Origin of the sequence: Parahoeflea halophila (assembly GCF_900220985.1) — a bacterium.
Taxonomy (GTDB): Bacteria; Pseudomonadota; Alphaproteobacteria; order Rhizobiales; family Rhizobiaceae; genus Hoeflea; species Hoeflea halophila.
Genome location: NZ_OCPC01000003.1, coordinates 1 through 114,095 on the forward strand (window position 1 = coordinate 1; position 114,095 = coordinate 114,095).

Sequence of the window (114,095 nt, forward strand, 5' to 3'; positions counted from 1 at the left end):
GAACAGCATCGCGTTTGAAATCGTCACTGAATTTGGCTGTGCTCATGATGGCCTCCTTGCCTCAAATTTAGGGAAGAAGGCGTCTACAAATCTAGTGGCTATTCAACAGGAGCGTAGGCCGGAGAATCGGACCTATCACGTGACGCGCTGATTGACTGGAAACTGGTTCGAGAAAACCGTTCAACAAACAGACTCCCAGGATCGCGTGTTCCGCTGCGGACTCACATGCGGACCAAGGAGCGCGCCAGGTGGCCATTCTTCCAACACCGGGCGCGTCGGCCGCGGCCTACGCTCAAGGGCGTTTTCGTGCCGGTTGTTGCCTCCTCTTCGGTTATCGACTGCCTGTTGGCTCGGTATCCGCGACACCCGCCAGGCCACAATAACCGGCTTTTCAGCCACAAACCGTCCCGATGCGACAAACCTGACCCAAGCCAAATTGCAAACAGCCGCTGGATCGATCACAACAGGACCGTACTTGCTCATGGCCGTTGACCATCGTGCAAGAGAGCTCAACGCACGGGACATCACACCCGGCAACAACAACAGCTCAATCCTGTGATCGAAGAAGGGCCTGGACCATGAGACTCAATCCGCTGAGGATTTTTCTCGCGATCGTTGACACCGGCAGTCAGCACGCCGCATCACGCGCACTTGGGCTTACCCAGCCAGCAGTTACCAAGGCCCTGCAAAGACTGGAGGCGGAACTGGATGTCCGCCTGTTCGACCGTTCCGTACATGGGGCGGTTCTCACGGAATACGGGCAGGTGCTGCTTGCCCATGCACGGCTCATCGATTCGGAGCTCAAGACGTCCATCGAAGCGCTCAACCAGATCAAGGGGGCGCGGAAGGGTTCGATCTCGGTGGCGCTGTCGCACCTGCCCGGCACCTTGCTCCTGCCGGTGGTTCTGGGCAATTTTCGCAGGAAATGGCCCGATATCAGCTTGCGCATCGCGGCCAGCGCCTATCCGTTCCTGCTGCCGCAGGTCCGAGAGGGTTCGCTGGACTTTGCCATCGCACCTGCTCCCGACTCCGACTGGCCTGAGGATCTGGTGCGCGAACCCCTGATGGCAACGACCCTGTCTCCTGTGGTGAGACGCGGCCACTCACGGGCGTCAGCAGCAAGCCTGAGAGATCTTGCAGGTGCCGAATGGGTGCTCCCGACCCAGGAGAGCGCCACGGCGCAGGCGCTCTATGCGGCGGCAAAGCAGCTCGACATGCCGCGCCCCCACTGCCAACTGACCTGTGAAACCTTCACCGCAATGATCATGACCGTGGCTTCGAGCGATCTGATCGGTCTCATCCCCAGCGAGATGGTCGACAGCATTGCAACGCTCGCAGGTGTCGTCGAGGTGCCGATCGAAGACCGGCTGGAGAGCGGCGAACTTTGCCTGATCCGCAGGCGATCGAGCGTATTCACGCCAGCGGCCGCGGCACTTGCAGCCAATTTCGCCTCGGCGGCGCGCAACCTGTCGGGCGCCAACCAGCGTCGAAACAATAACGAAAAGTTATCAAGATGATTATTCCTCGTCTTTCTCCGCGCCGATAACCCCGTATCGTTCCGGTGTGTAAGCCGGCCTGTCGGCATCGAAACAGTTTCCAACAAGGACACGGTCTGTCGCGAGAGGTGATCCTGAGGAGACTGGACGCAGGCCGGATGATTTAGAACTTGCAATTTATCGGCCCGTCGCGATTCAGACGCTACACCGAGACAACGGCCAGCGGCGCAAACGCGGCCAAACCAGAATGGGGAACTTTGATGAAAACTCTAATTCGATCGATCCTGCTTGCCAGCAGCGTTGTTGCGGCAACTGCGATGCCGGCGCTCTCCCAGGAGATTAAGGTGGGGCTGTCCCTGCCCCAGAATGCAACCGGCTTTGATTTCGTCAACGGCATGTACGAAACCTTCAAGTCGGAAGTCGAAGCCAATTCCGACATGACGGTCGACCTTGTCTATGCCGGTGCGCTGGGCGCACCGAACGAGCGTTTGAACCAGATGCGCCGCGGGGTCATCCAGATGAGCGACGCGGCAGACGGCAATTATGCGACGATCCACCGTGATATCCAGATCCTCAACATGCCCTATCTGTTTCCCACCGAGCAAACCGCCTGGGCCGTGTTTGACGGCCCCTTCGGACAGGCGCTGGCGGAAGATGTGCGAGAAAAGACCGGCATCCGCGTTCTCGGCTGGTGGGAATCGGGCGGTTTCAAGCATTTCAGCGCCAACAAGGCCATCGGAACCCCCGGCGACATGGCTGGCCTCAAGATGCGTGTGCTCGGCCCGCTGGCGACGATACCGGTCGAAGCCCTCGGTGCATCGGCAGCTCCGATCGCCTTCGGCGAACTCTACACCTCGCTCAAGACCGGTGTCGTCGACGGACAGGACAACTCGGTTTCGGTTTTCAACCTGGTCAAGCTCCATGAGGTGCAGTCCAATCTCACCCTGACCGGCCACACCTATGCTTTCGGCCCGCTTGGCATCAATGACCGCTTCTTTGGAGGCCTCGACGAGGCCAAGCAAAAGGTGATCATGGACGCGGCAGACAAGGCGATTGCCTTCAACCGTGCCAAATCGCGGGAAATGGAAGCAGGCGCCATTGAACTCGCCAAGCAGAACGGCGTCACCATCACCGAACTTGACGGTGACGCCAAGGCGGCCTTCCGCGATATCATGCAGCCGGCGGCCATCGGTTGGCTGAAGGACAATGTCGACACGCCTTCGCTTATCGATGAGGCGATTGCCGCGGCCAAGGCGGCGGAATAAGCCAATGAACTCGATGGCGCGCATCATCATCGACCTTGTCGACAAGGGTTTGCGCGCCATCGCGGCGTTGTGCCTGGTCATCCTGACCGTGCTCGTCGTCTTCCAGGTCATCAGCCGTTACGGCTGGGGCAGCGTGCCGCTCATGACCGAGGAAACAGCGCGCTACGCGATGATCTGGATGGCCTTGCTGGCCGCCGCCGTAGGGGTGCGCGATGCCGCCCATATCCGGATCGATTTCGTCCCCACCCTGCTGGAAGCGGTAGCGCCCAAGGCGCGGCGGATCCTGGAGGTGCTGCTCGATGTCATATCGCTCACGGTTTTCCTGACACTGATCTGGTTTGGCGTTGACACCATGATGTTTGCCGCCGGCCAGACCAGCGATGGAATGCAGATCCCGCTTTCCTATCCCTACAGTATTTTGCCGATCTCGTTCTTCTTTGCATCGGTGTTCGCGCTTCTGCGGATTGTCGCCGGGGACGTCCGCCCGTGACACTTTCCCTCTCCATACTGCTGATCAGCTTCATGGGCCTGATCCTGGCCGGTCTTCCGATCGCATGGGCGATGATGGCGTCTGTTCTGATCTGGATCGGAGTGACCGGAAACTGGTATTTCCTGCCGATCGCTTCCGAGCGGGTCTACCAGGGCATGGACAGTTTCGTTCTGATGGCGGTGCCGCTGTTTATCCTCGCAGGCGAGATGGTGAACGCGGGGAAAATCACCGACCGGCTGGTCAACTTCGCCAACGCCATCTTCGGCTGGATGCGGGGCGGTCTGGCCCAGGTGAATGTCGGCGCATCGATCCTGTTTTCCGGCATAACCGGTGTAGCGCTGGGCGACATTGCCTCGCTGGGACGTGTCTTCATCCCGGCGATGATCCGTCAGGGTTACACGCCGGCCTATGCCGCAGCGGTCACCGCCTCCTCTTCAATCATCGGTCCCATGGTCCCGCCCTCGCTGATCGCCGTGATCTACGGCTCCATGGCGGATGTCTCGATCGGCGCGCTGATGGCGGCAACGCTGATCCCGGGACTGCTGATCGGGGTTATCCAGATGGGGCTGATCGCGGTGCAGGCGCGATACTACAATTTCCCGCGCGTCGAGATGGACCGCTCACCACGGGCCATCGGCGTGGCTACCGGTCATGCTCTGGTTCCGCTGATGATCCCGGTGATTATTCTCACAGGCATGCTCGGCGGCATCATGACCCCGACGGAGGCCGGCGGCGTCGCCGCAGCCTACGCGCTTGTCATTTCCATCGTTCTTTACCGTTCGATCCGCCTGTCGGCACTGGCCGATGTGTTCAGCCGCTCGGCATTGTTCTCCGGCCAGTTGCTGATCATCGTCGGCTGTGGCGCAGCCTTTTCCTGGGCCATGGGAATGGAGAACGTACCGCAACTGGTTGGCGCCACGGTCGAGAGCTGGGGCCTGGGTTATCTGGGCACGATGCTGGTTTTCAACCTGATCCTGCTGGTGCTCGGTATGGTCATCGACCCCACCACTGTCATTATCCTGTTCGGCCCCCTGCTCTCCCTGGCGGCCACCCGCGCTGGAATTGATCCTTTGCATTTCGGCACTGTTGCCATCCTCAACCTGAATGTCGGGCTTCTGACACCGCCGCTTGGGGTTTGTCTCTTCGCAGCGGAAAAGATCGCCGGCTGCGGGCTTTGGCCCTTGCTTCGTTCCACAGCGCCGTTCCTGCTCGTGACATTGTGCATGCTGGTGGTGGTGGCAGCGTTCCCCGAAATCAGCCTCTGGCTTCCAGGCATCCTTGGTTTTTAAACATCTATGAGGCAGTTCAAACGACCATGACCTACAAGACACAAGACGGTTCGGGCTACTTTCTCTACCATTCGATCGGCATGTATCCGGACAAGGAAGCCGAGATGGAAGCCGCATTTTCCCAGTTCTCCCGGAGCTGGAGCAGAATGGATGACCATCAGTGGATGCGGGCGCTTGCCGCGCGGCAGGAATTTCTCGAACTGTGGAGCAACCTGATAGGAGCCCCGAAGGGCACACTGACTTCGGCGGAGAACGTGACCACCGCGCTTTACAGCTTGATCGGGGCGTTGCCGGAACACCATCTCAAGGACCGGACGTTGCTGGTTGCGGGCGATTGCTTTCCAAGCCTGCACTTCCTGCTGTCGGGGCTGGCAAAGCGTTTCGGTTTCGAGCTCAGAACCGTGCCGCTGCGGCCTGACGAAAGCTGGGTGCGCGACGAAGACATCATCTGGGCCTGGGACGAAAGCGTCGGACTTGCGTTGCTGACATTCGTCACCTCCACCGCCTCACATCGCTGCGACCTCGAGACCCTCGTCGCCCATGGACGCAGGATGGGCAGCCTTGTCGGCGTCGACATTACCCAGGGCGTCGGGATCATTCCGTTTCGCGTGGATGAGCCGCATGTGGATTTCACACTGTCAACCAGCCTCAAATGGCTGTGCGGGACACCCGGCGCCGGGATTATCCACGTGGCAGAGCCGCTGCTTTCCACCTGCGAGCCCGAATTGCGCGGCTGGTTCAGCCAGGACAACATCTTTTCATGGGATCTCGACGCGTTTGCCTATGCCGGCGATGCGCGCCGTTTTGATCACGGAACGCCTTCGGTGCTGGCATGTGCCGGTTCCGTTCCGGCGCTTCAATGGCATGCTCGGCAGAACCAGGCTGCGCTGCTTGCCCATAACCGCAGCCTTGGACAGGCCATCATCGATGCAGCGCCTTCGCTGGGCATGGAACTCATAAGCTCTCGAGACGCGGACCGAAGGGGCGGCAGCATCATGCTCAGACTGCCGGAAGGAGCTGATCCCGCCGTGTCGGTCAATGAGTTGCGTGACCAGGGTATCTATACCGATTGTCGAGGCCGGATCATGCGGCTTTCGCCGGGTGCGGTCACGACCGCAGAAGGTCTCGACCGGCTGTTTGCCGGGCTAAGGGGAGTTGCAAAGGCTGCATGATCAATCCGTCTTCAAACTACGCCCACAGCGTGACCGGCCTGTTCGACGTGCCGGCCGAAGCCGCGTTCAGCTTCATGGCCGATCCGGTCGCTCTCGGACAATGGTCGCTTGGTTGCATGAACACCCAGCCGGTAAACCAGACCGGAATTCACAGCGGTCATTCGCTGTTTGACGGTGCCCAAGGTTTCTTTGAAATCGACACGGATTCCAACCGCCTGATCGTCGATTATCGCCTGGGGTCGCTGGAACACATGGTCCCCAGGGTGTCGGCAAGGGTGGTCCCCGCCGAGATCTGCGGTTTGGGCCAGCAACAGTGCTACGTCACCCTGACAGCCTGGCGTTCAAGTGACATGGATGATACCCGGTGGCATCGCCTGTGTGCGGCCCATGAGGCGGAAATCTACCTTATCAAATCACAGTGCGAAGCGACATATTCCAAGGTTTGATCGGACCAGAATCCGGCCTTGCGAGCAACCGGACGAGAGAAAGCTTCACCTCCCTCTCCTCCCTCGGCCCGATCCCCTGAAACAGGTTCAGCCAAGCGCTGCGATCACCTCGTCAGTTTTCGTCACAAGCGACACATTCTGCAGCGCATAATTGATCGAGGCGTTGTGCCAGTCGGCGTTCATGGTCGAGCAGCCATCCTCGGGGATGATCATCACATAGCCCTTGTCCGCACCGGTTCGCGCCGTGTGCTCGATCGACATGTTTGTCCATGCACCCGTCTCGATAATCATGTCCCGCCCCTCGGCCTTGAGGACGGTCTCTAGGGTGGAGCCTTCCCATGCCGACATGCGCATCTTCTCGACCACGAAATCGCCGTCCTCGGGGACGAGCCCATCGACAGGCGATCCGCCCCAGGTGCCGCGGACCAGGGCCGCATTGTCGATCACGCCTTCAAACAGCGGGGCGTTGAGCGTCAGCCCCCTGGCTCCGGGCGGGACGAGGAAATGGACATGAATTACCGGTACCCCGAGCGCACGGCACCGGTCGGCCAGGCGCGCGATATTGGCGATGGCATTCTGGTCGCGGCAGTGCTGAGGTGATCCGGATTCGGCGAAGGCGCCCCCCTCCATTACCACGTCGTTCTGCATGTCCTGGATAATCAGCGCGCAGCGCCGGGCGTCAAGCCGGAGCGGCTCGTCGGCGCCTGAAGATTGTGCAACCGATGCTTCCGCGCGCGAAGCGCTCCCGCCTGCCCTTGCGCGCATGAAAGGCTCATTGCGCGGTCCCACCTTGACGTCGACAGCATAGAGCGAGGTCGAGGCGCAGACATAGAGCGTGCGCCAGTCCGGGCCGCCCCAGTGGAAATTGGCAGGAAGCTCGGGAATCGAAACCTTGCCGATCAGCTTGCCGGACGGATTATAGACCCAAAGGCCACCGGGGGCCGTACACCAGACATTGCCCTCTGCATCACATTTCATGCCGTCGGGCACGCCGGCCAACAGGCTGTCGCGGATTCCGGACGCGAATACCCGTCCGTTCTTGAGCTTGCCGTCAGCTTGAACGTCGAACACCCGGATATTGGCCTGCTCGGTGTCGTTGATGTAGAGCAGGCTCTCATCAGGAGAAAAGCAAAGCCCGTTTGGCATGGTGAACATGTAGCGTTCGACAACCAGCTGCGGTTCCGCCCCCGGCTTGTGGCCCGGCGCCAGGCGGAAAACACCCTGCCAGCCCAGCTCGCGCGGCCGCTCGACGCCGAAACCCGGCATGCGGCCATACCAGGGATCGGTAAACCAGATCGATCCGTCGGACTTGACGCAGATGTCGTTGGGCGAGTTGAGTTCACGCCCCTCGAAATGACTTGCCATCACCTCGCGCCGGCCATCAGGTCGAAAACGGGCAACGGAGGATGTGGAATGCTCGCAGACCAGCAGGTTGAGGTCTGAATCATATGTCATGCCGTTGCCCATGTTGGAGGGACGCATCCACTCCCGCACGCCGCTCTTGTCGAAGCGGCGACGCACATCGCCCGGCATGTCCGAAAACAACAGATACTGCTCGACCGGATGCCAGATCGGGCCTTCGGTGAATGTGAAGCCGCTGCCCGGCTGGCGCACCGGCGCATGCTCGTCGATCAAGCGCCGGAAGTCGGGATCCAATGCCTGGTGAGCCATTGCAACCTCCCGTTATGCTGCGAACCAGTTCCGCTTCGGCACCGACTGGCTGGCCGGCCCGGGCACCTGCATGTCCAGCCGGCCGACGACCTGCCCGTGTTCGACCATTGCCGGTTTGTCGTGGACCGGCAGCAGGAATTTCGCCCCGGAATACATGAGCTTGCGAATGGCACCCTTCTCGCCGCGCTTGGATCCGCCATGGTTGCCGGTCACCTGATACTCCTCGGGACCGAATGTGCGGACGGGGTCGATCACCTGATCGTTGAAATCGTAAATGACATCGCCGCAGATCGTGGCGCGGCCCTCGGCGGTGTCGACATGGACATTCATTGAGCCCTCGGTATGCGCGCCGGCAGCTTCGAGGAAAACGCCCGGGATCAGCTCCACCGCGCCCGAGATCTCAAGATCCTCAAGCCGCAGCGCACCTGGATGATGCAGCCGTTCGACCAGATGGATGATGTCGGGCTTGGGGTATTGCGGATGCATCAGGCCCGAGACCGAATATTCGAGTTCCCGGCGGTTGATCACCACCGTGGTGTTCATCGAGAAATGATCGTCCTTGCCGGCATGATCGATGTGAAGATGGGTGTGCAGCACGTAGCGGACATCGCCCGGCTTGACGCCGTGGTTCGCCAGCTGCCGCTCGATCATGTTCTCGTGGAACTGCAGCCCGCGCATGCCCAGCGTTTCCATGATCGCGTTGTCACGGTAACCGGTGTCGACAACGATCGGATATTGCCCGCCGAGGATGAGGAAGCCGTAGACCGGCACTCTTCTGACCCGGCCGCAATCGCGTCCGAGCACGAGAAAGCTCGATTCAAGCTCGATATCACCGTAATCCAGCACCTTGATTTCCAAAGCCATTCGCGTTTCCTCCCGTTCAGACCTTGTAGACCCGGCAGGCAGTGCCGGAAAAAATCTCTTGTTTTTGTGCGTCGCTCGGCGTCGCCGCTGCCGCCTGATGTGCCGCGAGCAGATCGGCGTAGCCGGTCCAGAGCTTTTCGATCGGGAAATTGGATCCCCATAGGCAGCGCTCGGCGCCGAAAATCGCAACGGCCTGCTCGACCAGCCAGGCGATATGTGCCGTGTCATTGCGGTGAATGAAGGTGCCGAAGCCCGAGAGCTTGCAGACCACATTGGGTTGCCCGGCGAGCGCCTCGAGATTGGCCCGCCACGTCTCCCGTCCCGTCTCCTCAAGGTCTTCCAGCATCCCGGCATGCTGGAGAACGAAAGTGACATCAGGGCAGCTGCGGGCCAACTCACAGGCACCCGGCATCTGACCGGAGAAGACCTGCAGATCGAAGCTCCATTCATGCTCGGCTAGGCGAGCGACATTGCGCTGAACCACAGGGCTGCGGCACAGGTCCGGATCCGCGGCGAACCGGTAGAGCGGGTTTTTATGCCAATGAAACTGCTGACGGATACCGCGCATCAGTGGATGGCGAGCCAGGCGCTCAAGCGCCGGACGCACGTCGTCGGCAGTCATGTCGGCATAACCGACGACCCCATGCGGCCAACCGGTCTCGGCAGCCACCTTCTCCAGCCAGGCGACCTCATCCTCCGCCTTTTCGGGCGGCCAGTTGGCCTGCACATAGACAGCCTTCTCGACACCGGTGCCGGAGACATCCTGAAGATATTCGGACATCGAATAATCGCGACGTATCGGTTCATAGGGTCCGAAGATCCGCGGCTGCATCGGCCCGGACAACCATGGCAGATCCGACTGGCGCCAGACGTGAAAATGAGAATCGACCACCTTCATGCGCGCGCCCCCTTTGAAAACGCGAGAATCTCGCGGGCCAGCGAGCCGGGGCTGGAGCCGTCGCCCAGCCGGTCAAGCATGGGGAGGATCGCGCGCATGGCCCCGGTTTCGGGCCGGTAGGCCGGATCGGCGGCGAGCGGGGACAACCAGAGCACCGACCAGGCGAGCCCGTCGAGCGTGTGTATGGCCGAGGTCAAGGCCTCGGGTCCGCCGCGCTCCAGCCCGTCGGAAATGACGATCGCAAGCGCGCCGCGCGCAAATGAGGCGAAGCGCGGCACCGAAAGGAACACCGACAACGCCTCGCCAAGGCGGGTTCCGCCATCCCAGTCCGCCACAAGACCGGAGGCGAGTGTCAATGCCTGCTCCCGGCTACGGTGTCTCAATGCGCGGGTGACGCGTGTAAGTCGGGTTCCCAGTGTAAAAATTTCCACCCGCTCGCCGGCCTGCATCAGCGCATGGCTGAGCCGGAGCGCACCATCGGTTCCCGCCTTCATGGAGCCCGAGACATCGACCAGAACCAGAATGCGCCGCTGCCGCAAGCGCCTGTGACGCTTCGGCAGTTGAATGATCTCGCCATCGCGCCTCAGCATCTCGCGAAAGGCGCGGCGCGGATCGGCTTGCCGGCCTTTTCCGGGCGCGGTCCGCCGCGATCGCCGCCGCGGCAATGCGCCCGGGGCCGCGCGGGTGAAGCCCCTGAGAACGACATCCTCATCCCCCGACGTCAGCAGCCTTGCAAACAGCCGCTCGGCCGCCGTTGCGTCCGCGCCCGACGGATCTTCTTCCGGTCCCTCGGGCATCAGGTCGAAATCGCCCGCGTCGAAAGCCTGCGGCAGATCCTCGGCTTCACCCATCGCGGGTGCTGCGATCGAGCGGCCAAGAAAAACCGCATCGAAAACCGCATCAAAGGTTCCGGTACGTTCGGGTCCAGGCCCGAAGGTTGCGTGAGCTGCCCGCCGGACGTCCCTTATCGACCGCGGGCCCAGCAGTCCGACGCCTGTCACGAAGGCCTGAGACTGTTCGGGGGCGGCGGGAATGCCTGCCTCGCGCAATGCGGCTGCAAACGCAAGAAACGGTTCGAGTGCCCGCGGCAGCGGCTGCCTGAGCGTTTGTCCGGTCACGCCACGGCCTCCTGCAACAGCGCGTCGAGCCGCGGGACCATGAATTCGAGATCGTCCTGATCCTTCAGCGCCACGCCGATGGCGCGGGCAAAGGCACGCGGCCACGGCGCACCTTGGGCGTTGAGCAATGTCGCGGCCTGGGCCCACTCGACCGTTTCGGCCACGCCGGGCGGTTTCGCAAGCGGTTCGGCCCGCAAGCCGCCAACGGCGGCCACCACCTTGCGGGCGGTGTCCTGTGCGACGGTCGAAGCCCGCATCATCACGATCTCGGCTTCGAGTTCGGGCGCCGGATAATCGATCCAGTGGTAGACACAGCGACGCCTGAGCGCCTCATGCAGTTCCCGCGTCCGGTTCGACGTCAGGACGACGACCGGCGGTTCGCCTGCGCGGATGGTGCCGCGCTCGGGAATGGAGACGGTGAAATCGGACAGAAACTCGAGCAGAAAGGCCTCGAACTCATGGTCGGCGCGGTCGATCTCGTCAATCAGCAACACCCGCTGGCGCGGTGCCTGCAGCGCCAGCAGGACGGGACGGGCGATCAGAAATTCATCTGCATAAAGATTGATGTGTTCGTCGCCGGCCTGGCGGATCGCAAGCATCTGTCGCGGGAAGTTCCACTCATACATCGCCGCCGCAGCATCGATGCCCTCGTAGCATTGCAGCCGCACCAGTTCCCGGCCTAGCACCGAGGCGATGGCCTTGGCGGCTTCGGTCTTGCCCACGCCCGGCGCACCTTCCAGAAGCAGGGGCTTGCCCAGTGCCAGGGCCAGATAGGCGGCGGTCGCCAGGCTTTCATCGGCAATGTACTGGGCGTCGCGCAAACCCTGAGCCAGGGGCCCCGGGCCATCAATGCCGAGAATGCTGGACCGCACCGCCATCAGAGCATCCGGCGCGGTTTGGCGCCGCCTTGTGCCCTGAGCCCGCGCAGCACCTTCTCCGGCGTCACGGGCAGATCGTCGATCCTCACGCCGATCGCGTCATATACCGCATTGACGACCGCCGGGAGCACCGGATTGGCGCACATCTCACCCGGTCCCTTGCCGCCATAGGGACCGTCGGGCGCGGGCCGTTCGAGAACCGAGATGTGGTGTGGCGCGAGATCGCCCGGACCCGGCATCAGGTAGGAATTGAAATCTTCCGGGCCATGCTCGCGCGACGGATAATAGGGCTCCGTCGTCTCCCAGATCGCGTGGCTCATGCCCATCCAGGCGCCACCGCGCAATTGCTGCTCGACGAGCTTGGGGTTAAGCGCGCGGCCGACCTCATAGGCCGACTGCATGTCGATGACGGCAACCTCGCCGGTCTCGTCGTCCACCTCGACATCGACCAGCATCGCCGCATGGGCGAAGCAGGAGACCGGCGTCATCTCGCCGGTATCGGGATCGACCTCGGAAAGCGGGATGAGAAAGATCCCGCGTCCCGCGATGGTCCGGCCTTGCTTGAACTGCGCGGCCTGTGCGGCGGCCATCGTGGTTATCGAGCGCGACGGCGCGCCCTTGACGTGGATGTTGCCCTTGCCGTCGGTGACAAGATCTGCTGCATCCACTTCCAGTTCCTCGGCAGCCGCCTCCAGCATCACCGAACGCGCCTCGTTGGATGCCTGGATCACGGCATTGCCCATGCGGTGCGTCCCGCGCGAGGCGAACGAACCCATATCGTGCGGACCGGTGTCGCTGTCGGCAGTGTCGACATAGACATCCTCCACCGGCACGCCCAGCGTTTCAGCCGCGATCTGGCGGGTAACCGATTTCATGCCCTGGCCAAGATCGATGGCCGAGAGCGCTACCGTGAACTTGCCATCGGGATTTGAATGAACCAGCGCCTGACTTGGATCGCCGCCGAGGTTCATGCCGATGGGATAGTTGATCGCCGCGAAACCGCGGCCGCGATGCGTCGCCATTATCGCCTCCTGAAGCCGGCCAGTGATGAAAACCGCATCGCTCCGCTGCGCGACGCCGCGGGCCTTGCCCCGGGTGGCTGCGGCGGAGGACCGCTCCGGGGCGGCGCTTGCTCCGGCGTTTTCGCAGACGGCGGAGGAGATGCCGGTTGCGGCGCTCTTGCAGGCTGCGGGTTTGGCGGCGCAGAAGCCGACACGGGAGATGTGCCGCCGCCCTTGCGGGCATAGGAGCCGGTGTCAAAACCCTCCACACGGCCGTTCTGGTCGGTCGCGGTGTAGTTCGGAATGCGCGCACGCTCGCCGCCACCGCCGGTCATCGATGTCGCCGCCTTCGCCTCTGCAGACAAGGTGACACCGGCTTTCTCCGCCACAACCTGGCAGCATTCCACCAGCGCGCAGTTCTTCGCCTCGCGCCGGTGCGCCTTCATGTCACCGTCACGGTAGCTGTTGAGTATGCGCAATTCGATGGGGTTGAGACCCACGGTTTCCGCCACCTTGTCCATATGGGTTTCGATGGCGAAATCGACGCCGGTGATGCCGAAGCCGCGCATCGCGGTGGCCGGTGTCCGGTTGGTGTAGACGCAATAGACGTCGGCATAGACGTTCGGGATGGTGTAGGGCCCGGGCAGATGGCCCACGCCCTTGATGATCGCGTAGGACGACAACCGGGTATAGGCGCCACTATCGAAATAGCCGATGAACTTGCGCGCGGTGATGCGGCCGTCGCGATTGACCGCGTCCTTGATGTACCAGCGCTCGGCCCCGCGGGGGGCGCCGACCTGCATCTCCTCTTCCCGGTCCCATGCGTATTTGACCGGCCTTCCGGTCAGCATGGCCCCGAGGATTGCCAGCGGCTCGTGGATCGAATCCACCTTGCCGCCAAAGCCGCCGCCAACGGTGCCGCCGACGAAATGCAGCTTCGAGGATGGCGTCTGCAGGACCTTGGCTGCGGTTCCCAGCGAGAAGAACAGCGCCTGTGTCGAGGTATAACAGACATAGCGGCCGTTCTGCTCCGGTGCGGCAATCGCCCCGCAGGTCTCGATCGGGGCCTGCTCGATGGGCGACATCTGATACCGCCCCTCGACAATGTGATCGGCCGAAGCGAAAGCGGCCTCGACATCTCCGAACCTGAGCTTCTGGTGGTCATATTTGCCGTGATAGACGAACTTGTTGTTGGGGTAGATGTCCAGCACCTTTGGCGCGCCGGGCTTGATCGCTTCCTCGACATCGAGCACATGCGGCAGGACTTCCCAGTCCACCCGCACAGCCTTGACCGCCGCCCGCGCCTGCGCCTCCGTCGCTGCGATGACGGCGGCCACCGGCTCGCCGCGATAGGCGACCTTCTTATCCGACAGGATCGGTTCATCGTCGATACCGAAATCAAGCAGGCTCAACAGTGTGTTGAGATTGGCGGGCACATCCTTTCCGGTGAGTACGCGGACCACGCCGGGCATCTTTTCAGCCTGCGAGGCATCAACCCGTCTGATGCGGGCATGATGATGCGGACTGCGCACGCAGCGCAGATGCAGAAGCCCGTCGAACTGGTGATCGTCGAAGAAGGGCGAGCGTCCGGTGACATGGCCCAGAATATCCTGACGCCGGGTCGGCTTGCCGATCTCGTTCAGGTCGTCGTCGCGCTCGTTTGCAAAAAACTCCTTGCGGAATTCGATCATGCCCTCACCCTCCCCTCGGCAACCGCAAGGATCGCCTGGATGATCGTCTCGTAGCCGGTACAGCGGCACAGGTTGCCGGAGATCGCCTCGATTACCTCTTCACGGCTGGGCCTTGGATTGCGGTCGAGAAGCGCCCGCGCGGAGACCAGCATGCCCGGCGTGCAGTACCCGCACTGGGCCGCGAAATTCTCCATGAACGCCACTTGCAAGGGATCGAGCGCCGGAGATGGAAGTCCGCTGGCGGTGCGGACTTCCTTGCCGTCGACAGCCTCGGCAAGCACCAGACAGGAAAGCTGGGTCTCGCCGTCGATCATTACCGTACACGCGCCGCAGGTGCCCTGCCCGCATCCGTATTTTGGCGACATGTCGCCGACGCCGCGCCTCAAGAACTCGAGCAGGTTCTGACCGTCTTCGGCGAAGGCGGCGCGGGCGTCGCCGTTGAGCGTGAAATTGACAGGTTTCTTCGCCATCACCCGCGCTCCATCTGTTCCAGCATGCGCCTGAGATGCACGCCTGCCACCTCGCGACGATACCAGTCGGTTGCAATCGCATCGGTCTCCGGGTTGAGCCCCTCGGCTGCCGCCGCCGCGGCCCGCCCCATCGTCTCTGCAGTGAGGGACTGGCCTTCCAGCGCCCGTTCCGCCGAAGTGCCGCGCTGAGGCCGCGGCCCCATTGCGCCCCAGGCCACCCGCGCGCCGCGAATGCGGCCACCCTCGCGGGGCAGCAGTGCCGATACGCTGAGCACGGAAACACCCTTGGGCTTGACCCTGCTCACCTTCAGAAACCCGAAGGTACCGGATCTCGGCCTTGCAAACTCGACCGCAGCCACCAGCCCCGGAGACCGCGTCCCATCCCGCAGAAGGTCGTCGACCGGCCGGGCACCGCCCTGCCCGGCCATGACGACGCGTGCGCCCAGTGCCAGCAGCGCAACAGCGAAATCGCCATAGGGATGGGGCGCGAAAAGATTGCCGCCCACGGTTCCCATGTTGCGCACCTGGGGTCCGCCCACAAGGCGCGCGACAGGGTGCAGGAAGGCCAGATCCCGATTGGCGAGAATATTCGCCATCGTGACCCCGGCCCCAAGCGTAACGGTTTCACCGCTGATCCGGATTTGTTTTAAAGACGGGTCCGTGGTCCGAACGAGACTGGCCGCCGCGGTGCCGGCATTGATATCGCGCATGATGATGGTGCCGCCCGCAAAAAAGGTCGCGCCTTGCGCCACGGCACTGGCAGCTTCCCCCATCGTTGCAACGGTTAGAACCGTGGAAGTCATCGGGCCTGTTCCTCCAAAAGCGCGCGAATGGCGTCAATTCCACCCTGATAGATGTTCTCACCCACCATCTGGGCCAGTTCGTCCTCCCTCCCGGGCGGCGTGTCAAAGCGCGACTCCCAGTGCCAGAAGGTGCGGTCACCGTCGGTCACGGGCGACAGCCTCACATGGGCAACGTAGTTGAGCAGCGGCACCGGCGTGTCGAGCAGGCAATAGGAAAACGCCATCTCGGCATCCGAGAAGGTCAGCAGCTTTTCACGAAGCTCGGAACCATCGACGAGATGAAAACGGCGAACACAGCCCACCCTGTCAGACGGGTAACCTCGCTCGATGGCGGACTCCGCGACCACCGGATGCCATTGGTCATGGCCATTGAAATCGCGCAGCACGTCCCATGCCGTTTCCACCGGCACGTCGAGAATTGTGCTTTTGACCACCCGGACCATCGTCTCAGCCCATCATCTGCCGCTTGAGCGCATCGAAACCGGCCTGGAACACATCTCCGCCAATCCCGGAGACGAGACCCTCGGCGTCATCGACCGAGCACTCGAATTCGGCCGACCACTCGGCAAAGGTCCGGTCTCCGTCCGTGACAGGGGTCAACCGCAAGGTCGCGACATAATCGGTCAGCGGCATCGGGCTTTCCAGGATTGAGTAGGTGCAGAACAGGTCGTAGTCCGACAGCCCCAGAAGCTTTTCCCGGATGCGGTCACCGTTCTGCAAATGGAAGTCGCGGACACAGCCGACACGATCGGAGGGTTCTCCGTTCTCGATCCTGCTGTCGCGGATGCGCGGGTGCCAGCGCGGAAGGCCGTTGAAATCCCTCACCCGTTCCCAGACCTTGGCGGCAGGCGCGTCGATCACCGAAGAAATGTATACCCGCGGCATCTACTTCTTCTCCTTTTCGCCGGCCTTGGCACCGCCGGGAGGCGCCTCATCGGCCTTGGCGCCGCCGGATTTCGCGGTAGTGCCTTTTTTCACCTCATTGGCGACGCGCTGCATGTCACTCGCCTCGCGGATCAGGCCACCCTGCTTGGACAGATTGGCGCCGTCGATGCCGATATCGTTGAGCAGGCTGTCGATAAGAGGTGCCTGAACCCGGTATCTCAGCGCCGAATTGATGACCTCGTCGGTGGGGCTGCCGCCGTCGCCCCGCCCCGCGCCACCGCCATGAATGCCGTCGAGTTGCATGATCCGGATGTCCTGGATCTTCTCGAGCGGCTTGACGCTGGCCGAGACGATGCCCTCGACATGCTCGAGCAGCTTGCGGCGGAACAGCGATGCCCGCGCCGGATCGGTGAGCACGTTCTCGGCCTCGTTGATGAGACGCTGTGCTTCCGCCTGCACGGCCAGCCGAACCCGTTCGCCCTCGGCGATTGCCTGGGCTTCCGCAGCAGCCTTTTCCGCCATTAGCACATCGATCGACTTGCGCCGGTTGGCAGCTTCGGTCTCGCGCACTGTCTTGACCTTTTCCTCGGCCTCGGCCGCCTGGGCCCTGGCGGCATCCGCCTTGGCGCGGGCTGCACTTTCCTCGAGGCTCTTCTGCGACAGCGCGATGGCCTTTTCGATCTGTACGGTTTCCACCTCACGCTCGCGCTCGACCTCCAGCCGGCGGCGCTCGGTCTCGTGGCTGATGCGGATCTCGTCGAGGCCGCGCTCGGATGCGATACGGGAGCGCTCGATATCCTCGCGGCTTTCGATCTCGGCTTCGCGCAGTGCCTGCACGCGGGCGATCTCGAGCTGCTCAATGGAGCGGCGACGCTCCAGCCGTGCTGCTTCCAGCGCCCTTTCGCGTTCCACTTCCGCTGCCTCGACTTCGCGCTTTGCAGCGATTTCCGAGCGTTGCACCGAGGCTTCTGCAGCCACGCGCTCGCTTCGGGTATCCGACAGAGCCACGATGCTCTTCTGCTCGGCTTCCTCGACGGAACGCTTCCGGTCGATCTCGCTGACTTCGCGTGTCTTCTGGCTGGCGATGCGTTCCTTTTCGAGCGTCAGCTCGGTTGCGACACGCTTCTTCTCGACCTTTTCACGCCGCGCGATGTCGGCCGCCTCGAGTTCTTCCTGCTTGGCAATCTCGCGGACCCTGACTTCCTGTTCCGCCGCGATCTTCTCGGCCTCGATGGCTTTTCTCTGCGCGATGCGGGCCTGCTCGACGGCCTCCTCGGCAGCAACCCGTGCCTCGTCGATGATCCGGTTGCGGGTGATTTCGCGGCTCTGGGTTTCCTCGTCGGCGGCAATGCGGGTGGCTGCGACCTGCTTCTCGCGGGAGATCCGGGCGGCATCGATGGCCTCTCCGGCTGCGATTTCCGCCGCGTCGACGGCCTGCTGGCGCGAGATCTCCAGTTCGCGGATCCGCTGATCCTCCGAGATCCTTGCCTCGTTGACTTCAGCAGTCTGCAGGATGCGGATGCGTTCGACGGTTTCGCGGGCGACGATCTCGGCTTCCTCGAGCCCCTGCTGACGCGCGATTTCACGGCGGCGGATGTCCTCCTCACCCTTGATCCGGGTCTGGGCGATGATCAGGTTCTGGGCCATCCGGGCGCGTTCGGTTTCCTCATGCGCCTTGATTTCCGCCTGCTCGATCGTGCGCTGCCGCTCGATTTCCAGCGCCTGGGTTTCCTTCTCCTTGGCGATCCTGGCTTCGGTCACCGCCCGTTCCTGGGCGATGCGCGCCTTCTCGGTGATTTCACGGGCGGTAATCTCGGCCTCGTCGAGCGCCTTCTGGCGTTCGATTTCGCGCGCACGGGTGTCCTGCTCGTTGGTGATGCGGGCTTCGGAAACCGCACGCTCCTGGCGGATCCGTGCGGTTTCGATGGCTTCGCGTGCGGCAATTTCCTCGGCCTCATCGGCCGACGTTCGTGCAATCTCGCGGGCGCGGATCTCGCGCTCGGACGAGATACGCGCTTCGGCAACCCTGCTTTCGTGGGTGATCCTCGCCTTTTCGACCATTTCGCGGGCGGTGATCTGCGCGGCTTCCGCCTCGGTTTCGCGCTCGGCACGTTCACGTGCCAGCAACGCGCGCTGCTGGGCGCGGCGGAACTCGACTTCACGTTCCTGGTCGAGCCGGGCCTCTTCGCTGGCCCGCTCGATTTCGAGCGCCTGTTTCTCCGCTTCCAGATTGCGGGTGCGGATCTGGATCATTGAGTCCTGCTCGATGTCGTTGCGCAGCTTGCGCCGTGCCTCGATATCCTTGATCAGATCGGTCAGACCTTCGGCATCGAAGCGGTTGGACGGATTGAAGTACTCGAGCGGCGTCTGATCGACATCGATGATGGCGACACTTTCCAGCTCGAGCCCGTTCTTGGTCAGGTCCTCCTGTGCGACTTCACGCAACCGCGCCACATAGGTCGAGCGGTTCTCGTGCATTTCGCCCATGGTCATTTCGGCGGCGATGGCGCGCATCGCGCTTTCGAACTTGCCCGACAGCAGACCGTGCAGATTGCCCGCCTCGAGCGTGCGCCGGCCCAGCGTCGAGGCCGCCATAGAGACCGACTCCCTGGAGGGATTGACGCGGACATAGAATTCCGCTTCGACATCCACCCGCATCCGGTCCTTGGTGATCAGCGCGGTCTCGTTCTTGCGGGCCACGGCAAGCGGCAGCGTGTTCATGTTGACCGGGGTGATCTCGTGGATGATCGGCCAGACGAAGGCACCACCGTCGATCACCACCTTTTCGCCGAGGAAACCGGTTCTGACGAAGGCGATTTCCTTGGTCGAGCGCCGGTAAAGCCACTGCATCACCCAGTAGATGACGGCAATCACAACCACCGCCAGGATTAGCCACAAGATCAGTTCTCCGATGATCTGTCCCGTCATCTCTTCCTCCCCCTGGCGCTATGCCAGTTACTTGCCTGCGATGAGCTTGAATGCGCGGGTCTGTTCGGTCAAAGCCACTTCGGTCGGCAACCGCTCCATCGAGGAGGCGCCGTAAAATCCGTGGCAGATCTCGGTGTTCTTCAAGACGTATTCGGCGTCCTCGGGCAAGGCGACCGGTCCGCCGTGCACCAGAATGATCGCATCCTTGTTCACCTTCAGCGCCGCTTCCGCCCAAGTATCGACAAGCGCGGGGCAATCAGCCAGCGTCAGCGCGGTCTCCGCTCCGATGGAACCGCCAGTGGTCAGGCCCAGATGGCAGACGATGATGTCGGCACCGGCTTTGGCCATGGCCTCGGCATCCTCGGCGCAGAAGACATAGGGCGTGGTCAGCATGTTCCGGGCCCGGGCCTTGGCGATCATGTCGACCTCCAGCCCGTAGGACATTCCGGTCTCTTCCAGATTGGCCCGGAAGGTGCCATCGATCAGGCCGACGGTCGGAAAGTTCTGCACGCCGGAAAAACCGACCCGCTTGAGGTCGTCGAGAAACACGTCCATCAGCCGGAACGGATCGGTGGCGCAGACCCCCGCCAGAACCGGTGTGTGCTTGATAACCGGCAACACTTCTGCGGCCATCTCGACGACGATCGCATTGGCGTCGCCATAGGGCATCAACCCGGCAAGGCTTCCGCGGCCGGCCATCCGGTAGCGGCCGGAATTGTAGATCACGATCAGATCGATGCCGCCGGCTTCCTCGCACTTCGCCGAAAGGCCTGTGCCCGCACCGCCACCCACGATTGGCTCGCCGGCTGCGATCATGCTGCGGAATTTCTCGAGAAGGGTCTCTCTGGCTATCATCTCCGGGCCTCTCTTTTGCGTACCGGCCTGCCGCCGCCATGCAGCGCTCGAAACGCGGCCACAACGGCTGCGGCAAACGCGGGGTCGTTGATGTGATGGGGCAGACGGATCAGTTGCCTGTTGGAAGTCTGCCGCACGGTGGATTGAAGCGCCTCGTAAACTGCCGCGCGCGCTTCCGGATCGTGGAAGGCCTGACCGGGTGCGTCGAGCGCCGAGACGCCGCCCTCGGGCAGGAAAAACCGCACCTGCCCTTCCATCTGGTTCAGCCGCTCGCCAATCCAGCGGCCCATTGCTGCGCACTCTTCGACTGTGGTGCGCATCAGGGTCACTTGCGGGTTGTGGACGTAGAAGGTGCGGTCCTTGTATTTCTCCGGAACCGTCTCGGGTGCTGCGAAATTGACCATGTCCAGCGCGCCGACCGAGCCGATAAAGGGGATACGCGTCCGGATGACCGCGCCGAAACGATCTTCGGTCGCGGGGAATACGCCGTCCATCATCAGGTCGCAGACTTCGGTCGTGGTGATGTCGATGACACCGGACGTCTTTCCGGACTCGACAAGCTTTTCCATCGAGCGCCCGCCGATCCCCGTCGCGTGGAAGACGAGGCAATCATGCGTGTCATCAAGCAGATCGACGATCTGGCGCACGCAGGGAGTGGTGACGCCAAACATGGTCAGTCCCACCGCAGGTTTGCCCTGCACAGCCTCTTTTGCACCACGCCGTGCCTTGACCATACCCGCCATCGCCTGGGCGGCGTTCGACAACACCTCCCGGGTGATGGTGTTAAGCCCCTGAACATCGGCCACCGAGTGCATCATCGTGATGTCCGAGGGGCCGACATATTTGCTGACCTCACCCGAAGCCACGGTGGAGACGATCAGTTTCGGCACACCGACCGGGAGCGTCCGCATCGCCGGGGCGACAATTGCGGTGCCGCCTGAACCGCCCGCCGATATGATGCCGCCAATCCCCTGCTGGCGGGCGATCCAGCGCTCGAATGCAAGCGTCATCCCGGCCACCGATTGACCACGGTCGCCAGTGAACACACCGGCCGAGCCGCGCGGATGGAACGCGGCGATCTGATTGGCCGGGATTTCCGCGCCCGAGTGCTCGCCGGATGTCGAAAGATCCACCATTCGTACCGGAAGTCCGGCCGCGCGGACCTGGTCGCGGATGAATCTCAACTCGTCGCCCTTGGTGTCGAGTGTTCCGGCGACCAGCACAACGCTGTCACCCGGACTTGCCAATTGACGAATTTCCGCCTGCTCCGCACTTGCGCGATTGGTCGGACCGGCGGTGATTACGCGCCCCGAGCGCTCAAGCTGGGCAACCGGCACCGGCTGCGACCAACGCGTCGGCGCCGTCGGGTTGGATTGATAGATCTTGACCGTGCCGGAAGTCCGCGCATCGGCCTTGGCGGCCTCTTCCTTGGACGTCCCCGCCGCAGCAATTGCGGGTTGGGCCGGCGTGTCGTCGTGGCTGTGACGGCCCACTCCGAGCAGGCGTTGCTGCAAATCACGGTCACCGGCAAGCTCTGCCGCCGGAGCGATCCGGTTGATCCGTCCGTTGACCATGATGGCCACATTGTCGGAAATGCCGCAGGCAACGCCGATGTTCTGCTCGATCACCAGCACTTCCATATCGCCTTCATCGGCCAGACGAAGCAGCATGTCTTCAACCTGGGCGACGATCACCGGGGCGAGGCCTTCGGTGGGTTCGTCCATCACCAGAAGCCGGGGATTGGACAGCAGCGCCCGCGAAATCGCCAGCATTTGCTGCTCGCCGCCGGAAAGCTGCCCGCCGCCATTGTTCTTCCGCTCGGCCAGGCGCGGGAACGTCGAATAGATGCGTTCGACAGTCCAGGCCCCGCTCTTGGTGGCAACCATCTTGAGATGTTCGTCGACCGACAGCGAGCGCCACAACCGGCGGCCCTGGGGCACGTATCCAATGCCAATTCGCGCAATCTCGGCCGGCGTCTTGCCGACCAGAGACTGACCCGAAAAATTGATCGTTCCGGAGGCAACCGGCACCATGCCCATGATCGCCTTGCAAAGCGTCGTCTTGCCCATGCCGTTGCGGCCGACCACCGACAGGACGCCGCCTTCGAGCTTCAGATCGCCCCCCTGCAGCGCGTGGGAGGCGCCATAGAAGACATTCAGATCCTTGATTTCCAGGGCGGGAACGCGGGAACGTTCAACCATGACCGTCTCCCAGATAGAGTTCCTGAACTTCCGGATCGTTCTCGATCTCCTCCGGCGTGCCTTCCTTGAAGATTTTGCCGTTGTGCATCATCGTCACGCTTTCGGCGACACGAAGTGCCACGTCCATGTCGTGCTCGATGATGATGAAGCCGATATGCGACGGAAGCCCGGTCAGGATCGAGATAAGTTCCGAGCGCTCGGTCGGTGAGAGACCTGCGGCTGGTTCGTCAAACAGGATGAAACGCGGTGCGCCGGCAAGGGCGAGCGCGATCTCGAGCTGCCGTTGCTGACCGTAGCTCAGTTCGGAGACCGGCGTATCGGTGGCAGCCGTCATGTTGACCGCCTCGATCAGTTCGGCGGTTCTGGTCAAGAGCGGATCGCCCTTTCTCGGTCTGATCAGGGAGAACCGGCCTCGCGAAACGCCACGGCAGGCGAGATAGACATTGTCGGTCACGGTCAGCCCGCCAAACAGGAGGCTGATCTGATAGGTCCTGCGCAATCCCCGGCGGATCCGCTCATAGGCCGGAAACGTGGTGACATCCTCGCCAAACAGCCGGATCGTGCCGGATGTCGGCAGGAAGTCACCCGTCACGCAGTTGAATAGAGTTGTCTTTCCTGCACCATTCGATCCCAGCACCGCCCGGCGTTCGCCCGGACGTACGGACAGGGTGATGTCCTCGATCGCGGCGAGTGCGCCGAACATCTTCGTCACGCCGCGCAGTTCCAGTGCGTTGCCGGAACTTACCGAACCCAGGCCCTCGGTGGCGTTGCGGGTCACGGTCAGCGTCATTTCACAGCCCCCGTCAACGGATCACGGTTGCGGGTCTTGCGGTTGCGCCAGCGCACCCAAAGGCCCAGGACGCCATCGGGTGAGAAGAACACGACAGCAAGAAAACCAAGACCTATCAACAGCTTGAAGCGCTCTCCCGACATTCCGAATCCGGTCAGGATGTCCGGAGAAAAGGTGCGCAGAACCGTATAGATGAGCGCGCCGATAAACGGTCCGATGGGGCGTCGCACCCCGCCGACAACGGCAATCACCAAAATGTCGATGACGGCCGGAATGCCCGCGGTGCCGGGGGAAATCTGCGCATTCTGCCAGACCAGCAGGATACCGCCGAAAGCCGCGATCACCGAGGCGAAGGTGTAGGCGGCGATGCGATGCGCAGTCACATTGAAACCCAGTGCCGCCATACGGCGCGGATTGTCGCGCACGCCCTGAAGCGCCAGCCCGAAAGGCGAGCGGGAGACATAGACCACCGCGAGATAGGACAGTGTCGCGCACCCGAGCGACAGGTAGTAGAACGGCACCGCCTGGCGCCAGTCGACGCCGAACAGTTGCGGCGGCACCACAAGGTTGAAGCCGGAATAGCCGTTGAAGATCCCGTAATTCTGACGCGTGAAGTAGAAGAAGGCCGAGGCGATCGCGAGCGTGATCATGATCGTGTAGATACCCTCGGTCCTTACCGCGAGCGCCCCGACGATGGTTCCGAATATGGCAGCAATGACCACCGCAACCGGGATGTAGAGCCACCACGGAAGCCCCATGCTGATCGACTCGACACCGGAGGTGCCGAAGATGGCGACCATGTAGCCCCCGAGTGCGGCAACCGACATCTGGATCAGGCTGACCATCCCGCCATAGCCGGCCAGGAACATCAGGCTGAGGGCGATCATGCCGAGCAGGAATGTCCAGCCGAAGACCTGAAACAGAATAAAGTCGTTGGCGATCGCGGGCATGATCAGCAGCAGCAAGGCAACCGCCCACCACTGGGGCGGGATCCGCTCGACCCACGGAACGTAATAGGGTGTTGAGCGTTCAACGAGCGCCATCATATCCCCTCATCGCACCGTTCCCAGAAGGCCCTGAGGCCGGAACGCCAGCACTGCCGCCATGATCAGAAAGGTGAAGACGACCGAATAGGTCGGCGCGTAGACCAGACCGATCTGCTCCGACAGCCCGATGACGGCCGCGCCAATGGCAGCTCCGGGAATCGAGCCCATGCCGCCGACGATAACCACCACGAGGCTGGCCAAAAGAAACCGCGTGTCCTCGCCCGGCGAAAGCGACTGAAACGTCCCGCCGACAATCCCGGCCATACCGGCCAACCCGGCTCCGAATGCGAAGACGGCGAGGAAGACGTATTGAATCCGAACACCGGACGCGGCAAGCATCTCGCGGTCGTCGACACCGGCACGGATCAGCATGCCGAGCCTGGACTTGTTCAGCACCAGCCACATCGCGAGCCCGATGACGATGGCAGCGACAAGGATGGCGATCCGGACCGCCGGATAACGCAGATAGACAGCCTCACCGTTTGATTTGATCGTGGAAATGATCGGAAGTTCAGCCGGACCACTCAGCCATTCCGGCGACAAGATCGTGTAGGACTGGCCACCCCATATCCACAGCATGATGTCCGCGATGACAACCGACAGGCCGATCGTCACCATCGTCTGCCGCAACTCCTCGCCTTCCATCCTGCGAAACACCTGGTTTTGCAGAACCAGACCGAGCCCGGCAACGAGAATGAAGACCACCGGAAAGGCCAGCAGCCAGGATCCGGTCGCGTCCGAGACTTCGTAGCCGATATATCCTCCAAGAAGATAAAGCGAGCCATGCGCCAGATTGACGTTTCGCATCAGGCCGAAAATCAGCGTGAAGCCGGACGCCACGAGGAAATACAGCGCGCCAAGCGTGATGCCGCCAAACACCGCATTGAGAAAGATCTTCTTGCGCCCGAGCGTATCGACGAGACCTTCGGGCCATGGCGCGAAAACCATCCACAGCACGATGGCCACCGCGACCGCGATGATCAACGACCAGATCGGTCTGCGTCTGTAGAAATTTCCCATCCCGTCAGCCTGTCCCATCAGCCTGTCAAAACGGCGCGTCCTCTACGAGCCGTAGACAAAACACTAGCCCGGCCCGGACCTTACCCTTATACCCGAGAGTCTTTTCGTTGGCCCCGGCGTCGGGAAAACCATTATTGCGGCAAGGAAACGTGGATGCTGCGACGATAGGCAGATGGTGGTACCACGCCGTTGGCGATGAAGAAGCGCGAGAAACTTGCCTGGCTTGAAAAGCCCAGATCGAAGCCGATGTCTGAGACCGCCTCCTGGCTCAGTGCCAGGCGGTCAATCGCGCGCTCCATCCTCAGTGCATTGAGGATGGATTGGGCGTAAGCCCGATCTGCTCGCGGAAAAGCTTGTAGAAATGCGGCCGCGACAGGCCGACCTCCCGTGCGACGGCATCAAGGGCGAGCGCTTCGCCGACCCGCTTTTGCAGGACGCGCAAGGCATTGCGGATCCTGTAGTCGCGCTTGACGAACATCGGTCCCGTGAAACTCTCGCCGCGGTGCGTCCATTGCCAGGACTGGTCGAAGGCCAGCTGGGTCAGCGAGCAGATGCGATCTTCGAGCAGTGGATCTTCCTTGTCCACATCCATCATCGACTGGGTGGTGCCGAGAACCAGGCGCGCCATCTGGTCGGTGACCTCTATACCGACACGGCCGAAACTCAGCGAGGCTGTTGCACGCCGCGACGCCTCCAGAAACCAGGCCGGCCGAATATAGAGTACGAGCCCCAGCGTTGGGGTATCATCCTGAAGCGGTCTGAAATAATGCCCCTGCCAGGGGCTGACAGCTACGGCCTGACCAGGCGCCATAGGAAACGCCCGGTCGTTGACGATCATTTCAGCCGGCGGCCCCTGCAGATGAAATATAAGGTGTCCTTCCCTGTGCCCGTGCGGCACCATGCCCCGATCCATCAAATAGAGGCAAACTCTCCCGAAAGCACCATGAAACACGGCCAGTGCTGTGCTCATATTCCTCCCTCATGCATTCTTGCGATGCATTGGCTGCAAACGATAGCGCAGAAACATCAAAGCGTAAACATTTGGCGTTTCGTGGTTTTATGCTTTGCTAATCTGCAAAACTCACTAGCACGCCTCCTGCAACAGACGAAAATAGTCGTCGGCCGTGGCGAGCCGCGGGTTTGTCTGATTGGCCGGATCGGCAGCCGCCGCCTCCGCCGCCTTTCGCAGATCCGCCCGGCCGAGCCCAAGTGAACCGATCCGGTCAGGCAATCCCAGACGCACGCCAAGCTCGGCGATCACGAAAGCGGCATCGCCATCGGGTGGCACCCCAAGCGCCTCACGGATCACCGGCAGCCGTACCGTGACAGCCGGCGTATTGAAGGCCAGCACATGAGGAACGAGCGCTGCATTGAGTGCACCATGCCGCCCCCAAAGACCGGCCTGGGCTTCCACCGCCTTTGCCGCGGCATCGATCCCGCCCAGCCCCTTCCGCGCTGCCAGACCGGCGTTCAGGGCTGCTGCAAGCATCTCCCGCCTGGCTTCAAGGTCATCACCATTTTCAACCGCGCGCGACAGATGCCGCATCGCCCGGCGCAGACCCTCGAGCGCAATGCCGTCGGCCGGCGGATTGAACGCGGTGCCGAGATAGGCCTCGAGGCAATGGGTCAGCGTGTCCATTCCCGCGATCGCTGTCGAGTAGGCGCTTGCACCCATGGTCAGCGTCGCATCGCAAAGCACGACCGAAGGACTGCGCGGATTGCAGATTTCCCTGCCGGCAAATGCCGCCCCGATCGGACCGAGACCGACGCTTTCGGTGGTGGTCGGTATGGTAATCAGCTGCGAGCGTGCATCAATCAATCGCGAAATATCCAGCGCCACAGCGCCCCCGAAGCCGATGACCCCATCGCACCGGTTTTCAGAACAGGCCTGCGACACCGCCCTTACCTGCCCGGTCATCACCTTCGCACTGAATCCGTTCAGGTGGACCGGGTCGCAAAGCGGAGGCAGGGAATCCAACAGACGGTCGAGACAGTCGTCACGCTCTCCAGCCTCGTCCGTGACGACCAGCGGGCGCCGTATGCCGAGCTTTTCCATTTCCTCCGGCAGCGCGTCCTCGAGAACGCGGTCGGCAAAATGGATTCGTGTGACGAAGGAAATCAACGACATCAACCCGTACTTTCACACAAACCGCGACCGCAGAGCGGCGCGGAACGCGGGAGTGTCCGGGGGGCGGCGCATCTCCGTGCGCCGCCCCCGGAAGGTGAATGCGCTCAGCCCTTGCCGCCGAGGGCGGCGCAGTCGGGCGTGTCACGCGAGGGAAGCCCCATCGCACGGAACTCGTCGGCCGTCATGCCAAGCGTCTGGTTGACGTCCTCGACCTTGCTGACCATGACGTTCTTCAGTCCGCCGGCGCCATCATCCTGCACCTCGTTGATGAAGACTGTTCCGGTGGCCTGCCGGTTCTCGTTGAGCGAGACCGGACCCAGCGGGGTATCAAGCGGATCATCGGCCAGTGCCTCGCGGAACTTGGCCTGGCCATCAGACAGGTCGCCATCGATTTCGTTGAGCGCGTCGATCGCGGCCAGCGTGGCAACATAATAGCCAACACCAAACAGCGACGGTGTCGGGAACCGTTCATCCTCCGGGAAGGCTTCCTGATAGGCGGCAACATACTCGGTCCAGGCAGGATCAGGATTGTCCTCGGCGAGCGCACCCGACGTTGGCGTGCCGACAAGCGCGTCCTTGGCGCGGCCCTTGGAAGTGAGAACGGTCTGGTCGGCCATGATGGTTCCGCCGATCAGGTTGGTTTCAGCACCCGCCTGCTCATACTGGTTGAGGAAGTTGATCGCATCGGTTCCGCCGACGCCGAGATAGATGGCATCGATATCATCCGGCATGGCGGCGATCACGCCGCCGAAATCGGACGAACCGAGCGGCACCCAGAAGCGCTCGACAATCTCGCCACCGGCGCGGCAGAAATCGACTGCGAACCCGAGGAAGTTGGTATAACCGAACGAGTAGTCTGCGGCCACGGTTGCAACCTTGTTCCAGCCCTTTTCCTTGACAACGTAAGTGCCGAGACCGGCGCCCCACTGCGAGCCGTCGAGGTTGAAGCGGAAGAAATTCTCCGCCGGATCCACCCAGGTGGTTTCCAGCGCGCCCGAGATGCCGTTGATGATGGTCTTGTCAGGCACGGTCTTGGCGTAGTCGCGCATGGCGATGCCTTCGGAACCGGAAAGCGGACCGATGATGATGTCCACACCGTCCTGCTCTATGAGCTTGCGCGCCTGGCGGACGGCGGTGTCGGGCGTCGTGTCGCTTGGCGCGACAACGATCTCGATTTCCTTGCCGCCGGCCTTGCCGCCAGCCTGCTGAATGGCGAGTTCGACATTGCGCACGCCATCGGCGCCGCCGGCAGCAAACACGCCTTCGAGCGCAACAAGGACGCCGATCTTGACCGTGTGATCGTCAGCCATGGCCCCCGCCGGAAACAGGAAAACTGCCGCAACTGACGCAAATAGTGCCTTCTTCATGGTATTCCTCCCTGAGCAAGCGCGGAAACCATTCCCAATGTCACCGCCCCGCTGCCTGCATGATCTTACGGCAACTACCAGAAGGTTATCAGCGTGAGCCCTCAGCACGATGACCTCATGTTGGTCGTCATACCCCAGCGTCTCTTTTTTTCAGCCAATGGATAGCGATTGGCATTGAAGCAAAGCACGATGCGAGCCCGCAGGACAGACCGAGAGCACCTCACCGGCGCGGGCGCCGCAAACCTGCGGGCCGCGAAGCCGGTAGGACAACAAAGGGCGTGTGTTATGAAACCCGCCTCCGGAGCAATGATTTGGGAGAGAAGGCATGAACGACCAGCAATTCCAGGGAATGACCGCAATCGTTACCGGCGGCGCCCAGGGCATCGGTGAAGCTGTCGCGCGGCGGTTGCACAAGGCAGGGGCCAGGATCGCAGTGTGGGACCTTGACCAGGAGCTGGCTGAAAACACTGCCAAAATCCTCGGAAACGCCGTTGCCTTGAAGGTCGACATTTCCAGATGGGACGATGTCGAAAGCGCCTGCGCGAAAACACTCGACGCGCTCGGCCGGATCGATATCCTCGTCAATTCCGCCGGCATCGCAGGGTCCAATGCTCCGGTCAATGAGTACCCGGTGGACGAGTTCGCCAAAATCGTAGCGGTCAACCTGAACGGGACGTTTCACGTCAATCGAGCCGTGGTGGCACACATGCGCACTCAGGCTTTCGGCCGGATCGTCAACATCGCCTCCGTTGCCGGCAAGGAAGGCAACCCCAATGCGTCCGCCTATTCCGCCTCCAAGGCTGGCGTGATTGGCTTTACCAAGTCACTTGGCAAGGAACTCGCCGGCCTCGACATCGCGGTCAATTGCGTTACGCCGGCGGCAGCGCGGACACGCATCTTCGATCAGATGGCCCAGACACATATCGACTACATGCTTTCGAAGATCCCGCGCGGCCGCTTTCTTGAGCTGGATGAGGCGGCGGAGATGATCGCCTGGCTGTGCTCACGCGAAAACAGTTTCACTACGGCCGGTGTTTTTGACCTTTCCGGGGGCCGGGCAACCTACTGAACCCTGCATTCAGTTAAATTCGACTGCGTGCCCGAATGGCCGGCAAAGCTTTTGGGCTCCGCGTGTGGCACTGCGGCGGTGGTGATATTTCTGGGGTGCAGGCTGGCCCGGGCCAATGCATGCTGGGGCTCAGCCGCGCGTTTCGGCCACGAGGGATGAAGCGGCAGAGTGCTTCAATTCGACAGGACCGGCTGAACGAGGATTATCGGCAATCGGTCATATCCACATTCTTGTGTTTCTGGGGCAGATAGACAAAGCCGTTTCGTGTAAATGTACAGGTAAACGTCCGCCCGGCATGCCGAGCCATGTCGTGGTATTCCTCTTTGTCCTTCCACTCCCATTTGGTAGCCCGGATGTTGTAGTGCCCGGGTTCATCCGCTTTGTAACACTTCAACGTCGCATACTTCTTGCCACTGATGGTCCCAGCCGTGATCGAGCACACGCCTTTGAAAGAGATCGTTTTTGAGAATGACATCTGCGTCGACAGAACCAGCATGACCGCGGATCCCAAAACCAAAATTCTTCTCATTTCGTTTTCCCTTTGCGGCGGCGGCGCAGCCGCAAGCGAAATGCTTGATGCCCCTCCGAGTTTGCTCTTGCGACGACTATGAACGCCAAGTGCGCGGATTTAAACCCCACCATTTCAGGGGTTTGCAGAGAATCTACCTGATCAGCCTCTGCACAGGTACAGCGCCCGAGACAAGCGATGTTGACCCTATCGTCCAATTGATCTGCAGCAATGAGCATTGCTGCCGGCCGGTGTATGGGTGGACTTGTCCGAAGTGCAAGGCGCTTCCGATTTCGTGGGCGCATTTCTGGAGAACCGTCTCGACACCGGTCTGCTGGCAGTTTCTCTCCCCGGCCCGATTGCAGGGTCCGGGTTCAGTCTGGCGGGCCTGGTCACGGCTTCGGGCCTGGGCTGGTCTGCGGGGGGCATTCCCGTGCTGCTGGGATCCTGCAGTCCCGCGGAGGTGTGACGGCACGCAATCCGGGTCGGTGTGGCGCGCCTGCCCTTGCATCCTGTCCTGGCAATCGCCATTGTCTGGCAAGGAGTGGAGTAAGCTCATCACATGGTTTGGAAATTCAGTTTCATCGCCTCGCTGGCCCCTGACGCTCAGGCAGCCGCTCAGCACCTCGCTGCGCTTTACGGCAATACCCGGCAGCAGGACGCTGACGTCATCGTGGCGCTGGGCGGTGACGGCTTCATGCTGCAGACATTGCATGAGCAGATGAACAGCGGCCGGGCTGTCTACGGCATGAACCGCGGATCGATCGGCTTCCTGATGAACGACTATTCGGATGAAGACCTTCCGGGCCGGATCCAGGCCGCGGTTGAAAACATCATCCGCCCGCTCGAGATGATCGCCAGGGATGCGCACGGCGCTACCCACAAAGCCTTGGCCATCAACGAAGTCTCGCTGCTCAGGCAGAGCTACCAGGCGGCAAAGCTGAAATTGTCGGTTGACGGGCTTGAACGCATGGAAGAGCTTATCTGTGACGGGTTGATGGTGGCGACGCCGGCGGGGTCGACCGCTTACAACCTGTCAGCCCATGGCCCGATCCTGCCGCTTGATGCACAGTTGCTGGCCTTGACGCCGGTCAGCCCGTTCCGGCCGCGGCGCTGGCGGGGCGCGCTGCTGCCCAACAAGGTCAAGGTGACCATTGACGTGCTGGAAAGCGACAAGCGGCCGGTCAACGCGGTGGCCGACCATATCGAGGTCAAATCCGTAACCCAGGTCCAGGTCGCGGAATCGGAGGAATCGACGACCCGGATCCTCACCGATTCCAGCCATTCATGGAACGACCGCATATTGGCCGAACAATTTCTCTACTGACTCACGAACGGGAGGTTGAGTTGATGCTGCGTACGACATTGAAGATGATGGCGATGCTGGCTTGTCTTGCTGCCTGGATCTTGGCGCCGGCTCCGGCCTTTGCCCAGCAGGCGTCGGAACTCGCCGACAGCTTGTCGCCGCGCATCCTGTTTGCGACCAGCGGCGGATTTTGGGAGAAAACAGTGGAAGGCTCGGACGCGGGAGCCTCCCCCCAGCGGGGTTATTACCGGCTTGTCGCCATCCGTGGCGAAGACAACCGCTCGCTGCTTGAATTGCAGGAAATCGCCCTGGGCCCGGATGGTCCGGCACTGGCCAGCACCATCGGGATCGATGAGATCAACAATCTGGGCGGCTACATCACCGACATCAGACCCGAAGATTCGACCGGCTCGGCAAGCCAGCAAGGCTTCGGCGCCTATATCTATCTCAAGACCGATCCCTCGGTGGTGGAACCGGAAACCTGGGTGCTCTACATCGACGAATTCGGCGAGATGCTGGTGGAGCGCTCGAGCAACTGACAGAGCTGCCGGTCAGGCTTGACCGATCAGGTCGCAGTCATCAATCAATGTCTGCGACCTCATCGCCGCCGCCATAGACGCGCTGCGCAAGTGCAGCTTCCATAAACTCGTCGAGATCACCATCGAGCACCCCTTGCGGGTTGGTGCTTTCTGTTCCGGTGCGCAGGTCCTTGACCAGCTGGTAGGGCTGCAGCACGTAGGAGCGGATCTGGTGACCCCAACCGATGTCGGTCTTTGACGCCGCCTCGGCGTTGGCCGCTTCTTCGCGCTTCTGCAACTCAGCCTCGTAGAGTCGCGCGCGAAGCATGTCCCATGCCTTGGCGCGGTTCTTGTGCTGCGAGCGTTCCTGCTGGCACTGCACCACGATCCCGGTTGGATTGTGGGTGATGCGAACGGCCGAATCGGTTGTGTTGACGTGCTGGCCACCGGCGCCCGAGGCACGGTAGGTGTCGATGCGGCAATCGCTCTCGTTGATGTCGACATCAATCGAATCGTCGATCACCGGATAGGTCCAGATGCTCGAGAAGGATGTGTGACGCCGCGCCTGGCTGTCATAGGGCGAAATCCGGACCAGGCGGTGAACGCCCGATTCCGTCTTCAGCCAACCATAGGCATTGTGACCCTTGACCAGAAGCGTGGCCGACTTGATGCCGGCCTCTTCACCGTCATGAATCTCGAGAAGCTCGACCTTCATCCCGTGCTGCTCGGCCCAGCGGGTGTACATGCGCAACAGCATGTTGGCCCAATCCTGGCTCTCGGTTCCACCGGCGCCGGAATGAACTTCGAGATAGGTGTCATTGCTGTCGGCTTCACCCGAAAGCAGCGATTCGATCTGCTGCCGGGTAACTTCGGTGCGAAGCTCCTTGAGCGCAGCTTCCGCCTCGCTGACAATGCCGCTATCGCCTTCTTCCTCGCCCATTTCGATGAGTTCGAGGTTGTCCGACAGCTGGCTTTCGAGACGTTTCAGCCCAGTGATGGAATCATCGAGTTGCTGGCGTTCGCGCATCAGCTTCTGAGCTTCCTGCGCGTCATCCCAGATTGACGGGTCTTCAGCCTTGGCGTTCAGCCATTCGAGACGCTTTTGAGCAGGTTCCCAGTCAAAGATGCCTCCTCAGCAGGCTTATGGCCTGCTTGATTTCGTCGACAACGACCTGGGTTTCTGCGCGCATGAATCTCTGTTTCCGTTATGTTGTCAGGCAAGTTTCCTGCCGAAGCGGGCGGACCATAAGTTCCGCTCCGCGTGTTGTAAAGGCGTCAAGGGCGCCGATTTTCCGATGCGTCAATAAAGCCCGCCAACACCATTGTTCACAGCCTGGTTGGCCTGCGGCGAAATCGTGGTGATGGCTTCGCCGGTGGCAAATTCCTCAAGACCGATGACCGAATAGACGTCCGAAGGCCCGGTGCCTGGCTTGAACGCCTCCATGATCACGTCGCCCTCGCCTTCAAAGGCTTGCATGCCTGTTTTGCGGTTGATCGCAATCAGCTTCATGCCCTGCGGGACGCGGAAGTCAGCCGGGCGCGTGCCCTCGAGCGCGCCCTGCATGAACTCATTGAACACCGGTGCGGCCAGCGCGCCGCCGGTGGAGCCGCGGCCCATCGGTGTCGGATTGTCAAAGCCGATGAAGACTCCGGCCACGAGGTCGGCGGTATAGCCCATGAACCAGGCGTCCTTTTCCTCGTTGGTGGTGCCGGTCTTGCCGGCGGTCGGGCGATCAAGGTCGATCTTGCCGGCTGCGGTTCCGCGGGTGACCACACCTTCCATCATCGAGGTGATCTGGTAGGCGGTCATCGGATCGAGCACCTGCTCGCGGGTGTCGATGACTTCGGGCTCTTCCTGCGACAGCCAGGCAGTGGCAACACAGGCATCGCAACTGCGCTCCTCGTGCTTGAAGATGGTTTTTCCGTAGCGGTCCTGAATCCGGTCGATCAGCGAGGGCTTGATCTGCTTGCCGCCATTGGCCAGCACCGAATAGGCCGACGCCATCCGCATCACCGTGGTTTCGCCGGAACCCAGCGACATCGCCAACACCGGCAACATGTCGTCATAGACACCAAACCGTTCGGCATATTCCGCCACCAGGTTCATCCCCATGTCCTGGGCAAGCCGGACGGTCATCAGGTTACGCGAGCGTTCGATGCCGAGCCGCAGCGTCGACGGGCCAGCCGAGCCGCCACCGTAGTTCTTTGGCTTCCACAGTTCACCGCCGGACACAATTTCGATCGGTGCATCAAGCACCACCGAGGCAGGCGTATAGCCATTGTCGAGAGCGGCTGCATAGACGAAGGGCTTGAAAGCGGATCCGGGCTGGCGCTGGGCCTGGGTGGCGCGGTTGAACTCCGACTGGGCGAAGGAAAAGCCGCCGACCATGGCGAGCACGCGCCCGGTATGCGGATCCATTGCCACCAGCGCGCCCTGGACCTTCGGCGGCTGCCTCAGACGCAGCTTCTGGGTCCCGTCCTGGTCAAAAGGTTCGACATAGACAACGTCACCCGGAGCCAGCACATCGGAGGCCTTTTTGACGTTCCGGGCCTTTTCTCCGGGCAGATTGACGCGGTATGCCCATTTCATGTCCTCGGCCAGAATCGTGCCGGTCGGCCGCTCTTCGGCAACTGCGCCGGAAACCTCCCGGCCGGGGCGCAGGCCAACCTCGACGGTGTCGTCGGAAGCCGACAGAACGACAGCCAGTTTCCATTCAGGCACGTCACGCAGCGGATCAATCTCGCTGAGCGGCGTGCCCCAGTCGCCGGATATGTCGATCCGGGTCACCGGCCCGCGGAAGCCACGGCGCTCGTCGTAGTTCAACAACCCTTTGTGCAAGGCCTTGCGTGCAATCACCTGAAGCCGCGGGTCGAGCGTGGTGCGGACCGACAGGCCGCCCTCATAGAGCGCATCATCGCCGTAACGGTCGATCAGCTCGCGGCGGACCTCTTCTGCGAAATATTCGGATGCAAACAGGTAAGATCCGGTCTTGCGCGGCGTCACGCCCAGCGGCTCGGCCTTGGCATCGGCGCCGTCGGCGGCGCGGACGTAGCCGTTTTCCATCATCCGGTCGATCACCCAGTTGCGGCGCTCCATGGCGCGCTCGGGGTGACGGAAGGGATGGTAGTTCGCGGGAGCTTTCGGAAGCGCCGCCAGATAGGCGGTCTCGGCAATGGTCAGCTCGTTGACCGACTTGTTGAAATAGGTCAGTGCGGCGCCGGCAATACCGTAGGCATTCATGCCGAAGAAGATCTCGTTGAGATAGAGCTCCAGAATACGGTCCTTGGAATAGGCCTGCTCTATGCGGAACGAGAGAATCGCTTCCTTGATCTTGCGCTCATAGGTCTGATCGGCGGTCAGCAGGAAGTTCTTTGCAACCTGCTGGGTGATGGTCGATGCACCCTGCCGTGCGCCGGTGCGGATATTGTTGATCACCGCGCGGGTGAGGCCTACCGGATCAACGCCGGGATGCGAATAGAAGTTCTTGTCTTCGGCAGACAGAAACGCCGCCTTGACCCGGTCCGGGATGGCCTGGATGGGAAGGAACAAACGGCGCTGACGGGCGTATTCCGCCATCAGCTCACCGGACGCGGAGTGGACACGGGTGGTCACCGGCGGCTCGTAGCTGTTGAGCACCTCGTAGTCCGGCAGATCCTTCGAGATATCCCCAATGTACCAGGCAACACCGGCTGCAACAATCAGAAACGCAACGGTCCCGATCCCGAAGAAATATCCAATCAGTCGTATCATCAGCCCGCTACCGTTTGCTTTTCATTCAGACCCGCCTGGCTGACGCCAGGACAATGGCCGGACATGTCTTGTGCCCGGTTAGCCCGGACAATGTGAGTAAAATAGGGCGCTGCCGCGTTTTCCCATTTGACCTCGGAAAATGAAAACTGCAGCAAACGCTTGGTTTTCAAGCCTTCTCGTCCGTCACCGCGCTGCGCGTTTGGCCGCATGTACCACGGCTCATGGCGCGATGCCACGCAACCGCATGTCCGTCTCCCGGCGACCGGCCCGAGACGCCCTGGCCGCCAGCCGGAATCGTCATGTACCTTATCGGTCATCATTGCCTGCCCGCCAAGATCGTTTCGCGGTAAGCCTCAACCGATTGTGCAAGCAGCCGGGCGGTGTTATTGCGCCATTCCTCATCATTGAGAAGCTTTTCGTCCTCGCGATTGGACAAATAGCCCATTTCCACGAGTACCGACGGAACATCGGGAGCCTGCAACACCCGAAAACCGGCGTGGCGCAGCGGATTGTTGATGAGTTTGACCTGGCCTTCGAAGGAATTGATCACCTGTTGGGCGAGACCTGTGGAAAACACCCGTGTTTCGGTCCGCGCCAGATCCACAAGGATGGCGGCAATATCTTCGGGCGCATTCTCGAGGCTGGTCCCAATTATGGCGTCCTCCCGGTTTTCCTGATCCACCAGCGATTGCGCCACCGCATCGGATGCCTTGTCCGAGAGCGTGTAGACCGTCGCACCGCGTAGCGAGCGGACGGCGATCGAATCAGCATGCAGCGAAATCAGCAGATCCGCCGCCGCCTCGCGCGCGCGCCGCACCCGCGCCGACAGCGACAGAAAGCTGTCGTCGGTTCGGGTCATGATAACACGGATGCCGTCCTTTTCCTCCAGCGCCGCTTTCAGGGCCTCTGCAAAGGCAAGAGTGACATTCTTTTCCATCGAGCCGGCGGGGCCCTCTGCGCCTCCGTCGATGCCGCCATGACCTGCGTCGACGACAATGGTCATGCTGTCGCCAGGCGGGGTGGCAGACTGTCGGCTGCTTTCGTCATCCGGTTCCGGCCAATCGGTGGCGGAAACCTCGGCGGCGAAATCCTGTTCGTCGACGATGGTGATGTCGAACACCATGCGGTGGATCGCGCCATCGGCTTCCGTGCTGGTTTCGGCCAGTTCCATTTTCGTAGGCGCAGCGAATTCAAAAACCATGCGCGCTTGGCTGTTACCGGAATTGCCATAGCGAACCGAGCGGACCAGTCCACGCTGCTGCAACGCGTCCTGTGAGAAGGCAAACACTGTTTCGGGCAGATCGATCACGGCACGATGGGGATTTTCGAGGTACTTCAGCCTGAATTCGGGTTCGCGTTCGAAATCGAGCACCAGCCGGACGCGGGTGTCGTCGCCTGCCAGGCGCGCGGCAATGGCGACATGGCGCGGCGCGGCAGAACTTTCCGGATTTGCCGCCAGTGCCAAGGGGGGTAGCGCCACGAGAGCAAAGGCGGCGGCCACAAAACAAGCCAAGGCACACAGGAGCCGGTGGCCTCCACGCGCATTTCCCCGCCGTCCTGTCGCATCTTGTCTCATCGGTCTGCACCAAGCCCTTTTTGCGAAGCTTCCCCGGCGTCGTGAAGGACGAGCCTCTAGCGCCAAACGACGTCAATAGAATGGCACGATTCGAACCGTCATCCGTGCTGTAGCATGGTGCAATCGGGTTAACCCTTCGTTCACCATAAAAAACCGGAGACCGGTTTACGCGGTTGCGGGTTAGGTCAACTCGCGGCGATATACAACCGGATGCCCAGATGATTTCAGTTGCCAGATCGATAAACAGCCCATAAAAGCTTTCCTTGGGTAAGTATATTGACGGGATAGAACTGTCACCCTTCCGGCCGCCGCCTGCAACAGGCCCAGGGCGCCAGGAGTGCGGATCGTCCGTCGTCGAATAAAAATCCTTTCCCGGAGCGGCCAGCTCACAGTTCCCTCGTCGGGAACCAATTCTGACTGCTCCTGCTCGGCAATATGGCCAGAGATGCAGAGAGGCTTGTCAGTCCTCCACAGCACCGAAGGCCAGGACATTGATTAAACCCGGCAGGCGAGGACTCCTGCCACAACCTTCGCGGCCCTTGTCGCCGCACGCCTCTTCAGAGGCTTTCATCGGTCCGCAAGGACTACACGCAAATGAATTTTCGGCCGGCTTTTATGGTGCAAATGCGGAACTCCCAAAGTGTGAACAGGCCCCGGGCGTCAAACGCTCCGGTTTCAGCCCTGACCACTGCTCCATGCCGACGTCCGGAATATCTATCATCCGGCGCACTTCTCGGTGACCATCCCCTGCCCCGACATTCGGCGCGGCGGAGTCAGTCTTTGAGGACGCGCCGAGGAGCTTACATTCAATGGCAGAAAAAATGCTTATCGACGCCTCCCATCCCGAGGAGACTCGCGTCGTTGTCGTTCGTGGAAACCGCATAGAGGAATTCGATTTCGAATCGGAGCACAAGAAACAGCTCCGCGGAAACATCTATCTGGCTAAAGTCACCCGCGTGGAGCCATCGCTTCAGGCGGCCTTCGTCGATTATGGCGGCAACCGCCATGGTTTCCTGGCGTTTTCCGAAATCCATCCCGACTATTACCAGATCCCGCTCGCCGACCGGCAGGCTTTGCTTCAGGCCGAAGCCGAGGATGCAGAGAACGATCCCGACTTCGAAAGCGCCGACGAGGCTGACAATGGCTCGAGCAAGCCGAAGTCGCGATCCAAGGCCAAGGCGAATGACGATGAACAGGGCAGCGAGGACGCCAACGCCTCGAAGTCCCGACCCCGCCGCAGCCGGCGCGGCAAGAAATCCACCGAGGCAGCCAAAACCGAGGATGCTGATGCGGATGCCGCAACCGCTGCAGAGGAAAGCGATACCGCTGCAAGCGATGTCCCCGTTGCCGAGATGGCGGCGGCTGCCGATGCAGATGAGAAGGATGCAGCGGAAGCGTCCGATGCGGGTGCCGGAAACTCCGACGACTCAAAGGACGACGATGACGGTAAGCCGACCGAAATGGCTGCCGATGTCGAGGCCGACGAGATCTCCGAACCGGTATCGACATCACGCAAGGGCAAATCGAAGAAAGACGATGACGACGACGCGTCCAGCGACGACGAACCGGTCGAATCGGTCGGCTCCGAAGACGCGCTGGAAGAGGTTCCCACCCGCTCGCAGCGCAAACCGCGCAAGCAGTACCGGATCCAGGAAGTCATCAAGCGCCGCCAGATCCTGCTGGTCCAGGTGGTCAAGGAAGAACGCGGCAACAAGGGCGCCGCGCTGACGACCTATCTGTCGCTGGCCGGACGTTATTCGGTGCTGATGCCGAACACCGCGCGTGGCGGCGGGATTTCGCGCAAGATCACCAACCTGCCTGACCGCAAGCGTCTCAAGGAGATCGCTCGCGAGCTGGAAGTGCCCAAGGGCATGGGCGTCATCCTGCGCACCGCCGGCGCCAACCGCACCAAGGTCGAGGTCAAGCGCGACTTCGAATACCTGATGCGGTTGTGGGAGAATGTCCGCAACCTGACGCTGAAATCGACCGCGCCGAGCCTCGTCTACGAGGAAGGCAGCCTGATCAAGCGGTCGATCCGTGATCTTTACAACAAGGACATTTCCGAAATCATCGTTTCGGGCGAGGAAGGCTACCGCGAAGCCAAGGATTTCATGAAGATGCTGATGCCGAGCCACGCCAAGGTGGTTCAGCCCTATCGCGACCTGCATCCGATCTTTGCGCGCTCGGGCATCGAGGCCCAGCTCGACCGGATGCTGCAGCCGCAGGTAACGCTGAAATCGGGCGGCTACATCATCATCAACCAGACCGAGGCGCTGGTCGCCATCGACGTCAACTCGGGGCGCTCGACCCGCGAGCACTCGATCGAGGACACGGCGCTGCAGACCAACCTCGAGGCCGCCGAGGAAGTTGCCCGCCAGCTCAGGCTGCGCGACCTTGCCGGCCTGATCGTCATCGACTTCATCGACATGGAAGAAAACCGCAACAACCGTGCGGTCGAAAAGAAGATGAAGGACTGCCTGAAGAACGACCGCGCCCGCATCCAGGTCGGCCGGATTTCGCATTTCGGGCTCTTGGAGATGTCGCGTCAGCGGATCCGGGCGTCGGTGCTGGAAAGCACGATGCAGGTTTGCCCGACCTGCGGCGGCAACGGCCATATCCGGTCGCAGTCATCGGTGGCGCTGCATGTCCTGCGTGGCGTCGAGGAGCACCTGCTCAAGAACACCACCCACGACATCATCGTTCGCACAACGGGCGAAACCGCGCTTTACATGCTCAATCACAAGCGTGATACGGTGGTTGATCTGGAGAAACGCTTCGGCGTCTCGATCAGCTTCTCGGCAGACGAAAGCGTTGGCGCGAACCATTTCGCCATTGATCGCGGCGCTGCCGTGGAATCGCCGGTCAACATCGAACACATCACCGTCAACACCCCGGCCTATCCCGAGGATGACGACGATCCGGAAATCGTCGAGGAAACCGGCGAGGAGACCTCGGAGTCGGACGACACGTCTGAGGCCAGGAGCGACAACCGCCCCGAGCGCGAGGAAGGCCAGGGCAAGAAGCGGCGCAGGCGCCGCCGCCGTGGCGGCCGCAAGTCCGAGGGCGACACCAATGGCGATGAGACGAACACATCCGCTGATGGATCGGCGCAGGACAGCAAGAGCGAAGGAGACTCTTCATCAGGCGAGGAAGCCACGGATGCTTCCGCCGAGGGCGAGAATGATGAGCAGGCGCGCGGCAAGCGCCGCCGCCGTGGCAAGCGCGGTGGACGTCGCAACCGCGAGGAAGATACAAACGGCGCATCGGATTCCAACGACGGGTCGTTGCAGACAGACGAAGTAGCGGCATCCTCCGAAGGGGCCTCTCCCGTAGCCGACACTTCCGGCGACGCTGCCGCGTCAGAGCCTATTGCAACTGCTGCCGAGGCCGAGCCTGCTGAGGTCGCGTCTGCAGCCGAGGAAGAGAAGCCCACCAAGCCCGCGCGCAGAAAACGCCGGACCAAGGCGCAGATCGCCGCTGACAAGGCTGCGGAAGAAGCGGCGGCTGCCGCTGCTGCGGAACCTGAAGCTGAAACCGCCGCTGAACCGGAGGCGGATGCAAAGGCTGACAGCGACTCCGAGGCTGCCGCGCCGGACACTGTTGATAAAGAAGAGAAGAGCGACGACAAGGCTGCCGACCGCAATGCCGCGCGCACCGATCTCGCCGCGATTGCCACGGCACCCGTGGTAACCTCATCGACCGCACCTGATGAGGAAAAGAAACCCAAGAAGGCCGGCTGGTGGCAAAAGCGCGGCTTCTTCTGAGCCAGTCCGAACGACAGGACGAGAAACCGGCGGTTCCCCCGCCGGTTTTTCATTTCAACACAAGAATAATGTCGCTTACCACCATACCATGACTCTAATATTTTAGTTTATCAAACTTATATAAAATTGTGTAATTGCTCAGTTTTTCCGATTCACAGAATTCAGACGCTCCATGATCAGGACCGGGCTGCCTCGGAGTTCGCCGGAACAGCGCTCGACAAAACCGTTCTTCGCTGCAATGAAACGGACCACATCGGGATCACTCCAGAGGGCGGCGGATGGTTTGAAGTCGGAAACGGTATGGCGCCGCATGCGCGTCCGCTCGGTCAGGATACCGGAGCCAGCCGTTTCGGCGGCACAGGCTGACAGAGCAAGTTTTTTGCCGCCCTTCACCTGCTGCCAATCCAGCTCTCGATGCGATCCAGCGCCGTCACCATGTCGGCATGGTCGCCGGCATAGGAAAAGCGCAGATAGCGCGATCCGTCTACCGGATCGAAGTCCCTGCCCGGCGTTGCCGCAACATGAATGTCCGCGAGCATCTGGCGGGCAAACGCCATCGAATCATTTGTGTGCGCGGAAACGTCCATCCACGCGTAGAAGGCGCCGTCCATCGGGGCTGCGAAGGGCAGTCCCAGTGCCGGCAGCCGCTCGGCCAGCAATGAACGGTTTTTCTGATAGCCGTTGCGGACCGCCTCCATTTCCGCAATGCCATCCAGAGCCGCCTCGGCGGCGACCTGGGAAAGTTCCGGTGCGCTGATGTAGAGGCTTTGCGCGAGGCATTCGACCGGCCGCACCAGATCTTCAGGCAGGACCATCCAGCCGATGCGCCATCCGGTCATGCAGAAATATTTCGAGAAGGAATTGATCACCACCGCATTGTCGGAGATGGAGAGCGCGGTCGTCTCCTCGCCGCTCCAGGTCAGGCCATGATAGATTTCGTCGGATATGAAGGCCACACCGCGAGCTGCGCACCAGGCGTCGAGTTCGGCAATGGCGTGGGCGGAATGAACCGCGCCGGTCGGGTTGGCGGGACTGGCGATCAGAACACCCGCAACACGCATACCGGCCTCGCGTTCAGCGTCCTCAATGGCAGCGGGGGTCAAGGCATGGCCGGTATCCGGTCCCACCGCAATCTCGATCACCTGCAAGCCAAGCGCTGCGAGAATGTTGCGGTAGGCGGGGTAGCCCGGGCGGGTGATGACGACAAGGTCGCCGGGATTGAACAGCTGCAGGAAAGCAAGGTTGAAACCTGCCGAGGACCCGGTCGTAACGGCGACACGCTGTGGATCGAGGTCTAGACCGTGGACGGTCTTGTATCGGTGCGCAATGGCCTGACGCAGGCTCTTGATGCCGAGCGCATCGGTGTAACCAAGCCGCCCGGCTTCGAGCGCGCGCGCGGCGGCGGCACGGGCTGTTGCAGGGGCCGGATGGGCGGGCTGACCAACGGCCATGGAGATGACCGGCTTGCCCTCCTGCTTGTGCCGTGTTGCGGCGGCCAGCACGTCCATGGCGTGGAACGGCTCGACGGATGGCTTGCGTTTCAGTGTCAAGATTGGCTCTCCCTGGCCGCGGACCGACAATCGGTTGCGGGTGTTGATTTCTTTAGTGCCCGTTTTTGCGCAAGCTCGGGCGAATCCGCGGACAGCCGCTTACCTGCGCTGGACCGGATGGCCGCACAAATGCCCGATTGTCGTGTCCTTCACAAGTACGAGAGCGCTACCGCTTGGTCGCATTGGACAATTGCTTTTCCGGCCCCAGCGATTACCCTTCAACCGAACGAGGAGAGCTTCACCGATCATGGCTGACTTCACCAGGGTCCACGACAGTATGGCAGGCAAGACACGCAGGCCAGGCCGGCTCATATCTGCGGCGATTGCGGCACTGGTTACGGTTTCACTCGCCATGCCAGCATTCTCGCAGGGCCGTGTGGCTGTTGTTCGCGACGCGGAAATCGAAACTCTGCTGAAGGAATATGCCACACCGGTGCTGAAAGCGGCCGGGCTGAAGTCCAGCCGGGTACGGATCATCCTCGTCAACGACCCGAGCTTCAATGCCTTCGTCGACGGTGAACGCATCTTCATCAACACCGGCGCGTTGTCGGCTGCGACCGTTCCCAACGAGATCATCGGCGTCATTGCCCATGAGGCCGGGCACCTTGCCGGCGGACATCAGCAGCGGCTTCGCGAACAGATCGCCGCGGCCCAGACCATGGCCATTGTCGGCGGCTTGCTGGGCATCGGCGCGATGGCCGCAGGCTCCATCGCTGGCAGTGACGGCAGCGCCAGGGCCGGCGGTGCACTGATCACGGCGACACCTACGCTGGTGCAGCGCAACTTGCTGAGTTACCGCCGCTCCGAGGAGATGAATGCCGACCAAGCAGCGGCGCGCTACCTCAATGCCACCGGGCAGTCGATCAAGGGCATGCTGACGACCTTCGAACGGTTCTCACAGAGCCTGTCACTGTCCGGCGTCCAGGTGGACCCGTACCAGATCAGCCACCCATTGCCGCGCGAACGCATCGCGTTGCTCGAAGAGCTCGCGCGCAAAAGCAAGTATTTCGACGTCAAGGATCCGAAACGGCTCAATGACCGGCATCAACTGATGCTGGCCAAGATTGCTGCCTATTCGGGCGGTGCGGCCGCCGTGGCGCGGATGTTCGCCAATGACCGCAGCTCGCTTGCCGCGCGCTATGGAGACGCGATCGCGACCGATCTGACGGGAAACTCCGCAGCGTCGCTTAAAAAGCTCGATGCGCTGATACGCGAACAGCCCAACAATCCCTATTTTCACGAGTTCCGCGGTGAAGTGCTCGTCAAGTTGCGCAAGACCGACGAGGCAATCAAGGCTTTCGCGCGGGCGCTGAAACTCGACCGCAGCAATTCCCCGCTGATCCGGGCGCGGCACGGCTTTGCGCTCGTCTCCTCCGGCAATCCAAAGAACATGACACGCGCCATCGAGGAACTGCGGGTCGCCATCCAGGCCGAACCCGACAATTTTGCCGCCTACCGGCACCTTTCCCAGGCCTATGGCCAGACCGGGGACATCGCCAATGCGGAGCTTGCGATGGCGGAAGGCAATTTTCGCGCGGGCAATTTACGGGAGGCAAAATCCTTTGCCGCCCGCGCCCTTACGAAGCTGCCGAAGGGGTCGCCCGGTGCCCTCCGCGCAAATGACATCTTAACCATCGGCAGATAGGAACGCCTGAGCATAGGGGCGTTGGCCGCACAGACAACGATAAGGATCTGATCGACATGAGACTGAAAACCGGCACCGGCCTGATGGCCGCCCTAATCATCGGCATGTCGACGGCGCTGCCTCTGCCCGCCGCGGCGCTGGATGATACACAGAAGGAGGAATTCGGCGCCTTCATCCGCGAATATCTGATGGCCAATCCAGGTATCATTGAGGAGATGCAACAGGCGCTTGAGGTCAAGAAGGAAGCGGAAAGCCGGGCCCTGGCGCAAGCCGCGATTTCGAGCAACAGCGATGCTATCTTCAACGCGCCGGAAGACATCGTGCTGGGCAATCCGGACGGTGACGTCACTGTGGTCGAGTTCTATGATTACAATTGCGGCTTCTGCAAAAGCGCGATGAACGACATGATCGCGCTTCTCGACAAGGACCCGAACATTCGTTTCGTGCTCAAGGAATTCCCCATCCTTGGACCCGATTCCCTGGCGGCGCACCGTGTTGCCATGTCGTTCCGCGCACTGGCACCGGAGAAATACGGCGACTATCACATGCAGATGCTGGGCGCCGATGTGCGTGCGACCGAAGACCGGGCCATCGAACTGGCGAAGTCTTTCGGCATCGATGAGGCAGAGCTGCGCGCCGGAATGGATGACCCGGCGATCGAACAGTCAATACGTCAGACCTATACCCTCGCAAACGCGCTGGGAATTTCCGGCACACCATCCTTCGTCATCGGTGACGAGGCTGTATTCGGTGCCGTCGGTGAAGACGTGCTGCGCGAGAAGATCGACAACATGCGCCAATGCGAAAGCACCATTTGCTGACACGCTCAGTGATTAAGCGGCCAAGCAACAGGGCGACTGCAAACTGCTTCAGGCGGCTGGTGTTCCAGCAATCGCTTGTGGAAAATGCCATGAGCCCGCGAAAGCTTTCTCATAGGAACCGCCAGACAGTGTATTGATTAATACTGGACGGCCTGAACCGGCAGATCGGGATTTCAGGCCGATTCTCGGCTCCTTGAACAGTGCGGGCTTGTCACCGGGCAGTTCGGGGCTGTAAAGGACAGACAACCAGCGACGGCTGCATTTGCCGTCGGCGACAACAAAAACAAAGGCAAAAGTCCGATGGCAACACGAAAACCGTCGATCGACCAGGATCTGATCCGGGATCTGGCCAATATTCTCAACGACACCGATCTCACAGAGATCGAGATCGAACAGGATGATTTGCGCGTCCGGGTCAGCCGCGCCGGCACCCCGCAGATGGTCCACGCACCGGTCGCACAGTCCCCGGCACCGGCTGCACAGCCTGCAGCAGCTCAGCCGGCGGAAGCTCCGGCCGCAGCAGCGTCAAAACCATCGGCCAATGCCGTGACGGCTCCAATGGTCGGGACCGTCTACATGTCGCCGGCGCCCGGTGCCAAGCCGTTTGTCGAAGTCGGCCAGTCGGTCAAGGAAGGCCAGACCATCCTGATCATCGAAGCGATGAAGACGATGAACCAGATCCCCGCACCGCGCTCCGGCAAGGTTGTCGAAATCCTGGTTGGTGACGCCGATCCGGTGGAATACGGCGAACCGATGATTGTGATCGAGTAGGTGAGCGAGGCTATGTTCTCAAAGGTCCTCATAGCAAACCGCGGAGAGATCGCGCTCAGGGTGCTGCGCGCCTGCAAGGAGCTCGGCATCAAGACTGTGGCGGTGCATTCCACGGCCGACCAGGATGCGATGCATGTGCGCCTGGCCGACGAAAGCGTCTGCATCGGGCCGCCGCCATCGCGCGACAGCTATCTCAACATTCACCAGATAGTCGCCGCCTGCGAGATTACCGGCGCTGATGCGGTGCATCCAGGCTACGGGTTTCTTTCCGAGAACGCCAAGTTTGCCGACATCCTTGATGCCCACGGCATCACTTTCATCGGACCGACCGCCGACCATATTCGTCTGATGGGCGACAAGATCACCGCCAAGAAGACCGCAGTGTCGCTCGGTATCCCCTGCGTGCCGGGGTCCGACGGAGAAGTGCACGACGTCGACCAGGCAATCAGCATTGCCAAGGAAACCGGCTATCCGGTGCTGATCAAGGCGACAGCTGGCGGCGGCGGCAAGGGCATGAAAGTGGCTCATAACGACGAGGAGCTTTCCGAAGCCCTGTCGACGGCCCGTTCGGAAGCTCTCGCCAATTTCGGCAATGATGCCGTTTATATGGAAAAATACCTGGGCCGTCCCCGACATATCGAAGTTCAGGTGCTCGGTGACGGCGAAGGAAACGCGGTGCACCTGGGTGAGCGTGACTGCTCGCTGCAGCGCCGGCATCAGAAGGTCTGGGAAGAAGCCAACTCGCCTTCGCTGAACGAAGACCAGCGGATGGAAATCGGCGAGATCTGCGCGGAAGCGATGCGCAAGCTGAAATATCGCGGCGCCGGCACGATCGAGTTTCTCTACGAGAACGGCGGGTTTTATTTCATCGAAATGAACACCCGGCTGCAGGTCGAACACACCATCACCGAAGCCATCACCGGCATTGACCTGGTCAATGAGCAGATTCGCATCGCCTCGGGAGCTGGATTGTCCGTGTCCCAGGACGACATCCGGTTTCAGGGCCATGCCATCGAGTGCCGCATCAACGCCGAGGATCCGAACACCTTCGTCCCCTCACCGGGAACGATCACGCACTACCACCCGCCCGGCGGTCTTGGCGTACGCGTGGATTCTGGCGTCTATCAGGGCTACAGGATCCCGCCCTTTTACGACAGTCTCATCGGCAAGCTGATCGTACACGGGCGGACACGCGTTGAATGCATGATGCGGCTGCGCCGGGCGCTGGATGAGTTCGTGGTCGACGGCATCAAGACCACGATCCCGCTGTTTCGCGACCTTCTTGCCAATCCGGACATCGCAAATGGTGACTACGACATCCACTGGCTGGAAAAATTCCTCGCGGCGAAGTCCGGCAAATAGGTTTCTGCCGCCCCTGATCCGGAGGGCCTGACATGCGCCGCGGATCCTTGCCGCAGATCACGCCGGACCTGCTGTTGCGCGCCTATGCCTCCGGCCTGTTTCCGATGGCGGATTCGGCGGACGACCCGGACCTGTTCTGGGTCGAACCGGAGGTTCGCGGCCTGTTGCCGCTGGACGGTTTTCACGTCCCCAAGCGCCTTGCCCGCACCGTGCGCCAGGCGCCGTTTGAAATCCGCATCAACACCGCATTCGAGACGGTCGTTGCGGCTTGTGCGGAAAGTGTCGAGAATCGCCCTTCGACCTGGATCAACTCGACCATCACAGAACTCTACAGCGAATTGCACCGGCTCAACCACGCTCACAGCGTCGAGGCCTGGCGTGATGGCAAGCTTGTGGGCGGGCTCTATGGAGTCTCGCTGCGCCGGGCCTTCTTCGGCGAAAGCATGTTCAGCCGCGCCACAGACGCCTCCAAGATCTGCCTGGTGCATCTTGTCGAGCGGCTGTGCGCGCGCGGGTTTGTGCTGCTCGACACCCAGTTCACCACCGAGCACCTCAAGCGCTTCGGCGCCATTGACGTGCCGCGCGAAGACTATGTCGATTTGCTGGCGGAGGCGCTAGACGGGCCGGATCTGGCCTTCGCCGATACCGACCAACGCGATCGCACCGGTACATGAGCCTGCCGCGGCGGCGCTGATACTGCATTTCACTCACACGACATCAATAATCTTTCCGTGCTGCCCACCATTCGCCGCAAGCGACTGGTAGCAGATCCCGCTGGCGTATTTTCGACGTGGTCCAAGGACTGACGCGGTACAGCCTGCGGATGGAACCACAGCGGGCGCTCAGGCGTTGAGCGCCCGAAGGAACGTTCACCTTACAGGAGTTGCCCTCGTGACATTGCCACGGACCCTACTTGCCTCCACCGCCATCAGCCTCTGCAGTCTCGGCTTCAGCCATGCTGCATCTTTCAGCCATGCTCAGGCACCCGACCTTAGACAGCCCGGCATCCAGTATCCGCTTATCCGGGTGCAGATGAGCGTCGCCGATGCCGAAGCGGCCCTTGCGGCCGCACTCGAACGCAAGGCAGAAGCTGAAAACACAGGTGGAGATGTCGCCACCGCCCAGGCCGAGGTAGAAGCCGCCCAGGCCGAGCTCGAGGCCGCTCAGGCCGCTGAACAGTCTTCGCAATCCTCCGCAGACGCGGCGCAAGAAAAGCCCGCCGAAACCACTGCCCCGGCAGCGGCCGAATCCGAAGCCCAACCTGCTCCGGCACCTGCTGCAGAGCAACCGGCGTCAGAACCAGAGCCCGCCTCCGCACCCGACGCCGCACCCGCGGCCGATAAGCCCGTGGAGCCATCGGCCAGCCAAGATACAGCCGCAGAGGCCGACGCTGAAGCCGCTGTGACGGAAGGCGGTTCCACCGAGACAGAGCAGCCAGTGGAAACCGCTCCCGTCGAAGGTGCCGGTGCTGAAGGTGCAGGCGCTGAAGACGAGCCGACCAGCGAGGCTACACCGCAGGCCGAGCAGCCCGAGGCTGCTGAAGAGGCTCCGGAGCAACCTGCAGAAGCACAGGCTGAAAAACCGGCAGCACCAAAGCCGGCTCAGGCAGAAGAGGCGGAACCAGCCCCGGCAGCTCCTGCCTCTGAAGATCCCGCTTCTCCGGATCAACCCGCTCCAGCCGATGACAGTTCCGAGAGCGGCGAACCGGTCGGCGAGGAGGCTCCTGCCATGGAAGCGCCTGCCGGTGAAAACGAACCCCAGGTCGCACCACAGAGTGTGGCACCGGAAGAAGCTGCGCCCGACCCGGCACAGTCATCCGAAACACCTGCTGAAGAGGAGAACACGGAATCCCAGCCCAAGGCCGACGAGGCCGCCGGCACACCGGCAACCCCGGATGCGGCACAGGGCCAACAGCCAGAGGCAGAAACGCCCGCGCCTGCAGAGGAAGAAGTTCTCACCCTGCCCGTCGAAGATGGCGCGCCCGTGCTCGACAGCGCCAAGGAAGAACCGGCCCCGGAGGAAGGTGGTACCCGCACGGCTCCGGCTGCAGCCTCCAGCGAGCCGGCCGCCCCTCCTCCGTCCTCGGACGCCGAAGCACAGGCCCCTGCCTCGCAGTCCGCTGCGGCGCCAGAGGCCGCGATGTCGGAACGCGGCGAACGCATCGACGAGGCACCGCCGCGCGAAGCTCAGACCAACGTCACCATCATCAACCAGACCGACAACCGGACCATCATACAGGTCGACAATCGCACCGTCATCGAGCACGATGAACGCGAGCGCCTGCGTGCGGGCAGTGACGAGGTGTATTACGAGCGCCTGCGCGGCGGCCGCGTGCGCGAGGTCATTGTCCGGCCAAACGGCGTCCAGCTGGTGACCATAACCAATCGCTGGGGTGACGTGATCCAGCGCAGCCGCATCATGCCGGACGGCCGCGAATACGTGCTGTTTTACGCCGAGGCCAACAGCGACGGTTCGCGCGAGGCCTTTGTCGACCCGGGCCGGTCGCTGCCACCCTTGCGGCTCGGCATCCCGATCTCCGATTACATCCTCGACGCCAGCGAGGCCCGGCCATCTGCATTTCTTGAATTCCTGATGGAGCCCCCGGTCGAGCGGGTCGAACGGCTCTATTCGGTCGAGGAAGTGCGCCGCTCGGCTCGTATTCGCGACAAGGTGCGCCGCATCGACATGGATTCGTTGACATTCGAGTTCGGCAAGGCAAGCATTGCCGAAGACCAGGTCCAGCGTTTGTCGGACGTGGCAGACGCAATCAGCAAGATACTCGACCGCAACCCGGCTGAAACCTTCCTGATCGAAGGTCATACCGATGCCATTGGACGGGATGAATCGAACCTGCTGCTGTCGGACCGTCGCGCCGAAACGGTCGCCGTGGCACTGACCGACGTGTTCGGCATCCCGCCGGAAAACCTTGTCACACAGGGCTATGGCGAGCGCTATCTGAAGGTTCGCACCGAGGCGCCGGAGCGACTCAACCGGCGGGTCACGATACGGCGCATCACACCACTGGTGACCCCCATCGCCTCGCGATAAGGGTTGCCTGCCAACAAAGGCAAAACGCCGCGCATCCAGTCGGATGCGCGGCGTTCTTTTTAAATTGCGGACTGTCGCCCTGATGGATCGGGTAACGCAGGCGGAGACTAGTTGCCCGTGCCCGGTGCGGGAATATCGGACTGCTGCTTGCAATCCTTGAGCCAGACGTCATAAACAGCGTGATCAACCGCATTCAGGCCGGGAGAATCGGCAAACATCCAGCCGGTAAAGCGGCGCCTGATCTTGCGGTCGAGGGTGATTTCATCCACTTCGACAAATGTGGTTGTTTTCGGTGGTTCGGTTTCATCGCGGCTGTAACAGACCCGCGGCGTGACCTGAAGCGCGCCGAATTGCACGGTTTCACCGACATAGACATCAAAAGTGGTGATTCGACCGGTGATCTTGTCGATTCCGGAAAACACCGCCACCGGATTTTCAATGCGCGCGGCGTGGGCGGGAGAACCCACAATGGCCGTGGCTGCAAGAAGCAGCGCGCTGGTGCACGTTACGAGGCTGTTCAGGTGGAAATTCATTCGCTTCACTCGTCGCAGGGCCATTAGATGACCGTTCCGGCAGATCTCCGGCCGAGAGGCTAGCTCACCGCCGTCAACGAAGCGTTAAGCATGAATTGTGGCAGGGCTTAGCCAAAGCCATGACGGCCTGTCAGGATTTTGGTGTCCAGGCGTCGTAGTCGCCGGTGACATGCGGACGTGCACCCTGGTTGAGGATCGACCCCTTGGGGCGGTAGGCGCGGCCAGTGCCCGTCATGTTTGCAATGTGGGCTTTTTCCCAAGGCCTTGGCACATAATTCTCGGCAGCAGGCGAGACATCGGTGCGGTGATGCATCCAGCCATGCCAGCCGGGCGGAATAGCAGAAGCTTCCGAGTAACCGCTGTAGATCACCCAGCGGCGGGTGCGGCCTTCCGAGTCAGTCCCGCCTTCATAATAGACATTGCCGTCGGCATCCTCACCGACACGGGTGCCATGGCGCCAGGTGTGAAACCTGGTCCCCCAGGTCTGTCCATTCCACCAGGTGAACATCTGAAGAAGTAGTGCCTTCATGAAAGCCTCTCGTCCGTGGACTGGCGACCGGATTGCAGCCGCGTCTTGTCCCGCCTTATGGCCCGCTGCGCCAGCATTGTCCAGTGTCTGGACACCGGGCTCAGCGCAATTTCATCTTGAAGCCGAGATGGCTCTGGCTGAAACCGAGGCGGCTGTAAAACCTGTGCGCCTCAGCCCGGCTGGCATTGGACATCAGCTGTACCAGCCGTGCGCCGCGCGTCTTTGCCTGCTCGATGGCATGGCTAATCATCGCCTTACCGATTCCCTTGCCGCGCATATCGCTGCGGGTGTGCACAGCCTCGACCGTCAGGTTCGAACTTCCCTTGCCGGTCAGCGAGGTGATCAGCGTCGTCTGGAATGTGCCGACGATTTCGCCATTATGGACAACGACGAAAAGCTGATCGTTGCGGCTTGCGGCGATGGTATCGAAGGCTGCAGTGTAGGCCGGCAGGTCAGCGGGATCGGCACTGTCTCCATGGCCGCCGAGGTCATCGTCGGCAAACATGGCTGCGATCGCGGCGACATCTTCGCGCCGGGCCTCACGGATTTCCATGTTCATCGCCCTGCCCCTAGATTTTTGCCTCAGAGAGAGTCGCGACCGAGAACAGGACGCCGAACTGCTCGCACCAGATCACCGCCGATCCCCATTCCGACGGATTGGTACCTTCGGGGATCACATAGGTCTGGTCGCCCTTGTTGCCGCGAAGCGGGCCAAGCGAAAGCCATTGGCTGGCGCTGACGTCAGCAGATTTCTGCGGGTCCGGATCCTTGACCAGCCAGACTTCCAGATCCGGGCCGTTGGTGACTTCGAAATCGGTGAACCTGAGCAATGCGGCGCCAGCCGGCGAGACCAGCACCTGCGCCTTGCCGGAGCCGCGGTGGGCCCCGTCGACATCGCGAAATTCTCCGCTGCGCAGTTCACTCAGGTCAAAGCCTGCAGGCAGTTCTTCACTGACCACCCGGTCGAAGAGCGCCGGGGAAAACAGATACCAGAAACCGGCACCGGCCAGAAAGCCGATGAAGAATACCGGGATTACGATCTTGTAGCTCTGTGTCATGGCACCCCCTCCCCCGATCCACCACCGCAGTATCCGCGCATTAACTTACGGGGACAACAGCCAGTCAAGCTTGAGAGCACGGGTGAACAAGCGTCAATTCGGCTTTTGGCTATCCACACAGAGAAAATGGCTGCAAGTTCGCATCAATTGCCGATGGCAGGATGGCAGCGATCGAGGTTGCCTGCGACCGCGAGCGCCGGAGCTACTTCATCGAATGTTCAGCCGTGCGCTTCTGGGACCTCCAGGGCCGGGAGCTGGAGGCAAACTGAATCCAAAGCCCGGGCTGCGGTTGCCTGTTCTGCCCCCTATCCCGGAAGCGGCTTGCTCATGATCACGGCAGGGATGCCCGACTGGTCCTTGCCGCAATTGTCGGTGCGGCCGGTCTCGGTCATGCCGTGAGCCTGGTAGAACGCGATCGCCGGCTCATTGCCGGGATCGACTTCCAGGCTGAGTGTCTGCGCGCCCGGAAAACAGGTTTCGATTTCGGCAAAGAGATCGCGTCCGATGCCAAGCCCCTGACATTCAGGCCGGACATAGAGCTGATGCAGCGAGACGGTCCTCGACGCGGCAGAGTGGCTGGCAAAGGCGATGCCGCCGATCTTTTCGCCGTCGTCGGCCACCAGGAATTCGCCGTCCGGCCGTGCCAAATGGCTTTTGATCGCCGCTTCGGAATGCCAGTCGGCAATGATCTCCTCGACCCTCGCCGCCCCGTAGAACGGCGCATAGGTCGCCCGCCAGGTTTCAGCCAGCACATCGCGGATGGCTGAAACATCGCGGGGAGAAGCGGAGCGGACGAAGAACATCAGGCTATCTTAGTCCTCGATGCCGAGCTTCGACTTGACCAGGTCCTGCACCGCCTTCGGGTTGGCCTTGCCGCCGGTGGCTTTCATCACCTGACCGACGAACCAGCCAGCAAGCGCGGGCTTGGCCTGTGCCTTGGCGACCTGATCCGGGTTGGCGGCGATAACCTCGTCAACGGCCTTTTCAATGGCGCCGGTGTCGGTGACCTGCTTCATGCCCTTGGCTTCAACGATTTCAGCCGGGTTGCCGCCCTCATTCCAGACGATCTCGAACAGGTCCTTGGCGATCTTGCCGGAGATGGTGCCGTCCTTGATCATGTCGATGATGCTGCCGAGCTGGGCCGGGGAAACCGGAGTCTCTTCAATGCCTTTGCCGGATTTGTTCAAGGCACCCAGCAGGTCGTTGATGACCCAGTTCGCAGCCATCTTGCCGTCGCGGCCACTGGCCACTTCCTCGAAATAGTCGGCAATCGCCTTTTCCGACACCAGGATCGAAGCGTCGTAGACGCTCAGCCCCATGTCGGCCACGAAACGCGCCTTCTTGTCGTCGGGCAGTTCCGGCAGATTGGCCTTCAGCGCATCGACATATGCCTGATCGAACTCAAGCGGCAGCAGGTCCGGGTCAGGGAAATAGCGGTAATCGTGCGCATCTTCCTTCGAGCGCATCGAGCGGGTTTCGCCCTTGCCGGGATCGAACAGGCGGGTTTCCTGGTCGATCGTGCCGCCGTCCTCGATGATGGCGATCTGACGCCTGGCCTCGGATTCGATGGCCTGGCCGACGAAGCGGATCGAGTTGACGTTCTTGATTTCGCAGCGGGTGCCGAACTCGCCGCCCGGCTTGCGCACGGAGACATTGACGTCGGCGCGCATTGAGCCTTCGTCCATATTGCCGTCGCAGGTGCCGAGATAGCGCAGGATCGAGCGCAGCTTGGTGACATAGGCCTTGGCCTCGTCCGCCGAACGCATGTCGGGCTTGGAAACGATCTCCATCAGCGCGACGCCGGAACGGTTGAGATCGACATAGGACATCGACGGATGCTGATCGTGCATCGACTTGCCGGCGTCCTGCTCGAGGTGCAGGCGTTCGATGCCGATCTCGATATCCTCGAAATTTCCCTGGCGGTCGGGGCCGACCGAAATGATGATCTTGCCCTCACCGACGATCGGGTCCTTGTACTGGGAGATCTGATAGCCCTGCGGCAGATCGGGATAAAAATAGTTCTTGCGATCAAACACCGAGCGTTTGTTGATCTGCGCCTTCAGACCGAGACCGGTGCGCACGGCCTGGGCGACGCACTCCTCGTTGATCACCGGCAGCATGCCGGGCATCGCCGCATCGACGAGACTGACATTGGAGTTGGCAGCCTTTCCGAACTCGGTGGACGAGCCGGAGAACAGTTTCGAGTTGCTGGTCACCTGCGCATGGACTTCCAGACCGATGATGACCTCCCAATCGCCGGTGGCGCCGGGAATCAGCCGTTTGGGGTCAGGGGTGCGGGTGTCGACGAGTGTCATGGCAGGCTCATTGTCTGTGAAGGATCAGCTCCCAGTCGGGTAGAACAAACCCGGCCCGACTGCAAGGCTTTCCGGGCGGCGAGGCCCGGAACAGGCCCGAAACCAAGTGCAAATTGTTTGACCGAGATCAATGCGGCCGCGCGGTGCCGATGAGATCCTCTCCACAACAGCAACAAGGAGAAGAGCATGAGCGTACTCGACATTTTCAGCCGCCTGACAAGACAGGCCGACCTGATGGACGCCATGATGATCAAACTTGGAGTCGCAGACGAGATCCGGGCGCTGCCGGATCACGCAGGCGTGCTGCGCCGGGCCGCCAATCGATGCCTGAGTTGCGACCGGACCGATGCTTGTGAGCACTGGCTTTCCCACGAAGCCGCGCCGGATGAGGCCCCGTCCTTCTGCCGCAATCACGATCTTTTCGCGCGGGTTCTGCGCAACGCCGAGGCGAAGACACAGCCTGCAGCGTGAATTTAGAACTCCCTTGAGGTGAAGGCGTTTTCTTCGTCCAATTCTGAGCCCGGGTTGCCTCGCCGCGTCCGGGTCTTTTCTGCCTGACGCAGAGCAGCTCCGCGCGCTCCACCTGCGGCGGCGCTGTTGTGCCACCTTGAAATGAAGCGTGTGTTCAATTGTCGTAAAGGCTGTAGTCGTCGGTTCCGGGATCACGGGGCTCGCCGCCGGGGTCGTTGCCGGGCTCGAACTCCTTGATCATCTCGACCTTGTCGATGTCTTCGTCCAGCGGGTCGGAATAGGTGACGAAATAGGTTTTCACCCGATACCGCATCCGCTTGAAAAGCCGGATCGCGGCGAGATTGCGGGCGTGGGTATCAAGCCGCGCAGACGGAAAGCCGCGCGCCATGATACCTGCTTCGATCTCATCGAGCAGAGCGGTGCCTATACCCCGGTTCTGAAACTCCGGCAGCACCCAGAGATCGGTGATGAAATCATCGGCCTTTTCGCACGATCCCCAGCCGGCCACATCGCCATCCCATTCCGCCACAAGAATATCGGGCCAGCAGCGGGTGCAGAAATCGTAATAGGCATCCCGGGCGTTGTCGCGCAGGCGCTCGGCATCCTCACCCCAGACGCGGATCGCCTTTTCCCATGCGGCGAGACCGATCTTGGCAAGATCCTGGGCTTCGGCAGACGTGGCAGGCCGGATAGCTAGCATCAAGACCGCTCCGTAAGTTCATGACCGCGCCGGTGCGAGGTAATCGCTCCGACTTTCGCCGGAATCCGGCAAATCATCAAGCCCTGCACCTTTGGCCGGGCAAAAAGGCAACAGTGGCAATGCTTCTCAAGGCACCCCGACCGAGTTTCATTGTGCCCGGCTCCCGCCCCTTCCATGGTCTAACGGTCCATCACCGGAGCCTTTATGTTCTTCCAGTCCGAGTCCCGATAACGGGCCTGCCCGCGTCGAAGCCGCCGCGTCAGGCCCGACAAAAACATGAAGCCGTCAATGTCAGAGACATTGGCCCGTGTTTTTGTGCGCTCACCGGAGCGCTATCCCGGATACGAACAATGGATATATCCCGCGCAGAACAGCGCATTTTGCACCTGCTGGCCCAAGGCGGCAGGATCGAGCCGGTCCGTGACGAACGCAAGAAGATCACGGAACTGAAACTGTTTACCCGTGAAGGCTGGCTGTTTACCGGTCTCGATCTCGCGACCTTTCGCAAGCTCAAGCGCCGCCGCGCGATCAGCTCGCGCAGGGGACAGCCCTACGGCGTAACCCGCCGCGGGCTGGAACTGGTCAGATCACAGCTGAACAACCGCTAAACGCAAAGCGGCGCCTCGAGGCGCCGCTTTGTCATCTCTCGGATTGAAAGATTACCACCACTTCTTCGCTTCGAACCGGCCGGCGGCCTGTTCGATGACGTGAGCGGTCTTGAACAGGGTTTCTTCCTCGAAGGGACGGCCGATCAGCTGCAGACCGAGCGGCAGACCTTTGGCGTCGAGACCGGCGGGGACCGAAATGCCCGGCAGGCCGGCCATGTTGACGGTGACGGTGAAGACGTCCTGCATGTACATCTTGACCGGGTCGCTGGCCAGGCTCTCGTCACCGACGGCAAAGGCCGAGGACGGCGTTGCCGGGGTCAGAATCGCATCAACGCCCGCCTCGAAGGCGAGTTCGAAATCGCGCTTGATCAGGGTGCGGACCTTCTGGGCGCGCAGGTAATAGGCGTCGTAGTAACCGGCGGACAGCACGTAGGTGCCGATCATGATGCGGCGCTTCACCTCCTGGCCGAAGCCCTCGGCGCGGGTCTTCTCGTACATGTCTGCAATATCCTTGCCGGGCACACGCAGACCGTAACGCACGCCATCATAGCGGGCCAGGTTGGACGAGGCCTCGGCCGGGGCGACGATGTAATAGGCCGGCAGCGCGTATTTCGTGTGCGGCAGTTCGATATCGACGATCTCGGCGCCGGCATCCTTGAGCCAGGCAATGCCCTTCTGCCACAGCGTTTCGATCTCTTCCGGCATGCCCTCGATGCGGTATTCACGCGGTATGCCGATCTTCAGGCCCTTGACCGAAGCGCCAAGGGCGGCTTCGTAATCGGGCACCGGCATGTCGACGGAGGTGGTGTCCTTTTCATCAACGGAAGCCATCGACTTGAGCAGGATTGCAGCGTCGCGTACGTCGCGGGTGATCGGGCCGGCCTGGTCAAGCGAGGATGCGAAGGCGGCAATGCCCCAGCGCGAGCAGCGGCCATAGGTCGGCTTGATCCCGACCGTGCCGGTAAAGGCTGCGGGCTGACGGATCGAACCACCGGTGTCGGTCGCCGTTGCACCCGCACACATCAGCGCAGCCACCGCAGCGGCTGACCCTCCGGAGGACCCGCCGGGCACCAAATTGGCGTTGGAACCCTCGGCGCGCCAGGGGTTGATTGCCGGGCCGTAATAAGAGGTTTCGTTGGACGAGCCCATGGCGAACTCGTCCATGTTGAGCTTGCCGAGCATGACTGCGCCGTCAGCCCAGAGATTGGCCGTGACGGTGGATTCGTAGCGCGGTTCGAAACCGTCGAGCACATGGGAGCAGGCCTGGGTGTGGACGCCCTCGGTGGCATAGAGATCCTTGACGCCGAGCGGGATCCCCTCAAGGGCCCCGGCCTGACCGTTTGCACGGCGGGCGTCGGAGGCTTTCGCCATTTCGCGCGCCTTGTCGGCGGTCACCTTGACATAGGCATTGATTGCCGGGTTTGCCGCCTCGATGGCATTCAGATAGGCATCGGTCAGCTCGACGCTGGAGAGTGCGCCCCTGCCCATTTCGTCACGGGCTTCGGCGATGGTCAGGCGGGTGAGGTCGGTCATGCGGACAACTTCTTTTCAAAGAACCGGGAATAGTGAGATGCGGGATAATCGAGCACAGCGCCACATTCGGTGAAGCCGTGGTTCTGATAAAGCCGGACAGCGGCGGCGAGCCCCTCGCCGACGCCGGTTTCGAGGACGAGGCGCTCGATCCCCAGCGACCGGGCGCGTTCTTGGATCGCCTCGAGCAAGGCCGAGCCGATGCGCTGCCCGCGCACGGCAGGATCGGTGTACATGCGCTTGATCTCGCCCAGCTGCTGGCCTTCGTACTGGCCGATATGCTTGAGCGCGCCGATTCCAACCGCCTTGCTGTCGCCGTTGCGGGCAACAAAGACGGTTGTGTCGGCGGCGGCCATCTCGTCCAGATCAAGACCGAAATTGAACTCGGCCGGCGCCAGTGGCGCCAGATGCGCATCGAGCGCCGTGACCAGCGTCTTCACCTCGTCCTGAAGCGGCGTTTCAATGGCGATCGACACAGCCATCGGCTTACTCGACCACCTTCGGCACCATGAAGAAATTGTCGGCCCGTTCGGGCGCGTTGGCGACGATGTCGTCCGCCTTGGAGCCGTCGGTAACGGTGTCGGCGCGCTTCTTCATCGCCATCGGCGTCACCGAGGTCATCGGCTCGACGCCCTCGACATCGACTTCGGAGAGGTGCTCGACAAATCCCAGGATGGTGTTGAGTTCGCCTTCCATGCGAGCGGCTTCCTCGTCGGTGACCGCAATGCGGGCCAGGTGCGCAACGCGTTTGACGGTGGCAAGATCTACGGACATCGGGTCCTCATCGGGGTGGTGTGAACAGGTGGCCCCGCTATAGCGGCGAGTGGGCAAGCGTGCAACCGCGCGGCATTGTTTTGTGCCACGCGGCTGCCGGAAGACGGAATCAGACTGTCACGCTCTCGCCTGACCTTGGGACGGCGACGTTTCCGGCATCCTCTTCCATGGCCTCGACGAAACCATCCGCCGTCTGGTCGAGGATCGGGAACGTTCCGTAATGGCAAGGCAAGATCTTGGAGAAGGAGAAGTATCTCCGGCAGGCAAGGCCTGCGACGGCACCACCCATGGTGAAGCGGTCACCGATCGGCACGATGCCGATTTCCGGCCGGTGCAGCTCGTTGATCAGCGCCATGTCGGAGAAGATGTCGGTGTCTCCCATGTGCAGAAGTGCCGGTTCATCATCAAAATGCAGCATCAGGCCGTTGGCGCTGCCCAGCGAGTGCGAGACGCCGTCCTCGGTGATCTGCGCCGAGGAATGGAAGGCGTTGACGAAGGTCGCCGAGAAATCGCTAAGCGAGATGGTGCCGCCGGTGTTGCCGGTTTCAAGCTTGTCGACGCCCTTGTGGTGCCCAAGCCATACGCCGAGATCATAGTTGCACAGCACCACTGCGCCGGTTTCCCTGGCGATCTCCGCCGTGTCGCCGACGTGATCGGCATGGCCATGGGTGAGCAGGATATGGGTGACATCCTTGACCGCATCCTTACGGTCATTGCCTTCGAAACCCGGATTGCCGGTGAGAAACGGATCGATCAGGATGGTCGACTTGCCGGTTTCCAGACGGAACGCGGCGTGACCCAGCCAGGTGATTTTCATGGATTATCCTCTCTCGCGTTACACGGACCCTCGCGTTTCAAGGGCTTGTTCGCTAAACCCGACATTTAGCGCGGCATCGGTCCGTGCGCAAAGGCGGAGTTGAGACATGGCCGTGATTGCCATCGAGGACGTGGGCGCGCATCTGGCGCCGGGCCAGACGATTGCCGGCATCGACCTGGGGACGGAAACCATCGGCCTGGCTGTGTCAGACCTGTCGCTGCGGCTGGCCTCGCCGCGGCCGGTAATCAAACGCAGGAAATTCACCCTCGATGCCATCGCACTGCTTGCGGCGCTGGAGAAGGACAATGCGGCGGTGGCAGTGATCGGATTGCCGGTCAACATGGATGGCAGCGAGGGCCCCCGCGTTCAGGCCACGCGCGCCTTCGTGCGCAACATGGCGCAGAAGACCGAGATGCCCTTCGTGTTCTGGGACGAGCGGCTGTCGACAGTTGCTGCGGAACGGGCGCTGATCGAAATGGACGTGTCGCGCAAGAAGCGCAAGGAGCGGATTGATTCGGCCGCCGCCAGCTTCATCCTGCAGGGCGCGCTCGACCGGTTGACCGGCCTGCGCGCGCAGCAGCAAGCCTCAGGCGCTTCTGGAGAATTCTGAGTCAGCCTGGGCGGAAGCGGGGATCGGCTCATCAGCATTGTCGGACCAGCCGAACATTCTGCGGATGGCAGCCCAGATCTGCTTGCGCCGGCGCTTGATGATGATGAGGCCGACGACCAGGAAGGTGTCGAAAATGATCGCCTTGAGCACCAGTGGCGGTATCGTCTCCGGCGGAATGCCGAGCAGATTGCCGTAGATCTCGAACACCAGATCATGCAGCTCGCGGGTCAGGATGCGGTAGCCGAAACTGATGTCGTAATAGGACAGGCCGTACCAGCTGCCGAGCAGGATGATGGGCATGACCCAGAGCGCGAGAAACACCTTCATGGCCTGGATCCGTGTCTGGAGAGCGAGGCCAGCTGCGCGCTGAAGGCAGCATGGTTGGCGGCGTGGTCGGCAATCACCTGCTCGAGCTCACTCGCCTCCTCCACGTTCTCCCGGTCCGGTTCGATCTCAAACTGGCCAAGTGACAGGACGGTGAGGAACAGCCCGCCGAGAGCGCCGAATTCCAGCGCCAGAAGCGCACCGGCCTGTCCGCCGGCAAGGAACACTGCGGCCGTCAGCATGGCGCCAAGTGCTGTGCATGCGACAGCGCCCTGCGCCAATGACCTCGATTCGCGCTGCTCGCGCTCTTCGCCAAAGACGTAAAACATCATGGAAAACAGAAGCAAGCCGGCGGATGCGGCGCTGAAACCACCCAGTAGCCCGAAGACGACGCTTTGCGCCACCGGCGACAAGCCGATGGACCGCATGGCTATCATCGCAGTCTCGACCAGCCCGGCATCGCTGAAGAGGCTAAGGCCGGCCACACTCAGCCCGCCCTGCGGTGCATAGGCCACGACCATTGCCAACAGCAACAGATAGCAGACCCAGAACAGCATCATCGAGGCATAATACAGGCGGTTTGATATCATCACGGGACCGGCGGGGCTCATGCGTTAAGGTTAAAATCAGCTGCCAGCATGACGGTGGCGGGCCGCCCGCGCAATGTAAACCATTTGTTAAGGTTAACAGCCGCCATTGCCCTTGCGTGCGTCGCTGCTTATGAGAGGACTCCCTACCCCACGGCGGCCCTTCATGATCCCCATCTTCGAAAGCATATTGCCGATCTTTCTGATCGTGCTTCTCGGCATTGTGCTCAAGCGCGCACCCTTCATCGACCAGAGTGTCTGGCCCGGGCTGGAAACGCTGGGCTACTACCTGCTGTTCCCGTCGCTGCTGTTCCTGACGCTTGCTACTGCCGATTTTTCCGGCATCGAGCTTGGCACCGTGGCGCTCGTGTCACTGGTGGCGGTTGCGGTGATGACGGTGCTGCTGATCGCGATTCATCCGATTGCTCGCGCACGGGGCATGTCGGATTCAAGCTTCACATCGCTGTTTCAGACCTCATCACGCTGGAATGCCTTCATAGCCCTGGCAATCGCCGAAAAACTTGCCGGCGCGAGCGGTCTGGCGCTGGTTGCCCTGGTAATGGCGTTGATTGTCGTTCCGCTGAATTTCATCAACGTCACCATGCTGGTCTGGTACGGTACCGGCGCGCGCAGCATGACGACACTGGTCAGGAGAATAGCCGGCAATCCGCTGATACTTGGTTGCGTCGCGGGCATTATCGTAAATGCCCTCCCCTTCGGTATCTACCCGCCGGTGGAACAGGCAGTCGATCTTATCGCCCGTTCCGCGCTTGGCCTGGGGCTGTTGTTGGTCGGCGCCGGACTGAAGCTCACCGATGCACTGCGGCCAAGCCCCGCCGTGCTGACACCAGTGGCACTCAAGCTCGTCGTTTTTCCGATCATTATGGTGTCGCTGGCGGTCGGATTTGGCCTGAGCGGAGAGACGGTGCTTATCCTCGCGCTGTGCGCTGCGGTTCCGACGGCTATGAACGGCTATCTGCTGGCCCGGCAGATGGGCGGTGATGCGCCGCTTTATGCCGCCGTCACCACTGTACAAACCGTAGCTTCTTTTCTCACCATTCCGGCAGTCATGTGGGCGGCTGGACTTCTCGTCGGCCCTCAAATCGCCGGCGGGTAAAGCAGGTCCACAATCTGGCGGGCGTCGAAACGGGCATCGAGCATGCCGTAGGTCGAGCGCCAGGCGCCGCCCAGACGGGTCTCGACAAAGGCTTCGGCAACATGGCCGGCGCCCAGACGGGTCAGTTCGGCAGCGGCAGCCGCCAGCGCCAGCTGTTCGGTAAGCAGTCTTGCAGCGCCCTCGTCACGCTCTGCAACGGCCATGCAGGCGCGTAGCACATCGACGGTGCGCGGTCCGGCGGCCCCCAGATCGCGGTTGATGCTTTCCAGCGCCACCTCGCACAGATCGCGGCCGCGGGTCAGCACTCTGAGCACATCCAGCGACATGACATTGCCCGAGCCTTCCCAGATCGCGTTGACCGGGGCCTCCCGGTAGTGCCGGGCCACCGCGCGCTCCTCGACATAGCCGTTGCCGCCCATGCACTCCATCACCTCATAGATGACGGAGGGGGCAATCTTGCAGACCCAATACTTGACCACCGGGGTCAGCAGCCGGGCAATTGCTGCCTCGGAAGGGTTGTCGCGGGCATTGTCAAAGGCGCGCGCCAACCGCATCGACAGCGCGGTGGCAGCAGCCGTGTCGAGCGCCAGATCGGCAAGCACGCGCGCCATCAGCGGCTGGTCCACCAACAATTCGCCGAACACCCGGCGGTGGCGGCAGTGGTGCACGGCTTCGGCCAGACTCGCGCGCATCATGCCGGCGGAGGCCAGTGCACAATCGAGCCGCGTCAGCGTCACCATGTCCAAAATGGTGCGGATGCCCTCGCCTTCACGGCCAAGCAGGAAGCCGAAGGTGTCGGAAAACTCGACTTCGGAAGAGGCATTGGAGCGGTTGCCGAGCTTGTCTTTCAGGCGCTGAATGCGCAGGCCGTTGAGAGTTCCATCCTCGAGAATGCGCGGCACCAGGAAGCAGCTTACCTGCTCGTTCGAGCCCTTGCCGGTCTGGGCCAGCATGACGAAGGCGTCCGACATCGGCGCCGACATGAACCATTTGTGGCCGGACAGCCGGTAGACCCCTTCGCCTGCGCGGGTGGCCACACTCTGATTGGCCCGGACATCGGTCCCGCCCTGCTTTTCTGTCATGCCCATGCCGATGGTCACGCCGGATTTCTGCATCGCCGGGCGATGGCTCGAATCGTAACGGCGCGATACCACCTGCGGCGCCCAGGATTTCTCGATGCGCGGTGCCGCCATGATGGAGGCAATCGAGGCATTGGTCATCGTCAGTGGACATAGATGGCCGCATTCGAGACCGGCGGTCAGAAAAAACCGGATGGCGCGGGCCTGATGGGCGAAGCCCGCCTCCTCGCGCTTGCCCTCCCAGACCGAGCCTTGCAGACCGGAGGCCACACCGCGGCGCATCAGGGCATGCCAGCTGGGGTGAAAATCGACCTGGTCAATGCGGTTGCCGGAAGCATCGTGGGTCCTGAGCTCCGGTACGGAGCGATTGGCAATTCGCGCCAGATCCTGGGCTTCCGCCGAGGCCACGAATTTGCCCACCGTTTCGAAATCGATGCGAAGCGCCCGCGGCATGTCAGCGGCGATATCCTTCAGCAGCGGATCGGAACGATAGGCGTTGTGCCCGGAAAAGGACGGGCTCTGATTTTCGGCCTGCGGGCCAAAGGCTTGGATTGGGCTCATTGGACCTCGCATACAGGGATTCGCGTGCTAATGCATGGGGACATTACGTATTTCCACCCCGCTCAAGCTTGCCCCCGGACTTGAACCTTTCTATGAACGCCTAGGACTTTAGATCACAGGACGCATGATGTCATTTCCGCACCGCCACCTGCTCGGAATCAAGGGGCTTTCGGAGCTGGACATCCACTATCTGCTCGATCAGGCGGACGAAGCGGTCAAGATCTCCCGCCGGCGCGAAAAGAAGACCACCACCCTGCGCGGCCTCACCCAGATCAACCTTTTTTTCGAATCCTCGACCCGGACGCAAGCTTCTTTCGAACTGGCCGGCAAGCGGCTCGGCGCTGACGTGATGAACATGTCGGTCGCCAATTCCAGCGTCAAGAAGGGCGAAACCTTGGTCGACACGGCGATGACGCTCAATGCCATGCGCCCCGACGTGCTGGTGGTGCGGCATTCGTCTGCCGGAGCGGTGGCGCTGCTTTCGCAAAAGGTCGGCTGCCCGGTGATCAATGCCGGCGACGGCGCGCACGAACACCCGACACAGGCGCTGCTGGACGCGCTCACCATCCGCCGCGCCAAGGGCAAGGTCGGACGGCTGATCGTCACCATCTGCGGCGATGTGCTGCATTCGCGCGTCGCCCGTTCCAACATCCTGCTGCTCAGTGCGCTGGGCGCACGCGTCCGCGTGGTTGCTCCCTCCACACTGTTGCCTTCAGGCATCGCTGACATGGGCGTGGAAGTGTTCCAACGGATGGAAGACGGGCTCAGAGATGCCGACGTCGTGATGATGCTGAGATTGCAACGCGAGCGCATGGCGGGGTCGTTCGTTCCCTCGGTGCGGGAATATTTCCGCTATTTCGGCCTCGACGCCGAGAAACTCAAGGCAGCGAAGAGCGATGCGCTGGTCATGCACCCGGGCCCGATGAACCGCGGTGTCGAGATCGCCTCCGACATTGCCGATGGTCCGCAAAGCGTGATCGAGCAACAGGTCGAGATGGGGGTAGCCGTGCGGATGGCCGTGATGGAGACGCTGATGCTGCACGGGGAGCTTGCCCGATGAGCGCGAGAATTCTCCAGAACGTCCGCATTGTCGATCCCTCGACTCAGATGGACGAGATCGGCGACATCGTCATCGTCGACGGCAGGATTGCGGCCTGCGGCACTGAGGCCCGTGATTTCGAACGTCCCTCCAACGCCGAAATCGAGGACTGCGAAGGCCTGATCGCCATTCCCGGACTGGTCGATGCCTGCGTGCATATCGGGGAACCGGGCGCAGAACACCGCGAGACGATTGCCTCGGCCAGCCGGGCTGCGGCAGCGGGCGGGGTCACTTCGATCATCATGATGCCCGACACCGATCCTGTGATCGATGATGTGGCACTGGTCGATTTCGTTTTGCGGCTTGCACGCGACGAAGCCATCGTCCGGGTCTACCCGGCGGCAGCACTGACCAAGGGGCTTGCCGGCGAGGAAATGACCGAGTTCGGGTTGCTGCTCGACGCCGGCGCGGTGATGCTGTCGAACGGCCGCCACACAGTCGACAACCCGGCGGTGATGCGGCGGGCGATGACCTATGCGCGTGACTTCGGCACCGTTATCGCAGTTGCGACCCAGGACCGGCAGCTGGGCGGTGCGGGCGTGATGAACGAAGGCCTGTTTGCCAGCTGGCTGGGCTTGCCCGGCATCCCGCGCGAAGCCGAAATCATTCCGCTCGAGCGCGATCTGCGGCTCGCGGCCCTCACCCGCTCCCGTTACCACGCAATGAGCATTTCGGTGCCGGAATCAGCTGACATCATCCGCGCTGCCAAGGCCCGCGGGCTCGACGTGACTGCGGGGATTTCAATCAATCACCTGACCCTGAACGAGACCGATATCGGCGAGTACCGGACCTTTTTCAGGCTTTCGCCGCCATTGCGCACCGAGGATGACCGCACCGCCATGGTTGCCGCTCTTGCCGACGGCGTCATCGACATCATCGTCTCGGCCCACGATCCGCAGGATGTCGACACCAAGCGGCTGCCTTTCGCCGACGCCGAGAACGGTGCGATCGGACTTGAGACGCTGCTTGCCGCAGCGCTGAGGCTTTACCATTCCGGCGATGTGCCGCTGATGCGGCTTATCGATGCGCTGTCGACCCGTCCGGCGCAGATTCTGGGTCTGGATGCGGGGACGCTCAAGCCGGGCGCGCGCGCCGACATCGCCTTGATGGACCCCGAGCACCCTTGGGTTCTGTCGAAGGATGATATCGTGTCGATGTCGAAGAACAGCGCCTTCGAGGACGCCAGGTTCACTGGCAAAGTCTTGCAAACACTGGTTGCAGGTGTCACAGTTTACCGGGCCTGACACCGGCTTTGAGGGCCTGGTAACAGGTTCCGGAGAGGAAGAATACGCCGTGCCTGACCTGATTGACTGGACCCTATCCACCCCCCTGATGCTTGGATCGCTGCTGTTCGGCTATCTCTGCGGCTCTATCCCGTTCGGGCTGATCCTCACACGCATGGCGGGGCTTGGCGACGTGCGTGCGATCGGCTCGGGAAACATCGGTGCTACCAATGTGCTGCGCACCGGCAACAAGAAAATTGCCGCGGCGACCCTGCTCGCCGATGCGCTCAAGGGAACAGTGGCTGTTGTGGTCGCGCGCCATGTCATCGGAATGGAAGCCGCATTGATCGCCGGGCTCGGCGCCTTTCTGGGCCATCTCTATCCGGTCTGGCTCAAATTCAAGGGTGGCAAGGGAGTGGCCACCTATCTTGGCGTGTTGCTGGGATTGGCGCCCGTGATGGTGCTGGTTTTCGCAGCCGTCTGGCTCGGCATGGCCAAAATCTTCCGGTATTCATCGCTGGCCGCACTTGCGGCGGCGGTGGCGGTACCGGTCGCACTTTATCTATACGGGCGGCCGGAAGTGGCGTCGCTTTTTGTGGTGATGTCACTCATCACCATTCTCAAACATCATGAGAATATCCGCCGTCTGGTTTCAGGCACCGAGAGCCGGATCGGGGACAAGGGCTGATGCCTGCCGGCGAGGAAGGGAGACGCGGCGTCCCCCTTTCCGATCGCCAACGGCTCAACTGGTTGCGGCTGATCCGCTCTGACAATGTCGGCCCCGCAACCTTTCGCGACCTGATCAATCACTTCGGCTCGGCCGAAACCGCGATCGAACAGCTGCCGGAACTGTCGCGGCGCGGCGGGTCGGCACGTTCGATCCGGGTGGCAAGCGTCGAGGAAGCAGAACGGGAACTGGAAGCGGCTGAGAAGTTTGGCGCGGTCTTTATCGGTATCGGTGAACCGGATTATCCACCCGCGCTCAGGCGGATCGACGGTGCGCCGCCGTTGCTTGCCGCCATCGGCGACCTCGCGCTGGCAACACGTGCAGCGGTGGGGATCGTGGGGTCGCGGAACGCCTCGGTTTCGGGCGCCAAGATGGCCGCGCGGATGGCCCGGGAACTGGGAACCGCCGGTTATGTCATCGTCTCGGGCTTTGCCCGCGGGATCGACGCGGCCGCCCACCGGGCGAGCCTGGAAAGCGGCACCATCGCGGCCCTTGCCGGAGGTCTGGACCAACCCTACCCGCCGGAAAACAAGGAACTCTACAAGGGCATTTGCGCCGGAAACGGTCTGGCCATCAGCGAGATGCCGATGGGGTGGGAGCCGCGGGCGCGGGACTTTCCACGCCGCAACCGGCTGATTGCGGGCATCGGCCTGGGACTTGTGGTGATCGAGGCAGCCCAGCGCTCCGGCTCGCTGATCACCGCCCGCCGGGCCGCTGATTTTGGCCGGCTGGTGTTCGCGGTGCCTGGATCTCCGCTTGATCCGCGGGCGGCCGGCGCCAATGGCCTGCTCAAGGATGGCGCCATCCTGACCACCGAAAGCCGCGATGTGATTGACGCCTTGGCTCCCTCCAGCCGGTTCTTTGGCGATGACGAGCCCTTATTCGAAGAACCCGACAGCGACGGCAATGACCCTTTTGCCGAGCCGAGAGATGACGACAGGACCCGTGTTATCGAGGCGCTCGGCCCCTCACCCGCCGAGACAGATGACATCATCCGGCATACCGGCGTTGCCGCGCAGACCGTATATCTGGTGTTGCTGGAGCTCGATCTCGCCGGCCGGCTGCACCGTCACCCCGGCGGGATGGTGTCGTTGGCCTTCGAGACTGACTGATACACGTGGTTGACCACACTGCTTTCTAAGGCGCCTTGTCGGCCAAGTGCAATGGCCGCTTGCCGTCCAGGACATCACCGGCCTCGAGATAGGCCATCTCGATCAGATAACACAGCATGTCGGCGTTTTCGCTTCGCGCAACGGTGCCCAGTTCACCCAACATCTGCCGGACATAGACGATCTTCTGCTCCGTCTGCGGGTTGTCCGACCAGTCTTGAGAGGGGTGGATCGGCATCATGGCTCCCTTGAAATTCCGTGATCAGCGGCACACCGGCAGCACATCTCAGATTAGAAAAACAAGATACCTGAATTATCTAAAATTGCAATACAGTTGCAATCGCGCAATGGTTGTATTCGGGTTGCGAAACAGCCGTAAAATGGAACTTGGGCTTGACCGCGCCGCATTCGGTGTACATTTCGTGGGCCGATCGGTACGGCGCGAATTCGCGCGGCCTGCCGAATCTCATGGCCGAATGCGAGCAACCTAATGAATGTAGTGGTAGTGGAATCGCCTGCGAAGGCAAAAACGATCAACAAATACCTTGGAAACGGTTACAAGGTGCTGGCCTCGTTCGGCCACGTGCGAGACCTCCCGGCCAAGGACGGATCGGTGCTTCCCGATGAAGACTTCGCCATGTCATGGGAAGTCGACACGGCGTCGAACAAGCGGCTTAAAGACATTACCGAAGCACTCAAGGGTGCAGATTCGCTGATCCTGGCAACCGACCCGGATCGCGAGGGCGAAGCGATCTCCTGGCACGTGCTGGAAGTTCTCAACAAGAAAAAGGCACTGAAGGACAAGACGGTCTCTCGTGTCGTCTTCAACGCCATCACCAAGAAATCCGTACTCGATGCGATGGCCAATCCGCGCGAGATCGACACGCCGCTGGTCGACGCCTATTTGGCGCGCCGGGCGCTCGACTACCTCGTCGGTTTCAATCTTTCGCCGGTGCTGTGGCGTAAACTGCCCGGCGCCCGCTCCGCCGGCCGGGTGCAATCGGTGGCCTTGAGGCTTGTTTGCGACCGCGAGAGCGAAATCGAACGCTTCGTCTCCGAAGAATACTGGCAGATCGCCGCCGAACTGAAGACCCCGCGTGGCGACGGGTTTACCGCCCGCCTGACCTCGCATGATGGTGAGAAAATCACCAAGATGTCGATCACGAACGGCGATCTTGCCGGACAGATCAAGGACATGCTCGAAGGCGCATCCTTCGTCGCCGACAGCATCGAAGCCAAGCCGACGCGGCGCAATCCGTCACCGCCCTTTACCACCTCGACCCTGCAACAGGCCGCCTCCTCCAAACTCGGTTTCAACGCCTCGCGCACCATGCAGGTGGCGCAGAAGCTTTATGAGGGGATCGATATCGGTGGCGAGACCGTTGGTCTGATCACCTATATGCGAACCGACGGCGTGCAGATGGCGCCTGAAGCAATCGACGAAGCGCGGGCAGCAATCGGCGCCCGGTTCGGGGACCGCTACGTTCCCGAAAGGGCCCGTCTCTACTCGTCCAAGGCGAAGAATGCGCAGGAAGCCCACGAAGCCGTCCGCCCGACCGGCTTCGAGCGGGCGCCGGACGAGCTGAAGAAATACCTCGATTCCGACCAGCTCAAGCTTTACGACCTGATCTGGAAGCGTGCGATCGCCAGCCAGATGGCATCCGCCGAGATCGAGCGCACCACTGTCGACATCACCGCCTCCAAGGGCGGCAAGACGGCGGGCCTGCGCGCCACCGGTTCCGTCATCCGCTTTGACGGCTTCATTGCCGCCTATACCGAGGCCAGGGAAGACGGCGAACAATCGGATGGCGATGGCGACGATGATGCCCGCCTGCCCGAGATCAAAGCAAAGGAGGCGCTGGCCAAGGACAAGATCAATGCCTCGCAGCACTTCACCGAGCCGCCGCCACGGTTCTCGGAAGCCTCACTGATCAAGAAGATGGAAGAGCTCGGCATTGGCCGGCCCTCGACCTATGCCTCAACGCTCGCAACGCTGCGTGACCGCGACTATGTGACGATCGAGAACCGCAGGCTGACACCGGAGCCCAAGGGCCGCCTGGTCATTTCGTTTCTGGAGAATTTCTTCAACCGCTACGTCGAATTCGGTTTCACTGCCGATCTCGAGGAAAAGCTCGACCGGATCTCTGCCGGCGAACTGGCGTGGAAGGACGTGTTGCGCGAATTCTGGACGGAGTTCCATGCGCATATCGACGAGACCAAGGAACTGCGCGTCACCCAGGTGCTCGATGCACTCAACGAGGCACTTTCCCCGCTGGTCTTCCCCGACCGGGATGACGGCTCCAATCCGCGCATCTGTCCGACCTGTGGCACCGGCAACCTTTCGCTGAAGCTCGGGAAATACGGCGCGTTCGTCGGATGCTCGAACTATCCTGACTGCAATTTTACCCGTCAGCTTTCCTCCAACGGCTCGGACGCCGACGCGGCGCTTTCCAACGAGCCGCAGGAACTGGGCACGGACCCGGCCACCGGCGAGCAGGTCACCCTGCGGACCGGACGTTTCGGTCCCTATGTCCAGCGCGGCGAAGGCAAGGAAGCCAAGCGCTCCAGCCTGCCCAAGGGGTGGGAAGTGGCCAGCATCGATTTCGAGAGGGCACTCTCGCTGCTGGCACTGCCGCGCGAAGTCGGTGAGCATCCCGAAACCGGCAAGATGATTTCGGCAGGAATCGGCCGTTACGGACCGTTCGTGCTGCATGACGGCACCTATGCCAATCTTGAAAGCGTGGAGGACGTCTTCACCATCGGTCTCAACCACGCAGTTACCGTGATCGCCGAAAAGCAGGCCAAGGGACCCGGCCGCGGACGCGGCACGCCAACGGCGCTGAAGGCTCTGGGTGATCATCCCGATGGCGGGCCGATCACCGTTCGGGACGGCCGCTATGGTCCCTATGTCAACTGGGGCAAGATCAACGCCACCCTGCCCAAGGACAAGGTGCCTGCTGAAGTGACGGTCGAGGAAGCGCTGGAAATGATTGCCGCCAAGGCTGCAGCTTCGGGCAAGAAGACCAAGGCACCAGCGAAAAAGGCCACCAAGGCGAAGACAGCCGCCAAAAAGACCGCTGCGGCGAAGAAGCCTGCTGCAGCAAAGAAGGCGGGGGCGGCCAAAAAGACCGCAGCTGCCACGGCAAAGAAGGATTGATTTTGGCACACCCTCCGCGCAAGCCAAGGGCAGGAAAGCCGTCGCCGGACAAGAGTGACGGCGCGGCAGCGGATGCACGACCGGCCTTCCGCCGCGGCGACATGCCCGACAAGGAAACCATTCTCCGGTTCATCAGCGAAAACCCGGACCGCGCCTCCAAGCGCGACGTCGCCAAGGCCTTCGGCATCAAGGGCGACACACGCGCAGAGCTCAAGGATGTGCTCAGGCAACTGGAAGAGGAAGGCCTGATCGAGCGGGACAAGAAGATGCTCCGCCGGCCCGGAACGCTACCGGCGGTGGCGGTGCTCGAAATCACGCTGCGCAACAGCGATGGCGATCTGGTCGCACGACCTGCGGAATGGCTAGAGGATCATGGCGCGGCTCCCGTCGTGGTGGTGCGCCAGTCGAACGCCGGACGCGACCGGGGAAAGAGCCGGACACCCTCGACCGCCGCGAGTATTGGCGACCGGGTGCTGGCGCGGATTTTTCCGGCCCAGCACGGCAAGGGCCCCAGCTACACCGCCCGGATCATGAAGATCCTCGACCGCCGCGACGGCCTGATTCTCGGCGTGTTTCGCTCCACCCCCGGCGGCGGCGGACGGTTGATGCCGATCGAACGGCGCGGCGAGGAACTGGTGGTCGACCGTGATTTCACCGGAGACGCCAAGGACGGAGACCTGGTCGAGGCCGAACCCGCGCGGCTCGGGCGCATGGGGCTGCCGCGCGCCAAGGTGCACGCGGTGCTGGGATCGGTCGAGGGCGAGAAGGCGATCTCGATGATCGCCATTCATGCGCATGGCATCCCGCATGTCTTCCCCGCCGAGGTGATCGAGGCTGCAGAGAATGCCAGGCCGGCACCGCTTCAGGGCCGCGAAGACTGGCGCCACATTCCGCTGATCACCATAGATCCGCATGACGCCAAGGACCACGACGACGCGGTGTTTGCGGAGGACGACTCCTCACCCGACAATCCCGGCGGCGTCATCGTAACCGTCGCGATTGCCGACGTGTCGTGGTATGTGCGCCCCGGATCAAATCTCGACCGCGAGGCACTCAAGCGCGGCAACTCGGCCTATTTCCCGGACCGCGTGGTGCCGATGCTGCCGGAGCGGATCTCCAACGACCTGTGCTCTTTGCGCGAGGGCGAAGACCGCCCGGCGCTGGCGCTCAGGATGGTGTTTTCCGCCGAGGGCCGCAAGGTCGGCCACAGGTTTCACCGCGTGATGATGAAGAGTGCGGCGAAACTGTCCTATCAGCAGGCCCAGGCCGCGATTGACGGCAATCCCGATGACAAGTCCGGACCATTGCTGGAACCTGTTCTCAAGCCGCTGTGGAAGGCCTACGCGGTGCTCAAGCGCGAGCGCGACCGGCGCCAGCCGCTTGATCTCGACATGCCCGAGCGCAAGATCCTTCTGACCCCGGAAGGCAAGGTCGACAAGGTGATCATGCCCGAACGGCTCGACGCCCACAGGCTGATCGAAGAATTCATGATCCAGTCCAATGTGGCAGCTGCGGAAACACTGGAAAAACGCAAACAGCCGTTGATCTACCGGGTTCATGACCAGCCCTCGCTGGCAAAGCAGGAAGTGCTGCGCGAATTCCTCGGGACACTGGGCCTTTCACTGGCGCGTGGGGCTTCGGTTCGCGCCAACTCATTCAACGGCATACTGTCCAAGGCCGTCGATCAGCCCTATCAGGACATGGTCAACGAGATGGTGTTGCGCAGCCAGAGCCAGGCCATCTACTCGCCCGAGAATCTGGGACATTTCGGCCTCAACCTGATGAAATATGCCCATTTCACCTCGCCGATCCGACGCTATGCCGACCTGATCGTCCACCGGGCGCTGGTTGGATCGCTGGGCCTGGGTGAAGGCGGGATCACGCCATCGGAAGAGGCAGCGCTCGAAAACATCGCTGCTGAGATATCGGTCACCGAACGGCGCGCGATGGCGGCCGAACGCGACACCGTGGACCGGCTGGTGGCGCACCATCTCGCAGGCCGCATCGGCGAAGCCTTCGACGGGCGAATCTCGGGCGTGACGAAATCCGGATTGTTTGTCAGCCTGCCACAATTTGGCGCAGATGGTTTTATTCCTGTTTCCACTTTGGGGCTGGACTATTATCACTATGACGAGGCACACCAAGCGTTAACCGGCGCGAAAACCGGTCTCGGCTACCGTCTTGGTGATGGGGTGGAGGTCAAACTCGTCGAAGTCGTACCGCTGGCAGGATCGATGCGGTTCGAGATGCTCAGTGAAGGCCAAAAAATGCCAACCGGCACGCGCTCGTTCCACAAGTCCGGCCGGGCCAAACGCGGCGGGCCAAAGAAACCCGGCACAAGGCCACCACGCGGGCGGCGCTGAGATCGCGCCGACCAGCAATCTGCAGCGTCCAGGGCGCTTGTTGAGTTCAGGAGAAGAGATATGCATGAATATGGCGGTAACATTGCCCATGACAACGAAGCTTCCCGGGACAGCTGGCGTGCGGTCAAGCGCGGGATGGTCTGCCGCTGCCCCAAGTGCGGCGACGGCAAGCTGTTCAGGGCTTTCCTGAAGCCAGTGGATGCCTGCGCCAACTGCGGGGAAGAGATGGTTCACCACCGCGCGGATGATTTTCCGGCCTATCTGACAATTTTCATCGTCGGACATATTGTTGTCGCCGGCTTCATGGCCACCGATACGTGGCTGCTGCTTGAAAGCTGGCAGCACCTGATGATCTGGATCCCGATCACCATCATGTTGACACTGGCAATGCTGCCTTCGATCAAGGGCGCAGTCATCGGGCTGCAATGGGCCTTGCGCATGCATGGTTTCGGCGGGCACTCGGAAGAACCGATGCTTGCCGACACCGCACATGAGGATGGGCGATGAACGACCGTGTTGCAGCCAACACTGCGCTGCTGACGGAAGATCACCAGGCGCGAACCAGTGAAAAGCGGCATCCGGCGCGGTCCCCGCGCGACGCGGCGTCACTCATTCTGCTGGATCGAAGCAGCGCGACACCGCGGGCGCTGCTGGGAAAACGCGGCAAGGCCCACGCCTTCATGCCGGACCTCTATGTCTTTCCCGGTGGCCGGCGTGATCCCGGCGACAACCGGGTGCCACTTGCCCGGCCGCTGGAAGATGCGGTTCACGAAAAGCTGATGATACGAACCCGGGCCCGGTTTCACGACAAGGCGGCCCGCGGCCTCGCCGTCGCAGCGGCGCGTGAAATGATGGAAGAAGCACATCTGTCGCTCACACCACCGGAATATGCCGGCCAGCTTCGCCCGGATGTCTCGCGCTTTCGTTTCCTTGCCCGCGCCATCACGCCTCCGGGCCAGTCGCGCCGTTTCGACACCCGCTTCTTTGCCTGTTTCTGTGACGAGCTGGGCCTCGATCCAAAAACCGTGCAGGACAGCGAGGAGCTCCATGACCTGACATGGCTGCCGGTCGACGCCCATGAAAGCCATCCCCTGCCCCGGATCACGCGGGTGATCCTTTCCGACCTGGTCGATGCGCTGTCACAAGATCCGTCTTTACCATTTGGCAAAGCGGTTCCGTTCTACTACTCCCGAAACGGACGGTTCGTTCGCGAATTGATTTAGGGCGCCCGCACATGGACAACCCATCCCTTCGCCCCCCATTGATCCGTGAGGAGATACATTGGCCTGCCCTGATCGCAGCCGTATCGGCGATCACAGCGGTCGGTATTGCCATCGGTCTGGGGCTGCCGCTGCTGTCGATCATTCTCGAGAAACGCGGCGTCTCGTCGTCGATGATCGGACTCAACTCGGCGATGGCCGGCGTTGCGGCAATGGTTGCAGCGCCGATCTCCACCATGCTCGCGCAGCGCCTGACCGTGACCGTCACCATGGTACTGTCGATCGTTGCGGCTGCAGCAAGTGCGCTGGGGTTCTATTTTGCCGAGGCGTTGTGGATGTGGTTTCCACTGCGCATCATCTTTCACGGCGCCATCACCATCCTCTTCGTGCTGTCGGAATTCTGGGTCAACACGGCAGCGCCGCCGTCGCGGCGGGGGCTTGTTCTCGGGATCTATGCAACCGTTCTCTCGCTGGGCTTTGCGGCCGGCCCGCTGATCTTCTCGGTGATCGGGTCGGAAGGGATCATGCCGTTTGCCATTGGCGCCGGTATTATCCTGCTGGCTGCGGTTCCGATCCTGATGGCGCGGCGTGAGAATCCGATCATAGAGACGGCGCCGACTCACCCGTTCATGCGCTATGTATTCCTGGTTCCGACGGCCACAGCTGCAGTGTTCATCTTCGGGGCAGTCGAATCGGGCGGACTGTCGTTGTTTCCGGTCTATGCCAGCCGGACCGGCTTTACCGAATCACAGGGTGCACTGCTTCTGATGATGATGGGGTTGGGCAATGTGCTGTTTCAGATCCCGGTCGGAATGATCGCAGACCGGATGCAGGACCGGCGGACGCTGCTATCGCTGTTTGCCTTCATCGGCCTGGCCGGGTCGATTGCCCTGCCCTTCCTGATCCACAACTGGCTGCTGACAGCCGCAATCCTGTTGTTCTGGGGCGGCAGCGTGGCGGGCCTCTACACGGTTGGACTGGCACATCTGGGTGACAAGCTGCACGGTGCGGACCTCGCATCAGCCAATGCCGCCTTCGTGTTCTGCTATGCGCTCGGCATGCTGATCGGTCCACAGACCATTGGCGTGTCGATGGATATTGCCGGGGATCACGGATTTGCCTGGGCTCTGGCCTTCTTTTTCGCGCTTTATGTGGCGCTGACCCTGTTTCGTATCTTGCTGCGGCCAAAACGGACTTGACTTTCCCGGAGGCTTTTGTAGTTTCCGCGCAAGTTTCGCCGTGGAGCCCTGTGTGCTGTCCGCGGCTTCATTTTTGAAGAAGGCAAGACACCATGGCCAAGGCGACCACAATCAAGATCAAGCTCCTGTCGACCGCCGACACCGGCTTTTTCTATGTAACCAAGAAGAACAGCCGTACCTTCACCGAAAAAATGGTGAAGACCAAGTACGATCCGATCGTCAAGAAGCATGTCGAGTTCAAGGAAGCCAAGATCAAGTAATCTGGCTTGTCCTGCTGCCTTCGGGTAGATTTTTCGACGGCAAACAAAAAAACCCGCCTCCTTCCGGATGCGGGTTTTTTCGTGTCGAGGGCCGACCGAAACAAGGCGTGGAACGAGGATACCACTTGGTGCACTTGGTCTCGGTCGGCCACCCCACGACCCAGGAGATGCGGCGGACCTGAACATCATGGGGTAACCAAACTGGCTTAGCGTCGCAGGCTGCCTTTCAACCGTCCCATAACGCTTCATGTGTTTATGATATTTGTCTCAATCCGGTAAAAAAGCAACAGTTTCTTAATACTAATTCGAAAACGTCATAGTTGTTGGTTAATATTGGAATCAATTTTAACTAAACAGACACCGGCAACGAGATGAGACGAAGCATTATTCAGTCCGAATACGCGGAGTGTGATTTACAAGAAGTAATGCGGCGATCAACTTCAGGCTGCTTGCCCAACGACCCTGTTCCGGCCCTCGTTCTTGGCCTGATACAAAGCCTTGTCAGCGCGCCTCAGTAATGAATCGGCGCCTTCTCTGTCCGCCTCAAGCGTTGCTATACCTACGGAGGTGGTTACAGACGCTGCAATCCCCGTTGCCGATATCATGAACGGCGCGGCGGCTACCGCCTCGCGCAGCCGCTCGGCGACTTGCGCGGCAATTTCCGCCGTCGTGTCAGGCATGACCACGACGAATTCCTCCCCGCCATAACGGCAGGCTAGGTCAGCGCCGCGGACTGCTCCGCGCACCCTGCGGGCAAAATCGCGCAACACGTCGTCCCCGCCTTCATGGCCATGGGTATCATTGATGGCCTTGAAGTGATCGATATCGGTGATCAGCACCGACAAGGGACGCCCGCGCCGGCTCGACCGGTCGACCAATGTCGCCAGATGGGTGTCGAGGTAGCGGCGGTTGTTGAGCCCGGTCAGTGCATCGGTGACCGCGAACTCAACCGATTCGGTGAGGCTGGCTCGCAGCTTGTCGGAGTAGCGCTTTCGGCGGATCTGGGTGACGCTGCGCGCAAGTAGTTCATTGGGATCGAGTGGACGCACCAGGTAATCGTTAACACCCAGTTCAAGCGCGCGGATCACGAGATCGTCCTCTCCCTGCTCGGCCACCACAAGCATTGGAATGAAGCGGGTACGCTCAAGCGAGCGCAGCTGCGAGCACAGCCGCAAAGGGTCATAGTCTTCGAGAGACGACGACACGATAACCAGCTCATAGGGCTTGTCGGCAGCCTCGAACAGGGCAGCCTGCGGATCGGCGATCGCCGTGATCTCGGCAATGCCGCTCAGGGCGCGGGACATGCGCTCCTGGGTGTGGGCGCGGCTTTCCACCAGCAACACCATGCCCGGATCCTCCAGCCTGCCCTGATGGGGCGTCAGAAGGCTTTCCAGGCCGATGCTGCGCGCGGTCTCGGCCCGCAGCCGCAACTCGTCGCTGAGCGCCTTGAACCGTATGAGGCTCTTGACTCGGGTCATCAGCTGCAGGTCATTGACCGGCTTGGTGAGGAAATCGTCGGCACCGGCCTTGAGCCCGCGCACACGATCGGCGGGCTGGTCAAGTGCCGTGACCATGACCACCGGGATATGGGCCGTGCGCGGATTGTTCTTGAGCCGTTCGCAAACCTCGAAGCCGTCGATACCGGGCATCATGATGTCGAGCAAAATCAGATCAACCGGCGTCTGGTCACAGATCGATAACGCAGTCATGCCATCGGCGGCGGTCAGCACCTCGAAATACTCGGCCATGAGTCGGGCCTCGAGCAGCTTTACATTGGCCGGAATGTCGTCAACCACCAGGATGCGCGCAGTCATGTCAGGTCTCCACCCTCAAGCATCACCGAGATAGGTCTTGATGGTTTCAATGAATTTGGGAACCGAGATCGGTTTGGAGATATAGGCCTCGCAGCCTCCCTGGCGGATACGCTCCTCGTCGCCCTTCATCGCAAAGGCGGTGACAGCGACGATCGGGATGACGTGAAGGTCATCGTCCTGCTTGAGCCATTTGGTGACTTCAAGTCCCGAGACTTCGGGCAACTGGATGTCCATGAGAATGAGATCGGGGCGGTGCTTGCGGGCAAGATCCATCGCTTCCAGACCGTTGCGGGTCTGGATCGTCTTGTAACCTGATGCTTCGATCAGGTCCCGGAAGAGTTTCATGTTGAGTTCATTGTCCTCAACAATCATAACCTGCTTTGTCATATCCGACCCCATAGCCGATCCACGCAGACTTCCTGCCCGCCGGATCCTGTTGTTGCCGGTCGCCGGCAATCACGCACACCGGCGTTCGGCTGTTCCGGTTTGCGGAAATTCAGGTCCCCAGTGCCGGCCAACACTGCCACCTTAGTTCCATTAGGTTGAAAAAGTGGTAATCGGTCATTTCGAATACCCTGCGTGGCTGAGAGAAAGGACGACACAGCAATGGCGGATGCGGAAGATACGGCGATTGCCGCGCTGGCCTGGCTCGCGGGCGAGCCTGAACTGATGGGCCGCTTCCTGGCACTGACCGGGCTCGAGGCCTCCAACCTGCGCGAGGCGGCAAGGCAACCGGGGTTCCTCGCCGGCGTTCTCGGGTTCCTGATGAGCCATGAACCGACACTGCTGGATTTCTGTGCAGCGACCAATACCCGGCCCGAAACCATTTCCCGCGCCTTCCAGGCGCTGGGCGGTTCGAGCGCGACATGACGAAGCTTATTCCTGATGCCGAGCATGACGATCTGCACCTGGGCGACCGGCCCTTGATCGTTTGCGATGTCGACGAAGTGGTGCTCGAATTCGTCACCCCGTTCGAGGCGTTCCTGACCGAGAACGGTCACGAGTTGCGGCCGACATCGTTTCGCCTGCATGGCAACGTGTTCAATCGTGCCGATGGCAGCGAAACACCCGGCGAGGACGTCAGCCGGATGCTGGAAGCCTTTTTCGAGAGCCACGACGAATGGCAGACGCCGGTTGTAGAAGCCGCCGACAGCCTTGCACGCTTGTCGGAGCAGGCCGACGTCGTCTTCCTCACGGCGATGCCGCCGCGCCATCGCGAGGTACGCAGGCGGCTGCTGTCGCGGCACGGTTTGGACTATCCGATGATCGCGACCGAAGCGCCGAAGGGGCCTGCGGTTCTTGCGCTGCATGGCGAGCGGCCGCACCCGGTGGCCTTCATTGACGATATTTTCGTCAACTTGCAATCCGTCCGCTCCCACGTGCCACAATCCCTGCTCATCAATCTGATGGCCAACGCCACTTTTCGCGCAATGGCGCCGCATCCCGGCGACGGGGTCGACATTGCCACTGACTGGGCGCATGCCGAGGCGCTGATCAAGGCCCATATCGACGCGTCCTAGGGCTAAGCGACACGCAGCCGGGCGGGCTATGGCGCCGGGAGCTGCGGCTCTCATGCGAGAACCTCGAGCATCAGCGGGCGGCGCGGCAGGCGCTCGGCAACAGTCTCAAACCCCGCCTTTTCAAACACCCGCAGGGAACCGGCCAGCAGGCCGACGGGTCCGGAATGCCTGGTCTGCTCGACCGGGCAGGCCTCGAGGATGCGGGCGCCGCCTTGCCGTGCTTGGGAGACCGCGGACTCGACCAGCGCGTGGCTCAGCCCCTGACCGCGTCGCCTGGACTGGATGAAAAAGCAGGAGATGGCCCACAGGCCCGGATCTTCGGGGTTATCCCATGCCAGCGGCCGTAAAAGGGTTCGCGCCGTATTCCAGCGCAGCACATGCGTCCGCGGCGTCGCCTGCCCCCAGCCCACCGGATCCCCGTCCTTGAGGGCGATCAACCCGGGAGGTATCAGGGCTTCAGCTTCGTTCTTCAGGTGTTGATTCCTTTCATCCCTGCTCAAGGTCTCGCCCAGCTTCGGCTCCGGCCGGAACAGGTTTTCCTGCAATAGCCAGAGATCGGCAATGACGGCGCAAACAACGAGGTTCAAGTAAGGCGTTCTCCAGTTGATCAGCCGGCCTTGTGAGTCCGAAGATTATTGCGTAATCTGGAAATGTTCAACCTTTGTTCCGCCGAATGATCCGATGACCCCAGCGCCGTCTCTTCAAGATCCGGGTCCCGGCTTTTGCCGCGATTGCCTTGCGCCAGCACGCGCCGGCGGCAAACGCTGCCATGCCTGCGGTAGCCCGCGCGTAATCCGGCACCCCGAGATCGACCAACTGACACTGGCGCATGTGGATTGTGACGCGTTTTATGCAACCGTTGAAAAGCGCGACAACCCGGAGCTGGCTGACAAGCCGGTGATCATCGGCGGTGGCAAGCGCGGCGTGGTTTCCACCTGCTGCTACATCGCGCGGATTCACGGGGTGCGCTCGGCAATGCCTATGTTCAAGGCGCTGGACGCCTGTCCCGACGCGGTCGTGATCAAGCCGGACATGGAAAAATATGTTCGCGTCGGACGCCAGGTCCGGCAGATGATGGAAGAACTGACCCCACTGGTGCAGCCGATCTCGATCGACGAGGCCTTCCTCGACCTGGCCGGGACCGAGAAGTTGCACAAGGAAAGCGCTGCGCGGACCCTGGCCCGCTTTGCTGCCCGGGTCGAAGCGGAAATCGGCATCAGCCTGTCCGTAGGACTGTCCTACTGCAAGTTCCTCGCAAAGGTTGCTTCGGATCTCGACAAGCCGCGTGGCTATTCGGTGATCGGCAGGGAGGAAGCGGTCGAGTTTCTCAAACCGCGTCCCGTGTCGCTGATCTGGGGCGTAGGCAAGGCGTTCAGCGAGACCCTGGCCCGTGACGGCATCCGCACCATCGGGCAATTGCAGGTCATGGAACAGACCGCGCTGATGCGCCGCTACGGGGTCATGGGCAAGCGGCTCTACCATCTGGCGCGGGGGGAGGATGACCGGACCGTGCACGCCAACGAGGGCGCCAAGAGCGTGTCGGCTGAGACCACCTTCAATGCCGACCTGTCTCAGGCCAAGGATCTGGTGCCGGTGCTCCGGCGGCTGTCAGAAAAAGTGTCGGCGCGGCTCAAGGCCTCGGGTGTTGCCGGCCAGACCGTGGTGCTCAAGCTCAAGACCGCCGAGTTCAAGAGCCGGACGCGCAATTTCAAGCTGGAGGATCCGACGGTGCTGGCGGACCGTATTTTCCGCACTGGCCTGCATCTGCTGGAGCGGGAGCTGGGCCAGGACCGCTTCCGCCTGATCGGCATCGGCGTCTCCGATCTCACCGATGCGAGCCGCGCCGACCCGCCGGACCTGGTTGACCCCGCCGCGGCACGCCGGGCCGTGGCCGAAAGCGCCATCGACAAGGTGCGGCAAAAATTCGGCCGCGACATCGTCGAAACCGGCTACACCTTCGGCACGTCACGCAAGTTGAAGCAGGCAGACGAAGACTGAGCGGAACCGGCAGTTTCTTCAGACCAGTTCCACGTCGAGAACCCCGGGAGCGGCCTTCAGAGCCGAGGCCAGCTGCGGCGAGATCTTGTATCGATCGGGCAAGGTCACCTCGATCTCGCGGCGGCCGTCGTCCTTGATCATGACGAAGGACACCTGCCCCTCACCGCGTGATTTGAGATGGGTTGAGACGGAGTTGAGCGGCTTCGAGTCGCGCAGGAACACCCGGAGCGCGGATTGCCCGCGCGCTGCACGATCCTCGAGTGAATCGGCAGTCTGGATGCGCAGGCCGATGCCCTCGGGCCGCTCTTCCGCGGTAACCGTGATGACGATCGACTTGCCCGGTTCAAGCAGCTCCCGGTAGAGCGCCAGGCCTTCGGAGAACAGCACCGCTTCATACTGGCCGGAGCTGTCGGAGAAGGCGACGATCCCCATCTTGTTGCCGGTACGGGTCTTGCGTTCCTGCTTGCTGGTGACGGTGCCCGCGAGCCGGCCGGCGGTTGCTCCGGCCTTTACCGCAACGGAGAAATCGGCCCAGGTCTGCACCCGCATCTTGGCCAAAAGATCATTATAGGAATCAAGTGGATGGGCAGAGAGATAGAAGCCCAGCGCCTGGTATTCACGGTGCAGTTTCTCGGCCGGCAGCCAGGGTATGGTGGCCGGTAGCTGGATAGTCTCACCCTCGCCCGCACCCCCGCCGATGCCGAACATGTCGCTTTGGCCGCTGATGCGGTTTTCCTGGGCGCGCTGGGCGAAGCCCAGAATCCGGTCGAGTCCGGCGCTCAGCATGGCGCGATCAAGCCCGAAACAGTCGAGCGCGCCTGCCGCAATCAGGCTTTCGAGAACCCGCCGGTTGACCTGGCGCGGATCGATCCGGGTGCAGAAATCTTCCAGCGAGGCAAAGGGTTCGTTGCCGCGAACCTCGACAATGTGCTCGACCGCGGCATCGCCGACGCCCTTGATGGCGGCCAGCGCATAGTAGATCTTGTTGTCGCCGGTCTCGAAATGACGGAAGCTGGTCTGCACGGAAGGCGCGACCACCTCGATGCCGAGGCGTCTTGCATCCTGACGGAAATCGACGAGCTTGTCCGTGTTCGACATGTCCAGCGTCATCGACGCGGCCAGAAACTCGACCGGGTAATGCGCCTTGAGATAGGCAGTCTGGTAGGACACGATGCCATAGGCGGCCGCGTGGGACTTGTTGAAGCCGTAATTGGCGAACTTTGCCAGCAGATCAAAGATCATGTCGGCCTGCGGCTTGGAAACATCGCGCTCGACCGCGCCCTCGACGAAACGGACCCGCTGCTTGTCCATTTCCTCCTTGATCTTCTTGCCCATGGCACGGCGCAAAAGGTCGGCTTCTCCGAGCGAGTAACCGGCCAGCACCTGGGCGATCTGCATCACCTGCTCCTGGTAGACGATCACGCCCTGGGTTTCGGCGAGCAGGTCATCGATCTTGGGGTGGATCGAGGCGACCTCTTCCTCACCATGCTTGCGGGCATTGTAGACCGGGATGTTTTCCATCGGGCCGGGACGGTAGAGCGCAACCAGCGCGATGATGTCCTCGATCCGATCAGGCCGCATGCCGATCAGCGCCTTGCGCATGCCCGCCGATTCCACCTGGAAAACACCGACGGTCTCGCCGCGGGAGAGCATCTCATAGGTGGGCTGGTCGTCGAGCGGCAGGGCTTCGAGATCCACCGTGATGTTGCGTTTGGCAATAAAGCCGACCGCGGTCTTCAGAACGGTGAGGGTCTTGAGGCCAAGAAAGTCGAATTTGACCAGGCCCGCCTGCTCAACCCATTTCATGTTGAACTGGGTGACCGGCATGTCCGAACGCGGATCGCGGTACATCGGCACCAGCTGCGACAGTGGCCGGTCACCGATGACGATACCGGCGGCATGGGTCGAAGCGTGCCTGTAAAGCCCCTCGAGCTTCTGGGCAATGTCAAGAAGCCGGCCGATAGCAGGCTCTTTCTCGACCTCCTCGTTGAAGCGCGGCTCTTCCTCAATCGCCTTGTTCAGCGGCGTCGGGTTGGCTGGGTTGTTGGGTACCAGCTTGCAGATCCGGTCAACCAGGCCGTAGGGCATCTCGAGCACGCGGCCGACGTCGCGCAGCGCTGCGCGTGCCTGAAGGCTTCCGAAGGTGATGATCTGTCCGACCTGCTCGCGGCCATATTTCTTCTGCACATAGCGGATCACCTTTTCACGGCGATCCTGGCAGAAGTCGATGTCGAAGTCGGGCATCGAGACACGGGCCGGGTTGAGGAAGCGCTCGAACAGCAGCGAAAAGCGCAACGGGTCGACGTCGGTGATGGTGAGCGCGTAGGCGACCAGCGAGCCGGCACCCGAACCACGGCCCGGGCCGACCGGGATGTCGTGGTCCTTGGCCCACTTGATGAAGTCGGCGACGATGAGGAAGTAGCCGGGGAACTTCATGTTCTCGATAATGTCGAGTTCGACCTTCAGCCGCTCGCGGTAGTCGGCTTCGGTATAGCCGTCCGCCAGACCGATCCGGGCCAGTCTCCTGTCGAGACCTTCGATCGACTGGCGCCTGAGTTCAGCGGCCTCGGCGGCAAGGGCTGCGGCCGGATCCTCCTCGCCGCCGCCGGTGAAGCGCGGCAGGATCGGATCGCGGCGCTCAACGATGGCGCTACAACGGTGGGCAATCTCGATGGTGTTTTCAAGCGCCTCGGGAATGTCGGCAAACAGCTCCACCATTTCGGCGCGGGACTTGAGACAGTGGTCCTCGCTCAGCCGCGGCCTGCGGTCATCGGACATGACGGCGTTGTTGGCCACCGCCATCAGCGCGTCGTGTGCTTCAAAATCTCCCGGCGTGGGAAAAAAGGCCTCGTTGGTAGCGACAAGCGGAACTTCGGCATCGTAGGCCAGCGCAATCATCTTGGATTCATGCGCCCTGTCGAAGCCGCCCTGGCGCTGCAATTCGATGTAAAGCCGGTCGCCAAACAGGTCCTTGAGGCGATCAAGCCGCGCACGGGCCTGATCCGGATGGCCTTCGCGCATTGCCTGGTCGACGGGACCGGCAGCAGCACCGGTGAGCGCGATCAGCCCCTCCGCCCCCTGCTGCAGCCAGGACAGCATCAGATGCGGCCTGTCGTTGCTGTCCGGATTGCCGCCAAGATAGGCCTGGCTCACAAGCGCGACCAGACGTTCGTAGCCAACCGGAGTTGCCGCATAAAGGATGATTGACGGCAGCTTCTGCAAATGGTCGCGATGCGAGCGCCGGTCCCCGGCCTGGCCATCCTCCATGTCGATGTCCAGCTGGCACCCGATAAGCGGCTGAATTCCCGATTCCATTGCCTTGACCGAAAATTCGAGCGCGCCAAAGAGATTGTTGGTGTCGGTTATGGCGAGTGCTGGCTGGTCATCGGCAACAGCCCGCTTGATCAGGGTCTTGACCGGCAGCGCGCCTTCGAGCAGCGAATAGGCCGAATGCACCCGCAGATGCACGAAGCCAGGCCACTTGCCGAGCCCGCGATCGTCAGTCTGCTTTCCGCGCTCCCGCGCCTGCTCGGCCCCCGCCGCCAGATTGGCCAGCAGTTTCGCCGACTTGCTTTCCCGTGCCATTGATGTCCTCTGCCGTCCGGTCCGCCGCCCGGCACCCTGCCGGCATGCTGCGAGACTCAAACCACAATTGTGAGGACCGGGACGGCAAAGTCCAGAGCACAGGCCGCGAAAACACCCCTTGACCACCCCTTCTTTCCAGCTTGCAACAACGCGAGTGAGGGAACCGTGACGTCAGACCCCGAACTGCAACCAGGAATGCTGTGCAGGCGGGGCTGCCAGGCTGCATGCCGCCGCTAGCGGCGACATGAAAAATCACAAGAAAACCCTATCAAAACGCCATCGCCAGAATGGCGAAGGAGGCCACGAACAGGGACATGGAAACGAATGCGGCAATGTCACGGGCAAATGCGGTCATGATCAACTCCTTTGAATTCCCTTTATGTTTTTAATCTGTTCTATTTTTGTTCTATCGTCAAGTCCACTTGCCACGAATATGCGTCTGACCCTCCTTGTTCCTCGTAAACCGTGACCGGCCCCACGACGTCACAAGGCAATCAGGCATGCGGGACGAACAGCCTGAACTTCAGACATTCCCCACGCGCCCTCCCCGCAACAAAAAGCCCGGGCGCTGGCGCCCGGGCTCATCGTCATGCAATCAAGTCAATCGAGCTTAGTTGCAAGCGTCCTTGAGACCCTTGCCGGCCGAGAACTTCGGCACGTTGCGTGCAGGAATGTCAACTTCCTTGCCGGTCTGCGGGTTGCGGCCCTTCGAAGCTTCGCGGCGCGAAACGGTGAAGTTGCCGAAACCGATCAGACGGACGTCGCCGCCATTCTTGAGCTCATTGGTGATGGTGTCGAACACGGCTTCGACCGCCGAAGTTGCATCACCCTTGCTCATGCCCGATTTCTCGGCCACTGCGGCCACGAGTTCATTCTTGTTCATTTCCGTCCCTTTCTGGGTTTCGTCGACTCATATTGTTCGATGCGGTGATCCTACGCATCTATCTGTCACGCGCAACCAAACTCCCCGGAAACCCGCGCTTTATAAAGGCTTTTCACAGGCATTTTGCACCTTGTGGGCCCACAGCGGCCAAGAAAGTTAAGAATTCGGGTGAAATGCCGCGCGCCTGTGCAGTTTCGGCGCATTTTTCCGGTTCCTGGCGGGTCCCGGAATGCAAGACGGGCGGAAATGGTCCCGCCCGTCGCTACGCTTGTTTCAGTCACACCTTCCGATCAGTGAGCGATGGTTGCACCGCTCTCTTCACCGGCATCAGCAGCAATTGCTGCTTTCGGATCCGCGTCGGGGTCCCAGGTGATCGGCTCGGGCATCCGCACAAGTGCGTGACGCAGGACGTCCCCCATCTTGGCAACCGGAATGATCTCGAGGCCGTTTTTGACATTGTCCGGAATCTCGGGGAGATCCTTCGCATTGTCCTCGGGGATCATCACGGTCTTGATGCCGCCGCGCATGGCCGCAAGCAGCTTCTCCTTGAGACCGCCGATCGGCAGCACCCTGCCTCGCAGAGTGATCTCACCGGTCATGGCGACATCACGGCGCACCGGGATGCCAGTCATGATCGAGACGATCGAGGTTGCCATGCCGACGCCTGCTGAAGGACCGTCCTTCGGCGTCGCGCCTTCGGGAACGTGGACGTGGATGTCGCGCTTGTCGAACATCGGCGGTTCGATACCGAAATCGACAGCCCTGAAGCGAACGTAAGACGCCGCCGCAGAAATCGATTCCTTCATCACATCGCGCAGATTGCCGGTCACAGTCATCTTGCCCTTGCCCGGCATCATGACGCCCTCGATGGTCAGCAACTCGCCGCCCACCTCGGTCCAGGCCAGCCCGGTAACGACGCCGACCTGATCGTCGAACTCGGCTTCGCCGTAGCGGAAGCGGGGCACGCCGAGATAGTCGGACAGGTTGTCGGCATCAACAGAGACCCTGGCGTTGCCGGTCTTGAGGATTTCGGTCACGGCCTTGCGCGACAGCTTCATCAGTTCCCGTTCGAAATTGCGAACACCGGCCTCGCGGGTGTAGGTGCGGATGACCTGCAACAGCGCTTCGTCGGTGACCTCGAACTCCTCTGGCTTGAGCGCGTGATCGCGCACGGCCTTGGGCAGCAGGTGCCGGCGGGCAATCTGCAGCTTCTCGTCCTCGGTGTAGCCGGCGATGCGGATGACTTCCATGCGGTCCATCAGCGGTGCCGGGATGTTGAGCGTGTTGGCCGTGGTGATGAACATCACGTGCGACAGGTCGTATTCAACCTCGAGATAGTGGTCCATGAAGGTCGAGTTCTGTTCCGGATCCAGCACCTCGAGCAGAGCAGACGACGGATCACCGCGGAAATCCTGGCCCATCTTGTCGATCTCGTCGAGAAGAAACAGCGGGTTGGACTTCTTGGCTTTCTTCATCGACTGCACGACCTTGCCGGGCATCGAGCCGATATAGGTGCGGCGATGACCACGGATCTCGGCCTCGTCACGGACGCCACCGAGCGCCATGCGCACATATTCACGGCCGGTCGCCTTGGCGATCGACTTGGCGAGCGAGGTCTTGCCGACCCCGGGAGGGCCGACGAGGCAGAGGATCGGTCCCTTGATCTTGGAGGAGCGCGACTGTACCGCGAGGTACTCGATGATGCGCTCCTTGACCTTCTCCAGGCCATAATGATCGGTCTCGAGCACCTTCTCGGCGGCGTTCAGGTCGATCTTGACGCGGGATTTCTTGCCCCAAGGCAGACCGAGCAGCCAGTCGAGATAGTTGCGCACGACGGTGGCCTCGGCCGACATCGGGCTCATCTGCTTGAGCTTCTTGAACTCCGCATCGGCCTTTTCACGGGCTTCCTTGGAGAGCTTGGTCTTGCCGATGCGGGCTTCCATTTCGGCCATCTCGTCGCGGCCGTCCTCGCCGTCGCCGAGTTCCTTCTGGATCGCCTTCATCTGCTCGTTGAGATAATACTCGCGCTGGGTCTTCTCCATCTGCCGCTTGACGCGGGAGCGGATGCGCTTTTCGACCTGCAGCACCGAAATCTCGCCTTCCATGAAGCCGAGCGACTTTTCCAGCCGGCCCTTGACCGAGACCGTCGAGAGCATGTCCTGCTTTTCAGGGATCTTTATTGACAGATGAGAGGCGACCGTGTCGGCGAGCTTCGAATAGTCGTCGATCTGACTGGCCGCGCCCACCACTTCGGGCGAAATCTTCTTGTTGAGCTTGACGTAGTTCTCGAACTCGGAGACCACGGAGCGCGACAGAGCCTCGATCTCGACCGGGTCTTCCTCGGGCTCGCCAAGCTCGACAGCGCGGGCTTCGTAATAGTCTTCCCTGTCGGTGTATTCTACGATTTCCGCGCGGGCACGCCCCTCAACGAGCACCTTGACGGTTCCGTCGGGAAGCTTGAGCAGCTGAAGCACATTGGCGATCGTGCCAATGTCATAGATGCCAGCCGGCTCCGGATCGTCATCGCCAGCATTGATCTGGGTCGCAAGCATGATCTGCTTGTCGGATCCCATGACCTCCTCAAGCGCCTTGATCGACTTTTCACGACCAACAAACAGCGGCACGATCATGTGCGGAAAGACAACGATATCGCGCAGTGGCAGAACGGGATAGGTACCGGCCTCTTCAGGGGCCTGTGATGCGCTCACATTTTTGTCCGGCATAGTATTTCCTTTCGTGGTCCGTACAGACCGATTGGCAACGCGGCACGCGATCCCGGTTCATCCAGCAACCGCCATTTGCGTCCTTACGAGGCGTTATGCCCTTTCCGGTCTAATTGGAGAACCGGCGCGCTGGTTTCAAGTCGGATCATCCACGGCAATCACTGTCAATGTCGATTCGTTACGATATTAGACCTCGAAAGTGGCGGGAAGCTGGAGTCCTGGTGACAAGCTCACCGCCGGAAGATCAAGAGCTGCCCCTATGTCCGCGGCCGCGGGCTTGCTGACCGGTACGCATTCCGGCCGCGGACGTGCAAACGGGCCCCGAAGGGCCCGCTCAAATGGGGAAAACCGGGCTTTAAGCCGATATCAGGCCGAGGCCGAATCCTTGGCCCCGTCATCGCGCTCAGCATAGATGTAGAGCGGACGGGCGTTGCCGGTCACGACCTCGTCGGAGATCACAACCTCGCGCACCCCTTCGAGCGTCGGCAGCTCGAACATGGTGTCGAGAAGGATCTTTTCCATGATCGAGCGCAATCCGCGTGCGCCGGTCGCCCGGATAATACCACGCTTGGCAATTTCCTGCAGGGCCGATTCGTGGAAGGTAAGCTCGACCTCTTCCATCTCGAACAGGCGTTGATACTGCTTGACCAGCGCGTTCTTCGGCTCGGTCAGGATCTGGATCAGGGCTGCTTCATCCAGATCCTCGAGCGTGGCCAGCACCGGCAGACGACCAATGAACTCAGGGATCAGACCGAACTTGACCAGGTCCTCTGGCTCAAGGTCGCGCAGGACCGCACCAACGCGGCGTTCGTCCTGGGCACGGACATTGGCACCGAAGCCGATCGAGGTTTTCTCGCCCCGCGCCGAGATGATCTTGTCGAGGCCGGCAAATGCGCCGCCGCAGACAAACAGGATGTTGGTCGTGTCAACCTGCAGGAATTCCTGCTGCGGATGCTTGCGGCCACCCTGTGGCGGCACGGAGGCCACTGTGCCTTCCATGATCTTCAGCAATGCCTGCTGCACGCCCTCGCCCGAAACGTCGCGTGTGATCGACGGGTTGTCCGACTTCCGCGAGATCTTGTCGACCTCATCGATGTAGACGATCCCGCGCTGGGCGCGCTCGACATTGTAGTCGGCCGACTGCAGCAGCTTGAGGATGATGTTCTCGACGTCTTCGCCGACGTAACCGGCTTCGGTAAGCGTCGTGGCATCGGCCATGGTGAAGGGAACGTCGATGATGCGCGCCAGCGTCTGGGCAAGATAGGTCTTGCCGCAGCCGGTCGGTCCGACAAGCAGGATGTTCGACTTGGCCAGCTCGACTTCACCCGACTTCGACGAGTGGTTGAGACGCTTGTAATGGTTGTGAACCGCGACGGAGAGGATCTTCTTGGCCTGATGCTGGCCGATGACGTACTCGTCGAGGGTCGCGATGATCTCTTGCGGCGTAGGCACACCATCGCTGGCCTTGACCATCGAGGACTTGTTTTCCTCGCGGATGATGTCCATGCACAATTCCACGCATTCATCGCAGATGAACACGGTCGGACCGGCAATGAGTTTGCGCACTTCATGCTGGCTTTTGCCGCAGAAAGAGCAGTAGAGGGTATTCTTGGAGTCGCCGCCGTTGCTGCCGCTAACCTTGCTCATTTCACTTTCCTTCCCGCAATCCCGGCATCGAACCCGGATGTATGGCGCCTGACCAGCCCGACGCCGCGACGTCGAGGCTTTCAAGCAATCTCGGGGTACAAACCCGACCGTCAGGTAACCATTCCTGTAGCCGGTGGCAACGAATCCCCGTCACTCTGGCGATGCTACGCCAGATAAATTGAACATAGACTTAACGCCTATATTAGCGTTCCACGGCACTAGCGCCACCCCGTGTGCACACAAACGTGTTGCAGGAGAAGCGCAATCACCGGAAAACATCGCATGCTTCAAGCAAAAATCCTGACTGCTGGATCAAGAGTCGTCTTCAACATACTCGCGCTTGTCGATGACACGGTCGATCAGACCGAAGCCGAGCGCCTCGTCCGCTGTCATGAAGTGATCGCGGTCGAGCGTCTTCTCCACCGTTTCGTAGTCCTGTCCGGTGTGGGTGACGTACACATCGTTGAGCCGCCGCTTCATCTTGATAATGTCCTGGGCGTGGCGTTCAATGTCGGAAGCCTGGCCCTGGAACCCGCCTGACGGCTGGTGCACCATGATGCGGGCGTTTGGCGTTGCAAAGCGCATGCCCTTCTCGCCAGCCGCAAGCAGGAGCGACCCCATGGAGGCCGCCTGGCCAACGCACAACGTCGACACGGCCGGCCGGATGAACTGCATGGTGTCATAGATCGCCATGCCTGCCGTGACCACACCTCCGGGCGAATTGATGTAGATGGCGATTTCCTTCTTCGGGTTCTCGGCTTCGAGAAACAGAAGCTGGGCGCAAACGAGCGTCGCCATGTGATCTTCAACCGGGCCGGTGATGAAGATGATGCGCTCCTTGAGCAGCCGCGAAAAAATGTCGTAGGACCGTTCGCCGCGGTTCGTCTGCTCAACCACCATGGGCACCAGGGCCATGGCGTTATCGATGGTATTTTTCATTGCGCTTCCCTTGTCAAACGGCCCGGCAGGCGACATGGCCCGCCCAGAATCAGTCTCATTGAACCCACTACATAGAGTGTGCCCCCCCGCCGCTTCAAGACGCAAGGCAGCGAAACGGCTTCAGGCCGTTGTTTACGAGGGGTGTTAAATTGAAGTTACGGTTTTCAATTTGCCTGCGGTGAGGCTGCATTTTGTCCGGAATGCGGCAACTGCCTGCGCCACCACAGGGCCCGTCCCGAAAGGGCCAGTCAAGCATCAGCAGAAAACCCGAAAGAGGAGAAGCCTGACCGCACGACGATGTCGGCTTTATGAATATGCGGCCATGTCAGCAGTTCGCATGCACCGACCATCTGCCGCCTTGCCTAAGAGACAAATAGCGTCATGCCGCCTGGGGAGGGGGTATTCCCGGCAATGCGCGAGCGGGATATGACGGCTCGGAACAGGCTGCATCAGGCAAGATCAGAGGTGTTTCGCGAGGGATGGCCGTCGCGTAGCCGTCAATCAGGGATTAACGTTTTGCTTTCCTCAATCGCAAGAGTACGGCACACTCGACTTGCTAGTCGCGGAAACGGCCGCCGATAAGAGCCGCTGCCGCAACATGGGAGTGAGTAAAATGTCTGAGTTATCAACAATTTGCCGCACTATTTCAGCCACGCTTGTGGCGCTTTCCGTCGCCTCGCCGGCCTTTGCCGGCGGCAAGACACTGGCCTGTTACCAAAAGGTTCATCAGCCTGCAGTCTACAAAACAATTCATGAACAGGTCGTGGTCCGCCCCGGCGGAGTGGTCCACAAGACCATCCCGGCCCGCTATGGCCAGGTGACCGAAAAGGTGCTGGTGTCACCTGCCCAGGTGGTGGCGCGGCACATCCCGGCGGTCACCCGCACGGTTCATCAGACCGTCATGGTCCGGCCGAAATCGGTCGGTTGGGAATGGCGGCACGTGCACGGCAAGAAAACCCTGTGCAAAGTCGTTCACCCGGCTCAATACGAAACCCGGGCCCGGACCGTGGTGGTTCATCCAGCCCGCACGGTGCATGAGCGGATGCCGGCACGCTATGCCCACCGTACCCGCACCGTGGTCGTTGAACCGGCGCGGACCGTCGCGCACAAGATCCCGCCCGTGATCAAGACGGTGGCGCGCACGGTTGAAGTGCAACCGGCGTCGGCCGGCTGGGTTCAGGTCTCCGGCAAACACCGCTGCCACTGAGGCCGCACGGAAGGCTGATCTTCGACGCTTGATCCGAGGCGCTTGAACTGGGGCGCTTGAACTGGGGCTTGGTGCCCGCCTTTTGCGGGCTGTGTCAGTACTCGGCGTCGATCTAGTTAAGGTTGTCTCCGGGATCGCAGATAACACTGTCCGGCGACGCTAGTCGGTCAGGACTGACGGCGCACCCCGGATTTCGACGCCGCTTGCGACAAGCTCCGCATGACACGTATCGACGGCCGGTGGCGGCTCGCTGAACGCCAGTTGTACATTAGCTGCCGCCTGCTTTGCAGCGCCGTCATCTGCGACCGACCACCTGCCGCGCCGCCTCAGGCTCAACGGCGATCCACCAACACGAAAGCTGACTCAGTTTTCACGCTTTACCTCTAGCGGGCAATTCATGATGCTGCGGTGAAATTCCCGTGTTTTCCTGAGGGTGCTCACAAGAGTACGGGGGGATCGAGCCTGCCGATTTGACTTAGGGACATAAGACTTCCCTCATGCGGAACCGGCAGCGAATGTTTCATGGCCTGTGATGACAAGACCAGGCTTTCGTGAGACTAACCTATTTTGTCCTCTCCCGTTCCAGGCTGTAGCCCGCGCATGATCCGACACCAGCTTTCCATCTCGCAAGACCCCAGAGAACCCGGCTTCGTTCAGGATCCCTACAGTTTTTATGCCGACATGCACCGCATCTCACCGGTGTTTTTCTGGGAAGATTACGGGATGTGGTGCGTGGCGGGCTATGATCAGGTCAATGCGCTGCTCAGAGACCGGCGGCTGGGCCGTGAAAACCGCTGGGGCGCACCGTTGAACCCGGTCGAGGGCCGCGGGCACCTCGCTGACTTCGACCGGCTTGAAAGCGGCTCACTTCTGGAACGTGAACCGCCGGCCCACACGCGGTTGAGAACGCTGGTCAACCGCGCCTTCGTTTCGCGCTCGGTCGAGCGGCTCAGACCCCGCGTTTCGGCACTGGCCAATGAGCTGATCGACGCCCTGCCCGCTGGCGAACCGTTTGATCTGCTGCCGTCCTTCGCCACCCCGATCCCGCTGACGGTGATCTGCGAATTGCTCGGTGTGCCGGTCCACCGCGCTGACGACCTGCTGTCCTGGTCGCATGCGATGTGCGAGATGTATGTGCCGCAACGCTCACGCGAGACCGAGGAGCGCGCCAACACTGCCTCGGCCGCGTTTGGTGCCTACCTGACGGCCCACATCGCGGAACACCGGCACACTGGCGCCGATGATTTGTTGTCGGCGCTGATCGCGGTGCGGGACACCGGCGAGAAGCTTGACGACGACGAGCTGATTTCCACCTGCGTCCTGCTGCTCAACGCCGGTCACGAGGCAACCGTGCATCAGACCGGCAATGCGGTGAAAACAATCCTTGACCAGGGCGGCGATCCGGGCCGGTTTTTCGTCACACCCGAGGCCACTGCGGCGACTGTCGAAGAGACGCTGCGGTATGACGCGCCGCTGCACATGTTTACCCGCTATGCCTATGAGGAGATCGACCTCGGACCGGTGCGGCTCAAGCCCAGCGAGCAGGTGGCGCTGTTGCTCGGCGCGGCCAATCGCGACCCGGCGGCGTTCGAGGCACCGCACGACTTCCGCCCCGGACGGGCAGACCAGAAGAATGTGAGTTTCGGTGCCGGACTGCATTTCTGCATCGGCGCACCGCTGGCACGGCTCGAGCTGCAGGAATCGCTTTCGGTGTTGTTCTCCCGGCGCCCGGCGCTTGCAACCAAAGCCACGCCACGTTATCGCAACAGCTACCATTTCCACGGGCTCGAAAGCCTGATGGTCGAATGACCCAGCTTGCCGTCTTGGCCAAGCTGCCGGGTCGAAACCAAGGAATGACGCGCGTGATATGCCGCAGTTAGCGTAATTTCCTAATGTACTACATTAGATTTTTATAACATAATCTTTGCGAGTTGTTTCAAGCACTTCCCAAGATCCTTTAAAGCCCGGTCTGAGGATGAAACTGTCACCAGCCTTGACTGTCACAGCCTCGCCGCCATCCTCGGAGATCACCGATACGCCTTCGAGAATACGGCAGTATTCCCACTCGTCATAGGAAATCACCCATTTGCCGGGCGTCGACTGCCAGATGCCGCAATAGAGCCCGTCGCGCTCTTCAAGGTTCCAGGTGCTGTGTACCGGATCACCCGCGAGAACCTTGTCTGGCCCGGGCCTTGAAACTTCAGGTTCGACGGAGGTGGTAACGGACAGAAATAGATCTTTGCTCATGTGAAATTGCCTTACCGCCATGTGAAGACAACGTGCAGCAGGGGCCGCATCAAAGCAAGGCAGTCGCGCCGCCTCACCCTTGACATACTGCTGGCTAGCGCCTCTCCCGGAGGAGCGAAGCAACGATGAACCCGACAAAGGCCCCGGCAGCAAAACCGGCCGGCGGCCGGTCATCGAGCTGCGGCGGGACTGTGTCCTGACGCTCAGTATCTGCACCGCGAGCATCATCAGCGGAGCTCCATGGGACGGCATCAGCCTTCACTGCGCCGCGCTGCCCCATCGGCTGCCTCTCACCGACCGTTGTGTCCCGGATCGTATGATGCTCGATTTCTGCGTTCACCTCGGCGCCGATCAGAACGACCGAAATCATCAGCCACAGCCACATCATGAAGCCGATAATGGCTCCCAAGGACCCATAGGTTTCATCGAACTTGGCGAAATTGCTGACGTAGATGGTAAAGGCCAGCGAAACCACCAGAATCAAGACAGCAGCCGCGATAGCGCCTATCCAAAGCCATCCCCACCTGGCGCTACTGCGACTTGGACCATAACGGTACAGCAGCGTAAGCCCACTGATGATAATGGCGAACATCACTGCAAAACTGACGCCCTGGACAAGCCACTCGGTCGATTCCGCCGCAGGAATGTAGCTGAATACGACGGGAAGCACGATGACGGTCCCAGCGAGAACGAGGATCGTGGCAACGGCGGCGATGGTGAACACGAGAGTTGTCAGTGTCAGCCTGACAAATCCGCGCTTCTCGCTTTCGTCGTAGACCACGTTGAGAGACTGAAAAATCGACTTCATGCCCGCATTGGCGCTCCACAGCGACAGGCCGACTGAGACGATCAGAGTGAGCCCCAAAGTTGTGTTATCCTTCGAGGTCAAGCGGATCAGCTGATCCTCGATAATACCCAGCATGGCTTGAGGTACGATGTTCGAAAACGCTGCGATGTGATTGGTGAGCGAAGTCGGATCGGAGAAGAGCCCGTAAATGGACACGACAGCACTGATGAAAGGCACCATGGCCAACAGCATGTAGAAGGTTGCACCACCAGCGACGAGCAGCAGATTGTCGGCGGAAATCTCGTTGGCAACCCGTTTGAGAATGTCGAACCATCCGCGAGCCGGGATCGCAAGCGGCGACCGGGCGGCCCGTCCGCGGCCAGAACCGGTTTCGAATGCGTCGTGCCCGGTTTCGGTGTTTGATGACAAATTCTCGCCCTTTCGCTGTGTGGTTCGGTTCGGTCTGGTCCTTACCTAACGTTCAAGGGGCCAAATTGATCCCTTAGCGCTGCCCAAAAAATCGACACCATCCTGGCAGCAGCAAACAACGCGAGCGGCGGCCCGGCACAGCGCCGGACCGTCGCGATGACGCCAGACCTAGGCTTTGGCGAGTGCCTGATCGAGGTCGGCAATGATGTCCTTGACGTCCTCGATGCCGATCGAAAGACGCACCACGTCCGGACCTGCCCCGGCCGCGATCTGCTGCTCCGGTGTGAGCTGACGGTGGGTGGTGGAGGCCGGGTGGATGACCAGCGAGCGGGTGTCGCCGATATTGGCCAGGTGCGAGAACATCTCCAGGGCTTCAACGAATTTGACACCCGCGTCGTAGCCCCCCTTGAGGCCGAAGGTGAAGACCGCGCCGGCACCCTTGGGCGAATAGCGCTGCTGCAGTGCGTGGTTTTCATGATCCGGCAGGCCGGCATAATGCACCCAGTCGACCTTGTCGTGCTTGGTCAGCCATTCGGCAACCGCGAGCGCGTTGTCGCAGTGGCGCTGCATGCGCAGCCCAAGCGTTTCCGCACCAGTTACGATCTGGAACGCGTTGAATGGCGAAATGGCGGGTCCCAGGTCGCGCAGGCCAAGCACGCGGCAGGCAATGGCGAAGGCGAAATTGCCGAAGCTCTCGTGCAGAACGATGTCGCCATATTCCGAACGCGGCTCGGACAGGGCCGGATACTTGCCTGATTTCGACCAGTCAAAGGATCCGCCATCGACAATGATGCCACCCATGGAATTGCCATGACCACCAATGAACTTGGTCAGAGAATGCAGCACGATGTCGGCGCCGTGGTCGATCGGCCGGATCAGGTAGGGAGAGGCCATGGTGTTGTCGACGATCAGCGGCAGGCCGTGCTTGCGCGCCACTTCGGCAATCGCGTTGATGTCAACGAAGGTACCGCCGGGATTGGCCAGGCTTTCGACGAAGATTGCCTTGGTGCGGTCATCGATCTGGCTTTCGATGCTGTCCATGTCTGCAGGGTCGGCCCAGCGCACATGCCAGTCGAAGGACTGAAAGGCCTTGCCGAACTGGTTGATGGAGCCGCCATAGAGGCGGTTAGCGGCCACGAAGTTGTCGCCCGGGTTCATGATGGTGTGGAAGACGATCATCTGTGCGGCATGGCCCGAAGCCACGGCCAGGGCCGCAGTGCCGCCTTCAAGTGCTGCGACGCGCTCTTCGAGCACAGCCTGGGTCGGGTTCATGATGCGGGTATAGATGTTGCCGAAGGCCTTCAGCCCGAACAGTGAGGCCGCATGATCTGCATCGTCGAAGACAAAGGCGGTGGTCTGGTAGATCGGTGTGGCGCGCGCGCCGGTGGCCGGATCCGGCTGCGCTCCCGCATGAACAGCTAGCGTATCAAAACCTGGTTGAGTGCTCGACATGGACTTCTCCCCTTGTGCCCGAGAACAATATGAAAGCGGTTATCCCGCATGTCTGCGCCACGGTCAAAGAAGATTTTTGCGTGAACAAAGAGGCGTGCGCGTCTTGCGCGACGACAAGGACTGCGCCGAGGAAATAATATTCCACCGCACTTGCCGCTTGCAGGCATTGAATCTGCTGAAACCCAGCTCCCGATGCTTCCGTAAATTGATCACATATGCCGGAGCCGGCAAAGCCCGTTCGTCATTCGCTAACCAACGGACTCCTCGCAATCGGGCATGCGAGAGAGCAGCCAGTCACGCGATGGGCGGACCTGTTCGGGAAGGTCCCGGAGAACATCATCGACAACCTCGGCCGACACCACGCTCACCTCACAGCCATAGGTCTCGAGATCGCCGTCCGGATTGTGTTCCTTCCATTCGAGGAAATCCTGGCGCTCAAAGGCAACAGCGGCGGCGATGCCGGCCACCGGCACCACGACAAGGGCTCGCCGCAACCGTGCCTTGGCCTTGGTTCTGAGCACGGCTGCGGCGATGGCCTTTCGATTGGCAATCGCGGCAGCTGCAGCGCTGGCGGTCATGGTGGTTACCTGCGCGGTCAGCGTTACCGCCCAGACACCAAGGCTGACCGCCGTAGTCGCCAGCGAAACGCACATGACCAGGAGAAAGGCGGTAGTGCGGAAGTAAGCACAGATGCGCATGATGACTGTAGCCCTGTATTCCAAGGAAGGCCCTCCCGTGGCTCAAGGCGGCAGGAAGCGCTAAACCGGGCATCTTGCAAGGCAATGAAACGGAAGTATGGCGAAGCGCCTCTTGACAACCGCGACGTAAAGCGGTGCTTCATCATCGCAAGCGGGTCAACCGGCACTTATGGGGAACCTGACTGCGTCAGGGTTTGCCGCCTTCCGGCTTTACCCGTAACCCATAGCTCTGAAATCCGGTTCGCATCACCGGTTTGCGCGATGACAGAATGCCTGAATTGACGCCGTTCCAGCCGATTTCACCGGACAGCCTGCCATATTCGATCTTCGGGCAACGGTTCATCACCACCTTGATGCCGGCGGCTTCCGCGCGGGAGGCGGCTTCATCATGGCGCACGGTGAGCTGTGTCCAGATCACCTTCGGCAGCGGATCGAGCGCGAGAACGTCCTCGACGATGCCGGGCACCGCATCGGAGGCACGAAAGATGTCAACCATGTCGATCGCCTCCGGGACATCGGAGAGACTGGCGTAGGTCATCTGGCCGAGGATCTCACGGCCCGCCTGGCCGGGATTGACCGGAATGACCCGGTAGCCCTTGTCGAGCAGGTACTTCATCACGAAAAAGCTTGGCCGCACATCATTGGCCGAGGCACCGACCACCGCAACGCTTTTCACCGAGTGCAGGATGCCCGATATATAGGCGTTGTCGTAGCTGTCATGGTTCATGGTCGGGTTCCGGTTTGGATCTGCAGGTTGTGGCAATGGCGTCAGGCACCGTCAAGCACCTGATTGATGACTTTCCTCCCGATCAGCGCCACAATTGTCAAGGATGATGGGATCGAAAGGTTCGATGGAGCTCGCCATGACAAAGACATCAACTTCCCTTCTCAAAAAGTTTCCCGCCGCTACGTTGCTGCCCGCCACGCTGATTGCGGCTTTCGTTGCAACCGCCAGCCCTGCCGGCGCGATCTCCCGCGTGGAGACCACGCAGCATGATTGCAGCGCCATTCGCGGCACCCTCATCCGCGAAGGAGCGGCAATCCTGAGATACAAGTCGAAGCGCGGCCTTCCGCTTCATGACCGCTATGTCAGCTCGTCACTGCTGTGCGAAAGCCCCTCGGTTGGCGCCTGGGCACGGGTGCCGGCGCGCGACACCAAATCCTGCAGGGTGATACGCTGCGATCCGCATGGCGCAGACGATGACAACGGTTTGCTGGATTTCAGACCGCTGCTGCAGATCAGGGCACCGTGAGGCAAGGCTGCTACAGCGCCACGCATCCAATCGAATGCGTAGAGGTCACTGTAACACCTTGAAATGATGCATATACGTTATCGTTCAAATGAATTCGTTTGAACGCGACATGCATTATTCGGGCAAGGTCATATGGCCCTGCCCGTCCAGTTCCATGAACGGGTTGTAGGCCAGTTCCCACAAATGGCCGTCCGGATCAGCAAAATATCCGGAATAGCCGCCCCAGAACACCTCATGCGGCTTATTCACCGGCTCGGCCCCGCACTCCACAGCGAAAGTCCAGGCTGCATCGACCTCTTCGCGGGAGGACAGATTGTGAGCGAGCGCAACCCCCTCAAACGCCTGCGGTGAGGTCGGCTCCCGGCCGGCGTCGGCGGCGAGCGCATCGCGCCCGAAAAGTCCCAGCACGGTACCGTTTGTGTGAAAGAAGGTGACGCTTTCGTTGGAGGCGGAAGAGCGTTTGAAACCGAGCCGCTGATAGAACGCGGTTGCGACAGCCACGTCGGCAACTCCAAGCGTGATCATGCTGATACGCGGTTCAAGACTCACTTTGCGCCTCCCCGGCTGCCACCTCATGGCCCCGATTTACACCTAGAAACAAAAGAACATAAAGGGAACATTGCGTCAACTCCCGACCGTCGCCAAACAGATTGTCCTATTCACCGGTCCATTCCGGGGTGCGCTTGGCGATGAAGGCGTTCATGCCCTCTTCCGCATCCCGCGCCAGCATGTTCTCGACCATGACACTGGCGGTGTATTCATAGGCATCATCCAGCGGCATTTCCGCCTGGCGGTAAAACGCTTCCTTGCCGATCTTCACGGTCAACGGTGACTTGGAGGCAATCACATCGGCATATTTCATCACCACCTGGCCCAGATACTGGCGCGGCATGATGCGGTTGATGAGGCCGAACTCCCGCGCGGTAGAGGCGTCGATGGTTTCGCCGGTCAGCAGCATTTCCATCGCCTGCTTGCGTTGAACGTTGCGGCTCAGCGCCACCATCGGGGTGGAACAGAACAGGCCGATATTGACACCCGGCGTACAGAAAGTGGACGTATCGGTACAAAACGCCAGGTCGCAGGAGGCGACCAACTGACAGCCGGCGGCGGTGGCCAAGCCATCGACCTCGGCCAGCACCGGGACCGGAAGATGAACGATGGTCTGCATCAGCTCGGAGCAAAGCTTCATGGTGCGGGCGAAAAACGCCCTGCCCCGGTCCTCGTCAGCGCGATGCAACGTCAGTTCCTTGAGATCATGGCCGGCGGAAAACAGCTGCCCGGGTGTCGCCGACGCGATGATCACCGCCCGGATCGAGTTGTCTTCGCGGGCAGCATCCAGTTCGGCCTTCAGGGTTTCCATCATGGCAATCGACAACACGTTGGCAGGCGGATTGTTCATCTCCAGCCGCAGCACAGGACCAAGCTTTTCCACCTTCACCAGACCGGCGGTCGCCTCCGGCTTCAATTCGACGACGTTCATCAGCAATTCCTTTCCTATCGTGCCCCAGTCTACCGCGGTCGGCATCTGGCGGAAACCCCGCGACGACGTTGACCGGGCAGTTCATTTCCGCAAATTTGGGTACATGCAGCGAATCTGCCGGGAGGGCAAATAACCAGTGTCTAAAGTACTTTACCAACGCGATGGCCGCATCGCCAGGATAACGCTGAACCGCCCGGAGGTCCTCAACGCGATTGACGACGACGTTCCCCGCGAGCTCGAGGAAGCCGTCCTGCGGGCCAATGAGGAACCGGGGGTCCACGTAATCGTGCTCTCGGGCGCCGGGCGAGCTTTTTGCGCCGGCTACGATCTGACCTATTACGCCGAGGCGTCGGGCGGCAAAGGCAATTCGGTTACCCAGTCGATGCCCTGGGACCCGATGAAGGACTATGCCTTCATGATGCGCAACACCGAGCGGTTCATGAGCCTGTGGCGCTCGCACAAACCCGTGGTCGCAAAGGTTCACGGCTTCGCAGTGGCCGGCGGATCCGACATTGCGCTCTGCGCCGACCTGGTGGTGATGGCCGAAGACGCCGAGATCGGCTACATGCCGACGCGGGTCTGGGGCTGCCCGACGACGGCGATGTGGGTCTACCGGCTCGGCGCCGAAAAGGCCAAGCGAATGCTGTTTACCGGAGACAAGATCGATGGCCGCGAGGCCGAACAGATCGGACTGGTCCACAAGGCAGTTCCGCCCGAAGAGCTGGACGCGGAAACCGAGCGGTTGGCCGAGCGGATGGCAACGGTGCCGGTCAACCAGCTGATGATGCAGAAACTGGTGATCAACCAGGCCATCGAGGCAATGGGGCTTAAACAGACACAGATGTTTGCCACGGTTTTCGACGGGATCACACGGCACTCCCCCGAAGGCCTGAATTTCAAGCACCGGGCGGAAACCGAGGGCTGGAAAAAGGCCGTCAAGGAGCGGGATACGGGCACCTATGACTGGACCGAAGACCGGCCGATCAACCCGCGTGGATGATCGGCAGACCGCGCGCCCGGACAACAGGATATCAATCATGCCAGCACCGACAGAACCGGTCATGTCCGCCGCCGAACTGGCGGACTATCTCGACGAGGTTTACCCGCAAATCAATGCCGAGGGACCGCTGATCTCGGTGACCGAGGTCAGACCGGGCGCCACCGTCGTCCGGCTCAATGCCGACGAACGGCATCTGCGCCCCGGCGGCACGGTGAGCGGGCCGACCATGTTCATGCTCGCTGATCTCGGCGCCTATGCTGTGATCCTGGCGCATATCGGCCGGGTTGCGCTGGCCGTGACCACCAATCTCAACATCAACTTCCTGATGAAGCCCCAACCCGGCCCGCTCGATGCCACGGCGACGATCCTGAAACTGGGCAAGCGGCTTGTGGTCACCGACATCGCCATCAACGATTCCGGCGGCGAACTGGTCGCGCATGCCACGGCCACATACTCGATTCCGCCACGGGTTTGAGCAAAATCGTACGGGAATCATGCGGTATTTAAATACCGCACAACCAACGCATTGTTTTTGCTGGTTTTTTTGCCATAAACTCCGAAACATAACGCTTGACGCTGATTTCGGCCTCTCCTATAAGCACGCAGCGTCGAAGTTCGCGGAATTTCGGCGCGTCCGTTGTTGAAAGAGGCTGATTTCAGCCTTTCACGGCAACACAAGCAACAAGAAACGTCCGGCGGCCGGAACGATTGGCACCGGATCCTGAACAAGAGAGAACTCCAATGAAAACCTTCTCGCAGAAGCCTGCAGAGGTGGACAAGAAGTGGGTGATTATCGACGCGACAGATCTCGTCGTCGGCCGTCTTGCCACCATTGTCGCCAACCGCCTGCGCGGCAAGCACAAAGCCACCTTCACCCCGCATGTTGACGATGGCGACAATGTCGTAATCATCAATGCCGAAAAGGCGGTCCTGACCGGCAAGAAGTACACCGACAAGAAGTACTACTGGCACACCGGCTATCCCGGCGGCATCAAGGAGCGTACTGCGCGCCAGATTTTCGAAGGCCGCTTTCCCGAGCGCGTCATCGAAAAGGCTGTCGAGCGCATGGTTCCCCGCGGCCCGCTAGGCCGTCGCCAGATGAAGAACCTGCGCGTCTATGCCGGTGCAGAGCACCCGCATGAAGCCCAGCAGCCGACCGTCCTCGACGTCGCCTCGCTGAACACCAAGAACAAAAGGAGCGCCTGAACATGGCTGAACTCAATTCGCTTGAGGAGCTCGGCGCATCCGTGACCGGGACCGAGCCTGAACAGCAGGAAGCACCCGTGCATGTCCGCAAGGTAGACGAGCAGGGCCGCTCCTACGCCACCGGCAAACGCAAGAACGCGATCGCCCGCGTCTGGGTCAAGCCCGGCACCGGCAAGATCACCGTCAACGGCCGTGACTTCGTCACCTATTTCGCACGTCCCGTGCTGCAGATGGTTGTCCAGCAGCCGGTCGTCGCCGCTGCCCGTCAGGGCCAGTTCGACGTTGTCTGCACCGTTGTCGGCGGCGGTCTCTCCGGCCAGGCCGGTGCGGTTCGCCACGGCATTTCCAAGGCGCTGACCTACTTCGAGCCGGGCCTGCGTCCGGTGCTCAAGAAGGGCGGCTTCCTGACCCGCGACAGCCGCGTTGTCGAGCGTAAGAAATACGGCAAGGCCAAGGCCCGCCGCTCGTTCCAGTTCTCAAAGCGTTAAGGCGCCGGACAGCATCGGAATGCATTCTGGACGGGGCTTCGGCCCCGTCTTTTTTGTGCCTGTCTAAAGAATACCGGCGGGCTGACGGTGAAAAGACCCCTCCTCCGCCTGCCCGGCTTTATCCTGCGGCAGGATTGGGTTAGACCGGTTGGGACATCGTTCTCGCATCCGGAATCCCAATATGGCCAGCAAATCCATCGATCATGCCTTCACCGCCCGCTCGCTGACCTCGGCGGCGAGTGATCCGACCTATGCCGGGGCGCTGTCGTTCATGCGGCGCAAATACACCAAGTCGCTCAAAGGCGCGGATGCGGTGGTCTGGGGCATTCCGTTCGATGCTGCCGTGTCAAACCGGCCCGGCGCCCGCTTCGGGCCGCAGGCAATCCGGCGGGCGGCGGCGATTTTCGACAATGACCCGCAGTATCCCTTTAACCGCGACCTGTTCGAGGCGATGGCCGTGATCGACTATGGCGACTGCCTGCTCGATTACGGCAACCACCAGAAGACCCCGGCGACGATCGAGCGTGAGGCGGCGAAGATCCTCGCCTCCGGCGCATTTCTCATGAGCATGGGCGGCGATCACTTTGTCACCTGGCCACTGCTGAAAGCGCACGCCGCCAAGCACGGACCGCTGGCGCTTGTGCAATTCGACGCGCACCAGGACACCTGGTTTGATGACGGCAAGAGGATCGACCACGGCTCGTTCGTCGGCCGCGCCGTACGCGACGGCGTCATCGACCCGGCGCGCTCGATCCAGGTCGGCATCCGCACCCATGCGCCCGAGGATTGCGGTATCCGTATTGTCTACGGGAATGAGGTCGAGGACATGACGGCTGCACAGATTGCCAACACCATCCTCGAGCATGTCGGCGATGCCGCCTGCTACCTCACCTTCGACATCGATTGTCTGGACCCGGCCTTTGCGCCTGGCACCGGCACCCCTGTTGCCGGCGGGCCTTCGAGCGCGAAGATGCTCTCCGTGCTGCAAAAGCTCGGGGGACTTGATATGAAGGGCGCCGATATTGTAGAAGTGGCCCCTGCCTATGACCACGCGGACATCACCGCGATTGCCGGAGCCTCTGTCGCCATGCACTATCTCGGACTTCTCGCAGAACGCCGCTCGCGACGATAAAGTCTCGCTCGCCCGACTTTTGCTTCTGGAACTCAACCGAAGCGCTGCCCAAGTCCCTGAATTCCATGCATGAACGGAGAAGCCCGATGGCTCCCAAGATCTTTATTGACGGCGAACACGGCACCACCGGTTTGCAAATCGTATCGCGGCTGCAGGACCGGAGCGACATCGAACTGATGTCGATGCCGGCCGAACAGCGGCGGGACCAGGATGTGCGGACCAGGTTTCTGCGCGAGGCTGACATTGCCATTCTGTGCCTTCCCGATGATGCGGCGCGGGAATCCGTGGCGCTGGCAGCGGATGCCGGAACCCGGTTCATCGACGCCTCGACCGCGCACCGGAGCAACCCCGACTGGGCATTCGGCTTTGCCGAGCTCTCCCCGGACCAGGCCGAACGCATTGCCGCGGCGCAGTTCGTTTCCAATCCGGGCTGCTATTCGACCGGCGCGATCGCGCTGATTGCGCCGCTGGTTACCGCCGGCCTTCTGCCAACAGACTATCCTGTGACAATCAATGCCGTCTCCGGCTACACCGGCGGTGGCAAGCAGTTGATTGCGCAGATGGAAGACAGCTCCCGCGACGATGCGATTGCGGCTGCGCATTTTGCCTATGCGCTGACCTTGGCGCACAAGCATGTGCCTGAAATCATGACCCACACCGGGATCACCCGGCGGCCGATCTTCACGCCGGCCGTCGGGCGTTTCGCCCAGGGAATGCTGGTCAATGTGCCGCTGCATCTCGACCTGATGAGCGGCACTCCGTCGATGGCGGACGTGCATTCGGCGCTTTCCAGGCACTATGGCAGCGGGTCTGTCGTGGAAGTCGCGCCTCTTGCGGTTTCCGCGAGCCAGCCCCGGCTTGATCCGGAAGAGATGACGGGCAGTGACCGCATGAAGCTCTATGTCTGCGGCATGGAGGGTGCGGGACAGGTCAATTTGGTTGCCTCGCTCGACAATCTCGGCAAGGGCGCATCCGGTGCGGCGGTGCAGAACCTCGATCTGATGATCCGCGGCTGACGGGAGTCGGGCGACGAGCGCATTGCGGGCGCATCCGGATACCCGCCGTGAGCGCGAACTTCCTCTGTGCCTGACCGGCCGTGTTACGAACCGTTCTCGTATCGCTTGGCCAGATCCTCGTAGTCGTCCTTCTCGACATAGCGCAGTTCGCGGATGATGCGCAGCGTCGGCTTCAGCGCAAAGCAGACAGATCCGACCAGGAAACACCAGGTTCCCGCGGTCTGCCAGGCTTCCGAAAAGAACATCACAGAGCCGACCACAAACAGCAGCGCAGCACTGACATCGACTGTCGTGTAGGCCAGCTCGAACCAGGCGTAGTATCGTTCATCCGAGATGTAGCGGTGATGACGGGAAAGCTTGAAAAGCGCCACTGCATACTCCTTTCCGGCTTACTGTCTTGTCACCGCAGTCTCTGATGATGGCCGCCAGCGGTCAACTGCGGATGCGGATTTTGGTCTCCATCGGATAGGCGCCAAAGAAACCGCGCCAGTGGGCCACCGCAAAGCCAAGCACCACCACCGCCCAGCCCTGGTGGGCCAGTGCCCAGCTTACGGGGACCTTTGTGACAATGACCACGATGCCGATCAAGGCCTGGATCGTGACGAGGCCAAACAGCACGATCGCCCGGCGGCAGTGGGTGGTCCCTCCTCCGCGGCTGATCGCGGCCAGCATGTGCCAGAGCGCCAGGGCAAACAGCACATAGCCGCCGAGCCGGTGGACGAACTGCACCGCCAATTCGTTTTCGAAGAAATTGCGCCAGGCCGGGGAGATTTCGAGCAGACCCGGCGGCACCAGGGCCCCATTCATCAACGGCCAGGTGTTCGAGGCAAGCCCGGCATCGAGACCCGCAACAAGGCCACCGAGATAGATCTGCACGAGGATGAGGGCTGTCAAAGCCCCTGCTCCGCGCTTCAATCCTTCGCTTGGAACCGGATCGGCCGAATGCGGCGCCAGTCCCCGCATGACCCAGACGATCGCCGCGAAAATCAGGCAGGCAAGGGTCAGGTGGGTGGCAAGCCGATACTGGCTGACATCGACGCGGTCAACGAGGCCGGATACGACCATCCACCAGCCGACCGCGCCCTGCAGGCCGCCCAGCACCAGCAGGCCGAACAAGGGCCAACGCAAACGCTTTTCCACCCGGCCGGTCGCGAGCAAGACCAGGAACGGCACGCCGAACAGAACACCGACACCACGCGCCAGCAGCCTGTGGGCCCATTCCCACCAGTAGATGGTCTTGAACTCGTCGAGGCTCATGCCCTTGTTGATCAGCTGGTATTCGGGGATCTGCCGGTAAAGCTCGAGCTCTTCCTGCCATTCCGCCTCGCTGAGCGGCGGGATGATCCCATGAATCGGCTTCCACTCGGTTATGGAGAGGCCCGAATCCGTGAGCCGCGTGGCGCCACCGACCAGCACCAAGGCAAAGATCGCGACCAACACGAGGCCGAGCCAAACCCGCTGAATTGTGCGGTTGCGGCGGATCCGCTGCTGCTCGACCTTAACCTGGCCGGCATCAGGCGATTGTCCGGTCCGGGCTTCAGGTTGCTGAGCGCTGATACTGGCAGTCATCGACGATTTCTTCCTTTGAACAACTGCGCGACATGTGCACCACAGCATGGGGCAAGGCAAGAGATATGGCTTTGCGGCATGCGGTCGCGGCAGGGGTCAGCATCCCGGCAAGCCTTGCGTTCCCCGGCAAAGCCGCTATGTCGAGGATACCCTCCGCCCTGCCCACCCCAGACAAAAGGCCTGTCCATGCCCGTCCGCCTCAAAAAGCTCATTGGAACAGTGATTATCGTCGCGCTGGTGGTGATTTATGCGCTGGTTGCCACGACCGTCGCCAGCTACCGGTTGGCGGAATCGGCCTGGTATGTTCACCTGCTCTACTTCCTGTTCACCGGAGTGCTCTGGGTGGTGCCGGCGATGTTCGTGATCCGCTGGATGGAGCGCCCGCAGAAAAACAAGCAGGGCTGATCCGCCTTCACTGCGACGCGGCCTTTAACCTTCCTCTCGTTAACGCGGGATTAGCCTTTACAGCGGCTTTTCGGGCGGACCTTGCCGGAATTTACCCGAATTTCGCCTCTCCCGGCCATCCTCGTCCAACAAGCAGGACGATGCGAGAGCTTTAAACCATGGCAGATGCACAAGACCTATCCGCGCCTCTGGTGACGCCGGTTGAGCATGCCTATCCGGTTGCAAGCCCTTTTTCGGCCAGGCTCACATCGGATTCTGGCGAACTGAGCGCGCTGTGGCAGGCACTTGAAGCCGATCCGGCGACGACATTTCATCAACGCCGGGTGTGGGCCGAAGCCTGGAGCCAGGGGACCGGAACCGTGCTGCAACTGGTCACACTGGAACGAAATGGTGTCGCCTTCGCGCTTCTGCCGCTGGAGATCAGTCTTGCCGGCGGACTGAAGGTCGCCCGGTTTGCCGGAACTGCCTATTCGAATGAAAACACCGGTCTCATCGACACGCAGTGCCAGGGTGGTCTTGAACCGGTCTCCAGCAGCGACCTGGCTGCGGCCCTTTCGCAAGCCGGGCTGGCAGCTGACATCGTGGTTTTTGACAAGATGACAACGGAAGCAGCCGGGCGCCCCCCGTTCTCATCGCTGCCGCGGGTGTTGCATCAGAACCCCAGCTTTCAACTGCCGCTGTTTGAGGATTTCAACGCGGTGCTGGCGCAAATCAACGGCAAACGCCGGCGCAAGAAATTTCGGGTTTCGGAACGCCGCCTGGAAGCAATGGGTGGCTACACTCACATCATTGCCAAAACCGACACAGAGGCGATCCGGTTGCTTGAGACGTTCTTTGCGCAAAAGGGTGTACGGCTTGCCGCGCAAGGCCTGCCGGACGTCTTTGCGGATCCGGGTATCCGTGCCTTTTTCCGGCAACTTGCAACCACGCGTGACTCTGACGGAAACACTGCGCTCGAGCTTCACGGTATCGAGCTCTCCGGCGGGGACCATGCGGGCGAAATCATCTCCGTCGCAGGATTGACCATCAAGGATCATCATGTCACCTGCCAGTTCGGTTCGATCAACGAAGAGATCGCGGCCGATGTCAGTGCCGGAGAATTGCTGTTCTTCAGGATGATCGAGCGGGCTTCGGCGGCCGGTCACACGGTTTTCGATTTCGGCGTTGGCGACCAACCCTACAAGCGGTCGTGGTGCCCGCAGCGGACCGAGCTGATGGATTGCTACTGTCCGCTCAATGCCAAGGGCCGGCTGGCTGCCCCGCTGATCGCCGGTCTCATCCGCCTGAAACGCATGATCAAGACGTCTCCGCTGCTGCACAGGCTTGCATCACGGCTGCGCGGCGGGCTGATGGTGAAAGCGAAGCCTGCTGCCGAGGTTGATTGACCGGCGAGCCGCAGATTCCCGCGCGCCCGGCCTGATCCTTCAGGCAGCGGTGCTGCGATGCCCGAGCGGGCCGACTGGCTGTTTCGGCGTCATGATCAGCACATCCTCAAAACCCTCAGCATTGAACTCCGCAAGCAGCTGGGAGAATTCTGCTTCCTCGAATTGCACTATCGAGAGCACGACCTCGCCTCGTTCGGCACGCGCGATCCGCGCGATCGAGGCGGCATCGGCGGCGCCACACTCGACAACGACCAGATCATAGGCTTCCGTCAGCGCATCGATGATCATCGGCAAACGATCAATGGCACGCATGGCGCGGCGGGCATTGGCGTTGCCGCGCGGGATGATATGAGCCGAGGAAAGCCGGTCCGGGTGGATCGAGTCGGCAATGGAGATCTCGCCGCACATCAGATCGGTCAGTCCCGGACGTCGGACGGAATCGGCCATCAGTTCCGTCGGGCAGGCCGACCCGGTCAGGTCGATCAGCAAGGTCTTGAGACCATCGCCGGCGACGGTTCGGGCAAGCATCACGGCAGCGGCCGAGCCCTCGTCGCCTTCGGGTGACACACACACCGCAACCGGAGTCATGTCCGTAATCAGCTGTTCGGCAACCGCTTCGACGCTGAAATCGTCGGCATCGTTGGAAATGTGGGGCAGCGCGGGGCCTGGCGTCTCCTGCTCGTGTGCGGCGACAACAGCCGGGGCAGCCGCACCGGTTGCTGCGTTCTCTTCTACGCCAGCAGGATCGCGCACCAGGCCGGTCGAAGGCCGCAGCGCCCGCCCCGAGAACAGTTCGCCCAGCATCACGCCGATCGAGGACAGCAGGAACGTCGCCAGCGCCGCGACGATAACGATGGGACCGGTTTTCGGGAAATAAGCTTCCGACGCGGGCACCGCGCGCGAGATTACCCGGGCATCGGCCGGCAGGGCCTTGGGCTCGGTGCGCGAGGCGGCTTCACGGTAGCGACTGAGATAGGTTTCGAGCAGATCGCGCTGGGCCGCGGCCTCGCGTTCGAGCGAACGCAATTCCACGGCTTCCTCGCCCTCTCGGGCCGACCCGGCCTTGAGCTCGTTGAGTTGCCCCGTCAGTTCCTCTTCACGGATGCGTGCCACCCGAGCATTGTTTTCAAGACTGGACAGCACCTTGCGGACTTCACCATTGATCTGACGCTCGACATCGGCGAGCTGGGCGCGCAGTCCCTTCATGCGCGGATGATTGTCGAGAAGCGTTGTCGACACGTCGGCGAGCTGCGCGCGGATGTTGCCTTCGCTTTCGCGCAGCCGCTGGATCACCGGGGAATCCAGCACATCGGACACGGTATCCACAGCCTGGCCGCTCTGCAGCGCATTGCGCACCGAGCGGGCGCGGGCTTCGGAGTCGGCCCGCTCGGCCCTGATGCGGCTCAGTTCGGTCGAAATGTCCGAGAGCTGCTTGGCAGCGATCGTGTCCTGCTGGTTGACCAGCAGCAGACCGGTGCGCGCGCGGTATTCGGCAACCTTGCTCTCGGATTCACGCACCCGTTCACGCAGCCTGGCGATTTCCGGCTCCAGCCAGGCGCTGGCATCGGTGTTGCTCTCCAGTTTGGCGCCGGATTGTGAAGCGAGATAGACGTCGACCAGTTCATTCGGCACTTCTGCCGCAAGTGCCTCGTCCTCGGAGGAAAACTCGATGCCGATAACGCGGGAGTCCGGCACCGCGTAGACGTCCAGCTTCTTGTAGAACTCCTTAAGGATGCGTTCCTCGGCGGGAACAGCGAGCGGATTCTTCTTCAGCCCGAGCATGACCAGAAGATCACCGAGCGCCGAAGGGTTCGCTGCCGGGTCGAACTCCTCGCGCGACGAAAGATCGAGGTTTCGCGCCACCTGCTTGATCAGGTCGGTCGAGCGCAGAATCTCGACCTGGCTGGCAACGGCGCGATCATCGAAGGTGCTGTCCCGCACCGGCTGGCTCTGGTCGCTTGTAAACACCGGCTCGCGGGTTTCGATCAGCAGCCTGGTTTCCGACTTGTAGAGTGGGTTGAGCATGCCGGTGACAATGAAGGCCAGACCGGCTGCAGCCGCGGTCAGTCCCGCCACAAGTGCCTTCTTTTCCCAGATCGCCTTTACCAGACGGCCCAGGTCAATATCCACATCAGCTTGTGTCATCGGTGAGACAGACATGCGCAGCTACTCCGTACTTGTACTGGACCGCAAGCGTAAAGGAACATGGTAACGCAAGGGTTAAGGCGGATGTCAGGGATTGTTTACCATTGGCCGCCGCCCTGCCCTCAGTATCTGTTGTTCCGCTATTTTCGCCAAAGCTGCGCGGCGGAAGTCTAAAAATCCTGCGAGTTTTACCAGCCGTTAACCCTAATGGATCGATAACGGGTGTCGAAATGAGCACGGTTCTCGTGGAGCACGGAAAAAGCATGACACCCGCCAAGTCCAAAGCGACACAACTTCTTGCGGCCGCAATGGCCGCAGTCCTGCTGGCGGGCTGCTCCGGCTATCAACCTGCGCCCAAGGCCTTCCACGAAGCCGTGATGCAGCCCTACCGCCTGGATGCAGGTGACCGCCTGCGGGTGACCGTGTTCGAACAATCTGGACTGACAGGCACCTATGCGATCGACCAGGCGGGCTATATTGCCTTCCCGCTGATCGGCGCTGTCCCGGCACGGGGCCGCACATTGCAGGAACTCGAAGCCAGCATCGCCGGGAGCCTGCGGCAGGGCTTTCTGCGCGATCCGGACGTCTCGATCGAGATTGACCGGTACCGCTCCTTTTTCATCATGGGAGAAGTCGGCCAGTCCGGTCAGTACTCCTATGTCGCAGGCATGACCGTGCAGAACGCCATTGCCATTGCCGGCGGCTATTCGCCAAGGGCGAACCAGCGCAATGTTGACATCACCCGCAACATCAACGGAAAGATCATGACCGGACGTGTCCGGATTACCGATCCGATTCTGGCGGGCGACACAATCTATGTGCGCGAGCGGCTTTTCTAACCCCATGGCAGCAGACAGACCCTTGCGGATCCTTCATTGCTTCCGGTCGCCCGTAGGCGGCATTTTCCGCCATGTGCGGGATCTGGTGGAAGAGCATGCAAAGGCTGGTCACCAAGTCGGAATCCTGTGCGATTCGACCACTGGCGGCGCCTATGAGGACGCCCTGTTTGAAAGCATCATGCCACATCTGGCGCTGGGGCTGACACGGCTGCCCATTCGCCGGTCACTGGGATTATCAGACATCACCACGGCCAAAAAAAGTTTCGGTGAAATCAAGAATTTGCAGCCGGATGTGTTGCACGGACATGGCGCCAAGGGTGGCGCTTTCGTGCGGCTGATCGGCTCACGGTTACGGGTATCAAGGTCTTGCGTTGCCCGTTTTTATTCGCCGCATGGCGGCAGCCTGCATTACGATGCAGGCACCATTCGCGGTCAGGCCTATTTTGCCATCGAGCGGTTTCTGGAACGCTGGACCGAGGCGCTGGTGTTCGTCTCCGATTACGAGCGCCGCACCTACGAGGCCAAGATCGGAACCCCACGCACCGCCTGGCGGCTCATTCACAACGGCCTGCGCGCCCACGAGTTCGATCCGGTCGGCACCGCGCAGGACGCCGTCGATTTTCTCTATATCGGCATGATGCGTGATCTCAAAGGCCCCGATGTATTCATCGAGGCAATGCGCAAGGCCGAGCAGCTGGCCGGCAGGCCACTACGAGGCACCATGGTCGGCGATGGCGATGACAAACCACGCTATCAGGCGCGGCTTGATGCAATCGGCATGGGAGAAAGGGTGAGGATGCGCGATGCCATGCCGGCTCGTGACGCCTTTGCGCTGGCGCGGACGGTGGTGATCCCCTCTCGCGCGGAATCCATGCCCTACATCGTGCTGGAAGCCGTGGCGGCGGGAAAACCGGTGATCTCCACCCGGGTCGGCGGTATTCCTGAAATCCTGGGCCCAAGCTTTGCCGGCTTCGTTCCCCCGGGCGACAGCGAGGCGCTGGCCGGCGCCATGGCGCATGCCATCAGCGACCCGCAATGGTTGCCCGGTGCGATGCCCGAGATGGAGATGTTCCGGCAGAATTTCTCAGCACAAACAATGGCCGACAGGATGGCATCGCTCTATCAGGAGCATGTGGCAGGCGAAAGACGGACGCGGCGATAACGGGTAACGTCAAGCCTTTCTTAGGGAGCACATGGTAATCCGGTAGCATGAGTTTCCGGGGAGTGTCCGACCGTGAACAAGTTCGACCGCAACGATGCGTTCAATTCCGAAGCCATCCGCAAGGCCATGGCCGACGTCAAGGTCAAGCCGAGTCTCAAGGGTGCGGACGGAGAATCGGGCGTCGAAATGAGCCGCCTTGCGCGCCAGACCGCGAACCGGCTTTCCCAGGAAAACTACTCGCCAACCATGATCGTCGGCTCACTGCGGTTGGCGGAGCTGACCCTGCTGGCGCTCAGCGGATTTCTCGTGCACGCGCTCTATGTCGGCCTTTCCGGTGATCTGACGGTCTATGTCTACACTCCGGCCATCCTGGTCGGGTCCGCGCTGGCGGTGTTGCTTATTCAGATTGTCGACGGGTATCAGGTTCCAGCACTCCGCAGTGCCTTGCGAACCCTGCCCAAGGTGCTGAGCGCCTGGTCAATCGCCTTTGCCATCATCGGCCTGCTTGTCTTCTTCCTGCAGTACGGGCTCGCGTTTTCGCGGGTATGGTTCGCGGTCTGGTATGTCAGCGGCGCGATTTCGCTGATCGTCGTCCGCAACATCGTTGCCTACGGGATCCGGCGCTGGGCCCGGAATGGCGTGATGGAACGCCGTG

At 61.4% G+C, this 114,095-nt stretch carries 109 protein-coding genes (1 of these 109 running past the window's edge); 48 read left to right on the top strand and 61 right to left on the bottom strand.

The window, feature by feature from the left end; translation table 11 throughout:
• The first annotated feature begins 578 nt into the window (after window positions 1-578).
• The 6 genes from CRO46_RS10520 (at window position 579) to CRO46_RS10545 (ending at window position 6,158) form a co-directional block, all read left to right on the top strand.
• Window positions 579-1,517, top strand: coding sequence for a LysR substrate-binding domain-containing protein (locus CRO46_RS10520; protein WP_097107741.1), 939 nt, complete (start codon window positions 579-581; stop codon window positions 1,515-1,517).
• A 239-nt stretch (window positions 1,518-1,756) separates the two neighbouring features.
• Window positions 1,757-2,761, top strand: coding sequence for a TRAP transporter substrate-binding protein (locus tag CRO46_RS10525; RefSeq protein WP_097107743.1), 1,005 nt, complete (start codon window positions 1,757-1,759; stop codon window positions 2,759-2,761).
• 4 nt (window positions 2,762-2,765) lie between these two features.
• Window positions 2,766-3,251: a TRAP transporter small permease gene (locus CRO46_RS10530; RefSeq protein ID WP_179759025.1), complete on the top strand. Its 486-nt coding sequence runs from the start codon at window positions 2,766-2,768 to the stop codon at window positions 3,249-3,251.
• Window positions 3,248-4,540: a TRAP transporter large permease gene (locus CRO46_RS10535; protein WP_097107747.1), complete on the top strand. Its 1,293-nt coding sequence runs from the start codon at window positions 3,248-3,250 to the stop codon at window positions 4,538-4,540. Before CRO46_RS10530 ends, CRO46_RS10535 begins: the two co-directional genes overlap by 4 nt.
• A gap of 26 nt (window positions 4,541-4,566) precedes the next feature.
• Window positions 4,567-5,712, top strand: coding sequence for an aminotransferase class V-fold PLP-dependent enzyme (locus tag CRO46_RS10540; RefSeq protein WP_097107748.1), 1,146 nt, complete (start codon window positions 4,567-4,569; stop codon window positions 5,710-5,712).
• Window positions 5,709-6,158 (top strand): hypothetical protein, encoded by a 450-nt coding sequence (locus tag CRO46_RS10545; protein WP_097107749.1) that lies wholly within the window; start codon window positions 5,709-5,711, stop codon window positions 6,156-6,158. Before CRO46_RS10540 ends, CRO46_RS10545 begins: the two co-directional genes overlap by 4 nt.
• Before the next feature lie 87 nt (window positions 6,159-6,245).
• On the opposite strand, the gene CRO46_RS10550 is transcribed toward CRO46_RS10545, so the two are convergent.
• The 21 genes from CRO46_RS10550 to CRO46_RS10650 all read right to left on the bottom strand — a co-directional run bounded on the left by CRO46_RS10550 (window position 6,246) and on the right by CRO46_RS10650 (window position 28,772).
• A complete protein-coding gene (locus CRO46_RS10550) occupies window positions 6,246-7,829 on the bottom strand; it encodes an isochorismatase family protein (protein ID WP_097107750.1) in 1,584 nt (527 codons plus the stop codon).
• A 12-nt stretch (window positions 7,830-7,841) separates the two neighbouring features.
• Window positions 7,842-8,693, bottom strand: coding sequence for an N-acyl homoserine lactonase family protein (locus CRO46_RS10555; RefSeq protein WP_097107751.1), 852 nt, complete (start codon window positions 8,691-8,693; stop codon window positions 7,842-7,844).
• A 16-nt stretch (window positions 8,694-8,709) separates the two neighbouring features.
• Entirely contained in the window at window positions 8,710-9,591 is an 882-nt protein-coding gene (locus tag CRO46_RS10560) for an amidohydrolase family protein (RefSeq protein WP_097107752.1), read from the bottom strand.
• The gene (locus CRO46_RS10565) at window positions 9,588-10,709 is read right to left on the bottom strand and encodes a vWA domain-containing protein (protein WP_097107753.1); all 1,122 of its coding nucleotides are present in this window, start codon (window positions 10,707-10,709) and stop codon (window positions 9,588-9,590) included. Before CRO46_RS10565 ends, CRO46_RS10560 begins: the two co-directional genes overlap by 4 nt.
• Window positions 10,706-11,587, bottom strand: a complete 882-nt coding sequence (locus CRO46_RS10570; protein WP_097107754.1) for an AAA family ATPase — start codon at window positions 11,585-11,587, stop codon at window positions 10,706-10,708. The genes CRO46_RS10565 and CRO46_RS10570 overlap by 4 nt, the downstream gene beginning before the upstream one ends.
• Window positions 11,587-12,609, bottom strand: coding sequence for a xanthine dehydrogenase family protein molybdopterin-binding subunit (locus CRO46_RS10575; RefSeq protein WP_097107755.1), 1,023 nt, complete (start codon window positions 12,607-12,609; stop codon window positions 11,587-11,589). Before CRO46_RS10575 ends, CRO46_RS10570 begins: the two co-directional genes overlap by 1 nt.
• The gene (locus CRO46_RS10580; protein WP_097107756.1) at window positions 12,609-14,279 is read right to left on the bottom strand and encodes a xanthine dehydrogenase family protein molybdopterin-binding subunit; all 1,671 of its coding nucleotides are present in this window, start codon (window positions 14,277-14,279) and stop codon (window positions 12,609-12,611) included. Before CRO46_RS10580 ends, CRO46_RS10575 begins: the two co-directional genes overlap by 1 nt.
• Complete coding sequence (locus CRO46_RS10585) at window positions 14,276-14,749, bottom strand: (2Fe-2S)-binding protein (protein WP_097107757.1); 474 nt, start codon at window positions 14,747-14,749, stop codon at window positions 14,276-14,278. Before CRO46_RS10585 ends, CRO46_RS10580 begins: the two co-directional genes overlap by 4 nt.
• Window positions 14,749-15,552, bottom strand: coding sequence for an FAD binding domain-containing protein (locus CRO46_RS10590; RefSeq protein ID WP_097107758.1), 804 nt, complete (start codon window positions 15,550-15,552; stop codon window positions 14,749-14,751). The genes CRO46_RS10585 and CRO46_RS10590 overlap by 1 nt, the downstream gene beginning before the upstream one ends.
• Complete coding sequence (locus tag CRO46_RS10595; RefSeq protein WP_097107759.1) at window positions 15,549-15,995, bottom strand: SRPBCC family protein; 447 nt, start codon at window positions 15,993-15,995, stop codon at window positions 15,549-15,551. Before CRO46_RS10595 ends, CRO46_RS10590 begins: the two co-directional genes overlap by 4 nt.
• A 4-nt stretch (window positions 15,996-15,999) precedes the next feature.
• Window positions 16,000-16,437, bottom strand: coding sequence for an SRPBCC family protein (locus tag CRO46_RS10600; protein WP_097107760.1), 438 nt, complete (start codon window positions 16,435-16,437; stop codon window positions 16,000-16,002).
• Window positions 16,438-19,365: a flotillin family protein gene (locus tag CRO46_RS10605; RefSeq protein WP_097107761.1), complete on the bottom strand. Its 2,928-nt coding sequence runs from the start codon at window positions 19,363-19,365 to the stop codon at window positions 16,438-16,440. It lies immediately after the preceding gene.
• A gap of 27 nt (window positions 19,366-19,392) precedes the next feature.
• On the bottom strand, window positions 19,393-20,220 hold the full coding sequence (locus CRO46_RS10610; protein ID WP_097107762.1) for a phosphoenolpyruvate hydrolase family protein: 828 nt from the start codon (window positions 20,218-20,220) through the stop codon (window positions 19,393-19,395).
• Window positions 20,217-22,421, bottom strand: coding sequence for an ABC transporter permease (locus tag CRO46_RS10615; protein ID WP_097107763.1), 2,205 nt, complete (start codon window positions 22,419-22,421; stop codon window positions 20,217-20,219). The genes CRO46_RS10610 and CRO46_RS10615 overlap by 4 nt, the downstream gene beginning before the upstream one ends.
• A complete protein-coding gene (locus CRO46_RS10620) occupies window positions 22,414-23,211 on the bottom strand; it encodes an ABC transporter ATP-binding protein (protein WP_097107764.1) in 798 nt (265 codons plus the stop codon). Before CRO46_RS10620 ends, CRO46_RS10615 begins: the two co-directional genes overlap by 8 nt.
• The gene (locus CRO46_RS10625; RefSeq protein ID WP_210421520.1) at window positions 23,208-24,254 is read right to left on the bottom strand and encodes a branched-chain amino acid ABC transporter permease; all 1,047 of its coding nucleotides are present in this window, start codon (window positions 24,252-24,254) and stop codon (window positions 23,208-23,210) included. Before CRO46_RS10625 ends, CRO46_RS10620 begins: the two co-directional genes overlap by 4 nt.
• A 9-nt stretch (window positions 24,255-24,263) precedes the next feature.
• Entirely contained in the window at window positions 24,264-25,277 is a 1,014-nt protein-coding gene (locus CRO46_RS10630) for a branched-chain amino acid ABC transporter permease (protein WP_097107766.1), read from the bottom strand.
• A gap of 131 nt (window positions 25,278-25,408) precedes the next feature.
• Entirely contained in the window at window positions 25,409-25,576 is a 168-nt protein-coding gene (locus CRO46_RS10635) for a helix-turn-helix domain-containing protein (protein ID WP_097107767.1), read from the bottom strand.
• A gap of 2 nt (window positions 25,577-25,578) precedes the next feature.
• Complete coding sequence (locus CRO46_RS10640; RefSeq protein WP_143439005.1) at window positions 25,579-26,247, bottom strand: helix-turn-helix transcriptional regulator; 669 nt, start codon at window positions 26,245-26,247, stop codon at window positions 25,579-25,581.
• A gap of 114 nt (window positions 26,248-26,361) precedes the next feature.
• Complete coding sequence (locus CRO46_RS10645; protein WP_097107769.1) at window positions 26,362-27,405, bottom strand: iron-containing alcohol dehydrogenase; 1,044 nt, start codon at window positions 27,403-27,405, stop codon at window positions 26,362-26,364.
• Window positions 27,406-27,509: 104 nt separating this feature from the next.
• Window positions 27,510-28,772 (bottom strand): ABC transporter substrate-binding protein, encoded by a 1,263-nt coding sequence (locus tag CRO46_RS10650; protein ID WP_097107770.1) that lies wholly within the window; start codon window positions 28,770-28,772, stop codon window positions 27,510-27,512.
• A gap of 325 nt (window positions 28,773-29,097) precedes the next feature.
• Between CRO46_RS10650 and CRO46_RS10655 the strand changes: the two genes are divergently transcribed.
• Entirely contained in the window at window positions 29,098-29,841 is a 744-nt protein-coding gene (locus tag CRO46_RS10655; RefSeq protein ID WP_097107771.1) for an SDR family NAD(P)-dependent oxidoreductase, read from the top strand.
• A gap of 202 nt (window positions 29,842-30,043) precedes the next feature.
• On the opposite strand, the gene CRO46_RS10660 is transcribed toward CRO46_RS10655, so the two are convergent.
• Window positions 30,044-30,370 (bottom strand): hypothetical protein, encoded by a 327-nt coding sequence (locus CRO46_RS10660; protein WP_097107772.1) that lies wholly within the window; start codon window positions 30,368-30,370, stop codon window positions 30,044-30,046.
• A gap of 244 nt (window positions 30,371-30,614) precedes the next feature.
• Between CRO46_RS10660 and CRO46_RS10670 the strand changes: the two genes are divergently transcribed.
• The 3 genes from CRO46_RS10670 to CRO46_RS10680 all read left to right on the top strand — a co-directional run bounded on the left by CRO46_RS10670 (window position 30,615) and on the right by CRO46_RS10680 (window position 32,194).
• Window positions 30,615-30,818 (top strand): hypothetical protein, encoded by a 204-nt coding sequence (locus CRO46_RS10670; protein ID WP_143439007.1) that lies wholly within the window; start codon window positions 30,615-30,617, stop codon window positions 30,816-30,818.
• 93 nt (window positions 30,819-30,911) lie between these two features.
• A complete protein-coding gene (locus tag CRO46_RS10675; RefSeq protein WP_097107775.1) occupies window positions 30,912-31,676 on the top strand; it encodes an NAD kinase in 765 nt (254 codons plus the stop codon).
• A 23-nt stretch (window positions 31,677-31,699) separates the two neighbouring features.
• The gene (locus CRO46_RS10680) at window positions 31,700-32,194 is read left to right on the top strand and encodes a hypothetical protein (RefSeq protein ID WP_097107776.1); all 495 of its coding nucleotides are present in this window, start codon (window positions 31,700-31,702) and stop codon (window positions 32,192-32,194) included.
• Between the two features lie 40 nt (window positions 32,195-32,234).
• On the opposite strand, the gene prfB is transcribed toward CRO46_RS10680, so the two are convergent.
• The 4 genes from prfB to CRO46_RS10695 all read right to left on the bottom strand — a co-directional run bounded on the left by prfB (window position 32,235) and on the right by CRO46_RS10695 (window position 37,389).
• Window positions 32,235-33,363 (bottom strand): peptide chain release factor 2 gene (prfB, locus tag CRO46_RS10685; RefSeq protein WP_097107777.1). Its coding sequence is split into 2 segments (ribosomal slippage): window positions 32,235-33,293 and window positions 33,295-33,363, totalling 1,128 coding nucleotides; the frame shifts between segments, so codons are not numbered across the junction.
• A 110-nt stretch (window positions 33,364-33,473) separates the two neighbouring features.
• A complete protein-coding gene (locus CRO46_RS10690) occupies window positions 33,474-35,924 on the bottom strand; it encodes a penicillin-binding protein 1A (protein WP_097107778.1) in 2,451 nt (816 codons plus the stop codon).
• Window positions 35,924-36,094, bottom strand: coding sequence for a hypothetical protein (locus tag CRO46_RS19970; protein ID WP_179759026.1), 171 nt, complete (start codon window positions 36,092-36,094; stop codon window positions 35,924-35,926). The genes CRO46_RS10690 and CRO46_RS19970 overlap by 1 nt, the downstream gene beginning before the upstream one ends.
• Before the next feature lie 146 nt (window positions 36,095-36,240).
• Entirely contained in the window at window positions 36,241-37,389 is a 1,149-nt protein-coding gene (locus CRO46_RS10695) for an N-acetylmuramoyl-L-alanine amidase (RefSeq protein ID WP_244577861.1), read from the bottom strand.
• A 920-nt stretch (window positions 37,390-38,309) separates the two neighbouring features.
• Here CRO46_RS10695 and CRO46_RS10700 point away from each other — a divergent pair.
• On the top strand, window positions 38,310-41,264 hold the full coding sequence (locus CRO46_RS10700) for an Rne/Rng family ribonuclease (RefSeq protein WP_097107780.1): 2,955 nt from the start codon (window positions 38,310-38,312) through the stop codon (window positions 41,262-41,264).
• Window positions 41,265-41,402: 138 nt separating this feature from the next.
• Here CRO46_RS10700 and CRO46_RS10705 read toward each other — a convergent pair whose 3' ends face one another.
• Window positions 41,403-41,657, bottom strand: a complete 255-nt coding sequence (locus CRO46_RS10705) for a hypothetical protein (protein WP_097107781.1) — start codon at window positions 41,655-41,657, stop codon at window positions 41,403-41,405.
• Entirely contained in the window at window positions 41,654-42,817 is a 1,164-nt protein-coding gene (locus CRO46_RS10710) for a pyridoxal phosphate-dependent aminotransferase (RefSeq protein WP_244577879.1), read from the bottom strand. Before CRO46_RS10710 ends, CRO46_RS10705 begins: the two co-directional genes overlap by 4 nt.
• A gap of 244 nt (window positions 42,818-43,061) precedes the next feature.
• On the opposite strand from CRO46_RS10710, the gene CRO46_RS10715 reads away from it, so the two are divergent.
• The 6 genes from CRO46_RS10715 (at window position 43,062) to CRO46_RS10740 (ending at window position 50,461) form a co-directional block, all read left to right on the top strand.
• Complete coding sequence (locus tag CRO46_RS10715; RefSeq protein WP_097107782.1) at window positions 43,062-44,459, top strand: M48 family metalloprotease; 1,398 nt, start codon at window positions 43,062-43,064, stop codon at window positions 44,457-44,459.
• Between the two features lie 56 nt (window positions 44,460-44,515).
• Window positions 44,516-45,280: a DsbA family protein gene (locus CRO46_RS10720; RefSeq protein ID WP_097107783.1), complete on the top strand. Its 765-nt coding sequence runs from the start codon at window positions 44,516-44,518 to the stop codon at window positions 45,278-45,280.
• 300 nt (window positions 45,281-45,580) lie between these two features.
• Window positions 45,581-46,051, top strand: a complete 471-nt coding sequence (gene accB / locus CRO46_RS10725; protein WP_097107784.1) for an acetyl-CoA carboxylase biotin carboxyl carrier protein — start codon at window positions 45,581-45,583, stop codon at window positions 46,049-46,051.
• Between the two features lie 12 nt (window positions 46,052-46,063).
• Window positions 46,064-47,413: an acetyl-CoA carboxylase biotin carboxylase subunit gene (gene accC, locus CRO46_RS10730; RefSeq protein WP_097107785.1), complete on the top strand. Its 1,350-nt coding sequence runs from the start codon at window positions 46,064-46,066 to the stop codon at window positions 47,411-47,413.
• A 32-nt stretch (window positions 47,414-47,445) separates the two neighbouring features.
• A complete protein-coding gene (gene aat / locus CRO46_RS10735; protein WP_097107786.1) occupies window positions 47,446-48,087 on the top strand; it encodes a leucyl/phenylalanyl-tRNA--protein transferase in 642 nt (213 codons plus the stop codon).
• A gap of 217 nt (window positions 48,088-48,304) precedes the next feature.
• The gene (locus CRO46_RS10740) at window positions 48,305-50,461 is read left to right on the top strand and encodes an OmpA family protein (RefSeq protein ID WP_143439009.1); all 2,157 of its coding nucleotides are present in this window, start codon (window positions 48,305-48,307) and stop codon (window positions 50,459-50,461) included.
• A gap of 107 nt (window positions 50,462-50,568) precedes the next feature.
• Here CRO46_RS10740 and CRO46_RS10745 read toward each other — a convergent pair whose 3' ends face one another.
• The 6 genes from CRO46_RS10745 to gatB all read right to left on the bottom strand — a co-directional run bounded on the left by CRO46_RS10745 (window position 50,569) and on the right by gatB (window position 54,896).
• A complete protein-coding gene (locus CRO46_RS10745; protein ID WP_097107788.1) occupies window positions 50,569-50,994 on the bottom strand; it encodes a DUF2155 domain-containing protein in 426 nt (141 codons plus the stop codon).
• 130 nt (window positions 50,995-51,124) lie between these two features.
• A complete protein-coding gene (locus CRO46_RS10750; RefSeq protein WP_097107789.1) occupies window positions 51,125-51,523 on the bottom strand; it encodes an NADH:ubiquinone oxidoreductase subunit NDUFA12 in 399 nt (132 codons plus the stop codon).
• A 100-nt stretch (window positions 51,524-51,623) separates the two neighbouring features.
• A complete protein-coding gene (locus CRO46_RS10755; protein ID WP_097107790.1) occupies window positions 51,624-52,082 on the bottom strand; it encodes a GNAT family N-acetyltransferase in 459 nt (152 codons plus the stop codon).
• Between the two features lie 10 nt (window positions 52,083-52,092).
• A complete protein-coding gene (locus tag CRO46_RS10760; protein ID WP_097107791.1) occupies window positions 52,093-52,581 on the bottom strand; it encodes a DM13 domain-containing protein in 489 nt (162 codons plus the stop codon).
• 305 nt (window positions 52,582-52,886) lie between these two features.
• Window positions 52,887-53,384, bottom strand: coding sequence for a GNAT family N-acetyltransferase (locus CRO46_RS10765; RefSeq protein WP_097107792.1), 498 nt, complete (start codon window positions 53,382-53,384; stop codon window positions 52,887-52,889).
• Between the two features lie 9 nt (window positions 53,385-53,393).
• The gene (gatB, locus tag CRO46_RS10770) at window positions 53,394-54,896 is read right to left on the bottom strand and encodes an Asp-tRNA(Asn)/Glu-tRNA(Gln) amidotransferase subunit GatB (protein ID WP_097107793.1); all 1,503 of its coding nucleotides are present in this window, start codon (window positions 54,894-54,896) and stop codon (window positions 53,394-53,396) included.
• 186 nt (window positions 54,897-55,082) lie between these two features.
• On the opposite strand from gatB, the gene CRO46_RS10775 reads away from it, so the two are divergent.
• Window positions 55,083-55,367 carry a DUF6455 family protein gene (locus tag CRO46_RS10775; protein ID WP_097107794.1) on the top strand — a complete coding sequence of 95 codons (285 nt, stop codon included), beginning with the start codon at window positions 55,083-55,085 and terminating at the stop codon, window positions 55,365-55,367.
• Window positions 55,368-55,521: 154 nt separating this feature from the next.
• Here CRO46_RS10775 and CRO46_RS10780 read toward each other — a convergent pair whose 3' ends face one another.
• On the bottom strand, window positions 55,522-56,067 hold the full coding sequence (locus tag CRO46_RS10780; protein WP_097107795.1) for a GNAT family N-acetyltransferase: 546 nt from the start codon (window positions 56,065-56,067) through the stop codon (window positions 55,522-55,524).
• A gap of 350 nt (window positions 56,068-56,417) precedes the next feature.
• Between CRO46_RS10780 and CRO46_RS10785 the strand changes: the two genes are divergently transcribed.
• A complete protein-coding gene (locus CRO46_RS10785; RefSeq protein WP_097107796.1) occupies window positions 56,418-56,675 on the top strand; it encodes a YjhX family toxin in 258 nt (85 codons plus the stop codon).
• A 51-nt stretch (window positions 56,676-56,726) separates the two neighbouring features.
• On the opposite strand, the gene gatA is transcribed toward CRO46_RS10785, so the two are convergent.
• The 4 genes from gatA to CRO46_RS10805 form a co-directional block, all read right to left on the bottom strand.
• A complete protein-coding gene (gatA, locus tag CRO46_RS10790; RefSeq protein ID WP_097107797.1) occupies window positions 56,727-58,208 on the bottom strand; it encodes an Asp-tRNA(Asn)/Glu-tRNA(Gln) amidotransferase subunit GatA in 1,482 nt (493 codons plus the stop codon).
• Complete coding sequence (locus CRO46_RS10795) at window positions 58,205-58,687, bottom strand: GNAT family N-acetyltransferase (protein WP_097107798.1); 483 nt, start codon at window positions 58,685-58,687, stop codon at window positions 58,205-58,207. The genes gatA and CRO46_RS10795 overlap by 4 nt, the downstream gene beginning before the upstream one ends.
• Window positions 58,688-58,691: 4 nt before the next feature.
• Window positions 58,692-58,979 carry an Asp-tRNA(Asn)/Glu-tRNA(Gln) amidotransferase subunit GatC gene (gene gatC / locus CRO46_RS10800; RefSeq protein WP_097107799.1) on the bottom strand — a complete coding sequence of 96 codons (288 nt, stop codon included), beginning with the start codon at window positions 58,977-58,979 and terminating at the stop codon, window positions 58,692-58,694.
• A gap of 109 nt (window positions 58,980-59,088) precedes the next feature.
• On the bottom strand, window positions 59,089-59,796 hold the full coding sequence (locus CRO46_RS10805) for a metal-dependent hydrolase (RefSeq protein WP_097107800.1): 708 nt from the start codon (window positions 59,794-59,796) through the stop codon (window positions 59,089-59,091).
• A 106-nt stretch (window positions 59,797-59,902) separates the two neighbouring features.
• Here CRO46_RS10805 and ruvX point away from each other — a divergent pair, with 106 nt between their 5' ends.
• Window positions 59,903-60,406 carry a Holliday junction resolvase RuvX gene (ruvX, locus tag CRO46_RS10810; protein ID WP_097107801.1) on the top strand — a complete coding sequence of 168 codons (504 nt, stop codon included), beginning with the start codon at window positions 59,903-59,905 and terminating at the stop codon, window positions 60,404-60,406.
• Here the strand turns inward: ruvX and CRO46_RS10815 are convergent.
• Window positions 60,383-60,733: a DUF6105 family protein gene (locus tag CRO46_RS10815; protein ID WP_097107802.1), complete on the bottom strand. Its 351-nt coding sequence runs from the start codon at window positions 60,731-60,733 to the stop codon at window positions 60,383-60,385. The two genes, ruvX and CRO46_RS10815, sit on opposite strands and share 24 nt — an antisense overlap.
• Window positions 60,730-61,320: a hypothetical protein gene (locus tag CRO46_RS10820; protein WP_097107803.1), complete on the bottom strand. Its 591-nt coding sequence runs from the start codon at window positions 61,318-61,320 to the stop codon at window positions 60,730-60,732. The genes CRO46_RS10815 and CRO46_RS10820 overlap by 4 nt, the downstream gene beginning before the upstream one ends.
• Before the next feature lie 163 nt (window positions 61,321-61,483).
• Here CRO46_RS10820 and CRO46_RS10825 point away from each other — a divergent pair, with 163 nt between their 5' ends.
• Window positions 61,484-62,434, top strand: a complete 951-nt coding sequence (locus CRO46_RS10825) for an AEC family transporter (protein ID WP_097107804.1) — start codon at window positions 61,484-61,486, stop codon at window positions 62,432-62,434.
• Here CRO46_RS10825 and CRO46_RS10830 read toward each other — a convergent pair.
• Entirely contained in the window at window positions 62,416-64,074 is a 1,659-nt protein-coding gene (locus CRO46_RS10830; protein ID WP_097107805.1) for an acyl-CoA dehydrogenase family protein, read from the bottom strand. The two genes, CRO46_RS10825 and CRO46_RS10830, sit on opposite strands and share 19 nt — an antisense overlap.
• Before the next feature lie 124 nt (window positions 64,075-64,198).
• Here CRO46_RS10830 and CRO46_RS10835 point away from each other — a divergent pair, with 124 nt between their 5' ends.
• The 4 genes from CRO46_RS10835 to dprA all read left to right on the top strand — a co-directional run bounded on the left by CRO46_RS10835 (window position 64,199) and on the right by dprA (window position 68,235).
• Window positions 64,199-65,134 carry an aspartate carbamoyltransferase catalytic subunit gene (locus CRO46_RS10835; protein ID WP_097107806.1) on the top strand — a complete coding sequence of 312 codons (936 nt, stop codon included), beginning with the start codon at window positions 64,199-64,201 and terminating at the stop codon, window positions 65,132-65,134.
• Window positions 65,131-66,417: a dihydroorotase gene (locus CRO46_RS10840; protein WP_097107807.1), complete on the top strand. Its 1,287-nt coding sequence runs from the start codon at window positions 65,131-65,133 to the stop codon at window positions 66,415-66,417. The genes CRO46_RS10835 and CRO46_RS10840 overlap by 4 nt, the downstream gene beginning before the upstream one ends.
• Before the next feature lie 88 nt (window positions 66,418-66,505).
• Window positions 66,506-67,084, top strand: a complete 579-nt coding sequence (gene plsY, locus CRO46_RS10845) for a glycerol-3-phosphate 1-O-acyltransferase PlsY (protein WP_097108237.1) — start codon at window positions 66,506-66,508, stop codon at window positions 67,082-67,084.
• Window positions 67,084-68,235 (top strand): DNA-processing protein DprA, encoded by a 1,152-nt coding sequence (gene dprA / locus CRO46_RS10850; RefSeq protein WP_097107808.1) that lies wholly within the window; start codon window positions 67,084-67,086, stop codon window positions 68,233-68,235. The genes plsY and dprA overlap by 1 nt, the downstream gene beginning before the upstream one ends.
• 25 nt (window positions 68,236-68,260) lie before the next feature.
• Here dprA and CRO46_RS10855 read toward each other — a convergent pair whose 3' ends face one another.
• Window positions 68,261-68,470 carry a hypothetical protein gene (locus CRO46_RS10855; RefSeq protein ID WP_097108238.1) on the bottom strand — a complete coding sequence of 70 codons (210 nt, stop codon included), beginning with the start codon at window positions 68,468-68,470 and terminating at the stop codon, window positions 68,261-68,263.
• A 252-nt stretch (window positions 68,471-68,722) separates the two neighbouring features.
• Here CRO46_RS10855 and topA point away from each other — a divergent pair, with 252 nt between their 5' ends.
• The 6 genes from topA (at window position 68,723) to rpmG (ending at window position 76,431) form a co-directional block, all read left to right on the top strand.
• Window positions 68,723-71,389, top strand: a complete 2,667-nt coding sequence (gene topA, locus CRO46_RS10860) for a type I DNA topoisomerase (RefSeq protein WP_097107809.1) — start codon at window positions 68,723-68,725, stop codon at window positions 71,387-71,389.
• Window positions 71,390-71,391: 2 nt separating this feature from the next.
• Window positions 71,392-73,752, top strand: a complete 2,361-nt coding sequence (rnr, locus tag CRO46_RS10865) for a ribonuclease R (protein ID WP_425479265.1) — start codon at window positions 71,392-71,394, stop codon at window positions 73,750-73,752.
• Between the two features lie 60 nt (window positions 73,753-73,812).
• Complete coding sequence (locus tag CRO46_RS10870; protein WP_097107810.1) at window positions 73,813-74,259, top strand: DUF983 domain-containing protein; 447 nt, start codon at window positions 73,813-73,815, stop codon at window positions 74,257-74,259.
• Window positions 74,256-74,975: an NUDIX hydrolase gene (locus tag CRO46_RS10875; protein ID WP_244577863.1), complete on the top strand. Its 720-nt coding sequence runs from the start codon at window positions 74,256-74,258 to the stop codon at window positions 74,973-74,975. The genes CRO46_RS10870 and CRO46_RS10875 overlap by 4 nt, the downstream gene beginning before the upstream one ends.
• 11 nt (window positions 74,976-74,986) lie before the next feature.
• Entirely contained in the window at window positions 74,987-76,171 is a 1,185-nt protein-coding gene (locus CRO46_RS10880; protein WP_097107811.1) for an MFS transporter, read from the top strand.
• 92 nt (window positions 76,172-76,263) lie between these two features.
• The gene (gene rpmG, locus CRO46_RS10885) at window positions 76,264-76,431 is read left to right on the top strand and encodes a 50S ribosomal protein L33 (protein ID WP_097107812.1); all 168 of its coding nucleotides are present in this window, start codon (window positions 76,264-76,266) and stop codon (window positions 76,429-76,431) included.
• A 440-nt stretch (window positions 76,432-76,871) separates the two neighbouring features.
• On the opposite strand, the gene CRO46_RS10890 is transcribed toward rpmG, so the two are convergent.
• Window positions 76,872-78,245, bottom strand: coding sequence for a PleD family two-component system response regulator (locus tag CRO46_RS10890; protein ID WP_097107813.1), 1,374 nt, complete (start codon window positions 78,243-78,245; stop codon window positions 76,872-76,874).
• 15 nt (window positions 78,246-78,260) lie between these two features.
• Complete coding sequence (locus CRO46_RS10895) at window positions 78,261-78,632, bottom strand: response regulator (RefSeq protein WP_097107814.1); 372 nt, start codon at window positions 78,630-78,632, stop codon at window positions 78,261-78,263.
• Window positions 78,633-78,851: 219 nt separating this feature from the next.
• Here CRO46_RS10895 and CRO46_RS10900 point away from each other — a divergent pair, with 219 nt between their 5' ends.
• Complete coding sequence (locus tag CRO46_RS10900; RefSeq protein ID WP_097107815.1) at window positions 78,852-79,115, top strand: DUF3572 domain-containing protein; 264 nt, start codon at window positions 78,852-78,854, stop codon at window positions 79,113-79,115.
• Window positions 79,112-79,765: a hypothetical protein gene (locus tag CRO46_RS10905; RefSeq protein ID WP_097107816.1), complete on the top strand. Its 654-nt coding sequence runs from the start codon at window positions 79,112-79,114 to the stop codon at window positions 79,763-79,765. Before CRO46_RS10900 ends, CRO46_RS10905 begins: the two co-directional genes overlap by 4 nt.
• A gap of 50 nt (window positions 79,766-79,815) precedes the next feature.
• Here CRO46_RS10905 and CRO46_RS10910 read toward each other — a convergent pair whose 3' ends face one another.
• Window positions 79,816-80,352 (bottom strand): GNAT family N-acetyltransferase, encoded by a 537-nt coding sequence (locus CRO46_RS10910; RefSeq protein WP_179759028.1) that lies wholly within the window; start codon window positions 80,350-80,352, stop codon window positions 79,816-79,818.
• A 94-nt stretch (window positions 80,353-80,446) separates the two neighbouring features.
• Here CRO46_RS10910 and CRO46_RS10915 point away from each other — a divergent pair, with 94 nt between their 5' ends.
• A complete protein-coding gene (locus tag CRO46_RS10915; RefSeq protein ID WP_097107818.1) occupies window positions 80,447-81,763 on the top strand; it encodes a DNA polymerase IV in 1,317 nt (438 codons plus the stop codon).
• 18 nt (window positions 81,764-81,781) lie between these two features.
• Here CRO46_RS10915 and dnaE read toward each other — a convergent pair whose 3' ends face one another.
• The 5 genes from dnaE to clpP form a co-directional block, all read right to left on the bottom strand.
• Window positions 81,782-85,348 (bottom strand): DNA polymerase III subunit alpha, encoded by a 3,567-nt coding sequence (dnaE, locus tag CRO46_RS10920; RefSeq protein ID WP_097107819.1) that lies wholly within the window; start codon window positions 85,346-85,348, stop codon window positions 81,782-81,784.
• 610 nt (window positions 85,349-85,958) lie between these two features.
• Window positions 85,959-86,231 (bottom strand): DNA-binding protein HupB, encoded by a 273-nt coding sequence (hupB, locus tag CRO46_RS10925; RefSeq protein ID WP_097107820.1) that lies wholly within the window; start codon window positions 86,229-86,231, stop codon window positions 85,959-85,961.
• A gap of 290 nt (window positions 86,232-86,521) precedes the next feature.
• Window positions 86,522-88,954, bottom strand: coding sequence for an endopeptidase La (lon, locus tag CRO46_RS10930; RefSeq protein ID WP_097107821.1), 2,433 nt, complete (start codon window positions 88,952-88,954; stop codon window positions 86,522-86,524).
• Window positions 88,955-89,320: 366 nt separating this feature from the next.
• Entirely contained in the window at window positions 89,321-90,601 is a 1,281-nt protein-coding gene (gene clpX / locus CRO46_RS10935) for an ATP-dependent Clp protease ATP-binding subunit ClpX (RefSeq protein ID WP_097107822.1), read from the bottom strand.
• 312 nt (window positions 90,602-90,913) lie between these two features.
• Window positions 90,914-91,540, bottom strand: a complete 627-nt coding sequence (gene clpP / locus CRO46_RS10940) for an ATP-dependent Clp endopeptidase proteolytic subunit ClpP (protein WP_097108241.1) — start codon at window positions 91,538-91,540, stop codon at window positions 90,914-90,916.
• Window positions 91,541-92,153: 613 nt separating this feature from the next.
• Between clpP and CRO46_RS10945 the strand changes: the two genes are divergently transcribed.
• Both CRO46_RS10945 and CRO46_RS10950 read left to right on the top strand, forming a co-directional pair.
• Window positions 92,154-92,747 carry a hypothetical protein gene (locus tag CRO46_RS10945; RefSeq protein WP_143439013.1) on the top strand — a complete coding sequence of 198 codons (594 nt, stop codon included), beginning with the start codon at window positions 92,154-92,156 and terminating at the stop codon, window positions 92,745-92,747.
• Window positions 92,748-93,347: 600 nt separating this feature from the next.
• Complete coding sequence (locus CRO46_RS10950; protein ID WP_097107824.1) at window positions 93,348-94,556, top strand: cytochrome P450; 1,209 nt, start codon at window positions 93,348-93,350, stop codon at window positions 94,554-94,556.
• A gap of 93 nt (window positions 94,557-94,649) precedes the next feature.
• Here CRO46_RS10950 and CRO46_RS10955 read toward each other — a convergent pair whose 3' ends face one another.
• The 5 genes from CRO46_RS10955 to CRO46_RS10975 all read right to left on the bottom strand — a co-directional run bounded on the left by CRO46_RS10955 (window position 94,650) and on the right by CRO46_RS10975 (window position 99,087).
• On the bottom strand, window positions 94,650-94,994 hold the full coding sequence (locus CRO46_RS10955; protein ID WP_097107825.1) for a cupin domain-containing protein: 345 nt from the start codon (window positions 94,992-94,994) through the stop codon (window positions 94,650-94,652).
• Between the two features lie 94 nt (window positions 94,995-95,088).
• The gene (locus CRO46_RS10960; protein WP_097107826.1) at window positions 95,089-96,210 is read right to left on the bottom strand and encodes a YihY/virulence factor BrkB family protein; all 1,122 of its coding nucleotides are present in this window, start codon (window positions 96,208-96,210) and stop codon (window positions 95,089-95,091) included.
• Window positions 96,211-96,378: 168 nt separating this feature from the next.
• The gene (locus CRO46_RS10965; protein WP_097107827.1) at window positions 96,379-97,662 is read right to left on the bottom strand and encodes an O-acetylhomoserine aminocarboxypropyltransferase; all 1,284 of its coding nucleotides are present in this window, start codon (window positions 97,660-97,662) and stop codon (window positions 96,379-96,381) included.
• A gap of 248 nt (window positions 97,663-97,910) precedes the next feature.
• Entirely contained in the window at window positions 97,911-98,384 is a 474-nt protein-coding gene (locus CRO46_RS10970) for a hypothetical protein (protein ID WP_210421521.1), read from the bottom strand.
• Between the two features lie 163 nt (window positions 98,385-98,547).
• Complete coding sequence (locus CRO46_RS10975) at window positions 98,548-99,087, bottom strand: CoA-binding protein (RefSeq protein ID WP_097107829.1); 540 nt, start codon at window positions 99,085-99,087, stop codon at window positions 98,548-98,550.
• 136 nt (window positions 99,088-99,223) lie between these two features.
• Here CRO46_RS10975 and CRO46_RS19975 point away from each other — a divergent pair, with 136 nt between their 5' ends.
• On the top strand, window positions 99,224-99,613 hold the full coding sequence (locus CRO46_RS19975; RefSeq protein WP_179759029.1) for a hypothetical protein: 390 nt from the start codon (window positions 99,224-99,226) through the stop codon (window positions 99,611-99,613).
• A gap of 114 nt (window positions 99,614-99,727) precedes the next feature.
• Here CRO46_RS19975 and CRO46_RS10985 read toward each other — a convergent pair whose 3' ends face one another.
• A complete protein-coding gene (locus CRO46_RS10985; RefSeq protein WP_244577864.1) occupies window positions 99,728-100,162 on the bottom strand; it encodes a VOC family protein in 435 nt (144 codons plus the stop codon).
• A gap of 106 nt (window positions 100,163-100,268) precedes the next feature.
• Complete coding sequence (locus CRO46_RS10990; RefSeq protein ID WP_425479278.1) at window positions 100,269-101,096, bottom strand: enoyl-CoA hydratase; 828 nt, start codon at window positions 101,094-101,096, stop codon at window positions 100,269-100,271.
• Window positions 101,097-101,229: 133 nt separating this feature from the next.
• Between CRO46_RS10990 and CRO46_RS10995 the strand changes: the two genes are divergently transcribed.
• The 6 genes from CRO46_RS10995 to argC all read left to right on the top strand — a co-directional run bounded on the left by CRO46_RS10995 (window position 101,230) and on the right by argC (window position 105,935).
• Entirely contained in the window at window positions 101,230-102,093 is an 864-nt protein-coding gene (locus CRO46_RS10995; protein ID WP_097107832.1) for a crotonase/enoyl-CoA hydratase family protein, read from the top strand.
• Window positions 102,094-102,130: 37 nt separating this feature from the next.
• Window positions 102,131-102,568, top strand: a complete 438-nt coding sequence (locus CRO46_RS11000) for a PaaI family thioesterase (RefSeq protein WP_097108242.1) — start codon at window positions 102,131-102,133, stop codon at window positions 102,566-102,568.
• 266 nt (window positions 102,569-102,834) lie between these two features.
• Window positions 102,835-103,299: a 50S ribosomal protein L13 gene (gene rplM / locus CRO46_RS11005; protein WP_097107833.1), complete on the top strand. Its 465-nt coding sequence runs from the start codon at window positions 102,835-102,837 to the stop codon at window positions 103,297-103,299.
• Window positions 103,300-103,301: 2 nt separating this feature from the next.
• Entirely contained in the window at window positions 103,302-103,787 is a 486-nt protein-coding gene (gene rpsI / locus CRO46_RS11010) for a 30S ribosomal protein S9 (protein WP_097107834.1), read from the top strand.
• A 181-nt stretch (window positions 103,788-103,968) separates the two neighbouring features.
• On the top strand, window positions 103,969-104,919 hold the full coding sequence (speB, locus tag CRO46_RS11015) for an agmatinase (RefSeq protein WP_097107835.1): 951 nt from the start codon (window positions 103,969-103,971) through the stop codon (window positions 104,917-104,919).
• Window positions 104,920-105,005: 86 nt separating this feature from the next.
• On the top strand, window positions 105,006-105,935 hold the full coding sequence (gene argC / locus CRO46_RS11020; protein ID WP_097107836.1) for an N-acetyl-gamma-glutamyl-phosphate reductase: 930 nt from the start codon (window positions 105,006-105,008) through the stop codon (window positions 105,933-105,935).
• 83 nt (window positions 105,936-106,018) lie between these two features.
• On the opposite strand, the gene CRO46_RS11025 is transcribed toward argC, so the two are convergent.
• Window positions 106,019-106,306, bottom strand: a complete 288-nt coding sequence (locus CRO46_RS11025) for a YrhK family protein (protein ID WP_097107837.1) — start codon at window positions 106,304-106,306, stop codon at window positions 106,019-106,021.
• Window positions 106,307-106,367: 61 nt separating this feature from the next.
• Window positions 106,368-107,504: a COX15/CtaA family protein gene (locus CRO46_RS11030; RefSeq protein ID WP_097107838.1), complete on the bottom strand. Its 1,137-nt coding sequence runs from the start codon at window positions 107,502-107,504 to the stop codon at window positions 106,368-106,370.
• 186 nt (window positions 107,505-107,690) lie between these two features.
• Between CRO46_RS11030 and CRO46_RS11035 the strand changes: the two genes are divergently transcribed.
• The gene (locus tag CRO46_RS11035; protein WP_097107839.1) at window positions 107,691-107,909 is read left to right on the top strand and encodes a DUF2842 domain-containing protein; all 219 of its coding nucleotides are present in this window, start codon (window positions 107,691-107,693) and stop codon (window positions 107,907-107,909) included.
• Between the two features lie 158 nt (window positions 107,910-108,067).
• A complete protein-coding gene (locus CRO46_RS11040; protein ID WP_097107840.1) occupies window positions 108,068-109,294 on the top strand; it encodes a GNAT family N-acetyltransferase in 1,227 nt (408 codons plus the stop codon).
• A gap of 39 nt (window positions 109,295-109,333) precedes the next feature.
• Here the strand turns inward: CRO46_RS11040 and CRO46_RS11045 are convergent, their stop codons facing one another.
• Complete coding sequence (locus CRO46_RS11045) at window positions 109,334-111,454, bottom strand: GumC family protein (RefSeq protein ID WP_097107841.1); 2,121 nt, start codon at window positions 111,452-111,454, stop codon at window positions 109,334-109,336.
• 248 nt (window positions 111,455-111,702) lie between these two features.
• Here CRO46_RS11045 and CRO46_RS11050 point away from each other — a divergent pair, with 248 nt between their 5' ends.
• From CRO46_RS11050 to CRO46_RS11060, 3 genes are all read left to right on the top strand, one after another.
• The gene (locus CRO46_RS11050; RefSeq protein ID WP_097107842.1) at window positions 111,703-112,278 is read left to right on the top strand and encodes a polysaccharide biosynthesis/export family protein; all 576 of its coding nucleotides are present in this window, start codon (window positions 111,703-111,705) and stop codon (window positions 112,276-112,278) included.
• Window positions 112,279-112,282: 4 nt separating this feature from the next.
• The gene (locus CRO46_RS11055) at window positions 112,283-113,440 is read left to right on the top strand and encodes a glycosyltransferase family 4 protein (protein ID WP_097107843.1); all 1,158 of its coding nucleotides are present in this window, start codon (window positions 112,283-112,285) and stop codon (window positions 113,438-113,440) included.
• A gap of 72 nt (window positions 113,441-113,512) precedes the next feature.
• A protein-coding gene (locus CRO46_RS11060; protein WP_179759030.1) for an undecaprenyl-phosphate glucose phosphotransferase crosses the window boundary here: on the top strand, window positions 113,513-114,095 show its 5' end (the start). The gene runs 983 nt beyond the window's last position; the window shows 583 of its 1,566 coding nt (coding positions 1-583); the start codon lies at window positions 113,513-113,515; its stop codon lies beyond the right edge, outside the window.

Coding starts and splice junctions, on each gene's coding strand:
- CRO46_RS10520 (WP_097107741.1), top strand. CDS start 579: ATGAGACTCAATCCGCTGAGGATTTTTCTCGCGATCGTTGACACCGGC.
- CRO46_RS10525 (WP_097107743.1), top strand. CDS start 1,757: ATGAAAACTCTAATTCGATCGATCCTGCTTGCCAGCAGCGTTGTTGCG.
- CRO46_RS10530 (WP_179759025.1), top strand. CDS start 2,766: ATGAACTCGATGGCGCGCATCATCATCGACCTTGTCGACAAGGGTTTG.
- CRO46_RS10540 (WP_097107748.1), top strand. CDS start 4,567: ATGACCTACAAGACACAAGACGGTTCGGGCTACTTTCTCTACCATTCG.
- CRO46_RS10545 (WP_097107749.1), top strand. CDS start 5,709: ATGATCAATCCGTCTTCAAACTACGCCCACAGCGTGACCGGCCTGTTC.
- CRO46_RS10550 (WP_097107750.1), bottom strand. CDS start 7,829: ATGGCTCACCAGGCATTGGATCCCGACTTCCGGCGCTTGATCGACGAG.
- CRO46_RS10555 (WP_097107751.1), bottom strand. CDS start 8,693: ATGGCTTTGGAAATCAAGGTGCTGGATTACGGTGATATCGAGCTTGAA.
- CRO46_RS10560 (WP_097107752.1), bottom strand. CDS start 9,591: ATGAAGGTGGTCGATTCTCATTTTCACGTCTGGCGCCAGTCGGATCTG.
- CRO46_RS10570 (WP_097107754.1), bottom strand. CDS start 11,587: ATGGCGGTGCGGTCCAGCATTCTCGGCATTGATGGCCCGGGGCCCCTG.
- CRO46_RS10575 (WP_097107755.1), bottom strand. CDS start 12,609: ATGGCGACGCATCGCGGCCGCGGTTTCGCGGCGATCAACTATCCCATC.
- CRO46_RS10580 (WP_097107756.1), bottom strand. CDS start 14,279: ATGATCGAATTCCGCAAGGAGTTTTTTGCAAACGAGCGCGACGACGAC.
- CRO46_RS10585 (WP_097107757.1), bottom strand. CDS start 14,749: ATGGCGAAGAAACCTGTCAATTTCACGCTCAACGGCGACGCCCGCGCC.
- CRO46_RS10590 (WP_097107758.1), bottom strand. CDS start 15,552: ATGACTTCCACGGTTCTAACCGTTGCAACGATGGGGGAAGCTGCCAGT.
- CRO46_RS10595 (WP_097107759.1), bottom strand. CDS start 15,995: ATGGTCCGGGTGGTCAAAAGCACAATTCTCGACGTGCCGGTGGAAACG.
- CRO46_RS10600 (WP_097107760.1), bottom strand. CDS start 16,437: ATGCCGCGGGTATACATTTCTTCGGTGATCGACGCGCCTGCCGCCAAG.
- CRO46_RS10605 (WP_097107761.1), bottom strand. CDS start 19,365: ATGACGGGACAGATCATCGGAGAACTGATCTTGTGGCTAATCCTGGCG.
- CRO46_RS10610 (WP_097107762.1), bottom strand. CDS start 20,220: ATGATAGCCAGAGAGACCCTTCTCGAGAAATTCCGCAGCATGATCGCA.
- CRO46_RS10615 (WP_097107763.1), bottom strand. CDS start 22,421: ATGGTTGAACGTTCCCGCGTTCCCGCCCTGGAAATCAAGGATCTGAAT.
- CRO46_RS10620 (WP_097107764.1), bottom strand. CDS start 23,211: ATGACGCTGACCGTGACCCGCAACGCCACCGAGGGCCTGGGTTCGGTA.
- CRO46_RS10625 (WP_210421520.1), bottom strand. CDS start 24,254: ATGGCGCTCGTTGAACGCTCAACACCCTATTACGTTCCGTGGGTCGAG.
- CRO46_RS10630 (WP_097107766.1), bottom strand. CDS start 25,277: ATGGGAAATTTCTACAGACGCAGACCGATCTGGTCGTTGATCATCGCG.
- CRO46_RS10635 (WP_097107767.1), bottom strand. CDS start 25,576: ATGGAGCGCGCGATTGACCGCCTGGCACTGAGCCAGGAGGCGGTCTCA.
- CRO46_RS10640 (WP_143439005.1), bottom strand. CDS start 26,247: ATGAGCACAGCACTGGCCGTGTTTCATGGTGCTTTCGGGAGAGTTTGC.
- CRO46_RS10645 (WP_097107769.1), bottom strand. CDS start 27,405: ATGTCGTTGATTTCCTTCGTCACACGAATCCATTTTGCCGACCGCGTT.
- CRO46_RS10650 (WP_097107770.1), bottom strand. CDS start 28,772: ATGAAGAAGGCACTATTTGCGTCAGTTGCGGCAGTTTTCCTGTTTCCG.
- CRO46_RS10655 (WP_097107771.1), top strand. CDS start 29,098: ATGAACGACCAGCAATTCCAGGGAATGACCGCAATCGTTACCGGCGGC.
- CRO46_RS10660 (WP_097107772.1), bottom strand. CDS start 30,370: ATGAGAAGAATTTTGGTTTTGGGATCCGCGGTCATGCTGGTTCTGTCG.
- CRO46_RS10675 (WP_097107775.1), top strand. CDS start 30,912: ATGGTTTGGAAATTCAGTTTCATCGCCTCGCTGGCCCCTGACGCTCAG.
- CRO46_RS10680 (WP_097107776.1), top strand. CDS start 31,700: ATGCTGCGTACGACATTGAAGATGATGGCGATGCTGGCTTGTCTTGCT.
- CRO46_RS10690 (WP_097107778.1), bottom strand. CDS start 35,924: ATGATACGACTGATTGGATATTTCTTCGGGATCGGGACCGTTGCGTTT.
- CRO46_RS10700 (WP_097107780.1), top strand. CDS start 38,310: ATGGCAGAAAAAATGCTTATCGACGCCTCCCATCCCGAGGAGACTCGC.
- CRO46_RS10715 (WP_097107782.1), top strand. CDS start 43,062: ATGGCTGACTTCACCAGGGTCCACGACAGTATGGCAGGCAAGACACGC.
- CRO46_RS10720 (WP_097107783.1), top strand. CDS start 44,516: ATGAGACTGAAAACCGGCACCGGCCTGATGGCCGCCCTAATCATCGGC.
- accB (WP_097107784.1), top strand. CDS start 45,581: ATGGCAACACGAAAACCGTCGATCGACCAGGATCTGATCCGGGATCTG.
- accC (WP_097107785.1), top strand. CDS start 46,064: ATGTTCTCAAAGGTCCTCATAGCAAACCGCGGAGAGATCGCGCTCAGG.
- aat (WP_097107786.1), top strand. CDS start 47,446: ATGCGCCGCGGATCCTTGCCGCAGATCACGCCGGACCTGCTGTTGCGC.
- CRO46_RS10745 (WP_097107788.1), bottom strand. CDS start 50,994: ATGAATTTCCACCTGAACAGCCTCGTAACGTGCACCAGCGCGCTGCTT.
- CRO46_RS10750 (WP_097107789.1), bottom strand. CDS start 51,523: ATGAAGGCACTACTTCTTCAGATGTTCACCTGGTGGAATGGACAGACC.
- CRO46_RS10755 (WP_097107790.1), bottom strand. CDS start 52,082: ATGAACATGGAAATCCGTGAGGCCCGGCGCGAAGATGTCGCCGCGATC.
- CRO46_RS10760 (WP_097107791.1), bottom strand. CDS start 52,581: ATGACACAGAGCTACAAGATCGTAATCCCGGTATTCTTCATCGGCTTT.
- CRO46_RS10765 (WP_097107792.1), bottom strand. CDS start 53,384: ATGTTCTTCGTCCGCTCCGCTTCTCCCCGCGATGTTTCAGCCATCCGC.
- gatB (WP_097107793.1), bottom strand. CDS start 54,896: ATGACACTCGTCGACACCCGCACCCCTGACCCCAAACGGCTGATTCCC.
- CRO46_RS10775 (WP_097107794.1), top strand. CDS start 55,083: ATGAGCGTACTCGACATTTTCAGCCGCCTGACAAGACAGGCCGACCTG.
- CRO46_RS10780 (WP_097107795.1), bottom strand. CDS start 56,067: ATGCTAGCTATCCGGCCTGCCACGTCTGCCGAAGCCCAGGATCTTGCC.
- CRO46_RS10785 (WP_097107796.1), top strand. CDS start 56,418: ATGGATATATCCCGCGCAGAACAGCGCATTTTGCACCTGCTGGCCCAA.
- gatA (WP_097107797.1), bottom strand. CDS start 58,208: ATGACCGACCTCACCCGCCTGACCATCGCCGAAGCCCGTGACGAAATG.
- CRO46_RS10795 (WP_097107798.1), bottom strand. CDS start 58,687: ATGGCTGTGTCGATCGCCATTGAAACGCCGCTTCAGGACGAGGTGAAG.
- gatC (WP_097107799.1), bottom strand. CDS start 58,979: ATGTCCGTAGATCTTGCCACCGTCAAACGCGTTGCGCACCTGGCCCGC.
- CRO46_RS10805 (WP_097107800.1), bottom strand. CDS start 59,796: ATGAAAATCACCTGGCTGGGTCACGCCGCGTTCCGTCTGGAAACCGGC.
- ruvX (WP_097107801.1), top strand. CDS start 59,903: ATGGCCGTGATTGCCATCGAGGACGTGGGCGCGCATCTGGCGCCGGGC.
- CRO46_RS10815 (WP_097107802.1), bottom strand. CDS start 60,733: ATGAAGGTGTTTCTCGCGCTCTGGGTCATGCCCATCATCCTGCTCGGC.
- CRO46_RS10820 (WP_097107803.1), bottom strand. CDS start 61,320: ATGATATCAAACCGCCTGTATTATGCCTCGATGATGCTGTTCTGGGTC.
- CRO46_RS10825 (WP_097107804.1), top strand. CDS start 61,484: ATGATCCCCATCTTCGAAAGCATATTGCCGATCTTTCTGATCGTGCTT.
- CRO46_RS10830 (WP_097107805.1), bottom strand. CDS start 64,074: ATGAGCCCAATCCAAGCCTTTGGCCCGCAGGCCGAAAATCAGAGCCCG.
- CRO46_RS10835 (WP_097107806.1), top strand. CDS start 64,199: ATGATGTCATTTCCGCACCGCCACCTGCTCGGAATCAAGGGGCTTTCG.
- CRO46_RS10840 (WP_097107807.1), top strand. CDS start 65,131: ATGAGCGCGAGAATTCTCCAGAACGTCCGCATTGTCGATCCCTCGACT.
- plsY (WP_097108237.1), top strand. CDS start 66,506: ATGCTTGGATCGCTGCTGTTCGGCTATCTCTGCGGCTCTATCCCGTTC.
- dprA (WP_097107808.1), top strand. CDS start 67,084: ATGCCTGCCGGCGAGGAAGGGAGACGCGGCGTCCCCCTTTCCGATCGC.
- CRO46_RS10855 (WP_097108238.1), bottom strand. CDS start 68,470: ATGCCGATCCACCCCTCTCAAGACTGGTCGGACAACCCGCAGACGGAG.
- topA (WP_097107809.1), top strand. CDS start 68,723: ATGAATGTAGTGGTAGTGGAATCGCCTGCGAAGGCAAAAACGATCAAC.
- CRO46_RS10870 (WP_097107810.1), top strand. CDS start 73,813: ATGCATGAATATGGCGGTAACATTGCCCATGACAACGAAGCTTCCCGG.
- CRO46_RS10875 (WP_244577863.1), top strand. CDS start 74,256: ATGAACGACCGTGTTGCAGCCAACACTGCGCTGCTGACGGAAGATCAC.
- CRO46_RS10880 (WP_097107811.1), top strand. CDS start 74,987: ATGGACAACCCATCCCTTCGCCCCCCATTGATCCGTGAGGAGATACAT.
- rpmG (WP_097107812.1), top strand. CDS start 76,264: ATGGCCAAGGCGACCACAATCAAGATCAAGCTCCTGTCGACCGCCGAC.
- CRO46_RS10890 (WP_097107813.1), bottom strand. CDS start 78,245: ATGACTGCGCGCATCCTGGTGGTTGACGACATTCCGGCCAATGTAAAG.
- CRO46_RS10895 (WP_097107814.1), bottom strand. CDS start 78,632: ATGACAAAGCAGGTTATGATTGTTGAGGACAATGAACTCAACATGAAA.
- CRO46_RS10900 (WP_097107815.1), top strand. CDS start 78,852: ATGGCGGATGCGGAAGATACGGCGATTGCCGCGCTGGCCTGGCTCGCG.
- CRO46_RS10905 (WP_097107816.1), top strand. CDS start 79,112: ATGACGAAGCTTATTCCTGATGCCGAGCATGACGATCTGCACCTGGGC.
- CRO46_RS10915 (WP_097107818.1), top strand. CDS start 80,447: ATGACCCCAGCGCCGTCTCTTCAAGATCCGGGTCCCGGCTTTTGCCGC.
- dnaE (WP_097107819.1), bottom strand. CDS start 85,348: ATGGCACGGGAAAGCAAGTCGGCGAAACTGCTGGCCAATCTGGCGGCG.
- hupB (WP_097107820.1), bottom strand. CDS start 86,231: ATGAACAAGAATGAACTCGTGGCCGCAGTGGCCGAGAAATCGGGCATG.
- lon (WP_097107821.1), bottom strand. CDS start 88,954: ATGCCGGACAAAAATGTGAGCGCATCACAGGCCCCTGAAGAGGCCGGT.
- clpX (WP_097107822.1), bottom strand. CDS start 90,601: ATGAGCAAGGTTAGCGGCAGCAACGGCGGCGACTCCAAGAATACCCTC.
- clpP (WP_097108241.1), bottom strand. CDS start 91,540: ATGAAAAATACCATCGATAACGCCATGGCCCTGGTGCCCATGGTGGTT.
- CRO46_RS10945 (WP_143439013.1), top strand. CDS start 92,154: ATGTCTGAGTTATCAACAATTTGCCGCACTATTTCAGCCACGCTTGTG.
- CRO46_RS10950 (WP_097107824.1), top strand. CDS start 93,348: ATGATCCGACACCAGCTTTCCATCTCGCAAGACCCCAGAGAACCCGGC.
- CRO46_RS10955 (WP_097107825.1), bottom strand. CDS start 94,994: ATGAGCAAAGATCTATTTCTGTCCGTTACCACCTCCGTCGAACCTGAA.
- CRO46_RS10965 (WP_097107827.1), bottom strand. CDS start 97,662: ATGTCGAGCACTCAACCAGGTTTTGATACGCTAGCTGTTCATGCGGGA.
- CRO46_RS10975 (WP_097107829.1), bottom strand. CDS start 99,087: ATGAACCATGACAGCTACGACAACGCCTATATATCGGGCATCCTGCAC.
- CRO46_RS19975 (WP_179759029.1), top strand. CDS start 99,224: ATGACAAAGACATCAACTTCCCTTCTCAAAAAGTTTCCCGCCGCTACG.
- CRO46_RS11000 (WP_097108242.1), top strand. CDS start 102,131: ATGCCAGCACCGACAGAACCGGTCATGTCCGCCGCCGAACTGGCGGAC.
- rplM (WP_097107833.1), top strand. CDS start 102,835: ATGAAAACCTTCTCGCAGAAGCCTGCAGAGGTGGACAAGAAGTGGGTG.
- rpsI (WP_097107834.1), top strand. CDS start 103,302: ATGGCTGAACTCAATTCGCTTGAGGAGCTCGGCGCATCCGTGACCGGG.
- speB (WP_097107835.1), top strand. CDS start 103,969: ATGGCCAGCAAATCCATCGATCATGCCTTCACCGCCCGCTCGCTGACC.
- argC (WP_097107836.1), top strand. CDS start 105,006: ATGGCTCCCAAGATCTTTATTGACGGCGAACACGGCACCACCGGTTTG.
- CRO46_RS11030 (WP_097107838.1), bottom strand. CDS start 107,504: ATGACTGCCAGTATCAGCGCTCAGCAACCTGAAGCCCGGACCGGACAA.
- CRO46_RS11035 (WP_097107839.1), top strand. CDS start 107,691: ATGCCCGTCCGCCTCAAAAAGCTCATTGGAACAGTGATTATCGTCGCG.
- CRO46_RS11040 (WP_097107840.1), top strand. CDS start 108,068: ATGGCAGATGCACAAGACCTATCCGCGCCTCTGGTGACGCCGGTTGAG.
- CRO46_RS11045 (WP_097107841.1), bottom strand. CDS start 111,454: ATGTCTGTCTCACCGATGACACAAGCTGATGTGGATATTGACCTGGGC.
- CRO46_RS11050 (WP_097107842.1), top strand. CDS start 111,703: ATGACACCCGCCAAGTCCAAAGCGACACAACTTCTTGCGGCCGCAATG.
- CRO46_RS11055 (WP_097107843.1), top strand. CDS start 112,283: ATGGCAGCAGACAGACCCTTGCGGATCCTTCATTGCTTCCGGTCGCCC.